At 74.4% G+C, this 115,343-nt stretch carries 66 protein-coding genes and 7 pseudogenes (1 of these 73 running past the window's edge); 46 read left to right on the forward strand and 27 right to left on the reverse strand.

Features of this window, described 5'->3' with window-relative positions; all coding sequences use genetic code 11:
• From ABZ449_RS08025 to ABZ449_RS08045, 5 genes and pseudogenes are all read left to right on the forward strand, one after another.
• A pseudogene (locus ABZ449_RS08025) lies at positions 1–597 on the forward strand (hypothetical protein); the annotation flags it as partial.
• Positions 598–696: 99 nt separating this feature from the next.
• The gene (locus tag ABZ449_RS08030; RefSeq protein ID WP_360342052.1) at positions 697–4,056 is read left to right on the forward strand and encodes a right-handed parallel beta-helix repeat-containing protein; all 3,360 of its coding nucleotides are present in this window, start codon (positions 697–699) and stop codon (positions 4,054–4,056) included.
• Entirely contained in the window at positions 4,053–5,270 is a 1,218-nt protein-coding gene (locus ABZ449_RS08035) for a S8 family serine peptidase (protein WP_360342055.1), read from the forward strand. The genes ABZ449_RS08030 and ABZ449_RS08035 overlap by 4 nt, the downstream gene beginning before the upstream one ends.
• A 234-nt stretch (positions 5,271–5,504) precedes the next feature.
• Positions 5,505–5,999 (forward strand): hypothetical protein, encoded by a 495-nt coding sequence (locus ABZ449_RS08040; protein ID WP_360342058.1) that lies wholly within the window; start codon positions 5,505–5,507, stop codon positions 5,997–5,999.
• Between the two features lie 239 nt (positions 6,000–6,238).
• Positions 6,239–6,832, forward strand: coding sequence for a sigma-70 family RNA polymerase sigma factor (locus tag ABZ449_RS08045; RefSeq protein ID WP_360342061.1), 594 nt, complete (start codon positions 6,239–6,241; stop codon positions 6,830–6,832).
• On the opposite strand, the gene ABZ449_RS08050 is transcribed toward ABZ449_RS08045, so the two are convergent.
• On the reverse strand, positions 6,769–9,708 hold the full coding sequence (locus ABZ449_RS08050) for a BTAD domain-containing putative transcriptional regulator (protein ID WP_360342064.1): 2,940 nt from the start codon (positions 9,706–9,708) through the stop codon (positions 6,769–6,771). The two genes, ABZ449_RS08045 and ABZ449_RS08050, sit on opposite strands and share 64 nt — an antisense overlap.
• 416 nt (positions 9,709–10,124) lie before the next feature.
• On the opposite strand from ABZ449_RS08050, the gene ABZ449_RS08055 reads away from it, so the two are divergent.
• The 3 genes from ABZ449_RS08055 to ABZ449_RS08065 all read left to right on the forward strand — a co-directional run bounded on the left by ABZ449_RS08055 (position 10,125) and on the right by ABZ449_RS08065 (position 15,113).
• Complete coding sequence (locus ABZ449_RS08055) at positions 10,125–12,416, forward strand: BTAD domain-containing putative transcriptional regulator (RefSeq protein ID WP_360342067.1); 2,292 nt, start codon at positions 10,125–10,127, stop codon at positions 12,414–12,416.
• Between the two features lie 246 nt (positions 12,417–12,662).
• Positions 12,663–14,513, forward strand: a complete 1,851-nt coding sequence (locus tag ABZ449_RS08060; protein WP_360342069.1) for a hypothetical protein — start codon at positions 12,663–12,665, stop codon at positions 14,511–14,513.
• Between the two features lie 126 nt (positions 14,514–14,639).
• Positions 14,640–15,113, forward strand: coding sequence for a nitroreductase family deazaflavin-dependent oxidoreductase (locus ABZ449_RS08065; RefSeq protein ID WP_360342072.1), 474 nt, complete (start codon positions 14,640–14,642; stop codon positions 15,111–15,113).
• Here the strand turns inward: ABZ449_RS08065 and ABZ449_RS08070 are convergent.
• Entirely contained in the window at positions 15,094–16,281 is a 1,188-nt protein-coding gene (locus ABZ449_RS08070; RefSeq protein ID WP_360342075.1) for a hypothetical protein, read from the reverse strand. The two genes, ABZ449_RS08065 and ABZ449_RS08070, sit on opposite strands and share 20 nt — an antisense overlap.
• The gene (locus tag ABZ449_RS08075; RefSeq protein WP_360342078.1) at positions 16,278–16,550 is read right to left on the reverse strand and encodes a hypothetical protein; all 273 of its coding nucleotides are present in this window, start codon (positions 16,548–16,550) and stop codon (positions 16,278–16,280) included. Before ABZ449_RS08075 ends, ABZ449_RS08070 begins: the two co-directional genes overlap by 4 nt.
• Positions 16,551–16,761: 211 nt before the next feature.
• On the opposite strand from ABZ449_RS08075, the gene ABZ449_RS08080 reads away from it, so the two are divergent.
• Positions 16,762–17,385 (forward strand): hypothetical protein, encoded by a 624-nt coding sequence (locus ABZ449_RS08080; RefSeq protein WP_360342081.1) that lies wholly within the window; start codon positions 16,762–16,764, stop codon positions 17,383–17,385.
• Between the two features lie 56 nt (positions 17,386–17,441).
• Here the strand turns inward: ABZ449_RS08080 and ABZ449_RS08085 are convergent, their stop codons facing one another.
• Positions 17,442–20,249, reverse strand: coding sequence for a BTAD domain-containing putative transcriptional regulator (locus tag ABZ449_RS08085; RefSeq protein WP_360342084.1), 2,808 nt, complete (start codon positions 20,247–20,249; stop codon positions 17,442–17,444).
• A 261-nt stretch (positions 20,250–20,510) separates the two neighbouring features.
• On the opposite strand from ABZ449_RS08085, the gene ABZ449_RS08090 reads away from it, so the two are divergent.
• Positions 20,511–21,962, forward strand: coding sequence for an APC family permease (locus ABZ449_RS08090; protein ID WP_360342086.1), 1,452 nt, complete (start codon positions 20,511–20,513; stop codon positions 21,960–21,962).
• 206 nt (positions 21,963–22,168) lie between these two features.
• A complete protein-coding gene (locus ABZ449_RS08095; RefSeq protein WP_360342330.1) occupies positions 22,169–23,395 on the forward strand; it encodes a PLP-dependent aminotransferase family protein in 1,227 nt (408 codons plus the stop codon).
• Between the two features lie 90 nt (positions 23,396–23,485).
• Here ABZ449_RS08095 and ABZ449_RS08100 read toward each other — a convergent pair whose 3' ends face one another.
• Complete coding sequence (locus ABZ449_RS08100) at positions 23,486–23,977, reverse strand: DUF1269 domain-containing protein (protein ID WP_360342089.1); 492 nt, start codon at positions 23,975–23,977, stop codon at positions 23,486–23,488.
• Between the two features lie 350 nt (positions 23,978–24,327).
• Between ABZ449_RS08100 and ABZ449_RS08105 the strand changes: the two genes are divergently transcribed.
• From ABZ449_RS08105 to ABZ449_RS08150, 10 genes and pseudogenes are all read left to right on the forward strand, one after another.
• The gene (locus ABZ449_RS08105) at positions 24,328–25,230 is read left to right on the forward strand and encodes a polyphosphate kinase 2 family protein (protein ID WP_360342092.1); all 903 of its coding nucleotides are present in this window, start codon (positions 24,328–24,330) and stop codon (positions 25,228–25,230) included.
• Positions 25,231–25,365: 135 nt separating this feature from the next.
• Positions 25,366–28,110 carry an HAD-IC family P-type ATPase gene (locus tag ABZ449_RS08110; RefSeq protein ID WP_360342095.1) on the forward strand — a complete coding sequence of 915 codons (2,745 nt, stop codon included), beginning with the start codon at positions 25,366–25,368 and terminating at the stop codon, positions 28,108–28,110.
• Between the two features lie 28 nt (positions 28,111–28,138).
• Positions 28,139–29,908, forward strand: coding sequence for a sulfate permease (sulP, locus tag ABZ449_RS08115; RefSeq protein ID WP_360342098.1), 1,770 nt, complete (start codon positions 28,139–28,141; stop codon positions 29,906–29,908).
• A gap of 272 nt (positions 29,909–30,180) precedes the next feature.
• Positions 30,181–30,876, forward strand: coding sequence for a DUF4232 domain-containing protein (locus ABZ449_RS08120; RefSeq protein ID WP_360342101.1), 696 nt, complete (start codon positions 30,181–30,183; stop codon positions 30,874–30,876).
• Positions 30,877–31,344: 468 nt separating this feature from the next.
• Positions 31,345–33,384, forward strand: coding sequence for a PEP/pyruvate-binding domain-containing protein (locus ABZ449_RS08125; RefSeq protein WP_360342104.1), 2,040 nt, complete (start codon positions 31,345–31,347; stop codon positions 33,382–33,384).
• 139 nt (positions 33,385–33,523) lie between these two features.
• Positions 33,524–34,879, forward strand: a complete 1,356-nt coding sequence (locus ABZ449_RS08130; protein ID WP_360342107.1) for an ATP-grasp domain-containing protein — start codon at positions 33,524–33,526, stop codon at positions 34,877–34,879.
• A gap of 44 nt (positions 34,880–34,923) precedes the next feature.
• Entirely contained in the window at positions 34,924–36,063 is a 1,140-nt protein-coding gene (locus tag ABZ449_RS08135) for a nucleotide disphospho-sugar-binding domain-containing protein (RefSeq protein ID WP_360342110.1), read from the forward strand.
• 211 nt (positions 36,064–36,274) lie between these two features.
• The gene (locus ABZ449_RS08140) at positions 36,275–37,384 is read left to right on the forward strand and encodes an alpha/beta hydrolase (RefSeq protein WP_360342113.1); all 1,110 of its coding nucleotides are present in this window, start codon (positions 36,275–36,277) and stop codon (positions 37,382–37,384) included.
• A gap of 34 nt (positions 37,385–37,418) precedes the next feature.
• Positions 37,419–37,583 (forward strand): annotated as a pseudogene (locus ABZ449_RS08145) (helix-turn-helix transcriptional regulator); the annotation flags it as partial.
• A gap of 115 nt (positions 37,584–37,698) precedes the next feature.
• Entirely contained in the window at positions 37,699–40,206 is a 2,508-nt protein-coding gene (locus ABZ449_RS08150; RefSeq protein ID WP_360342116.1) for a SpoIIE family protein phosphatase, read from the forward strand.
• Here ABZ449_RS08150 and ABZ449_RS08155 read toward each other — a convergent pair.
• Positions 40,203–40,883, reverse strand: coding sequence for a TetR/AcrR family transcriptional regulator (locus ABZ449_RS08155; protein ID WP_360342119.1), 681 nt, complete (start codon positions 40,881–40,883; stop codon positions 40,203–40,205). The two genes, ABZ449_RS08150 and ABZ449_RS08155, sit on opposite strands and share 4 nt — an antisense overlap.
• Positions 40,884–41,131: 248 nt before the next feature.
• Here ABZ449_RS08155 and ABZ449_RS08160 point away from each other — a divergent pair, with 248 nt between their 5' ends.
• From ABZ449_RS08160 to ABZ449_RS08175, 4 genes are all read left to right on the forward strand, one after another.
• Positions 41,132–42,385: an MFS transporter gene (locus tag ABZ449_RS08160; RefSeq protein WP_360342122.1), complete on the forward strand. Its 1,254-nt coding sequence runs from the start codon at positions 41,132–41,134 to the stop codon at positions 42,383–42,385.
• A 68-nt stretch (positions 42,386–42,453) separates the two neighbouring features.
• Entirely contained in the window at positions 42,454–44,253 is a 1,800-nt protein-coding gene (locus tag ABZ449_RS08165; RefSeq protein ID WP_360342125.1) for a glycoside hydrolase family 3 N-terminal domain-containing protein, read from the forward strand.
• A gap of 49 nt (positions 44,254–44,302) precedes the next feature.
• The gene (locus ABZ449_RS08170) at positions 44,303–45,427 is read left to right on the forward strand and encodes a 5'/3'-nucleotidase SurE (RefSeq protein WP_360342128.1); all 1,125 of its coding nucleotides are present in this window, start codon (positions 44,303–44,305) and stop codon (positions 45,425–45,427) included.
• A gap of 20 nt (positions 45,428–45,447) precedes the next feature.
• The gene (locus ABZ449_RS08175; protein ID WP_360342131.1) at positions 45,448–46,902 is read left to right on the forward strand and encodes a carboxylesterase family protein; all 1,455 of its coding nucleotides are present in this window, start codon (positions 45,448–45,450) and stop codon (positions 46,900–46,902) included.
• Between the two features lie 112 nt (positions 46,903–47,014).
• Here ABZ449_RS08175 and ABZ449_RS08180 read toward each other — a convergent pair.
• Positions 47,015–47,264 (reverse strand): annotated as a pseudogene (locus ABZ449_RS08180) (hypothetical protein); the annotation flags it as partial.
• A pseudogene (locus ABZ449_RS08185) lies at positions 47,262–47,417 on the reverse strand (glutamate--tRNA ligase); the annotation flags it as partial. The pseudogenes ABZ449_RS08185 and ABZ449_RS08180, both read right to left, overlap by 3 nt.
• A gap of 1,059 nt (positions 47,418–48,476) precedes the next feature.
• Here ABZ449_RS08185 and ABZ449_RS08190 point away from each other — a divergent pair.
• From ABZ449_RS08190 to ABZ449_RS08250, 13 genes are all read left to right on the forward strand, one after another.
• On the forward strand, positions 48,477–53,948 hold the full coding sequence (locus ABZ449_RS08190; protein WP_360342333.1) for a type I polyketide synthase: 5,472 nt from the start codon (positions 48,477–48,479) through the stop codon (positions 53,946–53,948).
• Positions 53,945–58,543, forward strand: a complete 4,599-nt coding sequence (locus ABZ449_RS08195) for a type I polyketide synthase (RefSeq protein ID WP_360342134.1) — start codon at positions 53,945–53,947, stop codon at positions 58,541–58,543. The genes ABZ449_RS08190 and ABZ449_RS08195 overlap by 4 nt, the downstream gene beginning before the upstream one ends.
• Positions 58,540–65,112 carry a type I polyketide synthase gene (locus ABZ449_RS08200; protein ID WP_360342137.1) on the forward strand — a complete coding sequence of 2,191 codons (6,573 nt, stop codon included), beginning with the start codon at positions 58,540–58,542 and terminating at the stop codon, positions 65,110–65,112. The genes ABZ449_RS08195 and ABZ449_RS08200 overlap by 4 nt, the downstream gene beginning before the upstream one ends.
• Positions 65,109–70,541, forward strand: coding sequence for a type I polyketide synthase (locus ABZ449_RS08205; protein WP_360342140.1), 5,433 nt, complete (start codon positions 65,109–65,111; stop codon positions 70,539–70,541). The genes ABZ449_RS08200 and ABZ449_RS08205 overlap by 4 nt, the downstream gene beginning before the upstream one ends.
• Positions 70,538–74,968 (forward strand): beta-ketoacyl synthase N-terminal-like domain-containing protein, encoded by a 4,431-nt coding sequence (locus ABZ449_RS08210; RefSeq protein WP_360342143.1) that lies wholly within the window; start codon positions 70,538–70,540, stop codon positions 74,966–74,968. Before ABZ449_RS08205 ends, ABZ449_RS08210 begins: the two co-directional genes overlap by 4 nt.
• 9 nt (positions 74,969–74,977) lie before the next feature.
• A complete protein-coding gene (locus ABZ449_RS08215; RefSeq protein ID WP_360342146.1) occupies positions 74,978–80,146 on the forward strand; it encodes a condensation domain-containing protein in 5,169 nt (1,722 codons plus the stop codon).
• A 2-nt stretch (positions 80,147–80,148) separates the two neighbouring features.
• On the forward strand, positions 80,149–80,958 hold the full coding sequence (locus ABZ449_RS08220; protein ID WP_360342149.1) for a thioesterase domain-containing protein: 810 nt from the start codon (positions 80,149–80,151) through the stop codon (positions 80,956–80,958).
• Complete coding sequence (locus ABZ449_RS08225) at positions 80,949–82,556, forward strand: acyl-CoA carboxylase subunit beta (protein ID WP_360342152.1); 1,608 nt, start codon at positions 80,949–80,951, stop codon at positions 82,554–82,556. The genes ABZ449_RS08220 and ABZ449_RS08225 overlap by 10 nt, the downstream gene beginning before the upstream one ends.
• Entirely contained in the window at positions 82,553–82,882 is a 330-nt protein-coding gene (locus tag ABZ449_RS08230) for an acyl-CoA carboxylase epsilon subunit (protein ID WP_360342155.1), read from the forward strand. The genes ABZ449_RS08225 and ABZ449_RS08230 overlap by 4 nt, the downstream gene beginning before the upstream one ends.
• Complete coding sequence (locus ABZ449_RS08235; RefSeq protein WP_360342158.1) at positions 82,879–84,627, forward strand: fatty acyl-AMP ligase; 1,749 nt, start codon at positions 82,879–82,881, stop codon at positions 84,625–84,627. Before ABZ449_RS08230 ends, ABZ449_RS08235 begins: the two co-directional genes overlap by 4 nt.
• Positions 84,628–84,669: 42 nt before the next feature.
• Positions 84,670–86,190, forward strand: coding sequence for an amino acid adenylation domain-containing protein (locus ABZ449_RS08240; protein ID WP_360342161.1), 1,521 nt, complete (start codon positions 84,670–84,672; stop codon positions 86,188–86,190).
• 158 nt (positions 86,191–86,348) lie between these two features.
• Positions 86,349–87,920 carry a DHA2 family efflux MFS transporter permease subunit gene (locus tag ABZ449_RS08245; protein WP_360342163.1) on the forward strand — a complete coding sequence of 524 codons (1,572 nt, stop codon included), beginning with the start codon at positions 86,349–86,351 and terminating at the stop codon, positions 87,918–87,920.
• A gap of 85 nt (positions 87,921–88,005) precedes the next feature.
• On the forward strand, positions 88,006–88,599 hold the full coding sequence (locus ABZ449_RS08250; protein ID WP_360342165.1) for a TetR family transcriptional regulator: 594 nt from the start codon (positions 88,006–88,008) through the stop codon (positions 88,597–88,599).
• 150 nt (positions 88,600–88,749) lie between these two features.
• Here ABZ449_RS08250 and ABZ449_RS08255 read toward each other — a convergent pair whose 3' ends face one another.
• Both ABZ449_RS08255 and ABZ449_RS08260 read right to left on the reverse strand, forming a co-directional pair.
• Positions 88,750–90,240: a S8 family serine peptidase gene (locus ABZ449_RS08255; protein ID WP_360342168.1), complete on the reverse strand. Its 1,491-nt coding sequence runs from the start codon at positions 90,238–90,240 to the stop codon at positions 88,750–88,752.
• A 72-nt stretch (positions 90,241–90,312) separates the two neighbouring features.
• Complete coding sequence (locus ABZ449_RS08260) at positions 90,313–90,660, reverse strand: hypothetical protein (RefSeq protein ID WP_360342171.1); 348 nt, start codon at positions 90,658–90,660, stop codon at positions 90,313–90,315.
• 700 nt (positions 90,661–91,360) lie between these two features.
• On the opposite strand from ABZ449_RS08260, the gene ABZ449_RS08265 reads away from it, so the two are divergent.
• The 3 genes from ABZ449_RS08265 to ABZ449_RS08275 all read left to right on the forward strand — a co-directional run bounded on the left by ABZ449_RS08265 (position 91,361) and on the right by ABZ449_RS08275 (position 95,071).
• The gene (locus ABZ449_RS08265) at positions 91,361–93,226 is read left to right on the forward strand and encodes a peroxidase family protein (RefSeq protein WP_360342173.1); all 1,866 of its coding nucleotides are present in this window, start codon (positions 91,361–91,363) and stop codon (positions 93,224–93,226) included.
• Positions 93,227–93,523: 297 nt separating this feature from the next.
• Positions 93,524–93,790, forward strand: a complete 267-nt coding sequence (locus ABZ449_RS08270; RefSeq protein ID WP_360342176.1) for a hypothetical protein — start codon at positions 93,524–93,526, stop codon at positions 93,788–93,790.
• 3 nt (positions 93,791–93,793) lie between these two features.
• Positions 93,794–95,071, forward strand: coding sequence for a M14 family zinc carboxypeptidase (locus ABZ449_RS08275; protein ID WP_360342179.1), 1,278 nt, complete (start codon positions 93,794–93,796; stop codon positions 95,069–95,071).
• A gap of 47 nt (positions 95,072–95,118) precedes the next feature.
• Here ABZ449_RS08275 and ABZ449_RS08280 read toward each other — a convergent pair whose 3' ends face one another.
• The 6 genes from ABZ449_RS08280 to ABZ449_RS08305 all read right to left on the reverse strand — a co-directional run bounded on the left by ABZ449_RS08280 (position 95,119) and on the right by ABZ449_RS08305 (position 101,770).
• Positions 95,119–96,099: a class I SAM-dependent methyltransferase gene (locus ABZ449_RS08280; RefSeq protein WP_360342182.1), complete on the reverse strand. Its 981-nt coding sequence runs from the start codon at positions 96,097–96,099 to the stop codon at positions 95,119–95,121.
• Positions 96,092–98,125 carry a radical SAM protein gene (locus ABZ449_RS08285; protein ID WP_360342185.1) on the reverse strand — a complete coding sequence of 678 codons (2,034 nt, stop codon included), beginning with the start codon at positions 98,123–98,125 and terminating at the stop codon, positions 96,092–96,094. Before ABZ449_RS08285 ends, ABZ449_RS08280 begins: the two co-directional genes overlap by 8 nt.
• Positions 98,116–99,015: a hypothetical protein gene (locus tag ABZ449_RS08290; protein ID WP_360342188.1), complete on the reverse strand. Its 900-nt coding sequence runs from the start codon at positions 99,013–99,015 to the stop codon at positions 98,116–98,118. The genes ABZ449_RS08285 and ABZ449_RS08290 overlap by 10 nt, the downstream gene beginning before the upstream one ends.
• Complete coding sequence (locus ABZ449_RS08295; RefSeq protein ID WP_360342191.1) at positions 99,012–99,875, reverse strand: DUF692 family multinuclear iron-containing protein; 864 nt, start codon at positions 99,873–99,875, stop codon at positions 99,012–99,014. Before ABZ449_RS08295 ends, ABZ449_RS08290 begins: the two co-directional genes overlap by 4 nt.
• Before the next feature lie 72 nt (positions 99,876–99,947).
• Positions 99,948–100,193 carry a hypothetical protein gene (locus ABZ449_RS08300; RefSeq protein WP_360342194.1) on the reverse strand — a complete coding sequence of 82 codons (246 nt, stop codon included), beginning with the start codon at positions 100,191–100,193 and terminating at the stop codon, positions 99,948–99,950.
• A gap of 215 nt (positions 100,194–100,408) precedes the next feature.
• Positions 100,409–101,770, reverse strand: coding sequence for a cytochrome P450 (locus ABZ449_RS08305; RefSeq protein WP_360342197.1), 1,362 nt, complete (start codon positions 101,768–101,770; stop codon positions 100,409–100,411).
• Positions 101,771–102,165: 395 nt separating this feature from the next.
• Here ABZ449_RS08305 and ABZ449_RS08310 point away from each other — a divergent pair.
• Positions 102,166–102,399: pseudogene (locus ABZ449_RS08310) on the forward strand (MerR family transcriptional regulator); the annotation flags it as partial.
• A 167-nt stretch (positions 102,400–102,566) separates the two neighbouring features.
• Here the strand turns inward: ABZ449_RS08310 and ABZ449_RS08315 are convergent.
• The 7 genes from ABZ449_RS08315 to ABZ449_RS08345 form a co-directional block, all read right to left on the reverse strand.
• Positions 102,567–103,133, reverse strand: a complete 567-nt coding sequence (locus tag ABZ449_RS08315; protein ID WP_360342200.1) for a TetR/AcrR family transcriptional regulator — start codon at positions 103,131–103,133, stop codon at positions 102,567–102,569.
• A gap of 326 nt (positions 103,134–103,459) precedes the next feature.
• Complete coding sequence (locus ABZ449_RS08320) at positions 103,460–104,710, reverse strand: cytochrome P450 (RefSeq protein ID WP_360342203.1); 1,251 nt, start codon at positions 104,708–104,710, stop codon at positions 103,460–103,462.
• A gap of 4 nt (positions 104,711–104,714) precedes the next feature.
• Positions 104,715–105,773 carry a cytochrome P450 gene (locus ABZ449_RS08325; RefSeq protein WP_360342206.1) on the reverse strand — a complete coding sequence of 353 codons (1,059 nt, stop codon included), beginning with the start codon at positions 105,771–105,773 and terminating at the stop codon, positions 104,715–104,717.
• Between the two features lie 129 nt (positions 105,774–105,902).
• Positions 105,903–105,983, reverse strand: coding sequence for a tryptorubin family RiPP precursor (locus tag ABZ449_RS08330; RefSeq protein WP_224285092.1), 81 nt, complete (start codon positions 105,981–105,983; stop codon positions 105,903–105,905).
• Between the two features lie 658 nt (positions 105,984–106,641).
• A complete protein-coding gene (locus tag ABZ449_RS08335; RefSeq protein ID WP_360342209.1) occupies positions 106,642–107,004 on the reverse strand; it encodes a transposase in 363 nt (120 codons plus the stop codon).
• A gap of 133 nt (positions 107,005–107,137) precedes the next feature.
• Entirely contained in the window at positions 107,138–107,728 is a 591-nt protein-coding gene (locus ABZ449_RS08340; RefSeq protein WP_360342212.1) for a hypothetical protein, read from the reverse strand.
• A 16-nt stretch (positions 107,729–107,744) separates the two neighbouring features.
• Entirely contained in the window at positions 107,745–108,716 is a 972-nt protein-coding gene (locus ABZ449_RS08345) for an aldo/keto reductase (RefSeq protein ID WP_360342215.1), read from the reverse strand.
• A 273-nt stretch (positions 108,717–108,989) separates the two neighbouring features.
• On the opposite strand from ABZ449_RS08345, the pseudogene ABZ449_RS08350 reads away from it, so the two are divergent.
• Positions 108,990–109,186 (forward strand): annotated as a pseudogene (locus tag ABZ449_RS08350) (PhnA domain-containing protein); the annotation flags it as partial.
• A 421-nt stretch (positions 109,187–109,607) separates the two neighbouring features.
• Positions 109,608–109,751, forward strand: a pseudogene (locus ABZ449_RS08355) (flavoprotein); the annotation flags it as partial.
• Positions 109,752–109,823: 72 nt separating this feature from the next.
• Here the strand turns inward: ABZ449_RS08355 and ABZ449_RS08360 are convergent.
• The 4 genes from ABZ449_RS08360 to ABZ449_RS08375 are packed head-to-tail and all read right to left on the reverse strand — an operon-like array spanning position 109,824 to position 113,357.
• Positions 109,824–111,035 (reverse strand): ABC transporter permease, encoded by a 1,212-nt coding sequence (locus tag ABZ449_RS08360; RefSeq protein ID WP_360342218.1) that lies wholly within the window; start codon positions 111,033–111,035, stop codon positions 109,824–109,826.
• Positions 111,032–111,787: an ABC transporter ATP-binding protein gene (locus ABZ449_RS08365; RefSeq protein ID WP_360342221.1), complete on the reverse strand. Its 756-nt coding sequence runs from the start codon at positions 111,785–111,787 to the stop codon at positions 111,032–111,034. Before ABZ449_RS08365 ends, ABZ449_RS08360 begins: the two co-directional genes overlap by 4 nt.
• Entirely contained in the window at positions 111,784–112,857 is a 1,074-nt protein-coding gene (locus ABZ449_RS08370; protein ID WP_360342224.1) for a peptidoglycan-binding protein, read from the reverse strand. The genes ABZ449_RS08365 and ABZ449_RS08370 overlap by 4 nt, the downstream gene beginning before the upstream one ends.
• Complete coding sequence (locus tag ABZ449_RS08375; RefSeq protein WP_360342227.1) at positions 112,854–113,357, reverse strand: hypothetical protein; 504 nt, start codon at positions 113,355–113,357, stop codon at positions 112,854–112,856. The genes ABZ449_RS08370 and ABZ449_RS08375 overlap by 4 nt, the downstream gene beginning before the upstream one ends.
• Positions 113,358–113,478: 121 nt before the next feature.
• On the opposite strand from ABZ449_RS08375, the gene ABZ449_RS08380 reads away from it, so the two are divergent.
• Positions 113,479–114,180, forward strand: coding sequence for a response regulator transcription factor (locus ABZ449_RS08380; protein ID WP_360342230.1), 702 nt, complete (start codon positions 113,479–113,481; stop codon positions 114,178–114,180).
• A 5-nt stretch (positions 114,181–114,185) separates the two neighbouring features.
• Positions 114,186–115,343 carry the 5' portion of an ATP-binding protein gene (locus ABZ449_RS08385; protein WP_360342337.1) on the forward strand. It continues 3 nt past the right edge of the window, so 1,158 of the gene's 1,161 nt are visible here — the first part of the coding sequence; the start codon lies at positions 114,186–114,188; the stop codon falls past the right edge of the window.

Consider the following 115,343-nt stretch of genomic DNA (forward strand, 5'->3'; position numbering starts at 1 on the left):
CCCGCAGCCCCCGCCCCGGCGCCCGCGCCCGCCCAGCCGGCGGCCCCCCAGTCGAAGCCGCCCGTGGTGGTCGCGCCGCCGGCTCCGCCGGCCCCGCCGTCCTACACCGGGACCGCCGGACCGGGCTGCTCCTCGGCCGGCACCGGCTACGCCGAGAAGGGCCGGTCCGCCGGTTCCAAGGACTGGGTCACCCGGTCCGACGACGCCGGGGGCTGCGGCGGCCAGTTCACCTCGGTGCCGATGTCCGGGGACCGGAACAAGGACGACGAGAACTCGGTGGTGTGGACCTTCACCACCGGCCAGGTCTCCTCCGGCAGTTGCCGGCTGTCCGTCCACGTCCCCGACAACGGGGACACCAAGGCGGTCGGCGGCGCCCCCGCCTACTACACCGTGCAGCGGGACGGCGGCTCCGGCGCCACCCTCGGCTCGTTCTCGGTCAACCAGCCGCAGAACCTCGGCCGGTGGGTGAGCGCCGGCACCTACCCCGTGAGCGGCGGCCGGATCGCGGTCGTGCTCCACACCCGGGGCATCGACTGGGGCAGCACGGCCGGTGCCCACCTGGCCGCCTCGACCGTGAAGGCCGACTGCACCGGATGACCGCCCGGCGGCGGACCGCACCGAGCGGGCGGACGGCGGACGGACCGGCGCCGACCGGCACCGAGTGACACACCAGCAGAACGAGAGGGAACCCGAGCCATGTCGCGCCACGTGTTGACGGTGTGCCAGGACCAGCGGGCGGGCGGCGGCTACCGCACCATCGGCGAGGCCCTGGAGGCGGCCCGCAGCGGGGCGGTGATCTCCGTGCGCCCCGGGCGGTACGAGGAGAACCTGGTGATCACCAAGATGGTCACCATCGCGGCGGAGGACGCCCGTGGCACGGTGAAGATCACCCCGCGGCGCGGCTGCGTGGTCCAGGTGGTGGCCGAAGCCGTCCAGCTCACCGGCCTGGTCCTGCACGGACAGGACGAGGAACTGCCCGCCGTCGACGTCCCGCGCGGCCAGGCCGCCCTGCAGGACTGCGAGGTGGTCGGCAACTCCTGGACGGCCGTGCTGACCCGCCAGCAGGGCGCGCTGGCGATGCGCGGCTGCCGGGTCGTCAACTCCGCGGGCGCGGGCATCGTGGAGACCTCCACCGGCGCCAGCGTGATCGAGGGCTGCGTCATCGAGCACCTCGGCACCTCCGCGCTGGTGATCGGCGAGGGCGCCGACCCCGTCGTGCGCAACTGCGTCATGCGCGACGCCCGGGGCAACGGCGTGTGCGCCAACGGCGAGGCCCGGGGCACCGTCGAGGGCTGCGAGATCTCCACCACCGACAAGCCCGCGATCGCCCTGGAGGAGCACAGCACCACCCGGGTGCTGCGCACCGCCGTCCGCGACGCCCCCGTCGGCGTCTACATCAGCTCCGCCTCCCGGGTGACGCTGGAGGACTGCACCTTCACCGCCACCGCCGGCCACGGCATCGTGCTGGGCGGCGGCACCGACCCGCTGCTGCGCCGCTGCCACACCGTCCGCACCCGCGGCCACGGCATCCACGTCACCGCCCGCTCGCGCGGCACCTTCGAGGAGTGCGAGGTCAGCGGCGCCGAGACGGTCGGGGTGCGCGTCGAGGACTCGGCCGGCCCGGTGATGACCAGGCTGGCCGTGCGCGACTGCGGCGGCACCGGGGTCGAGCTCCTCGGGGAGAGCGCCCCCGAGCTGGACCGGCTGGAGGTCCGCGACGTCGGCGGCGCCGGGGTGCGGATCGCCGAGGGCGCCAACCCGCTGCTGCGCCGGGCCGTCGTCACCGACGCCCGGGGCAACGGGGTGGAGGCCGTCCGGGACGGCCGGGGACGGCTGGAGGGTTCCGAGGTCCTGGCCGCGGGCCGGGCCGGGATCCTGGTCGCGGACGGCGCCAACACCTTCGTCGGCGGCACCACCGTCCGGGACGCCCAGGGCCCGGGCGTCCACGTCGCCGATGGCGGGGTGGCCGTGCTGCGGGACTGCGAGGTGGTCGACTCGGCCTCGGACGGCGTGGCCGTCGACGACGGCGGCGACCTGACCTGCACCAGGGCGCGGGTGCGCGGCAACCGCCGTCACGGGGTCCGGATCGGGGCCGGGGCCCGCGCCGTCCTGACCCAGCTGGAGGCCCTGGGCAACACCGGCGACGGCATCCGCGTCGACTCGGCCGAAGCGGTGCGGGTCACCGGCTGCACCGTCACCGGCAATCGGGGGTCCGGCCTGCGCCAGACCGTCCCCAGCGCCCGGCTCTCGGTGGAGAACCTGCACAGCGCGGAGAACCACGGCCCCGACGCGCACGGCTCGGCGAGCGCCGGCGCCGGAGCCCCGTCCGCGGGCCCGGCCGCCGCGGCCGGGCCGGGCGAGCCCGCCGAGCGTTCCGAGCACTCCGCGCCGGCCGAGCCCGCGGTGCACGGGCCGCTGGAGGTGCTGGAGTCGCTGGTCGGCCTGACCGCCGTCAAGGAGCAGGTCGCCACCCTGGTCAACCTCAACAAGCTGGCCCGGCGCCGCGAACTGGCCGGCATGCCCGCCCTGCCGATGAGCCGCCACCTGGTCTTCGCCGGGCCGCCCGGTACCGGCAAGACCACCGTCGCCCGGCTCTACGGCAGCATCCTGGCCGAACTCGGGGTGCTGCGCAGCGGCCACCTGACCGAGGTGGCCCGGGCCGACCTGGTCGCCTCGATCATCGGCGGCACCGCGATCAAGACCACCGAGGTGTTCACCGAGGCGCTCGGCGGGGTGCTCTTCGTCGACGAGGCCTACACCCTGTCCGCCGGCTCCGGGGGCAACGGCCCGGACTTCGGCCGCGAGGCGATCGACACCCTGGTCAAGCTGATGGAGGACCACCGCGACGACATCGTGGTGATCGTGGCCGGCTACTCCGCCGAGATGACCGACTTCCTGGCCTCCAACCCCGGCCTGGCCTCCCGGTTCAGCCGGACCGTCGAGTTCGCCAACTACGAGGTCGACGAACTGGTCACCATCGTCGAGCGGGCCGCCGTCGGACACGGTTACGAGCTCGCCGACGGCACCCGGGAGGCCCTGACCGCGCTGTTCGACACGATGCCCAAGGGCGCCGACTTCGGCAACGGCCGCGCCGCCCGCAAGGTCTTCGAGGAGATGGTGGACCGCCAGGCCACCCGGCTGGCCCGGCTGCCCGAGATCACCGACGCCGACCTCGCGGTGCTGGTCGCCGGGGACACCGGGCAGGAAGCCGCCGGGCCCCGGGCGGCCGCGGACAGCGCCGCCATCCTGGACGAACTGCGCGCCATGGTCGGCCTGCCCGCCGCCAAGGAGCAGGTCGAGGACCTCGTCAACCTGATCACCCAGGTGCGCCGCCGCGAGGAGGCCGGGCTGCCGACCGCGGCGATCAGCCACCACCTGGTCTTCGCCGGGCCCCCCGGCACCGGCAAGACCACCGTCGCCCGGCTGTACGGGCGGCTGCTGGCCGAACTGGGCGTGCTGCCCGGCGGCCAGCTGGTCGAGACCGCCCGCGCCGACCTGGTCGGCCGGTACGTCGGCCACACCGCGCAGCTCACCAAGGAGGCCTTCGAACGGGCCCGCGGCGGCGTGCTCTTCGTCGACGAGGCGTACACCCTCACCCCCCGGGGCGGGGCCGGCAACGACTTCGGCCAGGAGGCCGTGGACACCCTGATGAAGCTGATGGAGGACCACCGCGACGAGGTCGTGGTGATCGTGGCCGGCTACGAGGAGGAGATGAGCGGCTTCCTCGCCTCCAACCCAGGCCTGGCCTCGCGCTTCTCCCGGCAGGTCGAGTTCGAGCACTACACGGACGAGGAACTGGTCACCATCGTCGGGCTGCACGCGGAGAGGGCCGGTTACGTCCTGGCACCGGAGACGGTGGACGCGCTCACCGGGGCCTTCGCGCGGATGCCCCGCGACCGCACCTTCGGCAACGGCCGCACCGCCCGGCAGACCCTGGAGGGGATGATCACCCGGCAGGCCGGGCGGCTCAGCCGGCTCGACGTCTCCGACCTGGCCGAGCTCAGCCTGCTGCTGCCCCAGGACCTCGCCCCGGTGCGGTCGGGCAGCGCGGTATGAGCGGGCGCCGCTGGGCGGGGGCCGCGCTCGCCGGCGCGCTGCTGGCCTCCGCCACCGGGCCGGCCGAGGCGGCGCCACCGGCGCCGGCCGCCTCGGGCGCGCCCGGCGCCGCGGCCCCCGCGGAGCCGCCGCCGCTGCTCACGCAGACCCGCCAGGACGTGCAGCGCAACGGCTGCCCGAAGCCCTCCGAGCGCCCGGCCGACACGGCGGGCTGGGCGCAGGCCGCGCTGCGCCCCGAGGACGCCTGGCCGCTCAGCCGGGGCGCCGGCGTCACGGTCGCGGTGGTCGGCTCCGGGGTGGACGCGGCGCTGCCCGCCCTGGCCGGGCGGCTGGAGCTCGGGCCACGGCTGTCCGGCACGGGCGACGCGGGCCGCGACTGCGTCGGGTACGGCACCTTCGCCGCCGCCCTGGTGGCGGGCCGCCGCACCGGGGACGGCGGGCCCTCCGGCCTCGCCCCCGAGGCCCGCGTCCTCGCGGTCGCCGTCACCGACGACGCCGGCGCCACCACCCCCGACCTGCTGGGCGGCGGGATCCGCGCCGCCGTCGACCGGGGCGCCCGGGTGATCGCGGTCGAGGTGCCCGTCCCCGGGCCCGGGGACGCCCTCGGCGAGGCGGTGAAGTACGCGGCGGCGCACGGCGCGCTGATCGTCGCCCCGGCGGCCCCGGACGGGCGCAGCAACAGCTCGCCCGTCTTCCCCGCCTCCTACCCGGGGGTGCTGGCAGTGGCCTCCACCGGCCCGAACGGCCCGTCCGGGGGCGGCCTGGACGGACGGGTGGACCTGGCCGCCCCCGGGGAGGGCGTGACGGGCACCGGGCCGGGCGGCGGCCTGTTCACCGCCTCCGGGCCGGGCTGCGCCACCGCCCACGTGGCCGGGGCGGCGGCCCTGGTGCTGGCGCTGCGGCCCGAGCTGACCCCGGAGCAGCTGATCCGGCGCCTGGAGACGACCGCCTACCACCCCGGCACCCGGCTGCCGGACGCCGTGGTCGGGTACGGGGTGGTGGATCCGGTCGCCGCCGTCACGGCCTCCTGGCCCGCCGGGGCCCCGGGGGCCGGGCCCGGCGAGCCGGTGCGGGTCGACCCCGGGCCGGACCGCTCCCGGGCCTGGCGCGCCCTCGTGGTGGCGGGCGGCAGTGTCGGGGTGGTCCTGCTGGTGGGCTTCGGCGGTCTGACCGCGCGGCTCGGCCGCCGCCGGGCCGGGCGCGCCGCGGGTTGACGGCCCGCCGGCCCGTCGGCCCGCCGGTTGACGGCCCGCCTGGGCGCGGCGTGGGTGCGGCCCCGGTGAACATCTCCTCCGGTCGATGTGCCGCCGGGTTGAACACCCGGAAGCACGTTCTCCGTTCAACTACATGACAGGAGAGCGGCCCGCGTCCAGGACCCGGGCGGACGGATGAGGTGGACTCCGATGGCAACCTCGGTGGTGGGCCGGGACGGTGAGAGACTCGGCGCCATGACGGACGGTCGGGACGAGAGTGGTCGGAACGGGAACGACCGGGACGGGAACGACCAGGACGGGAACGGCCGGGACGGGAACGGCCGGGACGGGAACGGGCCGGACGACGAGGCGGCGGCACGTCGGCTGATCGCCACCTGGCTGGCCGACGAGCCCGGGCAGGCGGCCACCGGGGCCGGCGGCGCGGCGCGCCCCGACCGGGCCCTCCCGGCCGGGTGGAGCGTCCCCGCGGCCACCGCCCGGGAGGTCGTCGCCACCGCCCGCCGGATGGCCCTGCACGGCCTGGCCGGGCAGGCCCGGCCGACGCCCGGCGCCGACCACCTGGTGCTGGCCCGCGTCCTGGTGGTCGACGAGCACCCCTCGGCCCCGAGCTGGTCCGAGGCGGAGCGCGCCGAACTGGCCGAGTGGGTCGCGGTCCTGGTGCGGCGGTTCGGGGAGGAAGGCGTCGAGCGGCTCACCGCCGCACTCGCGGCCGGTTCCCGACCCTCCTAGGGCACGGCGCGCCGGCCGCACGCTCCACCGGGTCCGACGCGACCCGGCACGACCCCACGGGATCCGACCGGTGCCAACGCGCGCCAACGGCCACCAACGCGGAAGCCGACGAGGCCGTTGGGCGGACGTTGGTGGCGGCTGGGACGGTCTTTCCGTCAGGGCGAGGCACCGGGGCTCACCACGAAGACACCCCCGCGGTTGCCCGCCGATGTCGTTGTACCGGAGCGAAGGACAGAGCCGTGGCCGAGGAAGCCGCCGCTTCACCCGAAGGCGCCCAGCAGCGCGCCGAACACCACCCCTACCGGGGCCCCGCGACCCTGGACCAGGACACCCTGGCGGAGCTGTACCGCGTGCACGGGCCAGGCCTGTTGCGCGCCATGCTCCGGGTCACCAGCGGTGACCGGGGCAAGGCCGAGGACATCCTCCAGGAGACCTTCCTGCGGGCCTGGCAGAACCCGGCCGCGATCGAACGCGGCATCGAGGAGAGCCGTCCGTGGCTGTTCACGGTGGCCCGCCGGATCGCCATCGACCACTTCCGGACGGCCTCCGCCCGGGCCCGGGAGGTCGGATCCGACTCCGTCGACGACCACGCCGGAACGCACGACCCGTACGAGGACGTGATCGCCGCCCGCGATCTGGCGACGGCCATGGCGGAGCTCCAGCCGCACCACCGCGACGTGCTGGTGGAGCTGCACCTGAACGGCCGTTCGACGGCCGAGGTGGCGTCGGTGCTCGGCGTGCCCGTGGGGACGGTGAAGTCCCGCAACTTCTACGCGGTGCGGGCGCTGCGCCCGATCCTGGCGGCCCGGGGGATCGTCCAGGTCGCGGTCTGAGGCGGGAGTTCCCCCTCGATCGCGGAGATCCGGGCCCCGAGCTCGGCGACACCGCCGGTGTCGCCGAGCTCGCCGTACAGGTCCGCCGCCGCGCGCAGCCGCGCCGCGGCCGGCGCCGGTCGCCCGGTGGAGAGCAGGAAGTCGGCGTAGCGCTGCTCGACGGCCGCCTCCAGGTGGCGCGCCGCGCTGGCCCGGCAGCGGGCCGCCGCCTCCTCCCAGGTCCGCTCCGACTCCTCGATCCGGCCGAGCAGCCGCAGCGCGTGCGCCTCCTCGACGAGGGCGAGGAGGTGGAAGGTGGCGTGCGGGTGCGGGGCCAGCAGTCGGCGGGCCTCGCGGGCGTGGCGCAGCGCCGTCGGCCCGTCGCCGCCGAGGTTCGCCAGGGTCGCCGCGTTGCTCAGCACCGTCGCGCCGGCCCGGTTCAGGCCGAGCTCGTCCAGCCGGCGCACGGTGGCGTCCGAGAGCCGCCTGGCCTCGGCCAGATCGCCGTGGTCGGCGAGCGCCACCGCCAGCACGCCCATCGCGTAGATCTGCGCGGCGCCGTCGTGGTCGCGCGTGCGGTCGTCGGCCCGGCGGGCGAGGACCAGTGCCTCCGCCGGGCGCCGCTTGCCGCTGAGCGCCCGCGCGGTGGAGGCCTCCAGCAGGGCCGTCGCCACCGGATCGCCGGTGCGGGTGGCCGCGGTCAGGCCGTGCCGCAGGCAGTCGAGCCGGTCGGTGAGCCGCCCCGACCCGAAGTAGAGGCAGTTGGCGAGGAAGGCCAGCAGCCAGGACCGTTCGTCCTCGCCGGCCTCGGTGCCGGCGGCCACCAGGGCGCGCACGGCGGGCTCCTCGGCGCCGAACCAGTCCAGCGCGGAGCGCACGTCCGGCAGGTCGGGCAGCACCGGCGGCGGGAACTCCACCGGCCGCTCGAACTCGGTCAGGTGCGGCTGGAGCAGGCAGGCGCCCGCCCGGGCGGCGGCGAGGTAGTAGTCCAGCAGCCGGACCAGCGCCCGGTGCCGGTGCTCCGGCGGGTCGGCGTCCAGCAACTCCCGGCCGTAGAGCCGGATCAGGTCGTGGCGGCCGTAGCGGCCCGGGGCGGTCTCGGTGAGCAGGTGGTGGGCGGTCAGGTTGCCCAGGGCCCGGCGGGCCTCGCCCGGCGGCGCCGCGAGCAGCGCGGCCGCGGTCGGCACGTCGATCTCCGGCCCGGGGACCACCGCCAGCAGGGCGACCAGCCGTACGGCGGACGGCGGCAGGAGGCGCAGCGTCAGGTTGAGCGCCGAACGCACGCTCACGCCGCCGTGGGCGTCCAGGGCGGGCAGCCGGGTGCGTTCGTCCTCGACCTCGGCGACCAGGTGGCCGACGGTCCAGGCCGGCTGCGCGGCGAGCCGGGCCGCGGCGATCCGCAGGGCGAGCGGCAGGTGGTCGCAGAGCTCGGCCAGCCGGCGGGCGGCCACCGGCTCCGCGGTGAGCCGCTCCTCGCCGAGGACCTGGGCGAGCAGGCCGAGCGCGTCCGTCTCGGGCAGCGCCTCCAGCCGCAGCGGCACCGCCCCCTCGGAGACGACCAGGTCCTCCAGGGTGTTGCGGCTGGTCACCACCGTCGCGCTGCGCGGTCCGGCCGGCAGCAGCTCGGCGACGTCGGCGGCGCTGCGCACATTGTCGAGCAGGACCAGCAGCTCGCGTTCGGCGGTGAGTTCCCGGTAGAGCTCGCCGCGCCGGGCGCGGTCCTCGGGGATCTCGGCCTCGGCCAGCCCGAGCGCCCGCAGGAAACGGCCCAGCACCTCGGCCGGGTCGCTGGGGCAGGCCGGATCGAAGCCCCGCAGGTCGTGGTGGAGGTGGCCGTCGCGGAAGCCGCCCGTGGCGCCGTGGGCCCAGCGCACCACGGTCGCGGTCTTGCCGGCGCCGGCGGCGCCGACCACCACGGCCAGTGCGTGGTCGGGGCGTTCGGCGCCGCAGGTGTGGTCGAGCCAGTCCAGCTCGGCGGTCCGGCCGACGAAGCCGGGTGTGCGGCGGGGCAACGGGCCCACGGCGCGCCGGGCGGCGGGGGTGGGGGGCGTGGCGAGTGGGTGGGTCGCGGTGGGGTGGGCCTCGGCGGGGTGGGGGAGGGACGCCGGCCGGTCCAGGAGGTGGGCGGGCTCGGCCCGGCCCGGGGCGCGGCCGTGGTCCGCCGCGGCGCGCTCGTCGGCGAGCACCGCGGCCAGGGCGGCCTGCAGCGCCGGGCCCGGACGCCGGCCGAGTTCGGCGGCGAGCCCGCTGCGCGCCCTGTGGTAGAGCCGCAGCGCCTCGGCCGGGCGCCCGGCCTGGTGCAGGCAGCGCACCAGCAGCGCGGCGGTCGGTTCCTGGAGCCATGCGGTGTGCAGGCGCTGTGCGAGCACCGGGAGGGCGCTGCCGCCCCGACCGGTGTGCAGCAGCCGTTCGGCCCAGTCGTGCACGGCCTGCTCGTGGGCGCGCTCCAGTCGGTCCGCCAGGTCGTCGCGCAGGTCGGTGCCGGGCAGATCGGCGAGCGCGTCGCCCTCCCAGAGACGGAGGGCTTCGCCGAACAGCGCGGCCGCCGTCCCGGCGTCCGGCGCCTCGCCGGCGCGGGCGGTGAGCGAGCGGAAGCGGTGGACGTCGACCGACTCCGGGTCGCCGGTGAGGAGGTAGCCGGAGGTCCGGGTCTCCAGGGTGAGGGCGGTGCCGTTCATGTGCTTGCGCAGTGCGGCGACGTGCCCTTGGACGACGGCCTTGGCCCGAGCGGGCGGGGTCTCGTCCCAGAGCAGTTCGTAGAACCGCTCGACGCGCACGCGGCGGCCGAACTCCAGGGCCAGCAGGGCCAGTACGCCCCGGCGTTTGGCCCCCGGCACCGGGATGGTCCGGCCATCGGCGGCCCTGAGCTCGGTGGGCCCGAGCAGCCGGATGCGCATGTGCTCCCCATGGTTTCGACGCCCGGCGTCCTGCCGGGCGGCTCATTCAACCACTACCTCACGCACGGTGAATCTACGCGCGTCACTTCGGACGGTCGGCGGCCCCGGGGTGGCGGGACGCCGTGTCCCCGATGTGCGAGGAGTGAACTCCGCATGAAGATCAGGTTTCGCCGGTGGGCGATCGGAGTGGTCAAAGTCGAAGTGGCGCAGGATAGTTGGGTTTCCTTACCATTCCGATCGGAGGCTTGGACGAAGATCGAACACCTTCATATCCTCGGCTCGTCTCCGTCCGTCCCGTCCGTCCGTCCCATCCCGTCCGTCCCGTCCCGTCCGTTCTCAGGCGCTCAGGAGAGAGTGTGCGCGTCCGGCTGCTCGGCCGAGTCGAGGTCCGCTGTGAACAAGGGTGTCCGGTCGTCGTGGCCGGTGCCCGTCGCCGGGCCGTGTTCGCCCTGCTCGCAAGCGAGTTGAACCGTCCCGTCGCCGTCGATCGGCTGCTCGCCACGGTGTGGGACGGAGCGCCGCCGCCGACCGCGCGGGCCGCCCTCCAAGGCCATGTCTCCGCCGTCCGGCGCGGACTCGGCGAAGGCCTGCGCCTGCTGACCCGGCCCGAGGGCTACGTCCTGGTCGGCGAGCCGGAACTGGTCGACGCCGCGCACTTCGAACAGCTGACGGCCGCCGCCGAGGAGGCCACCGACGCCGAGCGCGCCATCGGACTGCTGCGCGAGGCCCTCGACCTGTGGGACGGACCGGCCCTGACGGACTGCGGCTCGCGCACCCTCACCGAGACCACCGGCCGACGCCTCGACACCGCGCGGACCCTCGCCGCCGAAGCGCTCGCCGAGCGGTTGCTGACGGCCGGCCGCGGCGCCGAGGCGCTCACCGACCTCCAGGCCGCCGTCACCGCCGACCCGCTGCGGGAGGAGACCGCCGCCCTGCTGATCCGTTGCCTCCACCGGGCCGGCCGGACCGCCGACGCCAGGCTCGCCCACCGGAAGGCCACCGAGAGGATCGCCGCCCACGGCCGGACCCCGGGCCGGCCGCTGCGCGAGGCGGGCGAGGCGCTGGATCCGGTCGACGGAGCGACCGGTACGGCCCCTGCCCGTGGCCCGCAGCTCGGCGGCCTGGAGCGTGGTGGCCTGGAGCGCGGCGGTCTTCGGGGTGGCGGCGCGCTGCCGCGGCTGGGCGTCGGCCTGGTCGGCCGCACGGCCGAACTGCGGCAACTGGACGAGGCCGCGCTGCGCGCCGAAGGCCGTCCGGTGCTGGTCACCGGGGTCGCCGGGGCCGGAAAGAGCAGCCTGGTCCTGCACTGGGCCCACGCCCGCACCGACCGCTTCCCCGACGGCCGGATCCACCTGAACCTGCGGGGCTTCGGCGAGGAGGAACCGCTCACCCCCGCCGAGGCGCTCGCCACCCTGCTCGGCGCGCTGGGCGTTCCGGCCGACGAGCTGCCCCACGACCCCTCCCGGGCCGCCGAACTCCTCCGCACCCTGACGGAGGGGCGCAGGCTGCTGCTCGTCCTCGACGGCGCGCGCTCCGCCGAACAGGTCGAGCCGCTGCTGCCCTGCGCGCCCGAGCCGGTGGTCGTCGTCACCAGCCGCTCCCGCCTGACCGACCTGGTGGTCCGTGAGGCCGCCATCCCCCTGCCCGTCACCGGCCTGCCGGAGGAGGAGGCCGTCGACCTCCTCGCCCGGGTGGCCGGACCGGAGCGCGTCGCGGCCGAGCCGCGCGCCGCCCGGAGACTCGCGGCCCTGTGCGACCGGCTGCCGCTGGCCCTGCGGGTGGCCGGTGCCCGACTGGCCTCCCGGCCCGCCTGGTCGCTCGACGACCTGGCGGAGGAGATGGCCGACCAGCGCACCGGCCTGGCCGCGCTCGCCACCGGCGGGGCACTCGGCATGGCGACGGCGCTCGGCCGCAGCGTCCGGGTGCTGCCCGAGGACGCTCGACGGCTGTTCGCCCTGTCCGGACTGCACCCCGGCGAGACCCTCGACAGCGGGGACGCCGCGGCGCTGACCGGCGTCTCGCCCGCCCGGGCCCGCGAACTGCTCGCCGAGCTGGACGCGGCGCACCTCGTCCTGGAGGCCCTGCCGGGACTCTTCCAGGTCGCCCGCCTCGCCCGCCTCTACGCCGTGGAACTGGCCGCCGAACTGCCCTGCCCGGAGCGGATGGCCGCCACCCGGCGGCTGCTCGACCACGTGGTGCGGGCGGCGGGCGCGGCCCTGGAGTGCGTCACGGCCGCCGTCCCGGGGCAAGGCGTCTCCGCCCGCGCGCTGGAGACCGCCGGGCAGGCACTGGACCTGGCCCGCCGGCTCGTCGGCGAACTGGTCCGGCAGGTGCCCGAGCCGTCCGTGGACTCCGGGCGGGCCCGGCTGGTGGACCGGCTGAGCCGGAGGCTCGAAGGCCTCCGGAACGAGACCTCGGAGCAGGCCGCGGGCGAGAGACCGGGCGAGAGACCGGGCGAGGGTGCGGCGGTGTCGGGCCGTGTCCTGCCGCAGCGCCCGGCGGGAGAACCGGCGCCCGGGCGCGCGACCGCGGGCGGCCCCGGCGTCGCGCCGGAAGCCCTCGCGCCGGACCCCCTGGACCGGCTGCTGGACGAGCTGGTGCGCGGCGCCCCCTTGGAACCCCGGACCGGGAGGCAGGGCGTACCCCGGCAGGGAACCGCCGCCGACGCGCGGTCAGCTCGCCCGGCTCGCCCGGCCGCGACCGGCTGAGCCCGGAGGGCGTGGGGCAGGAGACGTGGCGCCGGGCAGGAGCCGCCGACGGTGAACCCGGGGCGGGCGCCGTTCCGTGTCCCTCGCCGAGGACCCCTGCGTGAGGCGGTGACCCCGAGGGCCGGACACCCGCCACCGTGCGCGGCGGCGCCTCGGACCCGCCCGCCCCCCGCGGTCCCGGGCGGGACCGGGGCCGCGGGCAGCGGGACCGGCCCCGTCCCCTTCCGACCCCAGGAGATCCCTGCCATGTCCAAACACCGGCTCAGCCGTCGTCGGCGGATCGCCGCCGCCGCCACCGCGCTCGCGGCCGGCGGCGTCCTGATCGTCGCGCAGAACGACGCTCCGGCCGCCGCCACCGACCCGGTCGGCCTCAACGCCGTCTACGAGTACCTGGGCTGGGGCGAGTCGGGTGCCGCCCAGGACCCGGTCGAGGTGATGAAGGCCACCGGCATCCGGCAGTTCACCCTGGCCTTCCTGCTCGCCGGCCACGGCGGCTGCGAGCCGGCCTGGGACGGCGAGCGCGCGCTGACCGGCAGCGACGAGGAGGCGAAGATCAAGTCGATCCGCGCCGCCGGCGGCGACGTCGTGGCCTCCTTCGGCGGCTGGGACGGCGCCAAGCTCGGCGAGAAGTGCGCCGACGCGGCCCAACTCGCCGCCGCCTACCAGAAGGTGATCGACGCCTACCAGCTGAAGGCGATCGACATCGACATCGAGAGCACCGAGCTGACCGGCGCCGGATCCCGCCGACGGGTCGTCGACGCGCTCAAGACCGTCAAGGCGAAGAACCCCGGCCTGCGGGTCTACGTCACCTTCAGCACCGAGGAGAGCGGCCCCGACGCCGACGGCACCGACCTCGTCACCACGGCGGCCAAGACCGGCCTGGAGGTGGACGGCTGGGTGGCCATGCCCTTCGACTTCGACCGCCACACCGGCACCATGGTCGACGCCACCAAGGCCGCCCTCACCGGGCTCCAGCAGACCCTCGTCAAGGCCTACGGCTACGACCAGGACACCGCCTGGCGCCACGCCGGCCTGTCCTCCGTCAACGGGCACAGCGACTCCCCGGACGAGGTCGTCTCCCCGGCGGACTTCCAGGCCATGCGGGACTTCGCCGCCGGCCACCACCTCGCCCGCTTCACCTTCTGGGCCGTCAACCGGGACCGCGCCTGCACCGGGGCCTTCACCAAGGACGCGGCCTCGAAGTGCAGTGGGATCCAGCAGAGCCCGTACGAGTTCACCAGGATCGTGGCCGGCTACCACGCCGACTCCAAGCCGTCGGACGGCGCGGCGCACTGCCCCGGCCCGACCGGCACGGCCACCGCCTCGCCGTCGGGCACCGCCACCCCGTCAGTCACCGCCTCGCCGTCGGCCACCCCGTGGCGCAACCGTGAGACGCGCACTCCGATCTCGGGCACGCCCTACTCCCCGCAGGCCAGTGCCTCGCAGAACCGGCGCCAGGCGGAGGTGGACGCCAAGCGGGCGACGGGCACGGCACCGGCGGAGGACTCCGAGGACGTGGACGACTCCGGCGACTCCGGCGACGACAGCCCGGCGCCGAAGGTCACCACCGCCCAGCCCGCCGAGCCGTCGGAGAGTCCGTCGCCCACGAAGTCGGGGACGAAGGCCCCCAAGCCCACGGCCCCGGCGGCGGACTGTTCCCCGACGGCGGCTCCGGTGGTCACCGCGACCACGACCGCGACCACCACGGCCATCGCGGCGCCGACCGGGCAACCCACCGGCGAGCCGACCACGACGCGCCCCACCCGGCAGCCGACCAGCCGGCCGACCCCGACCCGCACCCCGGCGCCGGTGGTCACTCCCACCGCGACGGACACGGCGACCGCGACGCCCTCCGTCACGGCGACCGCATCGCCGACGGTCGGCCCCACCGTGACACCGACCGCCCAGGTGGCGGTGGCCGCCGCCGCGCCCACTGCCACCCCGGCCACGGATGCCGACGGCCAGCCCCTCGCCTCCACCGGAGGCGGCGGCGCCACCAGCGTCATCGTCGCCGGAGCCGGCGCACTGCTGCTGATCGGCGGCGGCTTCGGCATGGTCGGCGGTCGACGCCGTCGCACCGCGGAGGAGTCGCACTGACACCCGGCCCCGTCCTGCCCGCCGCAGGACGGGGCCCTCGGCAGGGCGGGAGCGGTGGCCGCCCCTTCGTGCGAGGCTTGTGGGGGACTTCCGACACGGTCCGTACACGGCGATGGGGTGAAGGCGATGTCTCTGGAGGGCGAGTACGAGCCGAGTCCGGCGGCCTGGGTGCGCGAACAGGTCGAGCTGTACGAGAGTTCGGGTGGCACGCAGGGCACGACGCTCTGGGAGACGGGCCTGCCGGTCGTCATCGTCACGATGCGCGGCGTGAAGAGCGGCAGGATCCGCAAGATTCCGCTGATGCGCGTGGAGCACGAGGGGCGGTACGCGGCGGTGGCCTCGAAGGGCGGCTTCCCGAGCCACCCGTCCTGGTACTTCAACCTCAAGGCCGACCCGCACGTGGAGCTCCAGGACGGCCCCGTACGCCGGGGCATGACGGCCCGTGAGCTCACCGGGGACGAGAAGGCCCGGTGGTGGCAGCGCGCGGTCGCCGCGTATCCGCCGTATGCCGAGTACCAGGAGAAGACCGACCGCGTGATCCCGGTCTTCGTGCTCGAACCGGAGTGCCCGGCCGCCGGGCTCAGCCCGTCCGGCAGGTGACGCGGACGGGGGCGGCGGCGATGTGGGCGTGGGTGGGCTGGCCGGAGCCGGTCCAGTCCTGGCCGCGGTTGTGGAGGCGGACGACCAGGGAGCCGCCCGCCGGGCGGAACGTTCCGGCGTCGACCCAGCCGCCGCGGTGGCCGATCTGGTCGACGTCGAACGACCCCAGGTCGGCGCCCGACGCCCCGACCACCGTGTAGTACGCCGGTGCGCCGCCGACCTGCTGGATCGAGCCGGAGGCGGGGACGTACACCGAGATGCCGCAGCTCGTCGGGCCCGCGCCGGTGTCGAAGGTCCACAGGGCGTAGGTGCTGTTGTCGTCCTTGTTCCGGTCGCCGGACATCGGCACCGCCTCGTAGCGCCCGTCGCAGGACTCGCCGGAGAGGCCGCCGCTGTTGACGGTCACCCAGCCGTCGGCGCCCTGGCGGAACGCTCCCACCTCCTGGAAGCGGCCGCCCGGGCCCGAGCAGCCGAAGCCGGCCACGGCCTGGAAGACGGGCTGCGGGGCCGGTGCGGCGGGCGCCGGCTGCTCGGGGGCGGCGGGCGGTGCGGCGGGTGGTGCGGCCGGGGCCGGAGGCGCCACGACCTGGGGCGCGGCGGTGGTGGGTCGGGCGGGAGCCGGGGGCGGGGCGGCCGTGGTGGAACCGGCCGTGGGGGAGGGGGCCGCCGACTCGGTGGTGGTCGCGGTGGCGCCGGGGGACTCCGTGGGCGTGGCGTCGGCCGTGGTGGGCGGGTCGGTGGGCGCGGCGGTGGGCGAGTCGGTGGGTGCGGGGCGGTGCCGGCCGTGGCTGCCCAGCGGCGACCGGCCGTCGGGCGCCGCGGCGGCGGCCCGATCACCGGGGGCGGCGTCCGGCTTCAGGAACGGGGCGAGCAGCAGCAGGACCGCCCCGCAGCCCATCGCCGCCACCATGGTGACGCGCCGGGCGTCCCAGGGCCTGCGCGGGCCCCGCCAGGGCCGGGCCCGCCCGGCCGGCGGCCGGACGGCGAACCGGCGGGCGGCCGCGGCCCGGGCGGCCGCGCCGAGCCCGGTGGCGCGCTGCCGGGCCTGCCGCAGGGCCGCCCGCAGTCGCGCGGCGGCGCCCGGCTCCGAGGGGGCGACCGGTTCGGCGTGCACCCATGGCAGTTGCAGGACGGTGGTGGGCGGTGTGCTGTTCTGCCGGTCGGTCATCGTGGGTCCTGTCCGTCCGAGGGCAGGGCGGCGGCCGGGGTGTCGGACCCGGGCAGCAGGAGCGCCCGGGCGCCGCTGCGCGAGGTGGCCGGCGGCCGCAGGGCCGGGTCGTACGCAGCGGCGGGCTCCGTCCGTTCCACCGGGTGGGCCCGGACGGGGCCACGCGCGGGCGCGGGGGCCCGTACCGCGAGGGCTCCCGCCGCGGCGAGTCCGAGGCCCGCCGCGCTGCAGAGCAGGGCCGCCCGTCGCCGTTTCGCCATGCTGGTCACGTTCGTCTCTCCCTGGAGCTGTCGCCGGATCGGGCCGGATGCGGGCGGCCGCAGCGGTGTGCGGGCCGGGATTCGCCCCGCTGAACGGAAGCCGTGGGCCGCCGGGTTCAGGCCGGACGCCGGCGGATCGAACCCCGGAGGGGGCGCCGTCCGTGCTACCGGCTGAGGCCGGTCGGCAGCCGGCCCGGAGTACGGACGAGGGAGGACAGCGATGGCCTGGTACCAGGGGCCGAGCCGGATCACGGTGACGGCGGTGGAGGGGCGGTTTCCGCAGCGGGCGATGGTGACCGTCCGGGGCGCCGCTCCGGTGGAGATCCCCGGCGAGGTCGGCGCCGTCCACGTCGTCGAGGCGGAGCGCTGGGAGCTCGACCTGGAGCACCGGGACCCGAGTGGGTGGTGCCCCAACATCCGTGCGGTGCAGGGCCGGTGGCAGGAGATCCGGGGCGTGCTGACGCAGGTCGTGCACAGCCGCAACCGCGACCTGGCCGGCGACCGGCAGGACCGCAACCTGGTGCTGCGGATCGAGCGGGTCACGCCGGACGGTGAGGACGCGTCGACCGCGCCCGCCACCCCGGCCGCGCGCCGGACCACCGCGGCGCACCTCGCTCCGGCGGTCCCGGCCGGCGCGGTGCCGCGTACCTCCGCCGGACCGGTCGGCGGCACCACGGGCACCACGGGCACCACGGGCACCTCGGGCGGCGCGGCGCCGGGTGTGCGGACGACGACCTCGGGTGCCGGGGCGGACTTCCTGCGGCCCGCCGCCGCCCCGGGCAGGACGGCCGGCACGACCGCCCCGGCCAGGCCGACCACCACGGCCGGCTCCTGGAACGGCTGACCGATCCGGCCGGGGCCGGTCCAGCCCGGTTCGGCCGGGCCCGGCCCGGCCCCCGGTCACGACCGCAGGCGCGCCAGCCTGGACTGCACCAGCTCCACCTGACGGGTCAACCGCCCTTGCTCCGAGGCGAGTTCCAGCGCCCGCTCCCAGTACCGGCGCGCCTCGGACGTCAGCCCCCGGTCGTCCATCACCTGCCCCATGAAGTCGGCGAAGTCGAACTCCGCGTGGGCGTGGTTGCCCTGCGCCCGGCCGAGCTCCAGCGCCCGGTGGATCTGCGCCACGGCCTCGTCGGTGCGCCCCAGGGCGCGCAGCACCTGGGCGTGGGTCTTGGTGGAGATCACCAGGTAGGGGTCCGACTCGCGCCCGGCCAGCAGGGCCAGCGACTCCTCGACCGGCGCCAGTCCCTCCGCGGCCCGGCCCGCCCGGAAGAGGGTGTGGGCCAGGTTGTTGAGCGCCTGGGAGAGCAGCCGGGGATCGCCCAGCTCCCGCGCGTGGGCCACCGTCTCGGCGAAGCCCGGCAGGAGGGCATCGGGTTCGTCGTGGTCGTCCGAGAAGCTCGTCCGCATGCTGAGGTAGCGGTGCCGGAGGACCGGCAGGCTCTGCGGGTCGGCCACGGCGACGGCGCGCTCGGACTGCGCCAGGGCCTCCGGGCGTCGGCCCAGCCAGCCCAGCGAGAGGCTGTGGTTGGAGTACAGGTGCGGCCAGCCGGCGGCGGTGCCGGCGGTCTCGGCGGCGGTCAGCGCCTGGCGGGCCGCCTCCTCCCAGCCGCGGAACAGGCCGGCGTCGAGGTAGAGGTAGCCGGCGTTCTCGACCATCCGGCAGGCGTGGTCGGGCGTTCCCCAGCGGCAGGCCAGGGCGATCAGGGCGCGGACGGTCGGTTCCTCGGCCCGGAACCAGGCCAGGGCGTCGGCCGAGGTCGCGAACTCGGGGGTGCCGCCGGTCGGCGGGTGGACCGGGCGGTGGTGGCGCGCCTCCGGCCGGGCGAGGACGAGCCCGGCGGCGGTCGCGGCCAGGTAGTGGTCGAAGAGCCGGGCCAGGGCGGCCTCCCGGGTGGCGATGGGCAGTTCCTCGGCCGCGTGCCGGGCGTGCAGCCGGACCAGGTCGTGGCGTTCGAAGCGTCCCGGCGCGCTCTCCTCGACCAGGTGGGCCTGGTGCAGCAGCTCCAGCACGGCTGCGGCCGTGCGCCGGTCGGTGCCGGCCAGGGTGGCCGCCGCGGCGGTGTCGACCTGCTGCCCCGGGTGGACGCCGAGCAGCCGGAACAGCGCGACGGCCGGCTCGGGCAGGGTGCGGACCGTCAGTTCCAGGGCGGCCGCGATGCTCAGCGTGCCCTCGGTGGCCAGGGCGGCCAGCCGGGAGCGTTCGTCGGACAGTTCGCCGGCCAGCGTGGCGACCCGCCAGTGCGGCCGGGTCGCCAGGCGGGAGCCGGCGATCCGCAGCGCCAGCGGCAGCCCCTCGCACAGGCCGACCACCCGCTGCGCCGCCTCCTGTTCGGCTTCCAGCCTCGGCCGGCCCGCGATCCCGGCCAGGACCCCGAAGGCCTCCTCGGCCCGGAGCGACTCCAGGGACAGGACCCGTGCGTCCGCGACGGCGAGCAGCCCGGTGAGCCGGTGACGGCTGGTCACCACCACGACGCAGCCCGGCTCGGCCGGCAGCAGCGGGAGCACCTGGTCGGCGTCCCGCGCGTTCTCCAGCACGAGCAGCACCCGGCGGCCGGTGAGCAGGGCCCGGAGGGCGGCGGTCAGCTCCTCCCGGTCGGTGGGCAGGGCGCCGTCCTCGGCGCCGAGGCCCCGCAGCAGCTCGGCGAGGGCCTCCTCGGGGCTCAGCGGCGCGGTCTCGTCGAAGCCGCGGAGGTTGACGCCGATCCGCCCGTCCGGGAAGGCGGCGGCGTTGCGGTGCGCCCAGCGCAGCACCAGTGCCGTCTTGCCGACCCCGGCGGGGCCGGTCACCAGCAGCAGCCGCGGCTCGTCGTCGGCGGCCGTGCGAGCGGGACCGCTCTGCGCCGTGGCCGCTCCACCGTCGGCGCCGCTCTGGCGGCCCAGCCAGGCCAGCTCGGCGTCCCGTCCGACGAAGCGGCCCGGCTCGCGCGGCAGCCGCGCCGGTGCGGCGGCGGGCCGCGTCGCCCGCGGGACGGAGCGGATCCGGGCGAGGGCCTCCCGGAGGCCGGTGCCGGGGTCGATCCCGGTCTCCTCGGCCAGCCGTCGCGCGGTCGCCTCGTAGAGGGCGAGGGCCTCGGCGGTCCGGCCGTCCTGGTGGAGGCAGAGCATGGCGAGACGGACCAGCGACTCGCGCAGCGGGTGCCCGGCCAGCGCCTCGGTGAGGTCGGCGGTCACGGCGGCGCCCGGCCCGGGGGTACCGCCCTGTCCGGTGCGCAGCAGCCGTTCGGCGAGCTGTTCCAGGGCCTCGATCCGGAGGGTCTCCAGCCGGTCGGCCGCGCCCTCGCGCAGTGCGGTGGAGCCGCAGTCGGCCAGTGCGGGGCCCCGGCGCAGCGCGACCGCCTCGCGCAGCAGCGGTACGGCCGTCCCGTCGGCGGCTTCGGCGCGGGCGCGGTCGAGCAGGCGGTCGAGCCGGTGGGCGTCGATCAGGTCGGGGTCGGCGCGCAGCACGTAGCCCGGGGCGCGGGTCTCCAGGTGCAGGCCGTCGCCGAGCAGGGCGCGCAGTCTGGCGATGTGGCCCTGGAGCGCGGCGCGTGCGGTGGGGGGCGGGGCGTGGTCCCAGGCGAGGTCGAGCAGCCGCTCGACCGGGACGACCCGGTTGGCCTCCAGGGCGAGCGCGGCCAGTACGGCGCGGCGCCGGGCGCCTCCGATGTGGACGGCCGAGCCTTCGGCGCTCCTCAGCTCCAGCGGTCCCAGCAGCAGTATCCGCACGCCGCTCCTGTGCTCTCGTCCGTCCTCGCCCCCCGGGCCAGCACCTTATCGGGCGGGCGCCGGGGACCGGTCAAGCGGGTGGCGGGCGGGCACCGGTCAAGCGGGCGGCGGGCGCCGGGCGCCGGGGAGAGGGCCGCCGAAGCGTCGCGTCAGCGAGTCCTCCCGGGGGCCCGCGCTCCCTTGACGGACTAAGTTATGGTCCTTAACTTGATCCCGCGTTCCCGCTCCCCATGGTTCGTCCCCCACCTCATGGAGCCACCCGTGTCCTCAGGCTTGACCCGCAGAATCGGCCTCTTCCAGGCCACCGCGATCAACATGAGTCAGATGTGCGGCATCGGACCGTTCGTGACGATCCCGCTGATGGTCGCGGCCTTCGGCGGTCCGCAGGCCGTCGTCGGCTGGATCGCGGGTGCGCTGCTCGCCCTGGTCGACGGCCTGGTCTGGGCCGAACTCGGCGCCTCGCTGCCCGGCGCCGGAGGCACCTACGTCTACCTGCGCGAAGCGTTCCAGTACCGCACCGGGCGGCTGATGCCGTTCCTGTTCGTCTGGACGGCGATGCTCTTCATACCGCTGATCATGTCCACCGGAGTCCAGGGGATGGTGCAGTACCTCGCCTACCTGTGGCCGGACATGACGACGCTTCAGGGGGACGTCGTCGGGGTCGCGGTGCTCGCCCTGGTCGTGGTGCTGCTGTGGCGCCGGGTCGAGGACATCAGCAGGATCACGGTCGCCATGTGGGCCGTGATGATCGTCTCGGTCGGCGCGGTGATCCTCGCCTCCTTCACCGACTTCCACCCCTCGCTGGCCTTCACCTGGCCCGCCCACGCCGTCGAGCTCACCCACGGCCGGTTCTGGATCGGCTTCGCCGCCGGACTGACCATCGGCATCTACGACTACCTCGGCTACAACACCGCCTCCTACCTGGGTGCCGAGATCAAGAACCCCGGCCGGGTCATGCCGCGCGCCATCGTCCTCTCGATCGTCGCCATCATGGCCGTCTACCTGCTGATGCAGATCGGCGTCCTCGGCGTGATCGACTGGCACGCCATGCTGGACCCGGACGACGTGGCCTCCAGGTCGGTCGCCTCCGCGGTCCTGGAGCGGACCTGGGGCAAGGGCGCCGCAGACACCGTGACGGTGCTGATCCTGGTCACCGCCTTCGCCTCCGTCCTCACGGGCCTGCTCGGCGGTTCCCGGGTGCCCTACGAAGCGGCCCGCGACGGGATGTTCTTCCGCTCCTTCGCCAGGCTGCACCCCCGGCACGGCTTCCCGGTCCTCGGCCTGGTCGCCATGGGCACCGTCACCGCCGCCGGCTTCCTGTTCGCGCGGCACATCGGCAGTTCCTCCGCGCACCCGCCGCTGAGCATCCTGATCGCGCTGCTGACCAGCGTCATGGTGCTCGTCCAGGCGCTGGCCCAGATCGCCGCCGTCACGGTGCTCCGCAGGCGGCAGCCGGACCTCGCCCGCCCGTACCGGATGGTGCTCCACCCGCTGCCGGGCATCGTCGCCGCCGTCGGCTGGCTGGTCATCTACGGCTACGCGGACAAGGCCAACGACGGTGTCCACCCCATCGAGTGGTCGCTGGCCTGGGTCGCCCTCGGCGGCCTCGCCTACCTGGCCTGGTCCAAGGTCGAGGGCGTCTGGCCGTTCGGCCCCCGGGAGATCCGCGAGGAGTACCTGGAGGCCCAGCGCGCCGGGGCGCCGACAGCCTGAGGACGCCCGTCCACGGTGACGCCCCCGGCCCGGCCGACTGTGCCCCCACCGCCGGGGCGCGTACCCTGCGGACCGGCACCCGGCCCGCCCGCACTCCCCACCCCGCCCGCTAGGAAGCCCAGTTGACCATCACCTCCGACGACACCCCGACCCGCCTGGACCTCGCCGCCCTGCACTCCTCGCTGGCCGACCCGGCCCTGGAGTCGATGAACTTCCTCAACGAGATCGCCGGCCGCTACCCCGAGGCCGTCTCGCTGGCCGCCGGCCGGCCCAGCGAGGAGTTCTTCGCGATCGAGGACGTCCACCGCTACCTGCGCCGCTTCGAGCGCCACCTCACGGAGGACCAGGGGCTCACCCCCGAACAGGCCGCCCGCACCTTCCTCCAGTACGGCCGCACCAAGGGCGTCATCCACGACCTGGTCGCCCGCAACCTCGCCGTGGACGAGGGCGTCACCGTCGACCCGGCCTCCGTCGTGGTCACGGTCGGCTGCCAGGAGGCCATGTTCCTGGTGCTGCGCGCGCTGCGCACCGACGAGCGCGACGCCGTCCTCGCCGTCGCGCCCACCTACGTCGGCCTCACCGGCGCCGCCCGCCTGGTCGACATGCCCGTGCGCACCGTCCGCAGCGGGCCCCGCGGCGTCGACCTCGACGACCTCGACGCCGTCCTGCGCCGGGCCCGCGCCGACGGGCTGCGCCCGCGCGCCTGCTACCTGCTGCCCGACCACTCCAACCCCTCCGGCCTCAGCCTCGACCTGGCCACCCGCCACGCCCTGCTGGACCTCGCCGAGCGCGAGGACCTGCTGCTCCTGGAGGACAACCCGTACGGCCTGTTCACCGCCGGCGACGAACGGCTGCCCACCCTCAAGGCGCTGGACACCCGGCGCCGGGTGGTCTACCTCGGCTCCTACGCCAAGACCGGCCTGCCCGGCGCCCGGATCGGCTTCGTGGTGGCCGACCAGGAGGTGGTCACCCCGAGCGGGGCCACCGGCCTGTTCGCCGACGAACTCGCCAAGCTCAAGAGCATGGTGACGGTCAACACCTCGCCGATCGCCCAGGCCGTCATCGCCGGCAAGCTGCTGGAGCACGAGGGCAGCCTCGTCCGCGCCAACGAGCGCGAGACCGCCCGCTACCGCGAGAACCTCCAGTGCCTGCTGGCCGCCCTCTCCGCCCACTTCCCACCCGGGAGCCCGGTCACCTGGAACACCCCCACGGGCGGCTTCTTCCTCGTCGTCACCGTCCCCTTCGAGGCGGACGACGCCCTCCTCGAAGCCTCCGCGCAGGACTACGGCGTGCTGTGGACCCCGATGCGTCACTTCCACGACGCACCGGAGGCGGCCAGCCAACTCAGGCTCTCCGTCAGTGTGCTGACGCCGGATCAGGTGGAGGAGGGTGCGCGTCGCCTGGCCCGGCTGCTCACCGACCGCCTCGGCTGACCCCACCCGGCGCACCGTTCCCGAGCCCGCGGGCGGTCCGGACCGCCCGCGGGCCGTCCGTACCCTCGAACGGATCAGTGGAGCGGGGCCTCACTCGCCTTCGGTGAACGCCTCGCGCAGCCGGGCCTCCTCGTCCGCCGAGAGGTCCGTCTCCAGGAGTTCGGCGTGCAGGCCCTCGAAGGCGGCCCTGACCGGGTCGAGCACGGCGTCGGAGCTGAGCACGAACAGGGCGGAGGTGCCGGGGGTGACCTTCTCCCGCAGCCGCTTGACGAAGTCCTCGTCGATGCCGACGTGCGCGAGGTGGCCCCCGAGCGCGCCACCGGCCGCTCCCAAGGCCGCGCCGAGCACGGGAACGAAGAAGATCATCCCGAGCAGGAAGCCCCAGAAGGCGCCACCCACGGCACCCATCCCGGTCATGTCGCTGAGATGGCGGGTCTTCGGCTTCCTGGCTCCTTCCGGCCAGCTGACCACGGCTCCGTCCTGGACCTTGATCAGCTCCTGCCGCCCCAGCCGCCTCAGCGTGGCGAGCGCCTCCTCGGCTCCGTTCGCGGTGGGAAAGCGCCATACCGTCAGGGTCGCCATCACGGCCTCCGATCGCGGGGGTACTGCCCGGCAGCCCCATCGTCGGTACGGTCCGCGGGCGGTGCCACACACGGACGCCGGACGGGCGATCCGGCCGCGAGCGCCCCGGACCGGGCGGCCCGGGCGGGCCCGGTCCGGAAGGACACCGACGGGACACCGACGGGACATCGACCGGACACCGTCCGATTGACACGGCCGTCCGGCGGCCACAGCGTGGCAGTTAGCACTCTTCCGTGCTGGTCGGCCCCGGTTTCCGCCGCGTCGAGGACGCGGGTGCGGACGCGGGCGCGGACGGGGCGGTGCGGCAGGCCCCGTGGCGCCCGCCGGACCCGAGAGGAACTGGTACAGGCATGTCGGACGGACGAACGGCCAGGCGCATCGCGAAGTTCATCAAGCCGCTGCGGGTGAAGCCGGGGACGCGGGTGAACCTCGCCGAGGACTTCGACCCCCGCTACAAGGCGGGCATGAAGAAGCGCGAGGGCGTCGAGCTGCTGCGCTCCGGCGTGGCGCTGCTCTCGGAGTACCAGGCCCGGTTGGCGGCCCAGGACACCTACGGAGTGCTGCTCTGCCTCCAGGCGCTCGACGCGGGCGGCAAGGACGGGACGATCCGCCACGTCATGAGCGGGGTCAACCCGCAGGGCGTCCACGTGAGCAGCTTCAAGGTGCCCTCCGCGGAGGAGCTCGACCACGACTTCCTGTGGCGGTACGCGCAGCGGCTCCCGGCGCGCGGGGACATCGGGATCTTCAACCGGTCGCACTACGAGGAGGTCCTCGTGGTGCGGGTCCACCCGGAGAACCTCGACCGGCAGAAGCTGCCGGCGGAGTCGAAGGGCCGCGGGGTCTGGCAGCGCCGGTACCGGGAGATCAACGACTGGGAGCGCTACCTCACCGACAACGGGTTCAAGGTGGTGAAGATCTTCCTGAACCTCTCCAAGGAGGAGCAGCGCCGCCGTTTCCTGGCGCGGATCGACCTGCCCGAGAAGAACTGGAAGTTCTCCGAGGCGGACATCCGCGAGCGCGAGCGCTGGGACGACTACCAGGAGGCGTTCTCCGACATGCTGTCGGCCACCAGCACGCCGTGGGCGCCCTGGTACGTCGTGCCGGCCGACCGCAAGTGGTTCGCGCGCATCTGCGCGGCGGCGGTGCTGGCGCACACCCTGATCGGGATCGATCCGCGGTTCCCCACGGTCGACGAGCAGGCCCGGAAGGAACTCCGCGCCGCCAAGCGCCGGCTGGAGGCGGAGGACTCCTGAGGCGGCCGCGCGGGACCCGTACGCGCGGGACCCGTGCCCGCGTGACCCGTACGCGGGGGCGTGTCGGACCGGCCGGTGCCCGGGGCGTTTCCGGGATCTTGCGGGGGGACCCTCTCGGATCTTGAGGAGTGAAGCATGGCGGAGCAGGCTGGGCCGTCCGGCCCGCAGGAGTCACCGGACCCCTGGTACGCGCGACCTCCCCGCGAGGTCGCGTCCGCGCTCGGGGTGGACCCGGCGACCGGGCTCACCGCCGCCCGGGCGGCCGAACTGCTCGCCGCGAACGGGCCGAACGCGTTGCCCGAGGAGAAGCCGAGGCCGGACTGGCTGCGCTTCCTCGACCAGTACCGCAGCTACATGCAGATCATCCTGCTGGCCGCGGCGGTGGTCTCGCTGGCGATCAAGGAGTGGACCACCGGGGTCCTGCTGATCGTCCTGACACTGTTCAACGCGGTGGTCGGCCTGCGGCAGGAGGGCAAGGCCGAGAGCGCGATGAACGCGCTGAGGTCGATGATGAAGGCCACCGCGCGGGTGCGGCGGGACGGCACGGAGGCGGAGATCCCGGCCGAACAGCTGGTCGTGGGTGACGTGGTGCTCGTCTCGGCGGGCGACGAGGTCCCCGCGGACGGACGGATCGTCGAGGCCAGCGCGCTGCAGATCGACGAGTCGGCGCTGACCGGCGAGAGCGTCCCCGCCGCCAAGGACGCCGGCACCCTGCCGGCCGAGCGGCTGGGCCCGGGCGACCAGACCAACATGGCGTTCATGAACACCCCGGTCACCCACGGCAGCGGACTGCTCGTCATCACGGCGACCGGCTCCGGCACCGAACTGGGCAAGATCTCCGGGATGCTGTCGGCGACCGAGAAGGAGCAGTCGCCGCTCACCAGGGAGCTCAACACGCTGACGCTGTGGATCGCGGCGGCGGCCGGCCTGACCATGGTCGTGATGTTCGCGCTCGGCCGCAGCCGCGACCAGGCGTGGGACGCCCTCTTCGTCAGCGCGGTGTCGCTGGCCATCGCGGCCATCCCGGAGGCGCTGCCGACGGTCAGCCAGGTCATCCTCTCCGTCGGCAGCCTCAACCTGGCCAAGCGGCACGCGATCGTGAAGGAACTGCCGTCCGTCGAGACCCTCGGCTTCACGTCGGCCATCAACTCCGACAAGACCGGCACCCTGACGATGAACCAGATGACGGTCGTGGAGGTGCTCAGCCCCACCGACCGCTACACCGTCTCCGGCACCGGCTACCGCCTCGAGGGGCGGATCCACCACGCCGCGGGATCCGCGCCGAGCATCGAGGAGGCCGTCCTGCCGTACCTGGTCGCCAACGACGCGAAACTGGTCGAGGGCGAGGTCGTCGGCGACCCGACCGAGGGCGCCCTGCTCGTCCTGTGCCACAAGGCCGGACTGGACATCGAGGGCACCCGGGAGCGCCTGCCCCGGCTCGCCACGCTGCCGTTCGACCCGAGTTACAAGCTGATGGCCAGCTTCAACGAGGCGAAGGACGCGGACGGCCGGGCGGTGGTGCGCTGCTTCGTGAAGGGCGCGGCCCCCGCCGTCACGGCCCGCGCCTCCTCGGCCGTCTCGAACGGCGTGGTCGTCCCCTGGGACGCGGACCTCGGCGGACGCGCCCGGGCGCAGACCGAACGGATGGGCGGCGAAGGGCTGCGGGTGATGGCCGGGGCCGTCCGTGACCTGGACCCGGCGGAGTTCGACCCGGACGGCGACCTGCTGGCCTACGTCGAGGACCTGCGGATGACCAGCCTGGTGGCCATGGTCGACCCGCCGCGCGAGGAGTCGCGGGCCGCGGTCGCCAGCGCGCAGGCCGCCCACATCCGGGTCCGCATGGTGACGGGCGACGACGTCACCACCGGGGCGGCCATCGCCCGGCAGCTCGGCATCGACGGGGAGGCCGTCCTCGGCGCCGACTTCGCCGCCCTGCCGGAACACGAGCGGCTGGCCCGGATCGACGGCATCGGAGTCGTCGGCCGGGTCGCGCCCGAGCACAAGGTGCTGCTCGCCGCCACGCTCAAGCAGAAGGGCGACGTGGTCGCCATGACCGGCGACGGCGTCAACGACGCGCCGGCGATCAAGGCCGCCGACATCGGCATCGCCATGGGCAGCGGCACCGACGCGGCGAAGAATGCCAGCCGCATGGTCCTCGCCGACGACAACTTCGCCACCATCGTCTACGCCGTGGCGGAGGGCCGGAAGCTCTACGACAACCTCACCAAGTACATCCGGTTCGTCCTGGTGCTGCTGGTGACGTTCGTGCTGACCTTCCTCGGGGCCGCGCTGCTGAACATCGCCGCGGGCGAGCCGTTCACCCCGGCGCAGGTCCTGTGGGTCCACTTCGTGGTCAACGCCCCGTTCGGCTTCGCCCTGGGCTTCGACCAGGAGAGCCCCGGTCTGATGCGGCGCACCCCGCGCCCGCGCGGCGAGACGGTGCTGACCAGGCCCGTGATGATCACCGTCGGGCTCGCCGGGCTGGCCGTCACGGTCGCCCTGCTCGGTCTGACCAAACTGGGCGAGGCGCACTACCACAGCGCGCACATCGGCAACTCGATCGCCTTCACCGCCTTCGCGCTCTGCCTGATCGTGGCGGCCTACGAGTGCCGCAGCGAGCGCGGCTCGGCGCTGACCGTCAGCACCTTCGACAGCCGGCAGATGAACCTGGCGGCCCTCGGCGAGTTCGCCCTGGCGGTGCTGGTCACCCAGATGGACGCGTTCCACCGCCTCCTCGGCACCACCGACATCGACGCCCGACAGTTCGGCTGGGCCCTGCTGGCCGCCGTCGCGCTGCTGCTGCTCTGGGAGCTGGGCAAGTTCGTGGCCCGCAGATCGCCGGCCGCCCGCGGCGCGGCGGCGGCCGAACCCCGTCCGTGACGGCGGTCCGGAGTCCTTGAGGAGATCCATGGCTGCCGGTGTTCCCCCCGACGGTGCTCCCGCCGACGGTGCTCCCGCCGACCGGGGATGGCGCCGCGTCGTACCGACCCTGCCGGGACTCGCGGTGCTCCGCGCCTACCGGCGGGACTGGCTGCGGGGCGACCTGGTGGCCGGTGCCACGGTGGTGGCCTACCTGGTGCCCCAGGTCATGGCGTACGGGAGCGTGGCGGGCCTGCCGCCGGTCACCGGGCTGTGGGCCATCCTGCCCGCGATCGTGCTGTACGCCCTCGTCGGCTCGTCCCGGCTGCTGTCGGTCGGGCCGGAGTCCACCACCGCGCTGATGACCGCCACCGTGATCGGGCCGCTGGCCGGCGGCGACACCGCCCGGTACGCCGTCCTGGCCGCGAGCCTGGCCGTGGTGGTCGGCCTGCTGTGCGTACTGGCCTGGCTGGCCAGGCTCGGCTTCGTCGCCGACCTGCTCTCCCGACCGGTGCTGATCGGCTACCTCGCCGGCGTGGCACTGATCATGATCGTGGACCAGCTGTCCAAGCTCACCGGGATCGACGTGCGGGGGGAGGGGTTCTTCCCGCAACTGACGTCCTTCGCGTCGAACCTCACCGAGGCCCACCTGCCGACGGTCGCCTTCAGCGCCGCCACCCTGCTCTTCCTCCTCCTGGTGGCCCGCCTCCTCCCGCGCCTGCCGGGCCCGCTGCTGGCCGTCGTGCTCGGCACGGCGGTCTCGGCCGCGTTCTCGCTCGCCGACCACGGCCTCGCGGTGATCGGCGAGATCCCGGCCGGGCTCCCCCGCCCCGCGCTCCCGGACCTGACCGAGCTGAACCGGCTGCTGATGCCGGGGCTGGGGATCCTCCTGGTCGGCTACACCGACTTCATCCTCACCGCGCGCGCCTTCGAAAAGGGCGGGGAGGAGGGCCGGTTGAACGCCAACCAGGAACTGCTGGGCCTGGGTGCGGTCAACCTCGGCGCGGGCTTCTTCCAGGGCTTCCCGGTGAGCAGCAGCGCCAGCCGCACCGCGCTGGCCGAGTCGGCCGGCGGGCGCAGCCAGCTGTACGCGCTCACGGCCGGCCTCGGCGTGGTCGCCGTGCTGCTGTTCCTCAGCCCGCTGCTGCACGACACACCGGACGCCGTGCTCGGGGCCCTGGTGGTGTTCGCCGCGCTGCGGATGATCGACCTCGCCGGCTTCCGCAGGCTGGCCTCCTTCCGCCGTCGCGAACTGCTGCTGGCGCTCGGATGCATGGTCGGCGTGCTGAGCCTGGACATCCTCTACGGCGTCCTGGTCGCGGTGGGCCTGTCGGTGATCGAGCTGCTCAGCCGGGTCGCGCGGCCGCACGACGCCGTGCTCGGCCTGGTGCCGGGCGTGGCCGGCATGCACGACGTCGACGACTACCCCGAGGCGCGCACCGTCCCCGGCCTGCTCGTCTACCGCTACGACTCCCCGCTGTTCTTCGCCAACGCCGAGAACCTCCGGCGCCGGGCGCTCGCCGCCCTGGCCGAACAGCCGGAGCCGGTGCGCTGGTTCGTCCTCAACACCGAGGCGAACGTCGAGGTGGACATCACCGCCCTGGACTCGCTGGACGCCCTGCGGCTCGAACTCGAGGCCCGCGGCATCGTCTTCGCCCTGGCCCGCGTCAAGCAGGACCTGCGCGCCGAACTCGACGCCTACGGCCTGAGCACCTCCGTCGGCGCCGACCGGATCTTCCCCACCCTCCCCACGGCGGTCACCGCGTACCGCTCCTGGGCCCGGGACGAGGGGTTCCCGGACGGCGCACCGTCGGCGTGACCGGGGCCGGTGAGCCGATGGGCGGCCGTAGCAGGAGCCGGGCGAGCGCCCCGGGATCCGTCTCCTCCGCGGCGTCCGGGACATGGACGCACCCGCGAGATCCGTCCACGCGACCGCGCGCATGTCCACCACGCCTCGGCTGACCGAGTGTCACAGTCCGGTCCCCGTCCTGTCCTGACGATTGTGACGCCGCTCGTGCCACCGGAACGGGTGGGCCGGCCGTCCTGTCCTGTGTCCGCGCAATCAGCACGCATCGCCATCGGGGAGCCACCATGTCCGTCCGCCGCCGCCCGCTGCTCGCCGCCGCCGTCCTCGTCATCGGGGCGGGGCTCGCACTGACCGCCTGCGGGCCCGAGAACACCGACGCGGCCGGCGGCCCGGCCACCGGTGCGCCCACCGCGGGCGGCCCGGCGACGGGGGCGCCGACCGCGGCGGCACCGGCCACGGCGGCGCCGTCGCACCCCGTCCCGCAGAAGCCCTCCGGCACCAAGTCCGACGGGGGGAGTGCCGGCGCGGCCGCGCACCCCTGCGACATCCAGAACCTCTCGATCCAGGTGGCGGCACGCGCCGGGGCGCCCGGCCAGCGGGTGATCGAGGTGCGGAACACCGGCGCGAGCGCCTGCAGTCTGAGCTCCTCCCCGGCGGTCGACCTGGGCAATTCCACCTCGCGCGACCGCAGCGGGAACATCAAGCCGGTGCTCGCCGCCGGCACCGCACGCTTCCCGGTCGCGGCGGGCCAGAAGGCCTACGCGGTGATCGACCTCGACCCGAGCGGTGCCACCACCGGCACCGCCCCCGGCATCGACGAACTCAACGTGCTGGTCGACCAGGACGGCACCAACATGCCCCTCGCGAACACCCGGAACTTCCCGCTCGACAGCGGCGTGCGCGTCCTGAACCCCAAGATGGGCCTCTACCGTTCCACCGTGGTGGACGCGGTCGCCTCCATGACGGCCGCCCCCAGGTAGGCCGCTGGGTACGTACGTCTCCGAGTAGCCCCCGGCCGGGTCCCGGCCGGGGGCTGAATCAGAGCCGTCGTGCGCCGGGCGGGACGCGCCAGGACTCCACCCGCCGCGGTTGATACAAGGGTTCCTTGGGGAAGGAACAAGAAAGCCCGATGTCGAACGGGGATTTGCGTACTTCGGGCGAATTGGGTAATTCCGCTTGAGGTCGTACGGGAATCATTGATTCCGGAAATGCCAGATCGCGCACCGAGCATTGATCGCTCCTCCTGTGACCTCTGCCACAGCTCGGTGCGGCGCCGCACTTTCCTTGACACGGCTCTTATGGCCGAATCGATGCGCGGTGGCCTGAACGCACATGACCGTTCGTCAAACGTTCATAATGAATGGCAGTGTGGCCGTGGTCGTACCCGACCCTTCTGCAACAGGTGTGCACGGATCGTGCACAAGATGACGAATGGCTGAACTGTGCGCATGACCCGTTCGGATCGCAACGACGCGACCACGCGGCCCCGCTTCTTGAACGAAAAGATCACCCTTGAGGAGTTCTCCGGACTCGCCGGCACCGTCGGGGGCTATCCCTATGTGAAGATCGTGCTGGACTGCGACGAGTCGGTGCTCCACTTCATCGACAGTGCCGACGGCATGCTCCACGTCCGTTACGTCGCGTGCGAGATCCTCGGCATGTCGATCGACGAACTCGCGAGCCGGCTCGATTCCTTCAACGACGACGTCTACCGGAATCCCGACCGTCGTTTCTATCTCGGCACGCTCGCCCGCCACACACGTCGCGCCACGGAAAGCCGCGCCCCGGAAAGCGGCGACGAGGCCGAGACCTTCCTCTCCCTGGAAACCGTGGACGTCGACACCATGTCCCAGGACATGCTGCGGTTCTTCTACCACCGGGTGCGCGAGCACGTCGACCCGTCGCTGCGGCTGGTCCTCAAGCCGGCCGGTCACCGGCAGGAGGCCTACCTCGCCGGCATCCCGGAGACCGAGATCCCGCGCGTCCTGTCCCACGAGCTCTACTCCGCCGCCTCGTTCGTGCCGCTGAACCCCGGGACGGCCCACGGGCGGCTGCGGGTGTTCCGCTCGGAGGAGGAGTACCGGGCCGACCCGGAGCCGCTGGAGTGGCACGACATCGTGGTGATGCCCCGGGTGCCCGAGGACATCCCCCGGGTGTCCGGCATCATCCACACCGAGCACACCACGCCGCTCTCCCACATCAACGTGATGGCCGCCGGATGGCGCATCCCGAACGCCGTCGGCATCGACGCCGTCGACCGGATCGACCGCGACGGGCTGGCCGGCCGGTGGGTGCACTACCGGGTCGAGGCCGGCGGCGGGGAGCTCCTCCTCGAAGCCGCCCCGCCCGGCGGCGGCCACGAGGGCGGTCGGCCGACTCCGCCGGCCGACCGCATCACCGTGGACCGGCCCGACCTCGCGCCCACGCCCGTCACCCCGCTGTCCGAACTGCGCGCGGGGGACCATGTCCGCTTCGGCACCAAGGCCGCCAACCTCGGTGAACTCACCCACCTGCTGCAGCACGGCTCGCCGCGTTGGCTCGGCTTCTACCAGGTGCCCCGGCCGCCCCGGGACAACCTGCTGCGCTACCTGGCCCGGCAGGTCGGCCTCCCGGAGGACGCGGACGAGGCCGAACTGAACGCCGCCGCACGGCTCCTGGTGAAGGAACACGCCCTGGTGCCGCGCGGGATCGTGCTGCCGTTCTCGCTCCAGCAGCGCTTCCTCGACTCCTCGGCGGAACTCCGGGACGCCGTCGACCGGCTCGACTCCGGGCTCCGGGAGCAGGCGCCGCGCACCGAGGAACTCTGCCTCGACGTGCAGCGGCTGATCCGCGAGACCCCGCTGCCCGAGCCGATCCGCACCGAGCTCGACCGGGCGCTCGACCGGCACCTGTACGGCGCTCCGGTCCTGGTCGTCCGCAGTTCCTCCAACGCCGAGGACCTGCCCGGCTTCTCCGCCGCCGGCCTCTACGAGTCGGTGGCGCAGGTCAGCGGCGCGGACGCGGTCCTCGACGCGGTCCGGGAGGTCTGGGCCTCGCTGTTCTCGCCGCGTGCGGTGCTGCTGCGGCGCCAGGCGGGCATCCCCCTGGACGACTGCCGGATGGGCGTGATCGTCCAGGAGCAGGTCGGCGCGACCGTCGGCGGCGTCCTGGTCACCTGCAACCCGCTGAGCCCGCAGGACTTCCGCAACGTCTACCTCAACATCTCGCCGCGCTCGGTGACCGACGTGGTCACCGGACAGGGCTCCCCGCTCCAGTACCTGTGCAACACCATGGAGGGCGGCAGCCGGACGGTCTCGCTGGGCTCCGCCGCCACCGACCTGGACGCCCCGACCAAGGACCTCGTGCGCCGACTGGCCCTGATCAGCAGGCTGTTGCAGTCGCACTTCGCACCCGACGAGACGTACGGGGCCCCGGTCGACATCGAGTGGGCGATCGAGGGCGACCAGGTCTGCCTGTTGCAGCTGCGCCCCTTCCACGCCGCCGGCTGACGCGGCCGGAGCACCGCACGGGCCCCCAGGCCGGTGATCCCGCGACGCCGTGATCCCGCGCGCCTGCGAGCCCGCGACCCGGCGAGCCCGCGGTCCAGCGCGCCCGCGTACGAGTGAACTTCCTTCAGGAGAAAGCACGTTGAACAAGATTCTGTACGTCTACGTCAAGGGCGGAGCCCCGCTCGAGTACGCCTTCCCGCGCATCGCCGCCTGCGGGGAACTGCACGTCCTCGCGCTGGCGCCGCTGCCCACGACCGCGGAGGAGGTGTGGCGGCCCAGCTGTACCGACATCGAGCTGGTGCCCGACGCACCGCGCGGCGACGACCTGGTCGAGCTGATCGTGGAGCACGCGAAGGCCATCGGGGCCGACGCGCTGCTGACCCTCTCGGAGTTCGCGGTCCTGGCCGTCGCGCACGCCGCGAGTCGTCTCGGCCTGGCCGGTGCGGGGGAGGGGATCGTCCGCGCCCGGGACAAGCGGCTGATGCGGGAGGCGTGGGCCGCCGCAGGGGTGCCGATACCCGGGTTCCGCCGGGTCGACGCCCTCGCGGACCTCGACGGCGCCCTGGCCGATTTCACGCCCCCGCTGCTGCTCAAGCCGGCCTGGGGCGCCGGGTCGGTCGCCCAGATCGTGCTGGACTCGCCCGGGGACGCCGCCCCGGCGTGGGCCGAGATCGAGCGCGGGCTCCAGGCCGGCAGCCGGGTCGGCATGAACGAGCTCTACGCCGCGGACACCGACCGGGACCGCCTGGTCGAGGAGATCGCCCAGGGCTCCACCGAGGGCTGGTACGAGGAGCCGGGGTACGGCGACTACGTCAGCGTGGAGGGGATCGTCGCGGACGGCGTCTACCGCCCGCTGGCGATGACCGCCAAGCTGCCGACCGTACCGTCCTTCGTCGAGGTGGCCAGCACCTCGCCCTCCGTCATGGCGGTGCCGCTGCAGCGCCGGATCGAGGAGGTCTCGCGACAGGCCGTCGACGCGCTCGGGCTGGAGAACTGCGGCACCCACACCGAGCTGAAGCTGATGAAGGACGGCGAGCTGGTGGTCATCGAGACCGCGGCCCGGTTCGGCGGCCTGCTGACGACCAGGCAGGTCCACGAGGTCTTCGGCCTCGACCCGATCGGCATGCTGGTCCGGCAGCTGCTCGGCGAGCGGGTCGAGTACCCCGAGGCCATGCTCACCGACGGGCTCAGGGCCGCCGCGTCGCTGGCCGTCGTCCCGGCCGACGCGGCGGGCGTGCCCTGGCGCAGCAACCCGGTCTGGAACCCGCAGGCCGTGGACTGGCAGAGCCTGCTGTCCCCGGGCAGCACCATCGAGGCCGTCCCCGCCTTCGCGATGCCGGCGGGCCGGACGGTCCCCGCATTCGACCCGTCCGCGGGGTCGCGCAACTGGCTCGGGGTCTACCTGCTGAGCGCCGTCGACGCCGTGACCCTGCAACGCGACTGCAACGCCGTGCTGAACGGCATGGAAGCGGCTCTGCACCGGGCCGCCTCCTGACCGCCCGCAGCCGCTCCCCCCGTCCCGACGACCGAGGTTCCTTCATGCGTGTACTGTTCGCCGGCGCTCCCGGCATCGGCCACCTCTTCCCGCTCGTCCCGCTGGCCAGGGCGATGCGCGAACTCGGCCACGAGGTCGCGGTGGCCTCGATGGACGGCGGCGAGGCCGTCGCCGGGGCCGGGCTGCCGTACCTGTCCATCGCGCCGGGGGTCGACTGGCGCAAGGAGATCAGGGAGGCCGGCCGCACCCGGCGGCCCGATCTGATGCGGCGGGTGGTCGAGAGCAACTCGGCCGACCGCGAGGCGTTCGTCCCGCTGGCCGCCCACGTCAACAGCCGGGTGGCCGACGCGATGGTCGAACTCACCGCGCAGTGGCGGCCGGACCTGGTGGTGTACGACTACCAGTTCCCGGTGGCCCTGCTCGCGGCGACCCGCCTGGGCGTGCCCGCGGTCCAGCACGACCTGGGATTCGTCCGCACCCCGAAGCTGCGCGCGCTGATGCTCGCGGAGATGGCGGACACCTTCGCCCGGCACGGGATCGACCGGCTGCCCGAGCCGGCGGACACCATCGACCTCGCGCCGCCGAGCATGGCGGGGGAGGAGCGGTACGGCTGCCCGATGCGGCCCGTCGCGTACAACGGCGAGGGCGAACTCCCCGATCGCCTGGCCGTGCCGGCCGACCGCCCGCGCGTGGCGGTGACCCTGGGCACCGTTCCGCCCAAGACGGACGGCCTGACCAGGATCGAGCGGGTGATCGAGGCGGCGGCCGACGTCGACGCGGAGTTCGTGCTGGCGACCGGCGAACTCGACCTCGGCACCCTCGGCACGCTGCCGGACAACGTCCGCGCGTACGGCTGGGTGCCGTGGCGGGCGCTGCTGGACTCCTGCGCGGCCGCCATCCACCACGGCGGCAGCAGCACCGCCCTCAGCGCGCTGGACGCGGGCATCCCGCAGCTCGTCCTGCCCGACGGGTCGGACCGCTTCATCACCGCCGACGCGGTGCGGGACCGGGGAGCCGGGCTCCGCGCGGCCGCCGAGGACATCGGCCCGGCGCTGCTCGAGCGGCTGCTCACCGACGACTCGCTGACCCGGGCCGCCCGGGAGGTCGGCACCGAGATCGCGGCGATGCCGACCCCCGCGGCCGTGGCGCGGCGCCTCACCGGGCTCACCGGCACGGCCGACTGACGCGGCCCGCAGCCCCTGCCGGGCCGGGACCGGCCCGGCAGGGACACGCCGACAGTCGGATGACTCAACGTCGGTGGGCTCCGGTCGAGGGCGACGCGCCCGTCACTTGACTGATGCGCGGGGTCCCGGTGGCGGTCGAGAGTGGGTCTCGTCACCGAGTCCCGCCGGCGGCCGACGCGGCGGGCGAAACCCCACGCGACCGAGGACGACGATGATCGACAGGCGCAGTTTCAGCAAGGCCGTCGGGTTGGGCATGGGCGCGAGCGCCCTGGCGCTGGCCGGGACGGAGACGGCCGCGAAGGCCTCGCCCGCGCCCGCGCCCGCACCCGCGCCCGCACCCGCGCCCGCACCCGCGGCCGTACCCGCGCCCGCACCCGTGCCCCTTCCGGAGGCGACCCCCGGGGCCGGCACCCACACCGGATTCGCCGCGCTGAAGCAGGTCAGGGCCGGCCTGCTGGACGTGGGGTACGCCGAGGACGGCCCGGCCGACGGTCCGGTGGTGCTCTGTCTGCACGGCTGGCCGTACGACATCCACAGCTTCGTCGACGTCGCCCCGCTGCTCGCCGCCCGGGGCTACCGCGTCATCGTCCCGTACCTGCGGGGGCACGGCACCACGCGGTTCCTCTCCGCCCGGGCCTTCCGCAACGCCCAGCAGTCCGCCGTCGCCCTGGACGTCATCGCCCTGATGGACGCCCTCGGGATCGACCGGGCCGTCCTGGCGGGCTTCGACTGGGGCTCGCGGACCGCCGACATCGTCGCCGCCCTGTGGCCCGAACGGGTCAAGGCGCTGGTCTCGGTGAGCGGCTACCTGATCACCGACGTCGCGGCCCAGGCGAACCCGCTGCCGGCCGCCGCCGAGCACACCTGGTGGTACCAGTTCTACTTCGCCACCGAGCGCGGCAAGAGCGCCATGGAGAACACGGAGAGCCGCCGCGCGCTGTGCCGCCTGGTGTGGGAGACGGTCTCGCCCACCTGGAAGTTCGACGACGCCACGTTCGCCCGTACCGCCGCCGCCTACGACAACCCCGACTACGCCGCCATCGTCATCCACAACTACCGCTGGCGCCTCGGACTCGCCGAGGGCGAGCACCGCTACGACGGCTACGAGAGGAAGCTCGCCGCCCGCCCCCTGATCCACGTCCCCACGGTCACCCTCGACCCGGCCCTCGACCCCTTCACCGCCCCCGACGGCGGCACCGGCTACCGCAAGTACTTCACCGGCCCCTACCTCCACCGCACGCTCGGCGACGTCGGACACAACGTCCCCCAGGAGGCGCCGGCCGCCTTCGTCCGGGCCGTCGTCGACGCGGACCGCCTCTGAGCCGCCGCCCGGCCCGGACGCACCTCACGTCCGGGCCGGGGGAGGCCTGACGAACAAGGAGATCGGCGAGCAGATGCGCCTGTCCCCCCGCACGGTCAGCGCCCACCTCTACCGGGCCTTCCCCGAGCTGGGCATCACGACGCGAGCCGCCCTGCGCGACGCCCTCACCAGGATGGGCGACTGCCTCGCCGTGCCCTGACCCCGGACCGTCGGCGCCGTCGGCCGCCGCCCGCTCCCCGTGCGGCAGGGCGGCGACCCCCGGCCTATTCTGGCGCAAGGGGCCCGAGAGACCCGGTGGAGCACTGAGGTGGACCATGACCGTCGGCGGTGCCTCCTCGCAGAGCCCGCACGTCGACCCGCGACCGCAGGGCGACGCCTTCGCGGTCGTCGATCCGGCCGGACGGGTGTCGCACTGGAGCCCCGGCGCCGAGCGGCTGCTCGGACACCGGGCCGAGGACGTCCTCGGCACCGCGGCGACCGATCTCCTCGGTGACCGCGCGGACACCGTCCGGCTCGCCGGCCGTCGCCCCGGTTACCTCGGCAGCGCCCCGCTGCGCCGTCGCGACGGCGGCACGGTCGAGGCCGCGCTCTGGGCCACCGCGCTCGGCGGCTCCTGGCTGCTCCAGGCCGACCAGGCCGGCGCGGTCCGGCAGACCCAGCTCGACCACGCCCTGCTGGACGCCCTGTTCGCCGAATCCCCGGTCGTCGTCGGGGTGTTCGACATCGATCGGCGCTTCCTCGCCCTCAACCGGGCCGGCCGGCTGGTCGGTGGGATCACCGGGATCGAAGGACGGACCCTGCGGGAGGTGGCGCCGCCCGAACTGCTGGACCTGGACGCCTTCGAGGAGCGGCAGCGCACGGTGCTGGAGACCGGTCAGCCACTGGTGCGCGTCCGGGTCGAGGGCATCACACCTGCGCCCGGACGCCGCCGGGTGGTGTGGTCCGAGACGGTGCTCCCGCTGCGCGGCGGCGCCGGCGAGCCGATCGGCCTGGCGCACATCCTGGTCGACGACACCCGCCAACAACAGGCACGGGAGCGGCTGCGGCTGGTGAACGAGGCGGGCCTGCGGATCGGGGGCGGCCCCCTCGACGCCCGCGACACCGCACAGCGCCTGGCCGAGTTCGTCGTCCCGCGACTGTGCGACCACGCCCACGTCGAACTCTTCGAGTTCGCCCTCGGGACGGGCGAGCCCGATCCCGACGCCGTCTCCTCGGCACTCCCGCTCCTGCGGGCGGCGACCGCCGGCGCCGCCACCCGTGCCGGGCGGACGGGGCCGGCGGACCCGGGCGCGGGGGAGGTCGACCGGTTCGCGTCCACCCCCGGCGGGCCCGTGCTGCGAGCCCTGGCGAGCAGACGGCCGCTGCTCATGACCGGCGCGGAACTGTCCTCGGCCGCCACCGACAGCGGGGACACCCGGGCCGCGGCGCAGGCGCGCGAGCGGGTGCACTCCTGGCTCGCCGTCCCGATGTACGCGGGGGAGCAGCCGCTCGGCGTCGCGGTCCTCGTCCGGTCCAAGGACGTGCCGGAGCACCCGCACACGACCCCGCTCACGACCCGGCACACGGCCCCGCGGCGCTTCGAGCGCGACGACGTGGTCACCGCCGCGGAGATCGTCCGCCGGGCCGCTACCGCCATCGACCACGCCCGGCGCTACGCGAGGGAACGGGCCCGGGCGCGGGACCTCCAACGCCTCCTGCTGCCCAGCCGCCTCTCCAACGCGCCGACCATCGACGTGGCCTACCGCCACCTGCCGGCACGCGGCCCGAGCGGGCTCGGCGGTGCCTGGTACGACTACATCCGGCTCTCCGGCGCCCGGACCGCCCTGGTGGTCGGCGACGCGGCGGGGAACGGGCTGCCCGCCGCCCTCTACGCGCCCCGCATCCGGACGGCGACCCGGGTCCTCGCCGACCAGGACCTGACCCCCGAGGAGGTGCTCTCCGGGCTGGACGCGCTGGTGACGCGCTTCATGGTGGACTTCGCGCACGCCGGCTACGGTCCGGTCGGGAGCACCTGCCTGTTCGCGGCCTTCGACCCGATCACCCAGGAACTGACACTGGCCAGCGCCGGCCACCCGTTGCCCCTGATCCGCGTCGCCGACCGGAGCGTCCGGGCCGTCGACATGCCGATCGGCCGCCCGCTCGGGGTCCACGGCACGCCCTACGAGAGCACCGTCGTGCCCTGGACCGACGGAGACGTCCTGGTCCTGGGCAGCAAGGGCCTCGGCACCGCCGACGGCGACGGCCGCCAGGGCGCACTCGTGGACGCGCTGAGCTCGCTGACCTCGCCCAGCGCGCCCAGCGCGCCCAACCCACCGAACGCGACGCAGACCGATCCGTCCGCGCTGTGCGACCACGTGATCAACCGGCTCAGTCCGAGCGGCCGGCTCTGCGACGCCGTGCTGATGGCCGCCCGGCTGCGCTCCCTCCAACCGGAGCGCTACGCCGACTGGGACCTGGCGGACGACCCCGCGGAGGTCGGCCGTGCCCGCACGCTGGTGGCCGAGCAGCTGACCGCCTGGGGCCTGGAGGACCTGGAGTTCGGCACCCAACTGATGGTCAGCGAGCTGGTCACCAACGCCCTGCGTTACGGCAAGCCGCCCATCCGGCTGCGCCTGATCCGCGACCAGGGCCTGACCTGCGAGGTGACCGACCACAGCAGCACCTCCCCGCACGTGCGGCACGCGGCCGACACCGACGAGGGCGGCCGCGGGCTCTACATGGTCGCCCAGCTCGCCGACCTGTGGGGGACCCGCTACCACGACCGCGGCAAGACCATCTGGGTCCGCCAACCGCTGCCCCCCGAGGCCCAGCCGCCCGGCTAGCCGGCCGCCGTCGGCGCCGGCGGCAGGTCCGCCCCGGTGGTGCTCAGGTTCCGGTACAGCCGCGTCAGGTAGCCGCGCAGTTCGGCGGTCATGTCGACCGCCTCCGGGGCGAGGACCCACTGGAGCTGAAGCCCGTCCATGACCGCCAGCAGCTGCCGCGCCTCGGTCTCGCAGCGCGTGCCGGGGCGCAGTTCGCCGCTGTCCACGCCGCGGTGCAGCGACTGGGCGGCGTCGGCGACCAGGGTGCGGTAGCGGCGGGAGAAGAAGGCGTGCGCCGGGTGGTCCGGGTCCCCGGACTCGCCGACCAGGGCGTTGAACATCCGGGTGCGGCCCGGGCGCCGGCTGTTGTACGCGGTGAGGTCGAGCAGCCGGTGGAACCACTCGGCGACGCTCTCGCACTCCTCGGCGAAGAAGCGCTCGGTGTCGTGGTCGTCGCTGGCCTCCAGGACCGAGACCAGCAGCGCCTCCTTGGTGCGGAAGTGGTGGAGCAGGCCGCCCTGGGTGATGCCGACGTCCTTGGCGATCCGGGCGAGCGAGGTCGCGTGGAAGCCCCACTGGGCGAAGTGCTCCACGGCGGCGTCCAGGATGCGGGCGCGCCGTTCGTCGCCCACCGCGTACGTGCCGCGTGCCGCACCCCTGCCCGTGTCGCGCGTCGTCGACCCGCCCTTGACGTCCATGACAGTCACCTTAGTCAGTGCGGGGGCGGCCGGGGTCCGTGCGGCCCGCGACGGTGTGGCCTGGGTCACACAATGAAAACCTACTGCCCACTCGGTTTTCATGGTTCTCTGGTGCCACCCCGAGACGGCGCCCGAGCCGCCCGGTCGGCCCCCACCCGCCCGCCGACCGGAGCCGAGCCGTGCCGTCCTCCGGGCCCCTCCCCCGACTTCCCGACGCACGGGACCTGTGGCCACCCAGGAGGCCGGTCATGACCACCACCGACACCGCCGTCGGCGCCCGGAGAACCGGGGCGGAGGAGCCGCCCCCGATCGTCGGGGGCCGTCGGCTGCTGCCGATGCTCACCCTCGGCAACGCCGTGCTCTACCTCGTCTACCTGGGCATCGGACAGGTGCTGCTGCCCGCCCAGATCGAACTCCTGGACCCGGACGGGAAGGTCGCCGCGCTCGGCTGGGTCTCCGGCGTCGCGGCCGTCTTCGCGACCCTCTTCAACCCGCTGGCCGGCCTGCTCTCCGACCGCTCCCGGCGCCGCAACCCGTGGATCCTCGGCGGTGGCCTCACGTCCTTCGCGACCCTGGCGCTGCTCGGTCAGGTCCGCACCGTCCTGCTGGTCACCATCGTCTGGTGCCTGGTCCAGGCCGTGATGAACGTCTACCAGTCCGCACTCACCGCCGTCGTGCCCGACCGGGTGCCCGCCGAACGGCGCGGGCTGGCCTCCGCGATGGTCGGCATCGGCACCCCGATCGGCTCGGTCGTCGGCGTCACCCTCGCCACCCGCTACGTCCCGGACTCGCTCGGCACCGGTTACCTCGTGCTCGGCGCGAGCGTCGCCGTCGCGGCCGTGCTGTTCGTCGCGCTGGTCCGGGAGGAACGGCTGCCGGTCGTCGAACCCGTGCCGCTGCGGCGCCAGTTGGCCGCCTTCGCCGACACCCTGCGGGTCACGGACTTCCGCTGGGCCTTCATCGGGCGCTTCCTGATGATGCTCGGCTTCTTCGCCGTCTCGCTGTTCCAGTTCTACATCCTCCAGGACCACATCACCCTGCCCGACGGCATGGACGCGGCCGGCGCCCAGGCCGTGCTCGCGCCCGTCGACGCCGTCTGCACCCTGGCCGCCACCGTTCTCGGCGGCTGGCTCTCCGACCGGTTCGGACGGCGCAAGCCGCTGATCGCGGTCTCCTGCGTGCTGGCCGCCGCGACCATGACCGTCCCGGTCCTGATGCCGGACTGGACCGGGATCCTGCTCTACACCGCGCTCGCCGGGATCGCCTTCGGCTGCTTCATGGCCGTGGACACCGCGCTCGTCACCCTGGTGCTGCCGAGCGCCGACGACACCGCCCGCGACCTCGGCGTGCTGAACATCGCCAACGCCGGCCCGCAGATCATCGCGCCCTTCGTGGCCTCGCTGGTCGTCGGCGCGGCCGGCTACGACGCCCTCTACCTGGTCGGCGCGCTGATCATCCTCGCCGGGGCGCTCGCGGTGGCCCCGATCAAGGGCGTCCGCTGAGCCGCGACCGCCGGTTCGCCACCCCTGTCACGTCCGCAACACCCCCGCAGCACCCAGGAGTTCCGTCCATGCGCGCCACCGCCCCCGCCGGCCCCGCCGGCCCCACAGCCCACCCGTACCAGGACCCGGCCCGCCCGGTCGAGGAGCGGGTCGCCGACCTGCTCGCCCGGATGACCCTGGAGGAGAAGGCCGGCCTGCTCTTCCACACCATGATCCCGATGCACCCCGACGGCCGCCCGGTCGAGGCGGCGGACGGGGACGGGCCCGACTTCCCCGCCGACACCACCGGGCTGATCCGCGGCGCGGGGCTGAACCACTTCAACCTGGTCGGCACCGCGGGCCCCCGGCAGATGGCCGAGTGGCACAACGCCGTGCAGGAGATCGCCGCCGGGACCCGGCTCGGCATCCCGGTCACCGTCTCCACCGACCCCCGGCACTCCTTCACCCTCAACATCGGCGCCTCCATCCAGGCCGGCGCCTTCTCCGCCTGGCCCGAGGCGATCGGCCTGGCGGCCGTGCGCGACCCGGAACTCGTCCACCGCTTCGCCGACATCGCCCGTCAGGAGTACCTGGCCGTAGGGCTGCGGGTCGCCCTGCACCCGCAGATCGACCTCGCCACCGAACCCCGCTGGTCCCGCCAGATGGGCACCTTCGGCGCCGACGCCACGCTCACCGCCGAGCTGGTCCAGGCCTACATCCGCGGCTTCCAGGGCGAGCGGCTCGGCCCGGACGGCGTCGCCACCATGGTCAAGCACTTCCCCGGCGGCGGTCCGCAGAAGGACGGCGAGGACCCCCACTTCCCGCACGGCAAGGAGCAGGTCTACCCCGGCGGGATGCGCGACCTGCACCTCGCGCCGTTCCGGGCCGCGATCGCGGCCGGCGCCGCGCAGATGATGCCGTACTACGGCCAGCCGATCGGCACCGACTGGGAGGAGGTCGGCTTCGGCTTCAACCGGGGCGTGGTCACCGGGCTGCTCCGCGAGGAACTGGGCTTCGGTGGCGTCGTCTGCACCGACTGGGGGCTGCTCAACGACGACGAGATCTTCGGCGAGCCGCACCGGGCGAGGGCGTGGGGCGTCGAGCACCTCACCGTCGCCGAGCGCGCCGCCAAGGCGCTGGACGCGGGCGTGGACCAGTTCGGCGGGGAGGAGTGCCCCGAGGTGGTGGTCGGACTCGTCCGCTCCGGGCGGATCGCCGAGCGGCGGATCGACGACTCGGTCCGGCGCCTGCTGCGCGAGAAGTTCGTGCTCGGGCTCTTCGACGACCGGCGCTACGTCGACCCGGACGCCGCCGAGGAGATCGTCGGCAACAGCGGGTTCCGCACCGCCGGGGCCGAGGCCCAACGCCGCTCGCTCACCGTGCTGGTCAACCGCGACCGCACCCTGCCGGTCACCCGCACCGCCCCCCGGCTCTACACCGAGGGCCTCGACCGCGCGGTCGTCTCCCGCTACGGCCGCCTGGCCGCCACCCCGGCCGGGGCCGACCTCGCGGTGCTGCGGCTGTTCACCCCGTACGAGTACCGCGCCAACCGCTTCGAGTCGATGTTCCACTCCGGCCACCTGGACTTCCCCGAGGGAGAGTTGGCCGCGATCCTGCGTGTGCTGGAGGCCGTCCCGACCGTCGTGCTGATCAACCTGGAGCGGCCCGCCGTCCTCCCCGAGATCGCCGAGCGGGCCGCCGCGCTGGTCGCCGACTACGGCGCGAGCGACGAGGCGATGCTCGACGTCGTCTTCGGCCGCGCCCGCGCCGAGGGCCGGCTGCCGTTCGAACTGCCGCGCTCGATGGCCGCCGTCGAGGCCTCCCGCCCGGACGTCCCGCACGACACCGCCGACCCGGTCTTCCCGTACGGCGCCGGCCTCGCGCTCTGACGCCCGCCCGCGCTCTGACACCCGCCCCCGCTCCGGGAGGAGACCCGACATGAGACCACCGGCCCGAAGGATCGTCGCCCTCACCGCCGCCGCTGCCGCGCTGGCGGGGTCGGCCGCCGCCTCGGCCGCCGAGCCGTCGACCGCTGCCGCCGAGCCGTCGACCGCTGCCGCCGAGCCGTCGTCCGTCGCGGCCGAGCCGTCGACCGCCGCCGCCCGTCCGCTGGCCGGCCTGCGCGTCCTGCTCGGCAACGACGACTCCATGCAGGCCGCCAAGGCGTCGAACTCCGACGGCCTCGGCCTGTACGAGCTGCGCCGCGCGCTGTGCGCCGCCGGAGCCGACGTGGTGGTGATGGCCCCCTGGCAGGTGCGCTCCGGGGCCGGCACCGCCGTCAGCAACGACGGCGTCCTCACCCTGGCCCGCCGCACCGACCTGCCCGCCGGCTACCAGGGCGACTGCTCCGGGACGCCGTCCGGCTCCCCGGTCTACGGGGTCTGCCTGAGCGCCGGCCCCTGCGGCCCCGGCAGCCCGAGCGCTACGCCCGCCGACACCGTGAAACTCGCCCTGCGGGCCGCCCTCGCCGCCAAGGCCGGCTGGACGGACGGCCCCGACCTGGTGGTCACCGGCATCAACTCCGGCCCCAACGTCAGCGCCCAGGTCAACGACTCCGGCACGGTCGGCGCCGCCCTGGCCGCCGTGGAGGAGGGCGTCCCGGCGCTCGCCCTCTCCTCGGCCGGAGACGACAGCGGGGTGTTCTTCCCGCTCGCCGACTACCGGGCCGCCGCCGACTTCGGCGCCCGCCTGATCGCCGGGCTGCGCGCCCGCGGCCTGCTCGGCACGGAGTTCGCGCTCAAGGTCGACTACCCCGACGTCACCACCGCGGGGCCCGCCAAGGCCGCCCGCTGGACCAGGGTCGGCCACGGGCGCGAGGTCTGGCACGCCTACCGGCCCGCCGGCGCCGACGGCTTCGCCATCACGCTCGGCGCGTGCGAGCACCGGCCCGGCGACGCCTGCACCGAGACCGTGCCGGACGCCGACGCCACCGCCCTGCTGCGGGACGGACACGTCTCGGTCACCCCCGTCACCCCCGACCGCACCTACGGTGTCCGGACGGCCGACCCCCAGGAGCTCAACCGGCTCCGCCACTACATCGAGCACGACGCGCCGCGCCCGTGACGCCCCCAGGAGAGCCCCGCATGACCAGTACGGAACCGCAGGACCACCCGGTCGTCCCCACCACCCGGGGCCCGGTGCGCGGCGAGCGCCGCACCGACGGAAGCCTGCGCTTCCTCGGCATCCCCTACGCCCGACCGCCCGTCGGCGAGCTGCGGTTCGCCGCGCCGGTGCCGCCCCGGCCGTGGACGGAGGTCCTCGACGCGACGGCCTACGGGCCCACCGCGCAGCGCCGTCCGTTCGCCGAGGTCACCACCATCCCGGAGCCGACCATCCCGGGCGAGTCCGTCCTCAACCTCAACGTCTTCACCCCCGACCTCGCCCCGGCCGCCGCCCTGCCCGTCCTGGTCTGGATCCACGGCGGCGGCTTCGTCGCCGGCTGCTCGGCCAGCCCCTGGTACGACGGCGCCGCCTTCAACCGGGACGGCGTGATCGTGGTCTCGATCGGCTACCGGCTCGGCATCGAGGGCTTCCTGCACCTGCCGGACGCCCCCGACAACCGCGGTGTGCGGGACTGGATCGCCGCGCTGGAGTGGGTCCGCGACAACATCGCCTCCTTCGGCGGCGACCCGGCCGAGGTGACCGTCGCCGGGCAGTCCGCGGGTGGCGGCGCCGTCCAGACCCTGCTCGCCACCCCGTCCGCCCGGGGGCTGTTCCGGGCCGCGATCTCGGCCTCGGGGGCGGTGATGCGCCCCCAGGACCGCGTGACCGCCGAAGCCGTCAGCGCGGCCCTCACCGCCCGCACCGGCGTATCCGCCACCGCGGCCGCCCTGCGCGCCCTGAGCGGCGAGCGCCTGCTCGAACTCCAGGACGCGCTCGGCGAGGCCGGCCCGGACGGCGACACCCTGCCCCCGCTCTTCCTCGCCCCCTTCGCGGACGGCGAGTTGGTGCCGCTGCCGGTGCCGCAGGCGCTGCCGGACGCGGAGGTGCCGCTGCTGCTCGGCTTCACCGCCCACGAGTTCGCCGCCCCCACGGAGGAGGCTGCCGGCGCCGCCGAGTCGGAGGACGAACTGCGCGGCCTGCTCGGAGCGTTGGGCCTGGACGAGCCGGGCGCGGGCCGCTTCCTCGCCGGACGCCCGGGCGCGAGCGGCGGCGACGCGATCACCGACTGGCTCTTCCGCGCCCCCGCCCTGGCCCTCGCCGAAGCCCGCGCCGAACGCGAACGGCCCACCTGGCTCTACCAGTTCGACTGGTCCGGCACCGCCCCCGGCCGCAGCGGCCAGGCCTACCACTGCATCGACCTGCCCTTCGCCTTCGACCTCCTGGACGCCGAGGGCGCCGAGGCGGCACTCGGCGCGGCGCCGCCGCAGGCCCTCGCCGACGCCGTCCACGGAGCCTGGGTCGCCTTCGTCCGCGACCTCGACCCGGGCGCCGACTGGCCGCCGTACCACCACGACCGCGCCACCATGCGCTGGACCACCGAGCCCCGGGCGGAGCACGACCCGCTGCGCGTCGTCCGCGACATCTGGCACGCCTGACGCGGGGGAACCGGACCGCGCGTGCGGCCCGCCGCCGCTCCGGGCCGCACGCGCACACGTCGGCCGACACGGGCCCGCACACCCGCCACCGGGGCGTGCGGGCCCTCGGTCGTCACGCCAGTTCGGCCAGAGCCTTGTCCAGGTGCTCCAGGGTCCGCTCGCGGCCCAGGACCTCCAACGACTCGAACAGCGGCAGCCCCACCGTCCGACCGGTCACCGCCACCCGGACGCGGTGATCTCCGACAGCACCGAGATCCGCGTCTGCGCCAGCCCGGCCACGGCGGCGAAGTCGCCGGATCGAACGCCTCCGCCGCCCAGGGAGCTCGGGGCGAGGACAACCACGGCGCGCACGCCGCCACGAAGCCGTCCACCGGAAGGGCCCGCTGGGAGCCGGTGCGCTCGGCGACCTGCTCACGCGTGCAGTCGCAGTAGTACGCGAGCCCGGACTCGTACAGCCCGGCGGCGGCCTCGCGGTGCCGCGCCTCGTTCTCCGACTGGAAGTACGGCCCTTCGAACGTCGGATCGCCTTCGAGGCGCCGATGGACGCGAGCTCGCGGCCTCCGGCTGCCCGAAGTCGCCTGTGCGCAGGGTTCCTTGGCCGGTGTGGTCCTGGCAGTGGCGCGGTGCCGTCTCATTCGTGCGGACCGCGGCGGCCGTTCCGAGTGGTCGCCTGAGGGAATGTGGACTTCCTTGGGAATCTCCAAAGTTGTCGGATCAATTGAAATCTAGACAATAGCGAGGTGGCGCACCGTCGGCGTTCCCCCGCCGGGTGGGGCCCGGAAGCCTTGCCGCCAAGTCCTGGGCGCGATTGCCGGTCGTCAATCCGGCAACTTCGCCGGTCGGCCCGGGGGGTGCTGTCCGCCCCGGCAGTGCGGCGCGGGGGCGGGTCGGCGGCCGTGGATTCCTCCCCCGCTGCGTCCCGTGTTCCCGCGATGTGGGATATCTGTGCGTTCGGGTTGCCGAACGTGATGGAACGGTGACGGATCAGCTCTTGATCGGCAAGCTCTGTGCGCAATAGGGTGCTCGCATCCAAGAGCGACTGTCACTATGCATCGACTTGCAAATGACATGACCTTCTGCCTTGGTGCACAATGCTCACGGTCGGAGTTCCGTCCGAACCGGTCGCGTTGCCTGCTGTGTCGAGTTCCTGTGGGGGGAAGGGAAACGTACGAATGCGCCATCATTGATCGACGCAGCGTAAGCATTGTCCGATATGGGTGCAGGGTGGACAGTGAATTCCCCCTGGCCTGGATGTGGCCGCCCGGCAGACTGTCGGGCGGCGGCAGGGTCGCCTGTTTCCCGTTGCACCGTGAATATCTCCCCCCAGTGTTCCCGTAGCGGTTTGCCGCTGTTCACCCGGCATCCGTGCGGGATCGAAGCATGGGCTCGGTTCCCGGTGGCGGGTCGGCCGTTTCGTCGGCCTGACCGGCTGCGGCGGCAGCCTTTATGGCGGGGACAGGTCATTTGCCCCTGTTCCGTTTCCCGCCATTCCCCTTCCCTGTTTTGCGGCCATGCCGTCGGTACGCCAACAGCGTCCGGCGGGTATCGTAGAGGAATCCGTTGTGGAATCCACCATGCTCAAATCCGCCGAACCGGTGGCCGTCGTCGGTATGTCGTGCAGGCTCCCCGGCGGCATTTCGTCCCCCGAGGCGTTATGGCGACTGCTCGAATCCGGCGGAGACGCCGTGTCGCGGATGCCGGAGGAGCGCTGGCGCGACTACCGGGCCCGCGGCGCCCGCGCGGACGGAGTGTTGCGGCGCACCACCCGCTGGGGGGGATTCCTCGACGACGTCGCCGGATTCGACGCCGATTTCTTCGGGATCTCACCGCGGGAGGCCCGCGCGATGGATCCCCAGCAGCGCCTGCTGCTGGAGGTGGCCTGGGAGGCGCTGGAGCGCTCCGGCATCGCCCCGCGCGCGCTGGCCGGCAGTGACACCGGAGTCTTCGTCGGGGCCTGGTCCGACGACTACGGGCGCCGGCTGCTGGAGGATCTGCCGGGTATCCAGGCATGGACCGGAATCGGCACCACGCTCGGTGGCGTCGCGGCCCGCCTCTCCTACCACCTCGACCTGTGTGGGCCCTCGATCGCCTTCGACACCGCCTGCTCCTCCTCGTTGGTGGCCGTCCACCAGGCATGCCAGAGCCTGCGCCGCGGCGAGTCCCGAGTGGCGCTGGCGGCCGGCGTGAACCTCGTCCTGTCGCCCGGATTGACCGTCAACTTCGAACAGGCCGGTGCGCTGTCCGACAGCGGCAGGTGCCGGGCCTTCGACGCCGACGCCGACGGATACGTACGCTCCGAGGGCTGCGGCGTGGTCGTCCTCAAGCTGCTCTCCGCCGCCGTCGCCGACGGCGACCGGGTGCTGGCCCTGCTGCGCGGCAGCGCGGTCACCCAGAACGGCCACGGGGCCGGAATCATGGCGCCCAGCGGTGCCGCCCAGGCCCGGACCATTCGGCTGGCCTGCGCGGACGCTGCGGTGGCGCCCGGGACCATCGACTACGTCGAGGCGCACGGCACCGGCACACCGGCCGGTGACCCGGCCGAGGCCGCCGGGATCGGGGAAGCGCTCGGCTCCCACCGGGCCGCCGACGACCCGGTACTGGTGGGGTCGGTCAAGACCAACATCGGCCACACCGAGTCGGCGGCCGGTGTGCTCGGCCTGATCAAGGTGGTCCTCGCGCTCGGCCACCGCCTGTTGCCGCCCACCCTCCACTACCGCCGTCCCAACCCCGCCATCCCGATGGAGGAACTGCGCCTGCGCGTGGTCGCCGAACCCACACCGTGGCCCGGCGGTCCGGGCCCGCGCCGCGCCGGGGTCTCCTCGTACGGCTTCGGCGGCACCAACGCCCACCTGGTGGTCGAGGAGGCCCCGCAGGTCGCACCGACGGGCGGGCCCGCCGCACCCGGGGGCGTGCTGGCCTTCCCGTGGTCCGGTGCCACCGAGAGCTCCCGGTCCGCCGCGGCGGACCGGCTCGCCGACTGGCTGGAGGATGCCGGGCGGTCGGCCGAACTCGACGACGTGGCCGACACACTGGCCACCAGGCGCTCGGCCGCGGCGACCCGTGCGGTCGCCGTGGCGCAGGAGCGCGGGGAACTGCTCGCCGCGCTGCACGCGCAGGCGGCCGACACCGCGGACGCCGGCCTCGTCACCGGCCGCGTGCTACCGGACCTCGGGGCGGGGCCGGTCTGGGTGTTCTCCGGGCACGGCTCCCAGTGGACCGGCATGGCACGGGACCTCCTGACCGAGGAGCCGGTGTTCGCCGCCGTCATCGACGAACTCGATCCGGTTTTCGAGGCGGAGGCCGGCTTCTCGCTGCGCGCCTTCCTGACGGAGCGGGACGCCGCGCTGGCGGACGTCGAACAGGTCCAGCCGGTGATCTACGGGGTGCAGGTCGCGCTGGCCGAGCTCTGGCACGCGCACGGACTGCGGCCCGCCGCGGTGATCGGCCACTCCGTCGGCGAGATCGCCGCAGCCGTGGCCGCCGGGATCCTGACCAGGACGGACGGCGCGCGCCTGGTGTGCCGGCGCTCCGCACTGCTGCGCAAGGTTGCCGGGCAGGGCGCGATGGCACTCGTCACGCTGCCCGCCGAGGAGGTCCGCCGAGAGCTGGCGGCCGTCCCGGTGCTCGACGTCACCGTCGCGATCCGCGCCTCGACGCGGTCGACCGTGGTGGCCGGCACCCCGGCGGCCGTCGCGGCGGCGGTGGCGCACTGGAGCGCCGCCGGCGTCCTGGCCCGGCCGGTGGCCTCGGACGTGGCCTTCCACGGCCCCCAGATGGACCCGCTGCTGGCCGACCTGGCCGCGGCCGTCGCCGACATCCCGTCCGCGGCCGCGCGGCGGCCGATGTACTCGACCTCCCAGCCCGAGCCGCGCGGCGCGCACGTGCTGGACGGGGCGTACTGGGTCGGCAACCTGCGCGGCGAGGTTCGCCTGGAGGCGGCCGTGCGAGCCGCGGCCGAGGACGGGTACCGGGTGTTCGTCGAGCTGTCGTCGCACCCCGTCGTCGTCCACTCGGTGCGCGAGACGCTCGACGACGCGGGGATCGCCGGGACGTGCGTGGTCGGGACGCTGCGGCGCGGGGTGCCGGGTCGGCGCGCCTTCCTGCGGGCGGCTGCCGAACTGCACTGCCACGGAGTGCCGGTGGACCTGACGGGTGCCCGCGGCACGGGAGGCCGGGCCGACGTGCCCACCACTGCGTGGGAGCACCGGCCGTACTGGACCGACGCCCCGGCCGAGTCCGGCGGCGCGGCCGGCCACGACCCGGACTCCGGCACCCTGCTGGGCGCCGAGGTGCTGCCGGCCGGCGACCACCTGCCGGCCCGGGTGTGGCGCACCCGGCTGGGTGCCGACACGCTGCCGGGCCGGCCGGTCGACCGGTCCGGTGCGGTGGCCGCGGAGCCCGCCACCGGCCACGCCGGCCCGGCGGTGCTGCTGGCCACCCTGCTCGCGGCGGCCACTGCGGCCGAGGAACGGGGAACCGGTGCCGCGCTCCGGCTCACCGGGGTCGAACTGCCCGCACCGCTGCCCGTGGACGCCGAGCGCGACGTCCATGTGGTGGCGGGTGAGGGCGGTCTCAGCCTGTTCTCGGCGGTGGCGGGCGGTACCGGCCCGGCCGACCCGCACGCCCTGGCCCGCGGCGTGGACGTACTCGGCGAGGGCGGGGAGGCCTTCCCGGGGTACGCCCCGGCCGATGTGCCGGAGGGCTCTTCCGACGCCGACGGCGGCGCGGCCTTCGCCTGGCGGGAGCTGGGCCGGCGCAGCGCCGACGGCGTCCTGGAGGCCGAGGTGGAGCTGTGCGCGGGAGCGGACGGCGACTCACCGGCCGGCTGGGCGGGCTGGCTCGACGCCGCCGTGGCGCTGGCCGCCGACCGGCTGCCGGCCGAGGACGGCCCGTACGCGCTGGAGAACATGGTCGAGCTGACCGTCGCGGGCCCCGCCCCGCGCCGCGCGCTGCTGCACGTCGGCCCCGCAGCGGGGGACGGTGGGTCCGGACGGCTCGACGTCACTGTGCTGGCCGAGCGGCCCGGGGTGGGGCTGCGGCTGGCGGGCCTGGGCTTCGCGGCCGTGGCGCGGGCCGGTGAGCCGCTGCCTGCTCCCGGGGAGGCCGTGCTCGCTGTCGAGTGGGAGCCGCTCGGGCAGCCCGCTGCCGCACCCGGTCCGCTCGCGCGGGTCGCGCTGATCGGCCGGGACGAGTCGGTGCTCACCGGAGTCGAGACGGCCCTGCGCTCCGCCGGTGCCACCACCCTTCGGCTGGCCGGGGTGGACGACCTGGCCACGGCCCCCGGGCGGCTGACCGCCGCCGACGCGGTCGTCCTGGTGCCCGGCGCGGACGGAGCCGAGCCCGGGCCGCTGACGGTGGAGGGGATCGTCCTGGCCGCCGGGGAGACGGTGGGTGCCCTGCGCGCCCTCGCGCAGTGGCCGTCAGGGAGCGCGCCCCGGCTGTGGTGCGTCACCGGCGCGTGGGATGACGCGGGTCACGAGCCGGTCGGCCAGCACGCCCTGCGCGGACTGAGCCGGGTCGCGGCCGGCGAACACCCCGACCTGTGGGGCGGCCTGGTCCACCGGGACGCCGTGACCGGCGCCGACCGGGTCGGCCTCGACCTGGTCCGGGTTCTGACCGGCGGGCACGGTGAGCAGGTGCTGAGGCTCTCCGCCGACGGCCCGTTGCGCCCCCGCCTCGCCCCGGCAGGCCCGATTCCGGCCGGCGGGCGGGGTGCGGTGCCGCGGTGCGACCCGGAGGGCACCTACCTGATCACCGGTGGGCTGGGCGCGCTCGGCCTGCGCTTCGCCGAGCAGCTGGTCCGTCAGGGCGCGCGCCGCCTGGTGCTGGTCGGCCGGCGCCAGTTGCCGCCGCGCAGCCGCTGGGAGGACGTCACCGACCCGCTGGTGCGTGACCAGGTGGCGCGCGTGCGGCGGCTGGAGCGGGCGGGGGCCACCGTCCGGACGGTGGCGCTGGACATCGCCGACGAGGCGGCGGCCCGTGAGGCGTTGGACCCGGACACCCTCGGCCTGCCGCCGATCCGGGGCGTCCTGCACACCGCCGGCGTCATCCACGGCGGTACGCTGCGCGACCTCGACGAGGACGCGCTCCGGGCCGAGCTGCGGCCCAAGGCCGAGGGGGCGGTGGTCCTGCACCGGCTGTTCCCGCCCGGGAGCGTCGACTTCTTCGTGCTCTTCTCGGCCGTGGCGGCGCAACTGGGCCTCGCCGGGCAGGGCGGGTACGCCACCGCGAACGCCTTCCTCGACGCGCTGGCCGAGCACCGGCGCGCGGCCGGCTGCCCGGGGACGCTCAGCGTGGCCTGGCCCGCCTGGCACGGCACCGGACTCGCCGCCAGCGCCGGCGCCTTGGAGTCGGAGTTCGCGGCGGTCGGGGTGACCGACCTGACGGAGGGGCAGGCGATGGCGGCCTGGGCCGAGGCCCGCCGCCGCGAACCGGCGCACCTGGTGGTGCTCCCGGTGGACCGTTCCGGCCCGCCGGCCCGTCGACTCCCTTTGCTGGAGCGGTTGTTCGCGACGGCGGCGGACGACGTGCCGGCGAGCCCGGCGGAGCGCTACCGGGATCCGGGGCAGCCGGGCGGGGTCGCGGCGGACCTGGTGCTGGCCGAGGTCGCGGGGATCGTGGCCGCCGAACTCGGTCTGGCCGTCGGGGCGCTGGACCGGTCCAGGCCGATGGCCGAGCTGGGCATGGAATCGATCATGGCGCTGGCCGTCTGGCGTCGCCTGGAGCAGGCTTTCGGGCTCGCACTGCCGGCCACCCTGCTCTGGAACCACCCCACGGCACAGGCGCTCGCCACGCGCCTGGCCGAGCTGCTCGCCCCGGCGCCCGGCGAACCCGCCGCGGCCGCGACCGGCTCCGGCGAGGAACCACCGGACGCCGGGCTCGCCCTGCCGGACGAGGGCTTCGACGCCCTGCTGGGCGAGTTCGAGGACGACCCCTGGGACGAGCGGCAGCAGGACGGCCCCGGGGCCGGGTCGGCCGCCGGCGCGGCCGAGGGCACCGTGCGGCCGGGCGACGACATGAACGACACAACGGGAGGACGAGCATGACGACGAGCACCAGCCAGCGGCTGGCCACGTTGCCGCCCGCCAAACGCGGCGAGCTGGCGCAACGGCTGGGCCAGACCGCCCGCACCCTGGCGGCGGAGCCGATCGCGGTGGTCGGCCTGGGCTGCCGCCTGCCGGGTGGCGTCACGTCGCCCGAGGGCCTCTGGTCGCTGCTGGCCGAGGGCCGGGAGGCCGTCGGTGCCGGCCTGACCGATCGCTGGGCGCAGGCCGGCCTGACCGGTGCCACGGCGGAACCGGTGCTGCGCCGCGGCGGCTTCCTGGACGACCCGACCGGCTTCGACAACGAGTTCTTCGGGATCTCCCCCCGCGAGGCCGCCGCGATGGATCCGCAGCAGCGGATGCTGCTGGAGGTGGCCTGGGAGACCGCCGAGCACGCCGGTATCCCGGCGCGCGGCCTGGCCGGGAGCCGGACCGGGGTCTATCTGGGGATGTACTACAACGAGTACCTCCAGGAAGGGCTGGCCGATCCGGCCTCCCTGGACGCCTACACCATCACCGGCGGTCTGCACAGCGTCGCCGCCGGCCGGCTCTCCTACGTGCTGGGCCTCAAGGGCCCGGCGCTCTCGCTCGACACCGCCTGTTCGTCCTCGCTCGCGGCCGTGCACCTGGCCTGCCAGAGCCTGCGGCTGCGCGAGTGCGACCTGGCCTTCGCGGGTGGCGCGAACCTCATCCTGCGTCCGGAGCTGAGCCTGTCCCTGCACCGTTACGGGCTGCTCTCACCGGACGGGCGGTGCAAGACCTTCGACGCCTCGGCCGACGGCATCGTGCGCACCGAGGGCTGCGCGCTCGTGCTGCTGAAGCGGCTCAGCGACGCACTGGACGACGGCGACCGGGTGCTCGCGGTGGTGCGCGGCAGCGCGGTCAACCAGGACGGGCGTTCCAACGGCCTGACCGCACCCTCCGGTTCCGCGCAGCGTGAGCTGCTGGCGGAAACCGCCGCCCGCTCCGGCACGGACCCGGCCCGGATCGGCCTGGTGGAGACGCACGGCACCGGCACGGTGCTCGGCGACCCGATCGAGGTCGAGGCGATCGCCTCCGTCTACGGGGCCGGGACGCACGGCGGCTGTGCGCTCGGCGCGGCCAAGACCAACCTCGGGCACACCGAGGCGGCGGCCGGTGCGGTGGCGCTGATGAAGGCCGTCCTGGCCGTTCGGCACGGGGTGATCCCGCCCAACCTGCACTTCGAGCGGCTGAACCCGAAGATCGACCTGGCCGGTACCCGGCTGTTCGTGCCCACCGAGGCCACCGAGTGGCCGGTGGCGGACGGACCCAGGCTGGCCGCGGCCTCCGCCTTCGGAATGGGCGGCACCAACGCGCACGTCATCGTGGAGCAGGCGCCGGACCTTCCCGAGCGCGCCCCCGTGGCCGGCGCCACCGGTGCGCCGCACGTCCTGCTGCTGTCCGGGGCCACCCGGGAAGCCGTCCGGGAGGCGGCCGAGCAACTCGCGGACCAGCTGGCGGCCGGGCGGCCGGAGGTGCGCGACATGGCGCACACCCTGGCGCACCGGCGATCGGCCCAGGCGCACCGGGTCGCCGTCGTCGGCGCCGACCCGGCCGCTCTGGCCGACCGGCTGCGGCGGGCGGCGCGTGGCGAGGCCGCCGCCGGGACGGCCCGGGGCGAGGCCCGCCCGGCCGGCGCCCGGGGTGCGGTCTGGGTGTTCTCGGGGCACGGCTCGCAGTGGACCGGCATGGGGCGCGAGCTGCTGGCCGATCCGGTGTTCGCCGCCGTCGTGGACGAGCTGGCCCCGGTGTTCCGGGACGAGGCAGGAATCGACCTGCGGGCGGAACTCGCCGACGCGGACCTGGAGTCCGCGCCGGCCGACCGGATCCAGCCGCTGATCCACGTCCTTCAGGTCGGACTGGCCCAGGTGCTGCTCGCCGCCGGTGCCCGCCCGGCCGCCGTGCTCGGGCACTCGCTCGGCGAGATCGCGGCCGCCGTGGTGGCGGGGGCGCTCGACCGACGGGACGCCGCCCGGCTGGTGCTGCGCCGCTCCCGGCTGCTGGCCGACCTGGCCGGGCACGGGACGATGCTCGCCGTCGAACTGTCGGCCGAGGAGGCCGCGGGGCGGTTCGCCGAGCACGCGGTGGACGTCGCGATCCTCGCCACCGGCGGTTCGGTGGTGCTCTCGGGCGAGCCGCAGGCCGTCGACGCCGTCCTCGCGCAGTGCGAGCGCGACGGCACGCCGGCCCGACGGGTCGCCTCGGACGTGGCCTTCCACGGCCGGCAGCTGGCCGGCCCGGCCGAAGCGCTGGCGCGGGCCGTCGACGACCTGGCTCCCGGTGCCCCGCAGGTCGCCGTGTACGGCACCGTGCACGAGGACGCGCGGCGCCGACCCGCCTACGACGCCGGGTACTGGGCCGCCAACCTGCGCGGCACGGTCCGTTTCGCCGACGCCGTCGAGGCCGCGCTGACGGACGGCCACCGGGTCTTCCTGGAGATCGCGCCGCATCCGGTGGTCACCCGCTCGGTGGCCCGGATCGCCGAGGAGCAGGGGACCGCGGACACGACCGCCCTCGCCACCCTGCGCCGGGGCGAGCCCGCGGCGCCGGCCCTGAGCCTGGCGCTGGCCGCGCTGCACTGCGTCGGCGCACCGGTGGACCTCGCGCACCTCGTCCCGGGCGGCCGGCTCACCGACCTGCCCACCTACCCCTGGCAGCACCGCCGGCACGGCCCCGCGGTCGGCCCCCGGCCACAGGACGGCGAGCGGGCCACGCCCGAGGAGTGGGTGCACGAACTCACCTGGCGTGCGGCGCCCGAAGCGCCCGCCGGTCCCGTCGCCGGCGCGCGGAACTGGCTGCTGATCGACGACGGGCAGTGGGCGGACGACGGGCGTGCGGCGACCCTGTCCGCCCTGCTGACCGCCGACGGCGGCGGCTGCGGGCAGTTGACCGCCGAGCGGATCGCCGAGCTGGACGACGAGAAACTGGCGGTCCTGCTGGAGGACGCCGACCGGGTCGTCGACCTGACGGCCCTCGGGCACGACGGCGGCGTCGACACCGACCCGGCCGGCGTGCACGCCGACACGCTGCGGGTGCTGAGGCTGGCCCGGGTGCTGGCCGCGCGATCGGGGACGGCGACCGGCCGGCCGGATCCGCTCCTGCACGTCGTCACCCGCCTGGCCCAGGCCGTCGACGGGGACACCGGTACCGACGCCCAGCCCGGCGGGGCCGCCCTCTGGGGGCTCGGCGCGGCCCTGGCCGTGGACTACCCGCGGGTGTGGGGCGGTCTGGTCGACCTGGACGTGCCGGCGCACCCGGCGCCGGGGGACGACGACCGCGAGCGCCTGGCGGCCCTCGCCGCCGAACTGCGCGGCTGCGACCCCGGCCGGACGGGCCACGAGCCGCAGGTCGCCCACCGCAGGGGGGAACGCCACGTCCCGCGGCTGACCCGCGCCCGGGTGCCGGCGGACACCGCCCGGTTGGACCCGGACGGCAGCCACCTGCTGATCGGGGCGAGCGGCCTGCTCGGCCCCCGGATCGCCGAGCGCCTGGTCGCCCTCGGAGCGCGGCACCTGGTCCTCGCCTCGCGGCGCGGCCCGGCGCCCGAGTTGGCCGAGCGACTGCGCGCGGCCGGGGCCGAGGTCGTCACCGTCGCCCTGGACGTCTCCGACGCCGCCGCGATGACCGCGCTGTTCGACCGCTTCGGGAGTGAACTCCCGCCGCTGCACGGCGTGTTCAACGCGGCGCTGTCCGGCGGCTACACCGAGACCGCCGGGTTGACCGAACCGGAGGTGGCTGACATGCTGCGGCCGAAGGTCGACGGCACGCTGCTGCTGCACCGACTCGGCCTCGCCCAGCCGGTGCGCCACTTCGTGCTCTTCTCGTCCACCACCGCGCTGCTCGGCTCCCGGGGTCTGGCACACTACGCGGCGGCCAACCGCTTCCAGGACACCTTCGTGCACGCCCGCCGTGCCCAGGGGCTGCCGGCCCAGGTCGTCAACTGGGGCGCGTGGGGCGAGTGGTTCACCACCTCCTCGTACGGGGACCTGATGAGGGACTCCGGGATGCGCGGGCTCGACGACGATCTCGCCGTCCGCTTCCTGGACCGGCTGCTGGCCGACGGCGCGGCCCAGTACGTGGTGGCCGCCGCCGACTGGCCGGTCCTCGCCGCCGCCTACCGTTCCCGTGCCGCGATCCCGCTGCTGGACGAACTCGCCCCGGTCGAGCGGGCGTCGACGAGCGGCGAGGCGGGCGCCCGGATCGCCGCCGCGCCCGCGGCCCGCCGCCGCGGTCTGCTGCGCGACCACGTCCGGGCCGTCGTGGCCGAGGTGATGGGGTTCGCCGACCCGCGTGAAGTCCCCACCGACGAACGTTTCTTCCAGCTCGGCATGGACTCGCTGATGAGCCTGCGGGCGCAGCAGCGGCTGGCCGACGACCTCGGCTGCGAGCTGCCCCCGGCCGAGTTGTTCAACCATCCGACCGTGGACGGCCTGACGGACCGGCTGCTGGCCCGACTCGCCCCGCCGCCGACCGCGCCCCCGGCCGCCGTCGCGGCCGCCGCCTCCCCGGTCCCGACCGGTGACCTGACCGAGGACGAACTCGTCCGCCGCCTGACGGAGAAGCTGAGATCCCTGTGACAACCACCCCCAACGATGACCGCCGGGCCTTGCTGATCCAGGCCATGGACACCATCGAGCGACTCCAGGAGCGTGTGCGCGCCGCCGAAGGAGCGCTTCAGGAGCCGATCGCGGTGATCGGCATCGGCTGCCGGCTGCCCGGCGGGGTAGACGGCCCCGACTCGTACTGGCAGCTGCTCGACGAGGGGCGCGACGCCGTCGTACCGGTGCCCGCCGACCGCTGGCGCCAGGCCGACTTCGAGAGCGAGGACCCGAGTGTCCCGGGCACCATCCGGGCGAACACGGCCGGCTTCCTGACCCACTGGGACCCGGACCAGTTCGACGCCGCGTTCTTCGGCATCAACCCCCGTGAGGCCGCCGCGATGGACCCCCAGCAGCGGTTGCTGCTGGAGGTGGCCTGGGAGGCGCTGGAGCACGCGGGGATCCCCGCCCACCGGCTGCGGGGCAGCCGCACCGGGGTGTTCACCGGGATCACCCTCAACGAGTACGCCGTCCGGCAGATGCGCCATCTGGGAACCGAGGACGTCGACGCCTACACCGTCACCAGCTGCCTGCCCAACTACGCCTCCGGCCGGATCTCCTACCTGCTGGACCTGGTCGGCCCGAGCGTCGCGGTGGACTCGGCCTGCTCCTCCTCCCTGGTCACCACCCACCTCGCCTGCCAGAGCCTGCGCACCGGAGAGAGCGACCTGGCGCTGGCGGCCGGTACCAACCTGATGCTGCTGCCGGAGACCAGCATCACCATGACCCGCTGGGGCGCGCTCGCTCCGGACGGTCGCTGCAAGGCCTTCGACGCCTCCGCCGACGGACTCGGCCGGGGCGAGGGCTGCGGCGTCGTGGTGCTCAAGCGGCTCTCCGACGCCGAGCGCGACGGAGACCGCGTGCTCGCCGTGATCCGGGGCACGGCGGTCAACCAGGACGGCGCCAGCTCCAACTTCACCAGCCCCAACGGCCTCTCCCAGGAGGCCGTCATCCGTGCCGCGCTGAGCGGTTCGGGCCTGGGGCCGGACGACATCGACTACATCGAGGCGCACGGCACCGGGACCTCGCTCGGCGACCCGATCGAACTGGAGGCGCTGGCCTCGGTGTTCGGCGACCGCACCGAGGGCCACCCGTTGATCGTCGGCTCCGCCAAGACCAACCTCGGGCACGTGGAGGCGGCGGCGGGCGTCGCCGGGCTGATCAAGACCGTGCTCGCGCTGCACCACGGCCGCATCCCCGCACACCTGCACTTCCGGGAGCTGACTCCCCGGATCAGCCGCCGGGCGGCCCAGCCGGTGATCCCGGTCGACGGCGCGGCGTGGCCGCGGACCGACCGACCCGGCCGCGCCGGGGTGAGCGCCTTCGGCATGAGCGGTACCAACGCCCACGCGGTGCTGGAGTCCTACGGCGGGGCTCCGACCGTGTCGGGCGCGGGCCCGGCCGAACCCGCCGCCGGGAGCCGAACCCTCTTCCCGTTGCACGCGGCCACCTCCGACGCGCTCGCCGCCGCCGCCGGCCGGCTCGCCGACTGGTTGGCCGGCCCGGGCGCGGGCGTCCCGCTCGCGGACATCGGCCGGACCCTCGCCGAGCACCGCACCCGGCTGCCCGAGCGCCTGGTGGTCCAGGCCGGGGACCACGCGGGTCTGGCCGCCGCGCTGCGCACGCACCGATCCGGGAGCCCGGCCGCCGAGGCCGTCACCGGCCGGGCGCACACCGCCACCGACGCGGTCTGGGTGTTCTCCGGCTTCGGCTCCCAGTGGGCCGGCATGGGCCGTGAACTCCTCGACCGGGAGCCCGCGTTCGCCGCGGTCGTCGACGAGCTGGCGCCGGTGCTGCGCGAGGAGGCCGGCATCGACCTGCCGGGGGCGCTGCGCGGCGGGGAGTTCGGCAGCGTCGCTCACACCCAGCCGGTCATCTACGCCGTCCAGCTCGGCCTGGCCGCCGTGTGGCGCTCCTACGGGCTGCGCCCGGCGGCCGTGCTGGGCCACTCGATGGGTGAGACCGCCGCCGCCGTGGTGGCCGGTGCGCTGAGCCCGGCCGACGGAGCCCGGGTGATGTGCCGGCGCTCCCGGCTGCTGGAGGAGCACCTGGTGGGCAAGGGCGTGATGGCCCTGGTCGAGCTGGCGCCGGCCGAACTGGCCGACCGGCTGGCCGGCCACCCGGGTGTGACGGTGGCCGTGCACTCCTCGCCACGCGCCACCGTGGTGGCCGGTGGCGAGGAAGCGGTGGACGCGCTGATCGCCCGACTGGAGGCCGAGGGTCTGATGGCCCGCCGGATCAAGGGCGCCCAGGGCGCCGGGCACAGTCCGGCCGTCGACCCGCTGCTGCCGCTGATCCGCGAGGCGCTCGCCGACCTCGCCCCGAACGAGCCGGAGCTGCCCGTCTACAGCACCGCGCTGGCCGACCCCCGGAAGGCCGTCGCCTTCGACGCGGACTACTGGGCGGCCAACGCACGCAACCCGGTCCGCTTCACAGACGCGGTGCTCGCCGCCGCCCAGGACGACCACCGGGTCTTCCTGGAGGTCTCGCCGCACCCGATCGTCACCCAGTCGATCACCGAGACCCTGGCCGACGCCGGTGTCGACGGCGCGCTGGTCACCGGAACGCTGCGCCGGGACCAGGCCGAGGGCGAGGCGCTGCTCGCCGCGCTCGCCCATCTGCACGCCCACGGAGTCCCGTTCGACTGGGCCGGACTGCACCCGGGAGGCCGGCTCACCACCCTGCCCGGCTACCCCTGGCAGCACGAGCGCCACTGGTACACGTCCTCCGGCAGCGGGCGGGCGGCGCACGACACCAGCGGCCACCCGCTCCTGGGCGCCGGTGTGCGGCTGCCCGGTTCGCCCGTCCAGCACGCCTGGCAGAGCGTCATCGGCACCGACCGGCTGCCCTGGCTGGCCGACCACAGCACCGAGGGCGTCGCCGTGCTGCCGGGCACCGCGTACTGCGAGATGGCGCTGGCCGCGGCGGCGGAGGCGTTCGACGTCGCGGTGACGGAGGTGACCCTGCACGACGTCGAGTACCTCCAGGTGCTCACCCTCGGTGAGCCGACCGCCGTCACCACCGTCCTCACCGAGGAGGGCACCGGGCGCGGCCGGGTCGAGATCGCGGTCCGCACCGCGGCCGGCGAGTGGGTCCGCCACGCCCGGGCCGGGGTGCGCGTCGAGGACGCGGGCGAACGCGGGGTGCACGACCTCGCCGGGCTGATCGACCGTCACCCGGATCGGCAGGACGCGCAGCAGCTCTACACGCGGCTGCGTCGGGCGGGTCAGCAGCACGGCCCGGCCTTCGCCGGGGTCGGCGCCGTCCGCACCGCGCCCGGCGCGGCCGACGCGCTGGGCGAGGTCGCGCTCCCGGGCAGCGCCCGGGCGGGCGCGCGCGGCGTACACGTCCACCCGGCCCTGCTCGACGCCTGCTTCCAGGTGCTCGGCGCGGTGCCGGGAGCGGCCGACGCCCTGGCGGCCAACGACGACGAGAACGGCGTGCTCCTGCCGGCCGGCCTCGCCACGCTGCGGGTCTGGGGCGCCCCGGCCACCGGCGTGTTCTGCCGTGCCACGGTCGAACTCCCGGCGGCCGGCGAGGCCGAGGGCACCGCGCTGATCGGCCGCGTCGAGCTGCTCGATGCCGAGGGCGCGGTCGTCCTCGAGGCGGACGGTGTCCGATTGGTCTGGCTGCGTCGCGCCGAGGCCGCCGCGCGGGTGGCCGCGCTGTTCCACGAACTGACCTGGCAGCCCGCCGCGCTGGCCCCGGCCGAGACGTCACCCGGCGGGCGGCACCTGCTGGTCGCCGAGGACCCGGCCGACCCGCTGGTGCTCGCGCTCGCCGAGCGCCTGACGGACGCCCAGGTGCTGGCCGCCGACACCCTCGACGCCGCGACAGCCGCCCCGCTCGCCGCCGCCGGGCCGAGCGCCGTGGTCGTCCTGCCGCGTTCCCGCGAGCACGACGACGCCCTCCGGGCGGCCGACCCCGAGGCCGCCCTGGCACTGGCCGAGCGACGGGTCGCCCGGCTGACCGCCCTCGCCCGGGGCCTGGTCGAGGCCGAGGCGGCGACCCGGCTCTGGGTGGCCGCGGAGGCCTCCCAAGCGGTGGCCGCCGGCGAGCCGGTCGCCCCCGAACAGGCCGCGCTGCGCGGGCTGGTGCGCACCCTCGGCTGGGAGCACCCCGAGCTGCGCGCCACCCTGGTCGACCTCGGGTCGGCCCCGGTCCCGGAACGGGCCGCCGCGCTCCTCGCGGAGCTGGCCGCCGACACGTCCGAGGACGACGTCGCCTTCCGCGACGGAGTGCGTCAGGTCGCCCGGCTGACCGCTGCTCCCCGGCCGCTCGACGCCCCGGCGCGCCGGCGGCTCGGCGCGCAGGGCACGGCCTTCCGCCTGGAGAGCACCGACCCGGGCGTGCTCGACTCGGTCCGGCCGGTGTACCGGGAGCGCGTGCGCCCGGGCACGGGAGAGGTCGAGATCCGGGTCGAGGCGGCCGGCGTCAACTTCAGCGACGTGCTCAAGTCCATGGGCTGGTACCGGATGCCCGAGGGCGACCGGCGCGAGCTGCACCTGGGTGGCGAGTGCGCGGGTGTCGTCACCGCCGTCGGTCCCGACGTGGTGGACCTCGCCGTCGGCGACCGGGTGGTGGCGATCGCCTTCCACGCCTTCGCCTCACACGCCGTCACCCGTCGGGAGCTGGTGGTCCGGCTGCCCGAGCACCTGGACGCCGAGACCGCCGCCGCCCTGCCCACCGCGTACGGCACCGCCTGGTACGGCCTGGTGGAGGCGGGCCGGCTGGCGACCGGGGAGCGGGTGCTGATCCACTCCGCCTCCGGCGGCGTCGGCCTCGCCGCCGTCGCCATCGCCACCGCGCGCGGCGCCGAGGTGTACGCCACGGCCGGCAGCGAGGCCAAGCGGGCGTTCCTCCGCGACCTGGGCGTGCGCCACGTGCTGGACTCGCGCAGCGCCGACTGGGCCGACCGCCTGGCCGAGCTGACCGCCGGAGCCGGTGTCGACGTCGTCCTCAACTCCCTCCCGGGCGACGCGATCCGGCGCGGCATCGAGTCGCTCGCCCCCGGCGGGCGGTTCGTCGAGCTGGGCAAGCGCGACATCCACGAGGACCTACGGCTGGGGCTGCTCCCGTTCGCCCGGGCGCTGACCCTCACCGCCGTCGACTTCGACCTGCTCACCCGCACCCGCCCCGAGGTCGTCGGCCGCATCCTGCGCGAGACGGTCCGTCTGGTGGCCGAGGGGAGCCTCGCCCGGCTGCCGTACACCGCCCACCCGCTGTCCGGGACGGTGACGGCGTTCCGCACCATGGCCGCCGCCGAGCACATCGGCAAGCTGGTGATCACGGTGGAGGGTCATACCCCGGCCGAGGCCGAGACCCGCGCGGGCGGCACGCCGCTCACCCGCCCTGACGGCGCGTACGTGATCAGCGGCGGGCTGACCGGCATCGGCCTGGAGACGGCCCGCTGGCTGGCCGCCGAGGGTGCGGGGGCCCTCGTGCTGAACGGGCGGACCGCGCCCGGGGAGCACGCCGCCGAGGTGATCGCGCAGCTGCGGGCGGCCGGTGTGCGGGTCGACGTGGTGCTCGGTGACGTGTCCGAGCCGGGCACCGCGGAACGCCTGACCGAGGCCGCCCGCGCGGACGGCCGGACGCTGCGCGGCGTGGTGCACTCGGCGGCGGCGCTGGACGACGCGGCGGTACTCGCCCAGACCCCGGAGAAGCTGCACCGGGCCTGGCTGCCCAAGGCGGCCGGCGCCTGGCGGCTGCACGCGGCGGCCGACGGGCCGGATCTGGACTGGTGGGTGGGCTACTCCTCCACCGCGGCCCTGTTCGGCGTCGCCGGCCAGAGCAACTACGCCGCCGCCTGCGCCTACCTGGACGGCCTGGCCCAGTGGCGCCGGTCCCGGGGACTGCCGGCCCTGACCATCGACTGGGGGCCGTGGGCGGTCGTCGGAGGCGGCCAGGACCTCGCCGAGCGCGGCTACCGGACGATCCGGCCGGAGGAGGGCTTCGCCGCCCTCGCGACCCTGCTCGCCGAGGGCCGCACCCGCACCGGCGTGCTGGACTTCGACCCGGCGACCTGGTTCGCGTCCTTCCCGGCCGCGGCCGCCTCGCCGGTCTACGACCTGGCCCGCAGGGCCGACGGCGAGCACCCGGCCGCACCCGCGCACCGGCTGCCCGCCGAACTGGCCGCGGCCGCGCCCGGCCCCGAGCGCCGCCGGCTGCTGGCGGACCACCTGACCGACCACCTGCGCACCGTGCTGCGGCTCGGCTCCGCCCCGATCGACACCGAGGCGCCGTTCTCGGTCTTCGGCATCGACTCGCTCATGGCGCTGGAACTGCGCAACCGCCTGGAGGGCAGCCTCGGGCTGAAGCTGCCCGCCACCCTGTTCTGGGCCCACCCGACGCCCGCCGCCCTGGCCGTCAACCTCGCCGAGCGGCTCGGTCTGGAGCTGGAGCCGGCCGTCGAGTCCGTCCCCGAACCCGTTTCCGACGCCCAGCCGTACGCACTCACCGCGCAGGACGACGACCTGCTCGCCCAGATCCTGCTGGCGGCCGGTACCGAAGCCGCCGAGGGCACCCCGGAGGAGTCCGCCTCATGACCGATCTGACCGCACTCATCGACCGCCTCACCCCGCAGGCCCGCGCCGCGCTGCTCCAGCGCCTGGGCGGGCCGGACGCGGGCGCCTCCGCCACCCGGGAGAGCCGGGAGACCGCCGAGCCGATCGCGCTGATCGGCATCGGCTGCCGCTACCCGGGCGATGTCGCCTCCCCGGTGGACTTCTGGCAGCTGGTCACCGAGGGCCGCGACGCGATCGGCCCCTTCCCGGCCGAACGCTGGGGCGCCACCCCGATCACCGGCCTGCCCGCGCAGGACCCGCAGTCCGCCAACCCCATCCGCAGCGGCGGCTTCATCCGGGACGCCGAGGGGTTCGACGCCGCTTTCTTCGGCATCTCCCCGAGCGAGGCGACCGGGATGGACCCCCAGCAGCGGGTCCTGCTGGAGGTGGCCTGGGAGGCGCTGGAGCACGCCGGGGTGGCCCCGCGCGGGCTCTCCGGCAGCCGAACCGGCGTCTACGCGGGCATCGCGGCCCCGGACTACCTGGTGGAGCGCCTGCACGACCCCACCACCCGGGGTGACCTGCACACCATCAGCGGCGCGATCCACAGCACGGCCGTCGGTCGGGTGTCCTACCTGCTCGACCTGCGCGGCCCGGCCGTCGCGGTCGACACCGCCTGCTCCTCCTCGCTGGTCGCCGTCCACCTGGCCTGCCAGGCGCTGCGGAGCGGCGACACCGACCTGGCGCTGGCCGGCGGCGTGCACGTGATCAGCTCGGTGCTCACCAGCTTCGGGCTCTCCTCGTCCGGGCTGGCCGGTCAGGACGGCCGGTGCAAGACCTTCGACGCCGCCGCCGACGGAATCGCCCGGGCCGAGGGCTGCGGGGTCGTGGTGCTCAAGCGGCTCGCCGACGCCGAGCGCGACGGGGACCGCGTGCTCGCGGTGATCCGGGGCAGCGCGGTCAACCAGGACGGCCGCTCCACCAGCCTGACCGCCCCCTCCGTGCAGGCCCAGAAGGACGTGCTGGCCGCGGCGTTGCGCCGTGCCGGGGTCCGGGCCGAGCAGGTCGGCCTGGTGGAGACGCACGGCACCGGCACGGTGCTCGGCGACCCGATCGAGGTGGAGGCGCTCGCCGCCGTCTACGGGCCGGGCGGGCGCGGCTCCTGCGCACTCGGCGCGGTCAAGACCAACATCGGGCACAGTGAGGAGGCCGCGGGCGTGGCCGGTCTGATCAAGGCCGTGCTGGCGCTGAACGCCGGGATCGTCCCGCCCAACCTGCACTTCCGCACGCTCAACCCGAACATCGACCTCGACGGCACCCGGCTGGTCGTGCCGCAGCGGGCGATGGACTGGCCGGTGCCCGGCGAGCAGCGGTACGCCGCGGTGTCCGCCTTCGGCATGGGCGGCACCAACGCCCACGTGGTGCTCTCCACCCCGCCCTCCGCGCGGCGGCCCGTCGTGGGACCGGACACCCCGGCGCTGCTGCCGTTGTCGGCGGGCTCGCCGGGCGCTCTGCGGGCGGGCGCCCGGCGGCTGGCGGACTGGCTGGAGGGCCCGGGCCGGGCGGTGCCGCTCGTCGACGTCGCGTACACCCTGGCCCGGCGCTCGGCGCTGGACGAGCGGCTGGTGGCCGTCGTCCCCGAGGCCCCTGCCGAACTGCCCGCCCTGCTGCGCGGGTTCGCGGACGGTGAGACGCTGACCGGTCTGGCGTCCGGTTCCGTGCTGCCCGCCGCGCGCGCCGGATCGGTCTGGGTGTTCCCCGGGCAGGGTGGCCAGTGGGCCGGGATGGGGCGCGAACTGCTCGCCGCGGAAGCGGAGTTCGCCAAGACCGTGGACGAGATCGACCCGCTGGTGCGGGAGGCGGCCGGCTTCTCGGTGCGCGAGCTGCTCGCCGAGGGGGCCGACCCGGACACCTCCCTGGCTCTGTGCCAGCCGCTGATCTTCACCGTGCAGGTGGCCCTGGCCCGTACGTGGATGGCCCACGGGCACCGGCCGGCGGCCGTGCTCGGCCACTCGATGGGCGAGGTCGCCGCCGCCGTGGTGGCCGGCGGGCTGTCGCTCGCCGACGCCGTCCGGGTGATCTGCCTGCGCTCCGACCTGGGGGCGAACAGGCTGGCCGGACAGGGCATGATGGCCCTGGTCGAGCTGTCCGCCGAGGAGACGGAGGCAAGGCTCGCCGGGGCGGACGACGTCTCGGTGGCGGTGCTCTCCGGCCCGCAGGCCACCGTCGTCTCCGGCGCCGCCGCCACCGTCGCCCGCCTGGTCGAGCAGTGGAGCGCCGAGGGCCTGCTCACCCGGCAGATCAAGGGCGTGACCTTCGCCTCGCACTCACCGCAGGTCGACTCCCTGCTCCCGGAGCTGCGCGAGCGGCTGGCCGACCTGCGCCCGCAGGCCCCGGACGTCCGGTTCTACTCCACGGCAGCGGTGGCCGGGCCGCGTGCCCAGGTGGTGTTCGACGGCGACTACTGGGCGGACAACCTGCGCAACCCGGTGCGCTTCGCCGACGCCGTCACCGCCGCCGTCGAGGACGGCCACCAACTGTTCGTGGAGATCTCGCCGCACCCGATCACCGAGCCGCAGATCACCGCGACCGCGACCGCCGTCGGGTCCCCGGAGGTCGTGGTCATCCCCTCGATCCGCCGGCACGCGCCCGAGCGGGCGACCCTGCTGGCCCACCTGGGCCTGGCACACGCCCACGGCCTGCCGGTCGTCCTGCCGCTGCCGCCGACCGGGTGCCTGGCGGACGTCCCCACCACCGCTTGGGAGCACCGCCGGTACTGGCTGCGCGAGACGGCGGCCCAGCCGGCGCCCCGCGCCGACCTGCACCCGCTGCTCGGCGTCCACCTGGCCGTGCCGGGCACGGTGACCCGGCACCTGTGGCAGGCGGAGCTGAACCCGGCGACGCTGCCCTGGTTGGCCGACCACCGGGTCAACGACCTGCCGGTGCTGCCCGGTACGGCCTACTGCGAACTGGCCCTGGCCGCCGCCGTTGAGGCGTTCGGCGTGCCGGCCCAGCGGATCGCGCTGAGTGACATCGACTACCAGGCGCTGCTGCTGCTCGCCGATCCGGTCACCGTCACCGTCAGCCTGCGACCGGACGGCGCGGAGGGGGCCGTCGTCGAGATCCTCTCGCCCGGCCCCGGGCCGGAGGGACGCACCGTCCACGCCACCGCACGCGCCCGGCTGCTGCCTGCCGGGGACCCGGCCCCTTCGGTCACGCGCGACCTGGCGGCGCTGATCGCCGAACACCCCGACCGGCGCAGCGACCCCGAGGAGCTCTACCGCCGGATGCGGGCCTCCGGCCAGTACCACGGTCCGGCCTTCCGGGGCACCGCCGAGCTGCTGCTGGCAGCCCCGGACGCCGACGGCGCACGCTCCGTCATGTCCCGACTGGCGCGGCCGGAGGAGGCCACCGCCAACCCGATGCTGCACACCCACCCGGCGCTGCTGGACGGCTGGTTCCACCTGATCGCCGCCGCCGTCCTGGACCGCCCCGAGAGCTACCTGCCGGCCGGTCTGGGCACCCTGCGCCTGTACGGCTCCCCGGACCGGGCCGCCTACGCCCGGGCCCGGCTGTCCGTGGCGGACGGCGGGGCCGGGCTGCTCGCCGACGTCGAACTGCTCGACTCCGAGGGACGGGTGGTGATCGAAGCCGGCTCGATCCTGCTGCGCGAGGTGGCGCCCGCGGACCTGCCGACCACCAACCGCGGCAAGCTGTTCCGGCTCGACTGGGAGCCGGCGCAGCCACCCGGGGGAGCGGGCCGCACCGGTACGGTCCTGCTGCTGGGGGAGGCCGGCGAGACCGCCGCGGCCCGCCTCGCCCTGGAGGGCGCCGGGCGCCCCTGCCTCGTCGCCGAGCCGGGTGGACTCCCGGAGCTCGAACCGGGAACGACCGACGTGGTCATGCTGCTGACCGCCCCCGGGACGGGCGCCGACCCGGTCGCCGAGGCCGAGTCCCGGGTGCTTCTGGTCGTGCGGACGGCCGCCGACCTGGCGGCCGCCCGGCTCGCCCCGGGCTCCGAACGCCCCCGGCTCCGGCTGGTCACCCGGGGGGCCCGTGTGCTGGGTGCGGGCGAGGTGCCCGACCTCGCCCAGGGTGCCCTGCGCGGGATCGCCCGCAGCCTGGTGCTGGAACTGCCCGAACTGCGCACCACCCTGGTCGACCTCGACCCGGCCGCGTCCGACTTCGCCGACCTGGCGGTCGAACTCGCCACGGCCCCGGATCAGGACGACGAGATCGCCTGGCGCGGCGGCACCCGTCACCTCGCCCGGCTGCGTCGGATCGACACCGCCCCGGGCACCCCGGAACACCCGGTGGTCCGCCCCGGTGGTGGGTACGTGGTCACCGGCGGCCTGAGCGGGGTCGGCCGCCACACGGCCGGCTGGCTGGCCGCGCAGGGCGCGGGCTGCGTGGTGCTCAACGCCCGTTCCGAGCCGGACGCGCAGACCCTCGCCGAGATCGAGCGGATCCGCGCCCTGGGCACCGACGTGCGCGTCGTTCGCGGCGACATCTCCGAGGAGGGCACCGCCGAACGCCTGGTCGCGGAAGTCGCCTCCGCGGGCGCGCCGCTGCTCGGGGTGGTCCACTCCGCAGTGGCGCTGGACGACTGCGTCCTCGCCAATCTGGACGCGCACCGCTTGGCCACCGTCTGGCGGCCCAAGGCGCTCGGCGCCTGGCGGCTGCACCGGGCCACCGAGGGGACCGAACTCGACTGGTGGGTGGGGTACTCTTCGATCGCCTCGTTCATCGGTGCGGCGGGCCAGGCCAACTACGCGGCGGCCAACGCCTTCCTGGACACGCTCGCCGAGTGGCGTGCGGCCACCGGGCGCCCCGCCCTCAGCGTCAACTGGGGCGGCTGGGCAGAGATCGGCCGGGCCCGCGACCTCAGCCACGAGGCATTCCCGATGATGCGGCCCGCCGAGGGCATGTCCGCCCTCGCCGAGCTGATCGGCCGGGGCCTGCCGGGCGCCGCCGCGATGCGGGTCGAACCGTCGGCGCTGGTGCGCACCATGCCGGAGACCGCCCGTTCGTCCTTCTTCGCCCCACTGGTGGCGGAGGCCGGGCAGACCGAGTCCGCCGACGGGTGGTCGGGAGCACGGGCACTGCGCGCGCTGCCGCCCGAGCGGCTGCGCGAGGCGGTCGCCGACCGGCTGCGCGAGCGGGTCGCCGGAATCCTCGGCCACCGGGCAAGCGATCTGAGCCGGCGTCAGCCGCTCACCAGACTCGGCCTCGACTCGCTGATGGCCGTCAAGACCAAGAACGCCGTCCTCGCCGACTTCGGCGTCACCCTGGCCGTCGCCCGCCTGCTCCAGGGCGCTTCCCTCGGTGACATGACCGAGCAGATCGTCGGTGAACTCGGCTCCGGCTCCGGGGCGGCAGAACCGTCGGCCCCCTCCGGAGCGATGGCCCAGGCGCAGGAGCGCGCCCGTGCCCGCCGGACGGCCCGTACCAACCCGCGGAGGAACCGGTGACCTGGAACCCCACAGTCGAGAGCCCCGACGACGTCGAGGGCATCGCGATCATCGGCATGGCCGGGCGCTTCCCCGGCGCGCGCGACCTGGACGAGTACTGGGCCAACCTGCGGGCCGGCCGGGAGAGCGTCGTCGACGTTCCCGAGGAGGTGCTGGTCGCCGAGGGCGTCCCGCGCGAGCTGCTGGACGATCCGAACTACGTGCGCCGGGCCGCTCCGATCGACGGTGTCGGCGAGTTCGACGCCGAGTTCTTCGGCTTCACCCCGCAGGCGGCCCGCACCATGGACCCGCAGCAGCGGCTCTTCCTCCAACTGTGCTGGCACGCCCTGGAGGACGGCGCGTTCGACCCGTACCGCTTCGACGGTGCGGTGGGCGTCTTCGGGACCAGCTCGCTCAGCTCGTACCTGCTCTACAACCTGTTCTCCCGGCGTGACCTGCGCACCCTGATGGGCGGGGGCCTCGGCCTGGAGCTCGTCCAGCTGGTCGGCGGGAACGACCCCAACTTCATCGCCACCCGGGTCTCCCACAGCCTGGACCTGCGCGGACCCTCACTCGGTGTGCAGACCGCCTGCTCCAGCGGGCTGACGGCGGTCCACCTGGCCTGCCAGAGCCTGCTGAGCGGCGAGTGCGACCTGGCGCTGGCCGGCGGGGTCTCGCTGCGCGTGCCGCACCGGGCCGGCTACCTGTACGACCAGGGCGCGATCATGTCCCCGGACGGTCGCTGCCGCCCGTTCGACGAGCACGCCGAGGGCACCCTCTTCGGCAGCGGCGGCGGGGCCGTGCTGCTCAGGCCGCTGGCCGACGCGATCGAGGCCGGCGACCCGGTCCGGGCCGTCATCAGGGGCTCGGCGATCAACAACGACGGCTCGCGCAAGATGGGCTTCACCGCGCCCAGCATCGACGGTCAGGCCCAGGTGATCGCCGAGGCGCTGGCCGTGGCCGGCGTCGACCCGGCCACTGTCGGGTACATCGAGGCCCACGGCACCGGCACCCCGCTCGGCGACCCGATCGAGGTCGCCGCGCTCCACACGGTGTTCGGCACCGACCGGGTCGAGCCCTGCCGGATCGGTTCGGTGAAGTCCAACATCGGGCACCTGGAGGTGGCCGCCGGGCTGGCCGGCCTGATCAAGGCGGTGCTCGCCCTGGAGCACCGCGAGCTGCCGCCGACCCTGCACTACACCCGGCCCAACCCCGAACTCGACCTGTCCGCGACCGGATTCACCGTGGTGGACGCGCTCACCCCGTGGCCCTCGGCGCACCCCCGGCGGGCCGGCGTCAGCGCGTTGGGTGTCGGCGGTACCAACGCGCACGTCGTCCTGGAGGAAGCCCCCGCGCGCCCGCAGCCGCCGGCCGCCGCCGCACCGGAACCCGGAGTGCTGCTGGTCAGCGCCCGGGACGAGGAGCAACTCAAGCTCGCCGGCGAGCAGTTGGCCGACCGGCTGGACCGCGGTGACCTGCCGGGGCTGGACCAGGTCGCCGCCACCCTGGCCGACGGCCGCCACCCGCAGCCCCACCGCCGGGCGGTCGTCGCGGCCACCTGCGCCGAGGCCGCCGAGGCGCTGCGCACCCCGGGACACCCGGCGGGGTACGCCGGGACGCCCGCCGGCGAGGAGCCCACCGCCGTCCTGCTGATGCCCGGCCAGGGCGCCCAGTACCCCGGGATGACCCGGGGCCTGTACCGGAGCGACCCCGCCTACCGCGCGCACTTCGACCGGTCGGCCGAGGGCCTGTCCGACCTGCTCGGGGTGGACGTCGGCGCCGCCTGCCTCGGTGACGACGCGCGGGCGCTGCACCGCACCGATGTCGCCCAGGCCGCGCTGTTCACCGTCGAGTACGCGCTGGCCCGCCGCCTGGACGAGTACGGGATCACCCCCGCCGCGCTCGTCGGCCACAGCATCGGCGAGTACGCGGCGGCCTGCCTGGCCGGCGTGTTCTCGCCCGAGGACGCGCTGCGGGTGGTCGCCGCGCGCGGCCGGCTGATGCGCGAGGCCGGTCCCGGGGCGATGCTCACCGTGGGGCTGTCCGAGGAGGACGCCGCGGCGGAGCTGGTCGGCACCGGCCTGGAGGTCGCCGCCGTCAACGCCCCCGGCTCCTGCGTGGTGGCCGGCCCCGAGGAGGCCGTCGAGCGCCTCGCGCGGCGACTGGCCGAGCGGGCGGTGACGGTGCGCCGGCTGCACACCGCGCACGCCTTCCACACCACGGCGCTCGCCGAGGCGGCCGGCCACTTCGCCGAGGCCATCGCGGACGTCCGGCTGCACGCCCCCCGGCTGCCGCTGGTGTCCGCCGTGACGGGCGAGTGGCTGGCCGGGCGCGAAGCCGTCGACCACCGGCACTGGGCCCGCCAGATCAGGCGGCCGGTGCGGTTCGCGGACGCGCTGCGCACCGTGCTCGCCGAGCCGGGCCGGGTGCTGGTCGAGTGCGGCCCGGGCCGCACCCTGACCACCTTCGCCCGGCGCAGCGACACCTGGGGCGAGGCCCACCGCGCGGTGCGGCTGGTGCGCCACCCCGAGGAGGAGCGGGACGACCGGCAGACCTTCCTGCTCGGCCTCGGCGCGCTCTGGACGGCCGGCCTGGCGCCCGACTGGGGCACCGACCCGGTCGGGCCCCGGATCTCCCTGCCCGGCTACCCGTTCAAGCGCGTCGAGCACTGGATCGACCCCGGTTTCGCGCCGGCCGCCGTCCGGTCACCCGAGACCGCGGGTGACGAGCCGGCGCCGGCCCCGCCGGTGGCCGCACCGTCCGCCCCCGACCCGGCGGGCACGACGCGGGCGGTCGTCGAGCAGGTCATCGCCGGGATCTGGTCCGAAGTGCTCGGCATCCCCGACCTCGGCCCCCACGACAACTTCTTCGACCTGGGCGGGGACTCCGTGGTCGCCGTCCAGGCGGCCTCCCGGGCGACCCGGGCCGGCTACCCGCTGACTCCGCAGGAGCTGTTCCGTCACCAGACAGTGGCCGCGGTCGCCGAGGCGCTCCTCGGCACCGCGGGGGAGCAGGCGGCGCCGGACGCGGGGCAGCGGCTCCGCACCGGCGAGGAGTACCCGCCGCTGACGCCCACCCAGTGGTGGGTGGCCGAGCGGGCGGGGGAACGGCTGGGCGCGTTCGCCGTCCCGCTGCTGCTGGACGTCGCCCCGCAGGTGCCCACCGAGGCGGTAGCCGGCGCGTTGGCGGCGGTGGTCGCCCATCACGAGGCGCTGCGGCTGCGCCTGCGACGACGCGACGGCCTCTGGGAGCAGCGGATCGCCCCGGTGGAGGAGGCCGGAGCAGCTGTCCCGGTGCTCGCCGTGCCGGACACCGACGACGCCACGCTGGGCGCCGCCCTGGCCGACCTCGGCCGCGATCTGGGCACGCTGCGCGGGCCGCTGCTGAGGGCCGCCGTGCTCGACCCCGGGGAGGGCGGAACACGCCGCCTCGCGTTGGTGCTCCACCACTTCCTGGTGGACAACGCCTCCGAGAGGATCCTCCTGGAGGACCTGACCACCGCCTGCACGCAGCTCGCCGAGGGCGGGCAGCCGCAGCTCCCGCCGGTGGCCACACCGTGGTCGGCCTGGGCGGGCTGGCTGGCGGGCCGGGTCACCGACCGCGAGGTGCTCGGCGAACTGGGTGACTGGCTGGCACTGCTGGACACCGAGGCGGCCGTCGGCCCACCCACCCGGGAGCGGCCGGGGTCCACCGACATCCAGCTGGTGACGGCGGAGCTGGACGAGCGCGCGGTCGAGGAGCTGACCCGGCTCCAGCGCGAACGGCGCACCCAGCTCGACGAGTTCCTGCTCGGCGCGGTGGCCGTCGCGGTCGCCGAGGCGACCGGCACCGACGGCGTGCTGCTCGACGTCGAGGGCCACGGCCGGGCAGCCACCCCCGGGTGGCTGGACCTCGGCCGCACCATCGGCACCTGCACCACTCTCCACCCGGTGTCGGTGAGGGTCGGCCGCAAGGGAGTGGACGGCGCGGTCTCCGCCGCCCGCCAGGCCCTGCGGGCCACCAGGGGCGAGGGCCTGGGCTACGGCGTCCTGCGCGCCCTGCACGCCCCCTCGGCGGCCCGCCTGGCCGCCCGGCCCGCGCCGGAGCTGCTGGTGAGCTACCTCGGCACGGTGACGTACGACGCGGTGGCCGAGCTGACGGACGGTCCGCTGCGCCCGTCGGCCGGGGTGGGCCTGTCCGCCCGGCTGGTGCCCGCCTGCCTGGCCCACGGCTCGGAGCTGCGGGCCTACCTCCACCGGGGCCGGCTCCACCTGGACTGGTGGTTCGACCAGGGCCGCTACGACCGGGCCCTGGTGCAGCGGACCTGCGACCGCGCCCTGGTGGCGCTGCGCGACCTCGTCCGCACCAGCCCCCCGCCACGGGCCGGGGCAGCCGCGGCTTCGCCGTGGCAGGACGTGAGCAATGACGATCTCAAGGTGCTGTTCGGTGAACAGCGCGGAAATGTGTGAGGACCAGCTATGAACGCCCGTGACACCGAGGACATCCACGGCCTCTCGCCGATGCAGGAAGGCCTGCTCTTCCACACCCTGCAGAACCCCGACCGCGCCATGTACGTCCAGCAGCTCGCCCACTCCTACCTGGGCACCCTGGACGTGGCCGCGCTGCGCGCGGCCTGGCAGACCGTGGTCGACCGCCACTCCGTCCTGCGCAGTTCGTTCGCCTGGGAGCGCCTGGACAAGCCGCTCCAGCTGGTGCACCGCCAGGTGCCGGTGGAGTTCACCGAGCTGGACTGGACCGGCCTGGACGAGGCCGGGCGCGCCGAGCGCGAGCAGCGGCTGCTCCAGGAGGACCGAGAGCGCGGCTTCGACCTCGCCGCGCCCCCGCTGATGCGCTTCTACCTGGCCCGGCTGGGCGAGGACCGGCACCGCTTCGTGGTCAGCGTCCACCACCTGATCCTGGACGGCTGGTCCACCGGCGTGGTGCTGCGCGAGGTGGCCGCCGCCTACACCGCGCTGAGCGCGGGCCGGACCGTCGAGCTGCCCGAGCCGCGACCGTTCCGCGCCTACGTGGACTGGCTGCGCGGAAAGGACCCGGACCGCGCCGAGACGCACTGGCGCCGGGAGCTCAAGGGCGTCACCGGCCCGACCCCGCTGCTGGCCGACGCCCGGCCCGGTGCGGGCGGCGGCGAACAGCACGTGCGGGCCCTCGAGCTGTCCGAGGCGGACGCCGCGGCGGTCCTGGCCGCCGCCCGCGAGCGCCGGCTCACCCTCGGCACCTTCGTCCAGGGCGCCTGGGCACTGCTGCTCGCCCGCTACGCCGGCACCGCGGAGGCCGTCTTCGGCACCGTCTCCGCCGGCCGTCCGGCCGAGCTGGAGGGCTCCGAGGAGATGGTCGGCCTTTTCGTCAACACCCTTCCGACCCGTGTTCCGGTGGACCCGGCGGCGCGGGTCGGCGAGTGGCTGACCGACCTCCAGGAGGCGGTGGTGGCCACCCGCGAGCACGAGCACGTGCCGCTGACCCACATCCAGGAGTGGAGCGACGTCCCGGCCGGCACCGAGCTGTTCGAAACGGTCCAGGTGGTGCAGAACGCCCTCGACCCGTCGGTGCTCTTCGAGCGGTTCGCCGACCTGGAGGTGGCCGACCCGGTCTACTTCACCCGCACCAGCTTCCCGCTCACGCTCGCCGTGGTCCCCGGGGACCGGCCGCTGCTGCGCGTCATGTACGACTCCGAGTGGCTGTCCGACGCGATGGCCGAGCGACTGCTCGGCCATCTCGCCGCGCTGCTCGCCGAGCTGGCCGGTGACCCGGAGCGTACGCTCGGCCGGCTGCCGATGCTCACCCCCGGCGAGCTCGCCGAGCTGACCGGCGACGGCACGGCGGCCGAGCAGCCGGTCTCGCCGGTCGAGGTGGCCGCCGAGCACGCCCGGAGCCGTCCGGAGGCGATCGCCGTCTCCTCGGCCACCCGCACCCTCACGCGGGCCGAGCTGGAGTCCGCCGCCAACCGGCTGGCCCGCCACCTCGCCGGCCGGGGCGCGGGCAGCGGCGCCGTGGTCGCCGTCCTGCTGGCCGACCCGGTCGACGCGCTCACCGCGCAGCTGGCGGCCTGGAAGATCGGCGCCGTGGCCGCCCCGCTGGACGCGGCCCTCGACGCGCCCGCGCTCTGCGCCCTCCTCCAGGACCTGCGCCCGGCAGTCCTGTTGGCCGCCCCCGGTGCCGAGGCGCCGTCCGGGGACCACCGGGTGGTCCGTCTCGACGCCGAGGCACTGGCCGGCTGCTCCGACGCCCCGCTGGACCACGCGCCCCGGGGCACCGACCTCGCCCAGGCCGCCGTCAGCGCCGGTACCGAGGACGTTCCCAAGGCCGCCCTGCTCGACCACGCGGTCCTCGGCGCCGCCGCCGCCGCGCTGGCCGGGGCGCTCGGCCTGGGCGAGGACGACGCCGTGCTGCGCCACGCGCCGGCCGACTCCTACCTGGCGCTGGTGGAGGTGCTGGCGGCCCTGGCCACCGGGGCCCGGCTCGCCGTCCCGGCCGCACGGGCCTGTGGTGACGCCGCCGTCACCGCCGGCTCGGTCGCGGACGCGGTCAGGGAGACCGGTGCGACCTGCGCCGTGCTCACCCCGGCCGTGCTCGGCGCGCTGGACCCGCAGGCCGCGCCGCGCACGCTGGTGGTCACCGGTGAGCGCCTGCCGACCGGACGGGCCGCCGCCTGGGCCGGGACCGGCCGGACGGTGGTCTCGCTCTACGGCTCGGTCGAGACGGCCGGTGCGGCCGCTGCCGGCCGCACCACCGCGGCCGGCAGCGAGCCCGTCCGCCCGCTGGCCGGGCGCCGTGCGTACGTCCTCGGGCCCGAGGGAATCCCGCTGCCCGCCGGTGTGGCCGGTGAGCTGTACCTGGCCGGCCCGTCGCTGTCCCGCGGCTACCTCAACCGGCCGTCGCTGACCGTCCAGTCCTACCAGTCCGACCCGTTCGCCCCGGCCGGTCCGGAGCGGATGTTCCGCACCGGGGACCTGGCCCGCCGGACGGAGGACGGCGGTCTGGAACTGCTCGGCCGGGTGTCCGAGCGGATCACCGTGGCCGGCCGCAGCGCCCACCCCGCCCGGGTCGCCGACCTGCTCGGCGCCCACCCGGGGGTGGCCGCCGGCGCGGTCGCGGCCCGGGACGGGCAGGAGGGCCCCGGACTGACCGGCTACCTGGTGCCCGCCGAATCCGGCCCCGAGGGCGCCGACCGCCACGACCAGGTCGGCCAGTGGCGGCAGATCTACGAGCACACCTACGCCGACCGCGCCGACACCGGCGACGTGGAGTTCAACATCGTCGGCTGGAACAGCACCTTCACCGGGGGCGCGATCCCCGAGGAGGAGATGCGCGAGTGGCAGCAGGCCACCCTGGCGCAGCTCCGTGCCCAGCCGGGCGAGCGGATCCTGGAGATCGGCTGCGGCACCGGCATGCTGCTGCTGCCGCTCTCCCGCGAGCGTGCCCAGTACTGGGGCACCGACCTGTCGCCCGCTGCCCTCGACTACGTCCGCGAGCAGCTGGCCGCCCCCGCGTACGCGAACGCCGACGTCACCCTGCTGGAGCGCGAGGCGCAGGACTTCACCGGCATTCCCGAGGGCCACTTCGACCTGGTCGTGATCAACTCGGTGATCCAGTACTTCCCGGACGACGCCTACCTGCGGCGGGTGCTGGACAACGCGGTGCGTGCCCTGCGCCCCGGCGGGCGGATCTTCGCCGGCGACATCCGCAACCTCGCCACGCTGGACGCGATGCACCTGTCGGTCCAGTTCGCCAACAGCCCGGAGGACCGGCCCGCCCGGGACACCTGGCTGGCCGGCCGGGCCCGTGCCCGGCAGGAGGAGGAGCTGGTCCTCGACCCGCAGTGGTTCCACCGCTTCGCCGCCGAGGCCGCGCCGGGTGCGGTGGCCCGGATCGCGGCCAAGCGCGGCCGGGCCCGCAACGAGCTGACCTGCTACCGCTACGACGTGCTGGTGGACCTCGCCGACGGCCAGGCCGTACCGGCCGGAACCGTCCGGGCCTGGCGGGAGGGCGGCCCGCAGGTCGCCGAGTTGCTCGCCGGGGGCGCGGACAGCGTGCTGCTCACCGAGGTGCCGGACGCCCGGGTCGCCGAGGCCGTCGAGGCCCTCGCCCGGCTGGCGCGTGGCGGCGCTCCCGCCACCACGGGCCGGCTGATCGAGGCGGTGGCCGTGCCGGGCGCCGACCCAGAGGACCTGTACCGGGCGGCCGAGGCCGCCGGCTACCGGGCCGACGTGCTGGTCGGTGCCACGCCCGGAACCGTGGACGCGCTGTTCACGCGCGTCGGCTCGCCGGCCGAGGGGGCCGCGGCCCGCTCCGCCCTGTGGCGCGGCGCCCGGCCCACAGTGCCCGCCGCGCACGAGCGGCTGGCCAACGACCCGTTGGTGCAGCGCCGTGACTCCCGGCTGCTGACCGAACTCCAGTCCTCGGCCGAGCGCGAGCTGCCCGCCGCGGCCGTCCCGCACGACTACCTGGTCCTGCCCGGCCTGCCCACCACCCGCGACGGCCGTACCGACCACGCGCTGCTGCGCGCGCTGCGCGGCTCCGGCCGGGCCCGCCGCCGCGACCTGGTCGCGCCTCGGGACACCACCGAGCTGCTGGTCGCCCAGGTCTGGGAGGACGTGCTCGGGGCCCGCCCGATCGGGGCCACCGACAACTTCTTCGAGCTCGGCGGCCACTCGCTGGTCGCCATGCGGGTGGTCTCCCGCCTCCAGCGGCAGTTCAACCGCGACCTCACGCTGGCCGACCTGCTCAACCACCCGACCGTCGAGGAACTGGCCGCGGTGCTGCGCGAGGGGGCCGGCGGCCCGGGCCGCTCGCCGGTGGTCACCCTCCAGCCCGAGGGCGAGCAGCCGCCGTACTTCCTGGTCCACCCGTCGGGCGGCAACCTGCTGGTCTACCAGTTCCTGGCCGAGCGGCTGGCCCCCGAGGTCCCGGTGTACATGCTGGAGACCCCGGAACTCGACCGCTTCGCGTCCGTCGAGGAGCTGGCCGCGCACTACGCGGACGCCGTGCGGGCCACCGTGCCCAGCGGGCCCTATCGTCTGGGCGGGCTCTCCTTCGGCGGCCTGGTCGCCTTCGAGACCGCCCGGCAGCTGGCCGAGGCCGGCGAGCGGGTCGAGCTGGTCACCATGTTCGAGTCCTCGCTGGCCGGCACCGTCCCCGCGGACATCAGCGAGGAGGACCTGCTCGCCTACCGCACCGTCCACTTCACCCACGTCTTCGAGCTGATCTTCGGGCGGAGGATCCCGCTCACCGAGGAGGAACTGCGCGGTCTGGACGCCGAGCAGCAGCTGAAGGTGCTCTACCAGCGGATCGACGAGTCCTTCCCCGGCGACCTGGCGACCGGCCTGCTGCACCGCACCGTGCGGGACGTGCAGATCGTGCGCGGGCTGATCCGCCACTACCGGCCGCGCGCCACCGAGGTCCCGGTGTCGCTCTTCATCGGCCTGGAGCCGATGCCCCCGCACCTGAACGACCCCGAGTTCTACCGCGGCGACCGCGCCCTGGGCTGGGACGCCCACCTGTCCCGGCTGCGTCTGGTGGACACCCCCGGCAACCACCTCAGCCTGCTCAACCCGCCGCACGTCGAGACCCTCGCCGGGCACGTGCGCGACCTGATGCGCGAGACGTCGGCCACCCCGAAGGAGGCGTGAGCGTGCCCGTCGTCCCCCAGGACCCCGCTGCGCTGTGGTTCCGGTGCTTCGAGCCCCGGCCGCACGCCGCCTGGCGGCTGTTCGCCTTCCCGTTCGCGGGCAGCGGCGCCGCCGTCTACCGGCCGTGGACCGTTCACCTGCCGTCCACCGTCGAGCTCCGGGCGGTCCAGCTGCCCGGTCGGCAGGACCGGATCGCCGAACCGGCCGAGCACGACCTGGCCGAGCTGGTCGGCCGGCTCGCGGACGAGATCGAACCCCTGCTGACGGAGCGTCCGTTCGCCTTCTTCGGGCACAGCATGGGGGCGCTGCTCGCCGTCGAGCTGACGCGTGAACTGCGCCGCCGGGGCGCCCCGCAGCCGCTCGCGCTCGGTCTCTCCGGCTGGCCCAACCCGCGTGGCGGGCTGCCGCGCGAGAGCTACGAGGGCCTGTCCGACGAGCAGTTCCTCGACCGGGTCACCCGCCTCGGCGGGATCCCGGACGAGGTGCTCGCCGCCCCGGAGCTGCTGGACCTGGTACTGCCCACGCTGCGGGCCGACTTCACGGTGGTGGAGAGCCACGTCTACCGCGAGCAGGAGCCGTTCGACCTGCCCGTCTCGGTGTTCGGTGGCACCGGCGACCCGTTCACCGTGGCCGGGGGCCTGGCCGACTGGCAGTACGAGACCTCGTCCGCCACCACCGTGCGGCAGTACCCCGGACGGCACTTCTACCTGCTGCAGCACGCACCCGCCGTACTCGGCGCTTTCGCCGCCGACGTCCGCGCGGCGCTCGACGCGACCGAGGGGCGCACCAAGGAGGACCTGGCATGGCGATAGAGACGGTGCGCAGGGAGGGGGGCGCGCCGACGTCCCTGCCCGTACCGCCCACCACCACCGAGCGGCTGGACGACTTCAGACGCCGCCGGGAGGAGGCCTGGCGGGCCTCCTCCGAAGCGGCGATCGAGAAGCAGCACGCCAAGGGGAAGCTCACCGCCCGCGAGCGGGTCGAGCGCCTCCTCGACGAGGGCTCCTTCGTGGAGTTCGACGCGTTCGCCCGGCACCGCCACCACGGGCTCGGCATGGCGGACACCCGTCCGTACGGGGACGGTGTGATCACCGGCCACGGCACCGTCGACGGCCGCCAGGTGTGCGTGTACGCCCAGGACTTCACCGTCTTCGGCGGCAGTCTCGGAGAGGTGTTCGGCGAGAAGATCATCAAGGTGATGGACTTCGCGCTGAAGACCGGCTGCCCGGTCATCGGCATCAACGACTCCGGCGGCGCCCGCATCCAGGAGGGCGTGGTCGCGCTCGCGTACTACGCCGAGCTGGCACGCCGGCACACCGCGGCCTCCGGGGTGGTCCCGCAGATCTCGCTGCTGATGGGCCCGTGCGCGGGCGGCGCGGTCTACGTGCCGGCCATCACCGACTTCGTGGTGATGGTGGACCGTACCTCGCACATGTTCGTCACCGGGCCGGAGGTGCTGCAGGCCGTCACCGGCCAGGTGGTGGACCGCGAGGAACTCGGCGGGGCGCGCACCCACAGCGAGGTCTCCGGCAACGCGCACTACCTCGCGGCCGACGAGCAGGACGCCTTCGAGTACGTCCGCACCCTGCTCTCCTACCTGCCGGCCAACAACCTCGACGAGGCGCCGAGCTACCTCGCCGAGGAGCCGGCACCGGGCGCCGCGGCCGAACTCGACGCGATCCTGCCCGAGGACCCGAACCGGCCGTACGACATGCAGGAGATCATCCGCCGGGTGGTCGACGGCGGTGAACTGCTGGAGGTCCAGCCGATGTTCGCGCGGAACATGATCTGCGGCCTGGCCCGGGTGGACGGCCGGAGCGTCGGGGTACTGGCCAACCAGCCCATGCACCTGGCCGGCGTGATCGACATCGACGCCAGCGAGAAGGCGGCCAGGTTCGTCCGCTTCTGCGACTCCTTCGGCATCCCCGTGCTCACCTTCACCGACGTGCCGGGCTTCCTGCCCGGACCGGACCAGGAACGGCTCGGCATCGTCCGGCGCGGGGCCAAGCTGATCTTCGCCTACGCCGAGGCCACCGTGCCGACGGTGACGGTGGTGGTCCGCAAGGCCTTCGGCGGCGGCTACGCCGTGATGGGCTCCAAGCACCTGGGAGTGGACGTCAACCTGGCCTGGCCCACCGCCGAGATCGCCGTGATGGGCGGCGACGGCGCGGTGAGCGTGCTCTACCGGCGGCAGATCCAGCAGGCCGAGGACCCGGTGGCGGAGAGCGCGCGGCTGCGCCGGGCGTACGAGGAGGAACTGTGCAACCCCTACGTGGCCGCCGACCGCGGCTACGTCGACGCGGTGATCCTCCCGTCGGAGACCCGCGAGCAGGTGATCCGGGCGCTGGCCGCACTGCGCGGCAAACGGCTCCCGGTGCAGCCGAAGAAGCACGGGAACATCCCGCTGTGACCCGCCGCCCCGTGCCGGCGGCGCCCGAGCCCGGCGTGCTGGGGGTCGTCCGCGGCAACCCGACCGAGGAGGAACTGGCCGCCGCGCTGGTCGCCCTCATGCTGCTCGGCCGGCGCTCCGCCGGCCGGGCGGCCCCCTCCGCCTGGCACCAGCACGCCCGGCGCAGCGTGCTGCGCCACTCGCTGGCCCCGCCCGTCGGCTGGCGCCCACCGGCCGGGCCCGCGGGCTCCGGCCTGCGCCGACCCGAAGGCGCACCCGTCCCGGGTCCGTCCCCCTCCGCCCCCCGCCAGGCACCGACTTCCGCGAAGCGAGGTACCCGTCCATGAACCCCGCCGAACCCGACCCCGCCACCTTCCGCACGCTCTCCGAGGCCCTGCGACTGCGAGCCGAGCGGCAGCCCGACGCGGTCAGCCACGTCTTCCTGCGCGACGGCGAGGAGCCGGCCCGGGAACTGACCTACCGGCAGCTGGAGACCGCGGCCCGGGCCCGGGCGGCCGCCCTGCACGAGGCAGGGCTGTCCGGCGGGAACGCGGTGATGCTCTATCCGACCGGGCCGGAGTTCGTCCAAGCCCTGGCCGCCTGCTGGCTGGCCGGGGTGGTCGGCGCGCCGGTCCAGGTGCCGACCCGCTCGCGCGGGCTGCAGCGGCTGCGCCGGATCGCCGACGACGCCGGCACCACCACCGTGCTGACCACCTCCGAGGTCAAGCACGACCTGGAGGAGCGCTTCGGTACCCTGCCGGAGCTGGCCGGTCTGACCCTGCTGGCCACCGACACCGTCCCGGACGGACCGGCCGAGGCGTGGCCCGGACTCCCGGACCCCGGCCCGCAGGACGTCGCGCTGCTCCAGTACACCTCCGGCTCCACCAGCGACCCCAAGGGCGTACTGGTCACGCACGACAACTTCCTGCACAACGCCGCCGAGACCGTCGAGCTGTGGCCCGCCGGTTCGGACGGCAGGGTGGTCTCCTGGCTGCCGCTCTTCCACGACATGGGCCTGCTGTTCGGGGTGGTGCTTCCGGTCTGGGCGGGTCTGCCGGCCCACCTGATGGCCCCCGAGGCGTTCATCCGCCGCCCGGCCCGCTGGCTGGAGGCGATCTCGCGGTTCCGCGGCACGCACGCCGCCGCGCCCAGCTTCGCCTACGAGCTGTGCGTGCAGGCGGCGCAGGAGGGCAAGGTCGGCCCCGGACTGGACCTGTCCTCCTGGCGGGTGGCGGTCAACGGTGCCGAGCCGGTGCGCTGGCAGGTGGTCAGGTCCTTCGCCGAGACCTTCGCGGCCGCGGGCTTCGACGAGCGCGCCATGTGCCCCGGCTACGGCCTCGCCGAGAACACCCTCAAGGCCACCGGCGCCCGCCAGGACCGGCCCGTCTCGGTGCTCTGGCTCGACTCCGCCGCGCTGGGGGAGGGCTGGGTGTCACCGGGGCGCGAAGGCGACGAAGAGGTGGTCCCGGTGGTCGGCTGTGGTTCCGCCGTCCCCGGCACCACCGTGCTGATCGTCGACCCGGAAACCGGGCTGGCCTGCCCGTCGGACGTCGTCGGCGAGATCTGGATCAGCGGCCCGTGCGTAGCGGGCGGCTACCGGGAGCGGCCGGAGGAGAGCGAGGAGACCTTCCGCGCCCGCCTCGCCGACGGCGCGCCGGGCGGCCCGGCCTTCCTCCGCACCGGCGACCTCGGCTTCCGCCACGAGGGCGAGTTGTACGTCACCGGTCGGCTCAAGGACGTGCTGATCCGCAAGGGCCGCAACTTCTACCCGCAGGACATCGAGCTCTCCGCCGAGCGCGCCGTCCCCGGGCTGCGCCCCAACTGCGCGGCGGCGTTCAGCGTCGACGACGGGCTCTCCGAGCGGTTGGTCGTGGTCGTCGAGGCGGACGGCAGGGTGCTGCGCGGCACCGGCGTCGAGACGCTGCGCGAGAGCGTCCGGGAGGCGGTGCTGGACGCCCAACGCCTCGTGGTGGACGACGTGGTGATCGTCCGCCGGGGCGCGGTGCCGAAGACCTCCAGCGGCAAGGTCCAGCGCCGGGCGTGCCGGATGCACTACCTGGACGGCACCCTCGACGCCGTCCCCGCCGGCTGACGCCGGGCCTTCCGAATCCCGAACGAGAGAGGAACCCCCAGCATGTCGAACGCAGCACCCCCCGGGGCCCGGATCGACGAGGTCTTCGCCGCCGTGCTCGCCCGCGCCCCCGAGGCGGTGGCGGTGAGCGACGGTGACCGCGAGGTCGGTTACGCCGAATTGTGGGAGGAGGCGGGCCGGGTCGCCGCCGTGCTCGCCGAGCAGGGCGTGGCACCCGGCGGCGCGGTCGGCCTGCGGGTGCAGCGGGGCTGGCGGGTGGTGGCCGGCATCCTGGGCATCTGGCGGCACGGCTCCGGCTTCGTGCCGATCGATCCGCGCTACCCGAGCGTCCGCCAGGAGTACATCCTCCGCGACGCCGGCCTGCGCCGGCTGGTGACCGAGGACGCCGCGGGCGAGTTGGTGATCGAGGAGGTCGAGAGCGGGGTGCCCGCCGCCGAGGTCCCGGCCGACCTCGCGTACGTCATCCACACCTCCGGATCGACCGGCGACCCCAAGGGGGTGCCGATCCGCCACACCCAGGTGCTGGCGCTGCTGGCCGGTTGCGCCGAGTCCTACGACACCGGGCCGTCGGACGTCTGGTCCTTCTTCCACTCGCACAGCTTCGACTTCAGCGTCTGGGAGATCTGGGGCGCGCTGCTCTCCGGCGGCCGGGTGGTCGTGGTGCCGCAGGAGGCGGCCACCGATCCCGCGGTCTTCGCCGCCTTCCTGGCGGACCGGGGCGTCACGATGCTGAGTCAGGTGCCCTCGGTCTTCGGGCACCTGGTGCGGGCCTTGGAGGCCGAGCCGCGTGCGCTGCCCGCGCTGCGTCACGTGGTGTTCGGCGGCGAGGCGGTCAACCCCCAGGTCCTGCTGCGCTGGTACGAGCTGGGCGTGGCGCCCGAGGCACGGCTGTTCAACATGTACGGGATCACCGAGATCACCGTGCACGCCACCGTCAAGCGGCTCACCCCGCAGGAGCTGCGGTCGCCGAGCGTCGGCACGCCGATCGGGCGCGCGCTGCCGCACCTGCGGATCGCCCTGCTGGAGGACGGCCGACCGGTGCCGCCCGGGCTGCCGGGGGAGATCCACATCAGCGGCGCGGCGGTCGCCGACGGCTACCTGGGGCGGCCGGAGCTGACGGCGCAGCGCTTCGTCCACCTTCCGGAGCTCGACGGGGGCGGACCCTGGTACCGCAGCGGCGACTACGCGGTGGAGCGGCCGGACGGTGAGTACGAGTTCCTCGGCCGCCGGGACGACCAGGTGAAGATCCGCGGCTTCCGGATCGAGCTGGGCGAGATCGAGGCGGTACTGGCCGAGCAGCAGCAGGTGCGGGAGGGCGCGGTCGTGGTCGCCGGGTCGGTGCAGGGCGAGCCGATGCTGGTCGCCTGCTTCGTCCCGGCGGGTGGTGCGGACCCGGGGGAGGCGGCCGGGATGGCGGCCGAGCTGGGGGCGGGGCTGGCCGAGCGTCTGCCCAAGCACCTGGTACCCGGCCGGTTCGTTCCGGTCCGCGAGCTGCCGCTGACGTTCTCGGGGAAGCTCGACCGTTCGGCGCTGGCCCGTCGGATCGCCCAGGAGAACGGCTGAATCGAGGCGGATCTCCCGGACCGGATTGCCATCAGAAGTGACATGCACTAAAAAATGAGAGTGACTGTCAAATAGATGGCCATGCCGAATTCCGGTCGGGTCCGGGTGCGCACGCCCCGGACCCGACCGGTCCGGTCAGTCGGGAGGAAGCGGAAGAGATGAACGGCAATGCGGTGATGACGCCGTATCCCAAGCGGTGGTGGGCGCTCAGTGCGCTGGTGGTCAGCTTGTTGGTCATCGGCCTGGACATCACGATCCTGAACGTGGCCCTTCCGACGCTGGCCACCGACCTGGACGCGACCAACGGTGACCTCCAGTGGATCGCCGACTCCTACACGCTGGTCTTCGCGGGCCTGCTGCTGCCGGCCGGCGTGCTGGGCGACCGGTACGGGCGCAGGTTGTTGATCCTGATCGGCCTGGTGGTCTTCGGTGCGGCCTCCGCGCTCAGCGCGTGGTCCCCCGGAACGACGGAGCTGATCTGGGCCAGGGCCCTGCTGGGCGTCGGCGCCGCGATCATCACGCCGCTGAGCCTGTCGATCCTGCCGGCCATGTTCCCCGAGGAGGAGCGCGGCAAGGCGATCGCGGTCTGGTCGACCGGCATGGTGGTCGGCCTGCCGCTCGGGCCGATCCTCGGCGGCTACCTGATCGAGCACTTCTGGTGGGGCTCGGTCTTCCTGATCAACGTGCCGGTGATCGCCGTCGGCGTGGTGTTCGCGGCGCTCCTGCTGCCGGAGTCACGCGACCCGGCCAAGCCGGGAGTGGACGCGGTCGGCGGCCTGCTCTCCACGGTCGGCCTGTGCAGCCTGTTGTTCGGGATCATCGAGGGCCCGCGCCGGGGTTGGGGCAGCGGCTGGATCGTGCTGACCCTGGCCGCGGGCGCGGTGCTGCTGGTGGTCTTCGTGATCTGGGAGTCCCGGGTCCGCCGGCCGCTGATCGACCTGTCGCTCTTCACCAACCGGGCCTTCACAGTGGCCACCGCCGCCCTCGCGGTGCTCTCCTTCGTGCTCTACGGCATCCTCTTCGTGATTCCCCAGTACCTCCAGGTGGTGCTGGAGAACTCGGCGTTGGGCACCGGGGTGAAGCTGCTGCCGCTGGTGCTCGCCTACATGCTGGGTGCCGCCGTGAGCGATCCGCTGACCTCCCGGATCGGTGAGCGCTGGTCGGTCTCGGGCGGCCTGGCGGTACTGGCGGCCGGCAGTGGGGTGATGGCCGGGATCGACGCGGACAGCACCTTCTCGCTGGCCGCCGTCGCGATGGTGGTCCTCGGTGTCGGCCTCGGTGTCGCGCTGCCGCCGTGTGTCGAATTGGTGATGGGGGCGCTGCCGGCGGACCGGACCGGCAGTGGTACGGCGCTCACCACCGCACTGCGCCAGGTCGGCGGTGCGGTCGGGATCGCGGTGCTCGGCTCGATGCTCGCCGCCATCTACACCGACCGCCTGGGCGGCGCCGCCGACGGGCTCCCGGAGAAGCTGCGCGGGCCGGTGACGGACTCGGTGGCCGCCGCGAGCGCGGTCGCGGACGGCCTGGGTGCGGCGGGTGAGCCGCTGCGTCGTGCCGCCTATTCCGCCTTCACAGATGGGATGGACTCTCTTTCAGTAGTTTGTAGTATTGTCGCGCTCATCGGCGTGGCAGTGGTGGCCGCGTTCCTCCCGGCCAGGACGGCCGGGACGGGTGCTGCGGCTGTCGGGAGCCCGGATCACGTCAAGGTCTCAGGGGAATCGCAGGCCTGAGCGAAAGACGCCGACCCGCCGGCCGGAAACGGCGACGGTTCCGGTCCGGCGTCTCTCCCAGCAGCTACGAAGGGACCTCCGGTTCATGTCCTCAGCGCCAGGTCTGCGCGAGCGCAAGAAGATCAAAACCCGGAAACTCATCAGGCAGGAGGCGTTGCGGCTCTTCCTGGAATCCGGGTACGAGGAGACCACGGTCGAGCAGATCGCCGAGGCGGCCGAGATTTCGCCGAGCACCTTCTTCCGGTACTTCCCGAGCAAGGAGCACGTGGTCTTCGCCGACGAGTACGAGCCGCTGCTGGAACACGCGATCGCCAGTCGGTGCACGGACGAGCCGCTGGTCGTGGCCGTGCGCAACAGCGCAGTCGAGCTGAGTCGGACGACTCTGGCCGCGGACCGCGCGGAACTGCTGCTCCGCATGCAGCTGATCGACCGGGTGCCCGCACTGCGCTCCCGGCTGCCGCAGCACCAGAAGGACGAGACCGGCTTCGTGGCGGAGCTGGTCGCCCGCCGGCTTGACTGCGAGCCGGACTCGTTCCGGGTCCAGCTGCTGGTCAGTGTGCTCGGCACGATCGTGGTCGAGGTACTGCTCACCTGGGCCCGGCACAACGGTGAGCGGTCGCTGGAGGAGATGTTCGTCGAGGCCTTCGCCGGCGTCGCCGAGGCCTTCGACGAGATCTGACCGCAGCTCGGCGCGGCACCGCTCAGGCGTCCCCGGCACCCCTCGGGTGCCGGGGACGCCTGTGTCTGCCAGGCTGACGGGCCGACGGGGCCCTAGGCGGCCACTCGTGCACGTCCGGTCGGACGTCGGCCTTCTCAGGAGTGGGCCTCCTCAGAAGTGGGCCTTCGCGAACGCCAGGGCCGCGCTCACGTTGGCGAGTCCCGGCCCGGTGGCCTCGTCCGGGCCCGGCCCGGCCGGATTGTTGAACCGGCGGTGGTTGTGGCCGGCGGTGACGTCGGTGGCGGTCTTCACGAGCGCCTCCGTCACCTGCTCGACCGTCATGTTCGGTCGGCCGTTCTGGCCGAGCAGGACGGCGGCGGCACCGGCGATCTGCGGGGCGGCCGCCGAGGTGCCCGAGAAGAGCGCCCAGGCGTCGACGGAGGTCGTGCCGTCGGGAGTGTCCGGCAGCTGCCCGTCACTCGGCCGGCTCTGGTCGATGTCGAGCTCGCAGCCCGGCTGCACGGGGAGCATCAGGTACTGGGCCCGCGGCATCATCCCCACCAGCCCGCAGACGGTGGGCACGACTTCGCCGGGGAACCACGGACTGGCGTACCCGCTCGCGTAGTCGGAGGCCTGGACGCCGAGACCGGGACCGACGAACACGCCGCCCGCCGCGATGACCCCGGGGACCTGCGGCTCGACCGAGAAGTGCCCGTTGCCGGCGGAGAACACCACCACGATGCCCTTCTCCACCGCGTCCTTGATCTCCAGGATCCAGACCCGGGACGCCGCGGGCGGGTGCGTGGACAGGGGCGGGAAGTCGAGGTCGCCGCCCCAGGAGTTGGTGAGCACCTTCGGGTGGGCGGCCTTCGCCTTGAGGAACCCGGCCACCGCGCTGACCAGGTTGCCGCTGTCGTCGCTGGCCCGGAAGAACTTCAGCTTCGCACCGGGGGCCACGGCGAAGATGTTGGCCGACTCGCCCGTCCCGTGTCCGATCGGGTCCTTGGCGGGGCTGGTCCCCGGCACCATGGCGACGACGGGATCGACGTCGTAGCCCTGCAGGGCGAAGTAGGGGTGCGCGTAGTGTCCGGTGTCCACCATGGCGACGTCCACGCCCGCGCCCACCGCGCCCTGTGCGTGCGCGGCGGTGGCGCCGAGCAGCATGGACACGTCGCCGGGGAGCCGCAGGTGGAACTTGCTCACGTTCGGCGGTTGCGGGCTCGGCGACAGGTGGTAGCAGGAACGCGGCTGTTCGAGCACGACGGCCTCGATGTCGTCGGCGTCCGGCGCGGCGCCCACGCCCCGGGCCTCCGGCTGGCCCGGGCCCACCAGGTCGAGGTGGGTCACGTAGCGGCGGCGGCCGACCGACACGCGCTGGAGGGCCTCGTACGAGGTGACCCGGCCACCGGTCAACTGCTCGTAGGCCGCCGGCGATCCGTAGACCGTGAAGCCCAGCCGGCTCTCGGCGGTGACGGTGAGCCCGACGGCCTCCGCCCGCTCCTTGGCCCGGGCGCGGATGTCCTCACTGGCCCGGTACGGTGCGGCCGAGCTCAAGTCGGTCGCCTCGGTCATCGGCGTTCCGCCCTCCGACCGCGCCGACACGTAGCCGAACACCAGGTCGGGAGGGGGCTGCCCGTTCTGCGTTGTCGTGGGAAGCATCATGACTCCTCGGGGGATGAACCGGGCGTCGGGTGCCCGGGAAAGAAGCTGTCGTGAGTCGTGAGTCGTGAGTCGTCAGTCGTCGGGGGAGTGGAGTTCGGGCATCGGCAGCACGGTGACGGACCGCACCGCCTCCCGGAGTTCGTCCGGGACGGGCAGTGCCTCCGCGCCCGAGGGGTCGACCGGACCGTGCCCGAACGCTTCGCGGAACCGCGCCGTCGGGCCCGTGGCCAGCGCACCGGCCGCCATCGGCAGGACCGAGATCCCGCGCTCGGCGCACCAGTTCCGCAGGGCGTCGAGCTGCGCCCCGCCGCCGGCCCGCAGTTCGACGACGGCCTCGACGGCGCCCGGTCCGGTGCCTCGTCCGGTGCCTCGTCCGGCGCCTCGCCCGGTGCCGGGCCCGTGGCCCTGTGCCGCGTCCATGGTTCCTAGGCGGCCGCCCGGGGCGGGGCAGCCACTCTCCCGGTCGGCCGGTGCATCGCGGCCCGAGCGGCCGGGTACTCCGGGCAACCGGCCCGCGGCGGGCGACGCCCGGGATCGTTGATCGTCTCGGCAGTCATGGAAACCTCCCATGAGCCCTGTAAACGTCGAAGCAAGATTTACATGCCACATTTACGTTGTATCTTCAGCGTGCGCGCCGCGCCGTGCTGAGTCAAGGCCGTGCTGGTACGCACCGGCAAGGGAGCCGGGCCACAGTGGATCCCGTGTACGTTGTCAGCTTCCCCCGCCTACCCGGGCCGGCCCGCAGCCCGGCCCGCGGTCACGGCAGGCGCCGTTCTCCCCTCCGAACACCCGACGTCCGCCACCGGAAACGGACGGTCACCGCCGGCGGCCACCGGGCGGGCGACGCTGTGGCGGTGGCCCGGCAGTGCTCCTCGCCGAGGGCCGCGACGCAGCCCTCGGCGACCAACGCCTGTCACAGGGCCAGCCGGGCGCCGGTCCTGGCGGCCCGCGGTCGGCGCGCGGGCGGGCGGTGACCCCCCTATCGTGGAACCGGAGCGCCGGCAGGGGAACACCCCTGCCACGGGGGTCCGCGCCGATTCCCGGCGCCCCGCCCACAGCACCACCGCGCCACAGCCCGTCACCGCACCACAGCCCGTCACCGCACCTACGGGGAGTCATCATGACTACGCCCCGCGATCCGCGCCGCCGCTCCCCGGTCCGGACCGGCAGCGGATACCGCACCTCCCTTCCCTGGCGGATCGTCACCAGCGCCTCCGAGTACGTCGACCGGCGCCTCGGCTGGGACAGACTGCCGGTCGCCCCTGGCCTGTTGACCCTCCTCGGGCTGCGGGTCAAGCTGCGGCAGGAGAACCTCCACGACACCGGCGGGCTGCCCTCCGTCGATCTGCCCGCGCCCGCGCCCCCGTCCGCGAAGCACAAGGTCAACCGGACGGCCGACGGCAGCCACAACGACCTCGGCGATCCGCGCATGGGCATGGCCGGCACCCGCTTCGGCCGCAACATCCCGCTGGAGCGGATCGTCCCCGCCACGCCGGAGTCCGTCCTGTCCAGGCCGAACCCGCGCGAGGTCAGTCGCGCCCTGCTCACCCGGCACGAGCTGATCGCGGCCGAGTCGGTCAACTCCCTGGTCGCCGCCTGGCTGCAGTTCATGATCCGGGACTGGTTCAGCCACGGCACGAGCCCCACGGACCGCCCCTGGGAGGTGCCGCTCCTGGACGACGATCCGTGGCCCGAGCGGCCGATGCGGATCATGCGGACACCGGACGACCCGACCCGGGACCCGCGGGCGCCCGCCGGGACCCCGGACACCCGCGTCAACGTCTCCTCCCACTGGTGGGACGCCTCCCAGATCTACGGGACCGACGCGACCGAGCAGGGCCTGCTGCGCACCGGGGACCTGGGCCGGCTCCACCCGTGGGACAACGGGCAGAGCCCGTTGGCCTCGGACCCCTCCCGCGACCCCTCCCGCCTCCCCGGCTTCTGGCTGGGCCTGGCCATGATGCAGGGCCTGTTCGTCCGGGAGCACAACGCGATCTGCGACCACCTGCACCGCGCCTACCCGTCCTGGGACGACGAGGAGTTGTTCCAGCGGGCCAGGCTCGTCAACGCCGCGCTCCTCGCCAAGATCCACACTGTGGAGTGGACGCCGGCCGTGATCAGCCACCCCACCACCGTCGCCGCCCTGCGGGCCAACTGGTGGGGCATCGCGGGCGAACGCGTGCACGAGCTGTTCGGCCGGATCAGCGGCAGCGAGGTCGTCAGCGGCATCCCCGGGGGGGACACGGACCACTACGGCGTCCCGTACTCCCTCACCGAGGAGTTCGTGGCCGTCTACCGCATGCACCCCCTCGTCCGCGACGACTGGAACCTGCGCTCCGCTGACGACGACTCCACCCTGCGGGAGTGCACGTTCCGTGACATCTCCGGGTCCGACGCCCTGAAGGTCCTCGGCACGCTGCGGACCGCCGACCTGCTGTACAGCTTCGGCACGCTTCCGCCGGGCCTGGTCACGCTGCACAACTTCCCGAGGTTCCTGCAGGAGTACCGGCGCCCGGACGGGAACCTTCAGGACCTCGCCGCCACCGACATCCTGCGCAGCAGGGAGCTCGGAGTCCCCCGCTACAACGAGTTCCGGCGGCTGCTGCGGCTGAAGCCTGCACAGGACTTCCGGGAGCTGACGGACAACCCGGACTGGGCCGCGGAGATCGAGCGGCTCTACGAGGGCGACATCGAGAAGGTCGACCTGACGGTCGGGATGTACGCGGAGAGGCTGCCCACCGGATTCGCCTTCAGCGACACGGCGTTCCGCATCTTCGTCCTCATGGCGTCACGGCGGCTGAACAGCGACCGCTTCTTCACCGAGTACTACACCCCCGAGGTCTACTCCAGGGCCGGCATGGCCTGGATCGACGACAACACCATGGTCACGGTGCTGCTGCGGCACCACCCGGAGCTGCGTACGGCGCTCGCGGGCCGGACGAACGCCTTCGTTCCGTGGCACACCGCGGGAACGACGGCGGCCTGACACCGGCCGCGTCCTCCCGGCGAACGGCGAAGGGCGAACGGCGGTTTACGTCGGGCGCCCGGTGTGCCACGCTGAGAGCGTGCGTGGGTTCCCCGCGCCCGACAGTGGGAAACCCGGCTCCGGTGCCCCGGAATCGTCACCGTCCGTCACACGGACCGGTGCGCGCCAGTGGTGACGCTGAGTGCCCGGACTCCGGTCGACCGGGCCCGGAACCGTGCCGGACGCGGCGGGCAGTCCCGGTCCCGCGCTCACGCACCGCAGCCGTCGAGCGGGGCCGTCTGCGAGGTGGTGAGAGCCGTGAGCCTGGTTCAGATCGAAGGCTCCGAGGAGGTCCTGCGCGCCGTGCAGGACGTACCGGAGCTCCACCTGGTGCGTTCGAGCCTGGAGCCCCGTGCCGACCACCGGTACAAGGTGGCGGCGTACGCGTCCGACCGGGCGGTCGAGGCGGCCGTCGCGCAGGGCGCCCGGGTGACGGTGCTGCTCTCCTCCGAGGGCGCCGCCGAACACCACGCCCGGATGTCGGCCGCGATCGGCCGGGGACGCGCCGAGCGCGGGGAGGTGTGAGCGATGCCCCCGCCCTACCCCACGCCGACCGTGCCGCAGACCCCGGCCCAGATCGAGGCGGCGCTCGCCGACCTCTCGGCCACGTTCCCCGCCCTGTGCACGCTGGACGTGTTCCCCAACCCCAGCGTCGAGAACCGGAAGATCCACTTCGTCCGCATCGCGGACGCACCGCCGAACGGCCGCCCGGCCGTGGTGCTGACCGGTGGTGTCCACGCCCGTGAGTCCGCGCCGCCGGACGCGCTGCTCCACTTCGCGCAGAACCTCCTGGTGAGCCGCACCACCGGCGCCGACATCGTCTTCCCCGCGGCGTCCTGCCGGCCGCTCCCGGCCGGTCCGGCGGTGAACTACCCTCCGTTCACCATCCCGGCCGCCGAGGTGGAACGGATCCTGAACGGGGTCGATCTCTACGTCGCGCCACTGATCAACCCCGACGGCCGACTGTTCGACCAGCTGAACCCGCCCTCCGACCCGATCGGTGCCGGCTGGCGCAAGAACCGGCGGCCCCATCCCGACCCGACCAGGATCGGGGTGGACATCAACCGCAACCACGACATCGCGTGGAAGTTCGAGGACTACTACGACATGGGGGTCTACCTGTCCTTCTACCGGGACGGCCCGGCCTCCACGGACCGCAGGGCGGAGACCTACCGGGGACCGTCCGCGGCATCCGAGCCGGAGACCGCCAACGTGCAGTGGCTCATCGACCACACCAGGGCCACGTACTTCGTCGACGTCCACCAGTTCGGCCGCAAGGTCCTGCTCTGCTGGGGCATCGAGGACAACGGCAGCGACCCGTCCATGACCTTCTCCTCGCCCGCCTGGACGGGAAAGCGCGACGGCCTCCGCCCGGGCAGCCCCGCCCTGCCGCCGGGCCGGCCCGACTACCAGGAGTTCGTCACCGACTCGTCGCCGCACTTCGTGCGTCAGAGCCTCGGCACCATCGCCGGTGAGATGCGCGACGCCATCCTGCGCAGCGCCGGGGTGGACCCGGCGGTCACCACCGCGAGCCCCCGGCGCGCCCACTCCACCTACGACGTCGGCCAGAGCGCGTCGCTGTACCACCCGCTGGGCGGCCCGGTCACCGGCACCACCGACGACTACGCCTTCCGCCGGCAGTTCGACGACCCGACCAGGGCGCCGGTCTTCGCCTTCACCATCGAGACCGGGCACGAGGAGGAGTCCGGATTCCACCCCGACTACGGCAGCCCGCCCGGGCACTACGCCAAGATCGAACGGGAGGTCCACGCGGCACTCACGGCCCTCTGCGCCTCCGCGGCCTGAGCTCCGGGGCGCCGGGCCACCGGGCACCGACCTGCCGGGTGACGGACTCACAGCCGCAGCAGATGGACGAAGAACGTACCCGCGCGGTCCTCGATCAGGTGGACGGGAACGCATCCGGCGTCCCCGTACACCTCCGTCCAGCCGGTCCGGTCGCCCGGCGGGACGCCCTGGCCCGAGATGACCTGGACGACGTCGTGCAGGGCGTGCATCCGCGGCCAGGGCGGTTCGCGGCGGCCGACCTGGCCGTAGTAGTCCGCGACGAGCAGCGCGCGGCCCGGGAACAGCTCCCGCAGTCCGCGGAGCCAGGCCACCGCGGCCGTCCTGCCGTCCGCGAAGAACTCGTTCAGCAGACTGGCCGCGGAGATCGTCTCGACCTGCTCCCGGACCTCGGCCGGGAGCGCCTCCGCCAGCCGGGTGCAGTCGCCGTGGAGCACCGACACCCGTGCGGCCAGGCCCGCTTCGGCGAGGCTGCGGCGGGCCCGTTCGCACATGGCGGCGTTGGCGTCGAGGCCCCAGCCGGTGAAGTCCGGGCCGCGTCCGGCGAGGTCCCGGAGCAGGGAGCCGGTCCCGCAGCCGAGGTCGAGCAGTCGGACGAGGCCGAGCCGGTCGATGACGTCGGCCGTCAGCCCCAGGGCCGGGGAGCGGTCGAGCGCGGCGAACGCGGCGGCGTGCCGGGCGCGGTCGACGGTGTCCGGGGCCGGCCCGGGGTCACGCAGGAGGGTGCGCAGCTGCCGGGCGTTGGGACCGTAGGCGCCGATGTACTGGTCGAGCAGGGCACGGGCCTGCGCGTCGTAGCGCGCCGTGGCCCGGTAGCCGTCCGGGGTGCGTTCCAGTAGGTCGGTGCGGGCGGCCGTGTAGTCGAGCAGGGTGCTCAGCCACGCCGTGTCGAGCCCGGTTCGGCGGGCCACCTGTTCGGCGGGCCCGGGGTGTTCCAGCGCGGCGAGTACGCCCTCCTCGTGCAGGGCGGCCACGGCGTGGGCCAGGTGGAACCCCTCGACCAGGTCGAGTGCCGACAGGGGCTCAGCCATGGACGCCCGCCTCCACCGGCCGGCCGACGGCAACGAGGAGACCGGCGTCGGCGAGCCGCCGGAGGTGGTCCTCGTCCGGCTCCCAGCCGCCGGTCAGTTCGCCGATCGCGGCGCGGACCGCCCGCGTCGTCCGGGGTGTCCGGAACAGGCTGAGGACGGCGTGGGTCGCCGGGTCGATCGCGTAGTCGCGCCAACCGGTGTCGCCTGCGGAGCCGGTGTCGCCGGTGTCGCCGGTGTCCGCGGTGTCCCCGGTGTCCGCGGCGAGCAGGACACGGCAGCCGACCTCGCCGGCCTCCGGCTCGGTGAGCGACGGGGCACCGGCGGGCAGGGCGCCGATGCGGCCGAGCAGTGCCGCGCAGTCGTGGATGTTGTCGAACAGCACGGCGCGCGGCGCCAGCACGTACCGCGATCCGCCGTCCTCGACGAGGCCGGCCGCCGCCGGGCCGGGCAGCCTCCGTACGGTCCGCAGGCCGCAGGCGTAGCGGACGAGCGAGTGCGCGTGGTGCCGCTCGCCGAGCGCGTGGGCGACGAAGGCGCGGACGAACCCGGTGTCCACCGGGCCGTCCCACCCGGCGCCCTCCCGCCACGCGCGGGCCCGGGCGGCGAACACGCTCAGCCGCCCGTCGAAGTGCCGCAGCAGGTAGGAGGCGACGATGTGCCCGAGTCCGGTGACGGCCTGGTGCAGGTCGACGGCGAAGACGTGGTGCTCGCGGGGCATCGCGCCCGGGTAGTAGTGGTAGGTGGGGAAGAGGTCCGGGTGCTCGCGGACGCGGGTCTCGTCCTCCGCGTCGAGCAGCCAGCCGTTGAACTCGGTGCGGTAGCCGTCGTACCGCAGGGTGTCGCCGCGCGCCGCGTACTGGGCGGTGCCGGGTTCGGGCAGCAGGACGTGCAGTTGGGTGGTGCAGGCCCGCCGCGGTCGGCGCAGGCAGTCGCCGAGGAGGTCGAGCGTGGCGTCCTGGTCGGCGGGCTCCTCCTCCGGGTGGCCGGTGATGAACGAGACGGTGGCGGCGATGCCGAGGCGTTCGGTGTGGTCGAGCGCCGCGTCGAGGAGCCCGAGGTCGAGCCGCTTCTTGATGACGTGCTGCAGGCGCGGCGATCCGGTCTCGATGCCGAAGTAGAGGGAGACGCAGCCGGCTTCGGCCATCCGCTCCAGCAGTTCGGCGTCCACGCAGTCCACCCGGGCGGAGACCCGCCAGGTGTAGCCGCGGTCGCGGACGGCCTCGCAGAAGTCCAGCACCTTGCGGCGGTTGACCGTGAAGAGGTCGTGCTCCAGCTTGAAGTCCCTTGCTCCGTAACGGTCGTGGAGCCGGTCGAGGTCGCCGACCAGCCGGGCGGGCGACTTCAGCCGGTAGGAGCGCTGGAAGAAGGTGGCGGTCGAGCAGAAGGTACAGCTGAACGGGCAGCCCCGGCCGGCTTCCACCCTCAGGTAGTCGAGCGGGAGCCGGTCGACCGGGTACAGGTCGTAGGCGGGCTCCGGGAGGGTGTCGAGATCCGTGACCAGCGGGCGGCCCTCGGTGGAGCGCAGCTCGGCGCCGAACGGCGCGGTCCGCCAGGAGACGCCGGGGACGTGGGCGAAGTCGCGCTGCGGCAGGCCCTCCAGGACGGCGGGGAGGGTTTCCTCGGCCTCGTGGCGCACGACGACGTCGAAGCAGGTGAAGCGTTCCAGGATCCGGCGGTGCAGCATGGTCGCGTGCGGCCCGCCCAGGAGGACGGGCAGGTCGGGCGCGGCGCGCTTGAGCCGCTCGGCCACCCGCAGCGCGAAGATGAAGCTGCAGCCGAGCGTGGTGAAGCCGATCGCGTCCGGCCGGTCGGCGAGCAGGGCGTCGGCCGCGCGCCGGTACAGGGTGGCGTCGTAGGCGAGCAGGCCGGTGCGGACGAGGCGTTTGGGGTCGTACACGGTGACGTCGTGGCCGGCCCGGCGGGCGACCGCGGCGAGCGAGATGAGCCCGAGGTGGGGGTGGACGTCGAGGGCCCCCAGGTCGTGGTGGCCGGGCAGGACCATGTTGTCGACGAGGGTCAGCCGCACCGGGGCTCTCCGATCGGGGACGGGACCGCACCGGCGAAGGTCAGCAGGTGCAGGTCGGTGAACTCCTGGAGTGCGACGGACAGTCGGCCGGCGTCGCAGGGTTCCCCGGTGGCCGCGGCCAGGCGGCGGGCGAGGTCCTCGACGGTGGCGTGGCCGTCGACCAGGGACAGCAGGTGGGCGGCGAGCGGCGTGACCTCGGTGACGAGCACCCGGCGGGTGGTCTCGTCGCGCCAGTACAGCAGGGTCGGACCGTCCCGGTGCGGGTGGACGCCGGTCACGGAACCGCCCGACTCGATCGACTCGCCCAGTGTGCGCGGATGGTGGCGGGCCGTCCGGAGCGCCTGCGCGCCGGTCAGCCGGGGGACGGCCTCGGGGTGGGCCGCTGCCGGGGCGGTGAAGGGCCGCCCCTCGGCGTGGCGGAGCCGCTCGACGGTGAGCTCGTGCCCGAGGGCGTCCCGGATCACCGCGTGCACCGGGTCGTCCGGGGCGAGCCACCCGTCCAGGAACCCGGCGAAGGCGGTCAGCCGCCGGCGCAGGTCCAGGCCGCCGCCGCGGGACAGCCGGGTGAAGTGGGGCGCGTAGTCGGCGAAGACCTCGATCTCCAGATCGGCCTCGGCGAGCGCCCGCAGGGTGAGGGGCAGGACGCGGCGCAGCGGGTTCTGGCGCACCATGGTGACGAAGCCGGCGAACCTGCGCAGCGCCGCCAGGTCGATGGCGTCGACGATCGCCCCGCCCCGCCCCGTCCCACCGCTGCCGCCCGCGGCGGTCCAGGTGTCGATGAGGCCGGGGTCCGCGAGCCCCGCCGCGATGTACGCGTGGACCCGGGGGCCCGTGAGGGCCTCGGCCGCCGCCCCGCTCGTGTCGGCGGCTCGCCCACTGTGCTCGCTCATGTGCCCACCAGGTCCCGTACGCGCCGCAACTGCTGCTGCAACGGACCGAGTTCGGGAAGGTCCGGGGCCCAGTTGTACTCGAAGGTCACCGCCCGGGGCCGGGCCCGTCGCAGTGCCCGGGAGAGCAGCTCGAAGACGGGTTCGGGGGCCGGCCGCGCGTGGTCGTCCCAAGCGGTCCCGGACTGGGTCTTCAGCCCGGAGAGGTGGAACTCCACCACCCGCTCCAGCGGGAGCCGTTCCAGCTCGCGGGCGGCGTCGAAGCCCAGGTTGATCGCCGAGATCAGGAAGTGCGTGAGGTCGAGCAGCAGGTCCAGCCGGTCGTTGCGGTCGCACAGGCGACGGGTGAACTCGACCAGCGACATGGTGCTGCCCGGCACCGGGAAGTACTGGGGCGGGTTCTCCAGGATGATCGGCACGGGGTAGCGGTCCTGGAGCGGCTTGAGGTTGTCGAGGACCTGCTCGAGGCTCTGCTCGCTCAGCTGCGGGCAGACCGTGTAGGTCAGCGAGGTGGGGTCGGCGTCCTCCCGGCGGTCCGCGTCGTCCGGACCCGCGGCCTCGGCCCGGATGTAGGCGAGGTGTTCGCCGATCCAGGGGGTGCGGGTGCGCTGCCGCCAGTGCTCGACGGCGGCCAGTGTGCTCTCCTCCGGCGGGACGAAGCCGCCGACCGACATGCTCGCGCAGTGCAGGACGAGCGGGATCCGCTGCTGGATGTCCGCGGTGTCGGGGGCGTGCCGCAACTGCTCGAACGGGATCTCCACGTAGTCGAGGGCGCCGGGCAGCCGCTCGAGGAGCTCCGAGACGTACGGGCTGTGGGCCATCCCGACGGCGGTTTCGGTACGGTCCGGGTCGAAGTACTCCACTCGTCTCCCTGCTCTCCTGCTGTTGGCCGGCGGCCTCCCCGGTCGCGCGTGGGGAGGCCGCCGGCGACGGGGTCAGTCCCAGATGTAGCCGTCCTCGGCGCGGATGTTGCCGCCGAGGATGTCGATGCTGGCGTCGTGCGCGGTCATCTTGAGATTGCCGTTGCGCAGGCAGGCCGTGATCGCTTCCTTCCTCTCGTCGGTCAGCGCGAAGCCGAGCTCGAGCTTCGGGGAGCGCAGCTCGATGCTGTGCTCCGCCGCCACTCCCTCCACCGTCGGACCGCGCGCCGAGGACGGCTTGTCGCTGTTCTTCGGACTCATGCAGATCACCCCTTTCGGGTGGGAACGTTGCCGGAGCACCCATATGTGTGCAGAAACTGACATATTGTCAAGGACTGCACACCGGAGGTGAGTTAGCGTCGCCCGGATGGATCGACAGCGACGGCTTGGCGGCGGGCGGGCGGATCGACGGCGGGCGATCGATGCGGGCGGACCGACGGCGGGCGGCTTGGCGGCGGGAGGACCGGCCGCGCCGGTCAGGGCAGCCGGACCAACTCGCGCAGCGGACCGCCGACCCGCCCGCCCGCAGCCCGGCCGCGCCCGGGCTCGTGGACCAGCACGCGCACCTCATTCGCCGGTACGAGCGTCGCGCGCAGCCGCCAGTCGATCTCCTGGTCCCCGGCCAGGGTCAGGTCCCAGCGGCGGAGGATCTCCGCCAGGGCCCCGGTCAGGGCGCCCATGGCCGGACGGCGGCCGAGGCAGGAGCGGGCCCCGGCGCCGAACGGCAGGTACTCGAAGGCCGAAGGGCGCGCCGCGCGCCACCGGCCCGGGTCGAAGCTCGCGGCCCGGGCCTCTCCCGCGAAAGCCCGGTGGGCGACGAACGGCGAGATCAGCAGTTCGCACCGGTCCGGCAGCCGGTGCCCGCCGAGGACGGCCTCCCGGGTGGTCACCCGCACCATGACGGCGTTCGGCGGCAGCACCCGGAGACTCTCCCGCACCACGGCCCCCAACAGCTCCGGGACGCCCTCCGTCGAGCGCAGCTGCGCACACAACTCGTCGCGCAGATCGTCGAGTTGTGTGATCATCAGCAGTGTCCAGACGAGCGCCGCGGCCAGCGGTTCACTGCCGGCGAGGAAGAGGGCGCTGCCGTGCGCGGCGAGCTCGCCCTCCGACAGCAGTCGCCCGTCCTCGTCGCGGACGCGGCTCAGCCCGGCCAGCAGGCCGTCGCCCGCCCCCGACGTCCGGTGGTGGCGGATCCGCGCCCGAAGGCCCTCGTGCAGCCCGGCGCCGACGTCGCCCAGTTCGGCGTACAGTCGGTCCCGAACTCCCGTCTCCGAAACGCTGGTTGCCGCGTACCGGCGGCGCAGGGCGAACACCCGGTGGCAGGCGTCACCGAGGCCGGGAGTCGCTTCCCCGGCGCCGAACAGCAGACGGCCGGTGATCGCCCGGGCCAGCCGGTTCATCTCCGCCACCAGCCCGATGACCTCACCGGGCCGCCAGCCCCCGCCCACAACCTCGGCCTCGACGCAGCGCCCGGCCTCCCGTCGGGCGAACAGCGGCCCGAACGCCCGCCGCCGCCGCCGGTGGACGGCGCCGCTCATGCTGAACACCCCCGAGCTCAGCGCGCCGATCACCGGCGGCAGACCGTCCCGTTCCGCCAGGGTGGCCGGCGGACCGAACGTCGAGGCGTCCAGCAGGACTTCGCGCACCGCATCGGTGCCGAAGGCCGCCACGCACCCCGCGGCGCCGAGTCGCCGGGAGAACACCGGCACCCCGTCCGTCAACACCGCCAGATCACCATGCAGCTGCCGGGCCGCCACCAGCGTCGCCAGCGGATCGGCGAGCAGCGCCGCATGCCGGTCCGCGCCGAAGGGCCGGCCACCGTGGGGGGAGAGCACGCGCACAGCTTGGCAGCCGCCACGGAGCCCACCGGCGCAACGCGCCGTGAACGACGCCGCCGGTCAGCCCGCCGCGACCTGGGACATGGGCGACGAGCGAGCGGTCCCGTTCGGACGAATCGTGGCCCAGGCCCGCCGTCCGGGGGCGGGAGCCTCCGCGCCGGTGCCGCTCGGGAGGATTCCGGACGGGCCTCGGGAGGACCGGGGATCGTGTGCCGGATGCCGCGTTTTCTCGCGCGGGCCGGCGCCGAGCTCGCGTACCTCCACGGCGTCACTGCCGTGCCGGGGCCGGTGAACCCGGGGGCGTCGCGGGCCGTCGAACACACTACCGAGACGTGATCTTCGCGGATCCCGACGCAGATCCACCGCGCCAATGCACCACCGAGGAGCAACAGATGGAACCGACTCCGCCGCAGGCCGTGCCCCACCCGGATCGTCCGGACGCGTCCTACACGGTCGAGGAGGTCTCCAGGCTGGTCGGGATGTCGCCGCGCAACATCCGGGCCCACCAGTCCCGCAAGCTGCTCCCGCCGCCGGCCCGCCGGGGCCGGGTCGGGTACTACGACGAGACCCACGTCCGTCGACTGCGGCACATCGTCCACCTGCAGCGACAGGGCTTCGACCTGGTGTCCATCGCGGCCTTCCTCGGGGTGGGGGACCGCGACGACGAGGAGGCCCGGCTCGCCTCCGCGGTCAACCGCGCGGTGCGCGACCAGCCCCGCTGCCTCACGGAGGAAATCGACTCCGCCGAGCCGCCGCCGAGGGTCTCCGGGCGCTGCGGCAGTCAAGAGATGGCTCAGTGCGCCGCCGCGACGGCGATCAGCGCCTCCATCAGAAGGTCGACGAGTTCCTCGGTCGGCCGGTCCAGCTCCCGGGTGCTGACCAGCAGTCCTTCGAAGAGCACGTGCGCCAGGTCCGCCACCGGTGCGACGTCCGCCCCCTCGGGCAGCCGGCTCGCGACGGCCGCGAGAAGCCGGCCCTCCAGCCACTCCTGCATGCGGGAGTAGGCATCGGCGAGGGCGGGCGACTCGCCCATGCGGTCGTACGCCTCCCGGTGCAGCCGGCGATGGGCCTCCAGGTCGACGAGGAACGTCACCAGCTGCCGCCGGGGATCACCCTCGAGCGCGGGATCCGCCTCGATGTGCTCCCGTTCGCGTGTGAACAGATGGTCCAGTGCGGCGGCGAACAGGTCGTCCTTGGTCGGGAAGTACCAGCGCACGGCGTTGGCCGCGACGCCCGCCGCCTTGCCGACCTCGGCCAGGCTGGTCCCCTTGTACCCCCGGGTGGCGAAGAGCTCCCAGGCGCTCTCGACCAGGGCGGCCTCGCGCTCGGCTTTCGGGATCTGCTGACGGTTCCTTGGCATGACAGCAAAGCCTAGGCGGCGCTTCCACGCCCCCGCCGGCACCCCCCGTCCACGGCTCCGTCCCGTGACCTCGCGGTTCAGGGCGCGGTGTGAGCGGCGGCGACGCCAGGGCGGCGGCCTCGCGGCTCTCGTCGTACACCTCGGCGGCGGCGTCCCAGCGGGCGCGGCGTCGACGGACCTGTCGCTGCACCGTCCAGCGGACGGGGCCGGGCCAGATCTCCCGGTCGGCGGCCCGGGCCTTCGAGGTGGACCTCGGCCAGCGTGGTGCCCCTGGCGGCCGAGGCGCCGGAGCGCCCGCGCGCTCCGGCGGTACCCGCCCGCCGTCGTCAGTGCAGCAGCACCCGCAGGCTGAGCAGTCCCCGGTGCCTCGGGTTCTCCTGCCACTGCGCGGCGGCGGCCGGTTCGGCCAGGCGCAGGGCCGGGAAGCGGCGCAGCAGTTCGCTGAACGCGACCTCGGCCTGGAGCCGGCCCAGCTGCGCGCCGAGGCAGTGGTGGATGCCGTGGCCGAACGCGAGGTGTCGGGTGGCGTCCGGGCGGGTGATGTCGAAGCGGTCGGGGTCGGCGAAGACGGCCGGGTCGCGGTTGGCTGCGAGCAGCGCGATCTGGACGAACTCGCCGGCCGGGATCGTGGTGCCCGCGATGGTCACCGGCTCGGTCGTGCGGCGTAGCGAGGCGATGCCGAACGGGCTCTCGTAGCGCAGGACTTCCTCGATCGCGCCGGGAAGCAGCTCCGGATTCGCACGCAGCGCCGCGAGTTGCTCGGTGTGGCCGAGCAGCGCGTGGATGCCGTTCGCGATCAGGTTGACGGTGGTCTGGTGGCCGGCGATCGCGAGCAGGAACGCCATCGAGGTGATCTCGGCCTCGGTCAGCCGGTCGCCGTCCGCCTGGGCGGCGAGCAGTCCGGAGATCAGGTCGTCGCCCGGGTGGGTGCGCTTGTGGTCGACCAGGGCGCGCAGGTAGTCCGCCATGCCTTCGGCGGTCGCCACCGAGACCTCGCCGTCCGCCCCGCCGTCGTCCTCCGGGCCGGCGTCGACCGCGTTGCCCCGGACCTGGAGGTTCTCCCGTTCGGCCTGCGGCGCGCCGAACAGCTCGAAGACCACGGCGAGTGGCAGCGGCAGCGCGAACTCGCTGATCAGGTCGGCCGAGTCGAGCCCGTCCAGCTGGTCCAGCAGCGCGCCGACGTGGCGCTCGACCATCGGTCGTAGGGTCGCCACCTGCCGTCCGGTGTAAGCCTGTTGGACCAGCTTGCGCAGTCGGGTGTGCTCCGGGGGGTCGGAGTTGAGCATGTGCGTCATCAGGTCACGGCCCGGGCCTCCCTCGGAGTTCCCGACGTGTCGGGCGAACGCCTCGGTGACGGCCTTCTTGCTCAGCCGGGGGTCGGCGAGGGCGGTCCGACACTCGGCGTGGCCCGTGACGACCCAGCCTTCGAGTCCGGCCGCGCCGCCGAACCGGACCTTGCGGGCGCCGCCCTCGGTGCGCCAGCGGCGGTACGCGGCGTGCGGGTCGGCGTAGAACCGGCCGTCGGCGAACTCCGGTTCGGCATCGCCGTGTTCGGGATCCCCGTGCGCGGTGTGCATGCGATCAGCGTGCATCGCGTGCCTTCAGGACGCGGACCTCGCTGACGCCGAGCAGACCGAGCAGTGGCACCTTGGCGGTCCGCTGCTCGGGGTCGACGACCAGGCCGGCTGCCCGGATCCGGTCCAGCAGGAGTTCGGCGAGCGGCATCACCATGTGCCGGCCCCAGCAGCGTTCGGAGGAGTGCCCGAACGGCAGGTAACCGGGAGTGCTGTCCGGGTCGAGGTGGTCCCAGCGTTCGGGGCGGAACTCGTCCGGGGCCTCCCACAGCGCCGGGTCGCGTTGTGAGAGCAGCGGCAGGACGAGGACGTCGTCGCCCGCACCGATCCGCGGGTCGAGCGCGGGGTACTCGGGCGATGCGCGGCGCAGGATGTTCCACGAGGGCGGCAGCATGCGCAGTGACTCGAGGATGATGTTCCGGTTCGGCGTGCTGTCGTCGAACGGCGAGCCGAGCCAGAGCGCGTTCGCGACCAGGGTGGAGATGGTGAAGCAGACGGGTGCGGCGGCTCGGCGGTACATGCCCAGCGCGTACCGTCGGTCCTGGTAGTTGGCCGCCTTCGCGGTGAGCTTGCCGAGTTCGGTGAGGTCGTCGCCGGGCTTGGGCCTGCCGGGCAGTGCGGCGCCGACCGAGATCACCAACCAGGTGAGCAGCGGCGTCAGTTCGAGATTGCGGCTCATCAGGATCTGCAGCCGGCGCGGGTCCCGCCCGAGGATGAGGTCACGCAGGAAGAGGTGTCCGGTGAGCGGCCACGGACCGGACAGGTCGATGTTCGGCGGCAGCGGGGCCTTCAGTGCCTCGCGCACGTCGCTGCCGATCGTCCGCGTCACCGAGGACGCCTCGGTGCGGGTGATCGAACGTCCGTGCAGCGGTTTGAACGTGGGCCGTTCGATCTCGGTGGCGCGTCGGGCGGCGAGGATCCGGTCGATGAGCTCGGGCCCGGCGACCCCGATCGTGTCGGGTTCGAGCCGGACGGCGTCCTTGCCTAGATGGTCCCTGAGCAGGGCCTCGAGTCGGGGGGAGAGCACGGTGTTTCGCGAACGGGCGGAGGCGGGGGAGAGTGCCATGTGATGTCTCCGAGACTTTGCCGGGGCCGGTCTCCGCCCCGCCCCGGGCCCGATCTCCCGGCGAGGCCGCGAGGGGGCAGGGGCGGGGCGGATCAGCTGTTCAGGTACCGGAGGTACCGATCAGTCGGCTTAGTACCAGATGTACCAAGCGCTGGCCTTCAGGCTCTTCTTGGCGAAGGACGCGTCACGGATGGCGAACAGGATCTTCATGATTGGTTCTCCCTTTCATTGCCGGGTGGCTGAGTGAACGCAAGGCCACTCTGCAGTTGCCTTACAGACGTATCCACGCGGCCGGGTCCCTGTCAGGTTCACCTCTGGGGGCGGCTCTTGCCGAGAGACCGAGGGATATGCGGAAAGGCCCTGTTCGCGGCAGTCGACTCGCGGGGCGTCGGCCTGAGGTTCCCCCGAGGTGCGGAAGGCTGCCGGGCCCGTCGTTCCGCCCGCTCGGGCGAGCCAGCTCCGCCCACCGTTCCCTCCGCTCCAACCTGGCGGCGTGAAAACCGCTGACTTCACCCTCGACGACGTCGACCCCGGCGAATGGGGTGGTACGGCACTCCGCAGGTGCAGCGTGTGTGACCGGTCGCTGGAAGGAGCCGAGATCCACCAGGCATGGATCTCACTGCGAGTTGCCACCGACGTCTTGCCGCTCCTGGCCAACGCCTGCTCCGCAGCCTGCCTGCAGATCCTTCCCAAGCCTCCCGAGGACTACATCCAGACCCCACACACGGGTGGCCCCGGACCTGCCCAACCCACCGCTGACTACTCCTGACTCCCCATCAGGTCAACGAGCTGCGGCTCAGCTACCGGATGCCGGCCCAGGTCGGCATCCGGGCCGTCACGAGATCAGCGTTGACCTGACGTAGTCGCGTCAGGGCGTCAGGAGTATGCGCTTGCGGAGGAAGTCGAGGTTGGCTCGTCCGAATCCTTGTCGTTTGAGGAGCTTTGCCCGTGTGACCTGTCCTTCGACCTGCCCGGAGCTCCACGGGGTGGAGGGCCCGGCCGTGACGGCGTCGACGTCGCGGCTCAGCCCACTGATGAGGGAGTGCAGGGCGGGCAGGCCGTCGGCGAGGATGCGTTCCATCCAGGCGGGCAACCGGTCGCCCCGCAGGTCCTGCATCATGGCGGCGAAGTCGCGGACGTGGTGGGTGACCGCGTCGAGTGCGGGGCGGCCGGCCTGGATCTCCTGGAGGTCAACGGCATCATCGGCTGTCAGATGTGCGGGGTCGGTCATGGTCCAGCGGACAATGCGGCGAGGCCGTGGAGCCGGGCGGGGCACGGGTGGACCGGCGGCCCCCGCCCCGGTCACATCCGCGAGCGTGACCGGGGCGGGGGCCGCCGGCGGCGAGGGGTGAGCCTGCCGTTCCTCAGGACGCGTTGAACCTCAGGAGGAGGCGGGGGCACGGCGCCGCGACCTCGTCCTCAGGGGGAGGGCCCCATGCCGCGAGTGCGGCGGAAACCCCCTGTGGGCCGGATTCCAGATAGCAGATCATGTTCACCGGGTACCGACTGTTGTCGAACATGTAGCGGTCCATCGGTGTCGGCTCCTCGCTTATTCGCAGCCCTCGTTCCTCGGGCGGGCCGATCCGGTGCCAGTCGGGATGCAGATGGATGGAGCCCAGGATCTCGACCCCGTCACGGTCCGCCTGCCGGTGAATACGCAGCAGATCCTGCGAGCTGCACCAGAATCCCCGGTGGGGGTTTCGGTAGGCGCTTCCGAAGCACGGCTCTATGGAGTTCGAGAACTCTTCGAGCGCCATCGGGTCGGTGGCACGGACGTTGGTCGCGAACTGGACCGTGGTGATGGCCGCGACACCGTCGACGACGGTGCCGAGCAGGAGGGCGAAACAGGAGGGTGGTTGCTGTGGCGTACAGGCCTCGTATTCATCGCGCGCCACTGAGATGAATGACTTGAGGGCGTCGAATCCGATCAGGACGGTGTGGGGGATGAGGGTCACGATGGCTCCTCCTCCTTCAGCCGACGTGCGCATGGTGGTCCGCCGCGGTGGTCCGTGAGGCGAGATCCAGCGAGTGGACCTCGGCCGGGGAGAGCTCCAGGGTCGCTCCCGGGATCAGTTCGGCGAGCTGCTCGGGCGTCCTGCTGCTGGCGAGCGGAGCGACGACATGGGGCTGCGCCCTCAGCCAGGCCAGGGCCACCGCGGCGGGGGCGGTGCCGTGCTCGGCGGCGATCGTGTCCAGCGCCCGGAGCACCGCGCGGCCGCGGGGCGTTTCGCCGTACGGTCGTGCCGCGTCGCTGCGGATGCTGGGAACGGCGGGTGCGCCTTCACGGTACTTGCCGGTCAGGAAGCCCTGCGCCAGGGCGAAGTACGGGACGCAGGAGACGCCCTCGCGCTCGCAGACCGGGGCGATCCCACTCTCGAAGGGCTCGCGCTCCATGAGGTTGTAGGGGGGCTGGACCGCCACGTACGAGGCGAGTCCCGAACGCTTCGAGACCTCAAGGGATTCGGCCAGCCTGGGGCCGCTGATGTTCGAGGCGCCGATGTGGCGCACCTTACCTGCCGAGATCAGCGCGTCGAGTGCGGCGAGGGTCTCTTCGAGGGGAGTTTCGGGATCGTCCGCGTGCGTGTAGTAGAGGTCGATGTGATCCGTCCGCAGACGGCGCAGGGATTCCTCCACCGCCTGGTGGACGACCTTCGCCGTGAGCCCGGACAGTCCGTTCAGTCGGCCTACCTTGGTGGCTATGACGAAACGGTCCCGCTGACCGCGCGCGGCCAGCCAGTTGCCGAGGATCGACTCGGACTCCCCACCGGTGTTTCCGGGGGCCCATTGGGAATAGGAGTCGGCGGTGTCGATGAAGTTCCCGCCCGCGTCGGCATAGGCGTCGAGGACGCGGAAGGATGTCCGCTCGTCGACAGTCCATCCGAAGACGCTGCCGCCGAGGCAGAGTGGAAAGACGTCGAGCTCGGAATGTGCGATGGTGGCCAATGGACGCTTTCTGGGTTCTTACCGGTTCCGGTGGTCGGTTCCGGTGCGGAGGGTGGGCGCAGGGGGGCGCGGCTCGGCGCGACTTCCCACATCGTTCCCGCCTGAGGGGTCGACTGGCGCCCGCGACAGCAAGTTCCGATGAATGGTGTGAACTTGATAAGTAGTCAGCGCGGAAACCGATACTACAGTCCGGTCCGACGCCGTGCCGAGACGTCGGCTTGATTCCGTCGTGGCCGGGGTGTGCGCCTGCACCGTCGCTCTGCGCTCGAACGGCTCGACGGCGAGGCCGCCCCCGTGACCGTCGTCAAGGACCTCAAGGTTGAGGGCAGTTCCTCCGGCATCAAGGCGGGCACCACGGTCCGCGACATCCGCCCGGTCGACGGCGTCGACGGCCACGACATCGACTGCCGCCGCATCGAGGGCTTCTCGGCGCCGGGCAGCTCAAGTCCGGCGTCGTCAAGAAGGCCTGATCACTCCTCGTCGCCCGGGCTGGTGCCGCTCGGCGGGCGGAGTGAACAACACCTGGGTGGGGGAGAGGAGTTGATGTCCATCTCGGCGGCCCGCCGCCACGGCTTCGTCGCAACCGCGCCGCGTCGACGGAGGGCCTGCGTCCCTTCCCACGGCGGCTCCTCCGCCCGGGGCCCCGACCCGGCGCGTTCACCGACGCCCTCAAGCGCCGCGCCGACGTCGAGGTCCTCCGGCTGACCGTGGCGAACCGGGACGCCCTTCCCGGACGGCTGGCGGCGCGGCTGGAGTCGGCGGGACGCTGATCCCGTACGAGAGGACGCATCCGATGGCCCGCCCCGGTGGCACCGACTCCGCGATCACTCGACGACACGACGACCTGCTGCGCGCCTCGGCCCGCTGGTCCGGGCGCGCCACGAGGCCCCGTCCTACGGGCGCGCCCCGGCCTTCCTCGCCATGATTGGCTACGAGCAGGTCCGCTCGGTTGTCGCCGCCCTCGCAGGCGATCACGAAGCCGCCGCCCGCGTCGAACTCAGCCTCCCGGAAACGGGAGTGTGCGGCGGAGCCGGCGGGTGACGGCCGACGGCCCGGGTGCCGGACGGTGTCCCCTCGGGAGGGGCGTCCGGCAGCCGGGCCGGTGGTTCAGGTGGCGTGCAGGGCCAAGGTGGGGGAGAGCCGTGCGGCGCGGACAGCCGGGTAGAGGCCGGCGACGGTGCCGATGACCAGGGTGGCGGCGAAGCCGCCGGTGACCGCCCACAGGGGGACGACCCAGGGCAGGGCGCCGGAGGCCGCGTAGACGGCGGTCGCGGCGGAGCCCAGGCCGATGCCGGCCAGTCCGCCGAGTCCGGACAGCATGAGGGACTCGGTGACGAACTGGATCCTGATCTGGCCGCGGGTGGCGCCGAGGGAGCGGCGCAGGCCGATCTCGTGGCGCCGCTCCAGCACCGAGATGATCATGGTGTTGGCGACGCCGACGCCGCCGACCAGCAGGGCGATTCCGCCCAGGCCGAGCAGCAGGGTGGAGAAGGCGCCTTCGGTGGCGGCCTTCGCCTGGAGCGCGGCGGAGGGGTCGCCGACGGCGACGTTCTGCGGGTTCTCGGAGTCGACGGTGCGGGCGAGGAGGTCTCGGACCTGCCCGACCGCGGCGTCGGCTGAGCGCTCGTAGACGGAGGTGGGGTGGCCGTCGAACGCGAGGTACCGCTCGGCGGCGCTCCAGCCGACGAGGGCGGAGCGTTCGATCTCGGGGGCGAGTGGGAGGGGACCGAGGATGCCGGTGACGGTGAAGTACTGGTCATCGAGCCAGACCTGGCGACCGGGTTCGGTGATGCCCAGGCGCTGCGCGGCGACGTCGCCGAGGACGACCGCAGGGTAGGCAGCGGTGGCGGGGTTGAGCCAGGTGCCGCGGGTGACGGTGGCGCGCAGGGTGGTGAGCAGGCCGTCGGTGGCGGCTTTGACGGTGATGCCGCCGTTGTCGCCGGTGGGGATCTTCTCGGTCCGGCGAATCGAGCGTTTGACGTCGCCGGTGGCACCGACGCTCTGAACGCCGGGGATGCGGGCGACCCTGTCGGGGGCGTCCTCGGGGAGCTCGACGTCGCCCTGGCCGAACATGGCCTCGCCGGGCTTGGCGATGAGCATGTTGGTGCCCAGCGCGTCGAGTTGGCGCAGGAGCTGGGCCTTGCTGGAGGCGGATATCCCGACGACGGCGATCATGGTGGCGATGCCGATGGCGATGCCGAGCGCGGAGAGGATCACTCGGACGGGGCGTCCGCGCAGGCCCGCTGAGCCGACGTGGAGAATGTCGCGCGGCCCCAGGCGGGAGGCCTTGAGGCGGCGCGGGGCGTCGATGGGCTTCATCGGCCGGCCACCTTACGGGGCGCCGCCGCGGGGGAGGCGCTGTGTTCGTCCGCGATGACGCGGCCGTCGGTGATCCTGACACGCCGCGGCAGGCGGGCGGCGAGGTCGTGGTCGTGGGTGATGACGGCGATGGTGGCTCCGTCGGCGTTGAGGTCGTGCAGCAGCTCGACGACCGCCTGCCCGGAGGCGGTGTCCAGCGCGCCGGTCGGCTCGTCGGCCAGGAGGAGATCGGGCTCGCCGACGACGGCGCGGGCGATGGCGACGCGCTGCTTCTGGCCGCCGGACAGTTCGTGCGGGCGGTGGCCGAGCCGGTCGGCGAGGCCGACCCGGGCCAGGGCCTCGGCGGCCATCGTCCGGCGCTTCGTGCGGGGCAGACCGGAGTAGAGCAGCCCCTCGGCGACGTTGTCCTGCGCGCTGACGCCGGGGACCAGGTGGAAGGCCTGGAACACGAAGCCGATGTGGCGGGCGCGCAGCGCGGAGAGCTGCCGGTCGCCGAGGGAGGCGATGTCGTGGCCGGCGATGGCGACGGTGCCGGAGGTCGGCCGGTCGAGGGTGCCGACGATGTGCAGCAGGGTGGACTTGCCGGATCCGGACGGGCCGACGATGGCCAGCAGCTCGCCCGCGCGCACGGTGAGGTCGACGCCGGCCAGCGCGGTGACGCCGCCGGGGTAGGAACGGGTCACGTCGCGCAGATCGACGACGGGGTGCGCGGCGGAGGGCGGGGCCGGGACGGAGTCGGGTGTGGTGGTCACTTGCCGGGCACCCGGACCTTCGCACCGGTGGCCAGGCCTTCGCCGGTGACCTCGACCCGGCCCTGGCCGAACATGCCGAGCCGCACCGTCGCCTCGTGGCTCGTCCCGTCCTGGTCGACGACCTCGACGGCGAAGCCGCCGTCGGGCAGGGCGAGCAGGGCGTTGACGGGGACCGACAGGACCCCCTTGCGGGTGTCCTTCACCAGGTCGACGGTCACCGGTGCCTGGTCGAGGCCCCCCACCTTGCCGGGGTCGTCGAAGGTGACGGTGACGTCGATCCGGGGGGTCTTGTCCTGGGCGTCCTCGCCGGTCTTCGCGGTGCGGCCGACCTCGGTGACCTTGCCGGCGGCCTTGGTGCCGTCCGGGAGCGTCACCTGGACGGCGCTGCCCGCCCTGGCGAGGTCGCTCTCGCCGACGGCCAGCGGGAAGCGCGCCACCCGCTCGCTGCCGGTCACCGTCAGCACGGGCTTGCCGGGAGCGAGCGGGTCGCCCTTGGGCAGACTGTTCTCCTGGACGCGGACGGCACCGTCGAGGAACGCCACCTGGTCCGGGCCGACCTGCCCGGTTTGCTCCAGACCGTGGGACTTCTGCCAGCGCCTGACCGCCTCGGCGGTGGCGTCCGTGAACTTCCCGTCCACGGTCAGGGAGCCGGCGAGGCCGAGTGCCCGCAGGTTCTCCTCCAGCTGACGTACGTCCTTGCCCTCGTCGCCGCTCCGGAGCGTGCGGTACATCGGCTCGGCGCCGTACAGCAGCCACACGGCCCGGCCGTCGGCCTCGTACAGCCGCTGGTCGCGCTCCACCCCGGTGCCGGGCGCCGGGGTCCAGGTGAGGGTACCGGTGGTGGTCGCGTTGACCTTGCGTTCGGCGGCGAAGCCGAGCGTGCCGTTGCGGCGCACGCTGCTGCTCAGATCGGAGCGGGTGACCTCGGCGGTGGCGCCCGCCCGCGCCGTGGGCTCGGCCGCCGCCGCGTTCCCGTGGCCGGCCGCGGGGCCGAGGCGGGTGACGGCGGCCGTGCCGCCCACGGCAGCGACCACCACGACCAGGGACGCGATCAGGGTGCGGCGCCTCACCGGGTCTCCTTCATGCAGTCCTGGAAGATCCTGTCGAAGGTCGGCTGGTCCATCCCCGGGGGCGGTGTCGGCAGCGCTTTGGTGCCGGTGCCGTCGAACTTGGGATCCTCAAGGTCCACACCCTTCGCCCGCACGCACGCGGTGAACTTCAGCGCGTTGTCCTTCTGCTCCTGGGTGAGCTCGCCACCGAAGCCACTGGCCACGCCCTTGTCGCGGCAGGCCGCCATGGCCGCGCCGATCTGCTCGTCCGAGGAGCCCTCCTCGATGGTGAAGCTGGTGCCCTTCCGGCCCGGAGCGGGCTCACGCACCTGCAAGCCGTTCTCGCGCAGGCAGGCACGGAACTCCCGCGCCTTGTCGGCCTGCGTCCCCTGGCCCGCGCCGCTCGCGGCTGACCCGCCCGCGGCGGATCCCCCGTCGGAGCCGGAACAGGCGGTGGTGAACAGGGCCAGGGCCGCGAGGACGGCAACGGCGAGCGCGGGCCGGCGGCGATGTGCTGTCACGGAGATCTCCCGGTGGGTCGGTTCTCGTCGAGTGCCCGGAGCCTGCCGCAGGGCCGTGTTTCGGTTCTGTCAACCCGGGCCTTAACACCGCCGAAACCCCAGGTCACCGGATACTGGGGCGATGCGCGTACTGGTGGTGGAGGACGAGGCGTTCCTCGCCGAGATGATCGCCGAAGGCCTGCGCCGCGACGCGCTCGCCGTGGACACCGTGGGCGACGGCCTCGAAGCCCTCGCCAGGCTCCGCCTCGGCGCGTACGACGTGGTCATCCTCGACCGCGACCTGCCAGGCCTGCACGGCGACGAGGTCTGCCGGCACATCGTCGACCAGCGGCTGCTCACCCGGATCCTGATGCTCACCGCCGCCGGCACCGTCCGCGACCGGGTCGAAGGACTCGGCCTGGGCGCCGACGACTACCTCACCAAACCCTTCGCCTATGACGAACTCCTCGCCCGCGTCCTCGCACTCGGCCGTCGCGCCCAGCCCGCGCTGCCGCCCGTCCTGCACCGCGCCGGGCTCACCCTGGACACCGCCCGCCGCGAAGCCCGCCGCGACGGCCGTCACCTGGCCCTCTCCCCGAAGGAGTTCGCCGTCCTGGAGACCCTGCTGCGCGCCGACGGCGCCGTGGTCAGCGCCGAGGACCTCATCGAACAGGTCTGGGAGGAGCACACCAGCTACCGCACCAGCGCCGTCCGGGTCGCCCTGAGCAAACTGCGGGCCAAACTCGGCGAACCGCCGGTGGTGGAGACCGTCCCGGGCTCCGGCTACCGCGTGGCCTCCGGCCACCGTCCGCGCCCGGAGGACGACCTGGACGGCGCCCGGTGAGACGGATCGCCGCCACCGAACGAGCCCGCCTGACCGCCCTGTACGGGGGCCTCCTGGTGTTCGCCGGAGTGCTGCTCACCGGCCTGGTGTACCTGCTCGTCGAACAAGGGCTGGCCACCTCGATCGGCACCGCCGTCAAAGGCGCCGTGCCCAAGGAGACCACCGCGCTGCCCGGCACCGGCCCCGCCCTGTCCCCCTACTCCCAGCGGGCGCTGCCCCTGGCCAGGATCATCGACGACGCCGAACAGGCGGCGCTGACCCGCCTGCTGCTCGTCACCCTCGCCGCGCTCGTCCTCTACAGCCTGTGCTCGATCGCCCTGGCCTGGTGGATGGCCGGCCGGGTCCTGCGTCCGGTTGCGGTGATCACCGACACCGCCCGGCGGCTGTCCGGCACCAACCTGCACGAGCGCATCGCCCTCGCCGCCCCGCCCGGCGAACTCAAGGAACTCGCCGACACCTTCGACGGCATGCTGGAACGGATCGAACAACTCGTCGGCGCCCAACAGCGGTTCGCCGCCAACGCCGCCCACGAGCTGCGCACACCGCTCGCCGTCCAGCGCGCCGCCGCCGAGATCGGGTTGGACGGTGCACCCGACGCCGTGCAGGTCGCCCGCATCCGGGCCAAGCTCATCGACGTCGCCGAGGAGAGCCAGCGGCTGATCGACGGCCTCCTCCTGCTCGCCGACTCCGAACAGGGCCGGCACCACAACGACCCGGTCGCCCTGCACGAACTCGCCGCACACGCCGCCGCGGCCCGGGCCGCGGACGCCGCAGCCCGTCAGATCGAGATCGTCACCGACGTGCGGCCGGTCACCGTGTCCGGGGACAGCGTGCTGCTGGAACGGCTGGTGCAGAACCTCGTCGCGAACGCCGTCCGGCACAACCACCCCGGCGGTCGGGTGCGGGTGACCACCGGACCGCACGGCCTGGCCGTCTCCAACACCGGCCCCCAGGTACCGCCCGACACGGTGCCGCTGCTGTTCGAACCGTTCCGGCGGATGGCGGAACGCCGCCACGCTCCGGGGGAGGGGGCCGGCCTGGGACTGTCGATCGTCGCGTCGGTGGCCCGCGCCCACCGCGCCACCGTCTTGGCCAAGGCCAATCCGGCTCCCGGCGGCGGGCTGACCGTCACGGTCGCCTTCCCGCCCGCCGATCCGCGGGCC

The sequence above is a fragment of the Kitasatospora sp. NPDC005856 genome (assembly GCF_040629945.1).
GTDB lineage: Bacteria > Actinomycetota > Actinomycetes > Streptomycetales > Streptomycetaceae > Kitasatospora.

Excerpts from the sequence above, each read along its gene's own strand:
- ABZ449_RS08225 (WP_360342152.1), top strand. The coding sequence starts at position 80,949 with ATGGCGATAGAGACGGTGCGCAGGGAGGGGGGCGCGCCGACGTCCCTG.
- ABZ449_RS08155 (WP_360342119.1), bottom strand. The coding sequence starts at position 40,883 with ATGGACGTCAAGGGCGGGTCGACGACGCGCGACACGGGCAGGGGTGCG.
- ABZ449_RS08330 (WP_224285092.1), bottom strand. The coding sequence starts at position 105,983 with ATGAAGATCCTGTTCGCCATCCGTGACGCGTCCTTCGCCAAGAAGAGC.
- ABZ449_RS08275 (WP_360342179.1), top strand. The coding sequence starts at position 93,794 with ATGCCCCCGCCCTACCCCACGCCGACCGTGCCGCAGACCCCGGCCCAG.
- ABZ449_RS08170 (WP_360342128.1), top strand. The coding sequence starts at position 44,303 with ATGAGACCACCGGCCCGAAGGATCGTCGCCCTCACCGCCGCCGCTGCC.
- ABZ449_RS08165 (WP_360342125.1), top strand. The coding sequence starts at position 42,454 with ATGCGCGCCACCGCCCCCGCCGGCCCCGCCGGCCCCACAGCCCACCCG.
- ABZ449_RS08290 (WP_360342188.1), bottom strand. The coding sequence starts at position 99,015 with ATGAGCGAGCACAGTGGGCGAGCCGCCGACACGAGCGGGGCGGCGGCC.
- ABZ449_RS08150 (WP_360342116.1), top strand. The coding sequence starts at position 37,699 with ATGACCGTCGGCGGTGCCTCCTCGCAGAGCCCGCACGTCGACCCGCGA.
- ABZ449_RS08380 (WP_360342230.1), top strand. The coding sequence starts at position 113,479 with ATGCGCGTACTGGTGGTGGAGGACGAGGCGTTCCTCGCCGAGATGATC.
- ABZ449_RS08040 (WP_360342058.1), top strand. The coding sequence starts at position 5,505 with ATGACGGACGGTCGGGACGAGAGTGGTCGGAACGGGAACGACCGGGAC.
- ABZ449_RS08065 (WP_360342072.1), top strand. The coding sequence starts at position 14,640 with ATGTCTCTGGAGGGCGAGTACGAGCCGAGTCCGGCGGCCTGGGTGCGC.
- ABZ449_RS08035 (WP_360342055.1), top strand. The coding sequence starts at position 4,053 with ATGAGCGGGCGCCGCTGGGCGGGGGCCGCGCTCGCCGGCGCGCTGCTG.
- ABZ449_RS08100 (WP_360342089.1), bottom strand. The coding sequence starts at position 23,977 with ATGGCGACCCTGACGGTATGGCGCTTTCCCACCGCGAACGGAGCCGAG.
- ABZ449_RS08245 (WP_360342163.1), top strand. The coding sequence starts at position 86,349 with ATGAACGGCAATGCGGTGATGACGCCGTATCCCAAGCGGTGGTGGGCG.
- ABZ449_RS08205 (WP_360342140.1), top strand. The coding sequence starts at position 65,109 with ATGACCGATCTGACCGCACTCATCGACCGCCTCACCCCGCAGGCCCGC.
- ABZ449_RS08095 (WP_360342330.1), top strand. The coding sequence starts at position 22,169 with ATGAACTTCCTCAACGAGATCGCCGGCCGCTACCCCGAGGCCGTCTCG.
- ABZ449_RS08060 (WP_360342069.1), top strand. The coding sequence starts at position 12,663 with ATGTCCAAACACCGGCTCAGCCGTCGTCGGCGGATCGCCGCCGCCGCC.
- ABZ449_RS08070 (WP_360342075.1), bottom strand. The coding sequence starts at position 16,281 with ATGACCGACCGGCAGAACAGCACACCGCCCACCACCGTCCTGCAACTG.
- ABZ449_RS08135 (WP_360342110.1), top strand. The coding sequence starts at position 34,924 with ATGCGTGTACTGTTCGCCGGCGCTCCCGGCATCGGCCACCTCTTCCCG.
- ABZ449_RS08300 (WP_360342194.1), bottom strand. The coding sequence starts at position 100,193 with ATGAGTCCGAAGAACAGCGACAAGCCGTCCTCGGCGCGCGGTCCGACG.
- ABZ449_RS08265 (WP_360342173.1), top strand. The coding sequence starts at position 91,361 with ATGACTACGCCCCGCGATCCGCGCCGCCGCTCCCCGGTCCGGACCGGC.
- ABZ449_RS08125 (WP_360342104.1), top strand. The coding sequence starts at position 31,345 with ATGACCCGTTCGGATCGCAACGACGCGACCACGCGGCCCCGCTTCTTG.
- ABZ449_RS08105 (WP_360342092.1), top strand. The coding sequence starts at position 24,328 with ATGTCGGACGGACGAACGGCCAGGCGCATCGCGAAGTTCATCAAGCCG.
- ABZ449_RS08255 (WP_360342168.1), bottom strand. The coding sequence starts at position 90,240 with ATGATGCTTCCCACGACAACGCAGAACGGGCAGCCCCCTCCCGACCTG.
- ABZ449_RS08240 (WP_360342161.1), top strand. The coding sequence starts at position 84,670 with ATGTCGAACGCAGCACCCCCCGGGGCCCGGATCGACGAGGTCTTCGCC.
- ABZ449_RS08080 (WP_360342081.1), top strand. The coding sequence starts at position 16,762 with ATGGCCTGGTACCAGGGGCCGAGCCGGATCACGGTGACGGCGGTGGAG.
- ABZ449_RS08120 (WP_360342101.1), top strand. The coding sequence starts at position 30,181 with ATGTCCGTCCGCCGCCGCCCGCTGCTCGCCGCCGCCGTCCTCGTCATC.
- ABZ449_RS08315 (WP_360342200.1), bottom strand. The coding sequence starts at position 103,133 with ATGCCAAGGAACCGTCAGCAGATCCCGAAAGCCGAGCGCGAGGCCGCC.
- ABZ449_RS08110 (WP_360342095.1), top strand. The coding sequence starts at position 25,366 with ATGGCGGAGCAGGCTGGGCCGTCCGGCCCGCAGGAGTCACCGGACCCC.
- ABZ449_RS08215 (WP_360342146.1), top strand. The coding sequence starts at position 74,978 with ATGAACGCCCGTGACACCGAGGACATCCACGGCCTCTCGCCGATGCAG.
- ABZ449_RS08160 (WP_360342122.1), top strand. The coding sequence starts at position 41,132 with ATGACCACCACCGACACCGCCGTCGGCGCCCGGAGAACCGGGGCGGAG.
- ABZ449_RS08325 (WP_360342206.1), bottom strand. The coding sequence starts at position 105,773 with ATGGCACTCTCCCCCGCCTCCGCCCGTTCGCGAAACACCGTGCTCTCC.
- ABZ449_RS08280 (WP_360342182.1), bottom strand. The coding sequence starts at position 96,099 with ATGGCTGAGCCCCTGTCGGCACTCGACCTGGTCGAGGGGTTCCACCTG.
- ABZ449_RS08140 (WP_360342113.1), top strand. The coding sequence starts at position 36,275 with ATGATCGACAGGCGCAGTTTCAGCAAGGCCGTCGGGTTGGGCATGGGC.
- ABZ449_RS08335 (WP_360342209.1), bottom strand. The coding sequence starts at position 107,004 with ATGACCGACCCCGCACATCTGACAGCCGATGATGCCGTTGACCTCCAG.
- ABZ449_RS08050 (WP_360342064.1), bottom strand. The coding sequence starts at position 9,708 with ATGCGCATCCGGCTGCTCGGGCCCACCGAGCTCAGGGCCGCCGATGGC.
- ABZ449_RS08175 (WP_360342131.1), top strand. The coding sequence starts at position 45,448 with ATGACCAGTACGGAACCGCAGGACCACCCGGTCGTCCCCACCACCCGG.
- ABZ449_RS08260 (WP_360342171.1), bottom strand. The coding sequence starts at position 90,660 with ATGGACGCGGCACAGGGCCACGGGCCCGGCACCGGGCGAGGCGCCGGA.
- ABZ449_RS08235 (WP_360342158.1), top strand. The coding sequence starts at position 82,879 with ATGAACCCCGCCGAACCCGACCCCGCCACCTTCCGCACGCTCTCCGAG.
- ABZ449_RS08360 (WP_360342218.1), bottom strand. The coding sequence starts at position 111,035 with ATGAAGCCCATCGACGCCCCGCGCCGCCTCAAGGCCTCCCGCCTGGGG.
- ABZ449_RS08195 (WP_360342134.1), top strand. The coding sequence starts at position 53,945 with ATGACGACGAGCACCAGCCAGCGGCTGGCCACGTTGCCGCCCGCCAAA.
- ABZ449_RS08320 (WP_360342203.1), bottom strand. The coding sequence starts at position 104,710 with ATGCACACCGCGCACGGGGATCCCGAACACGGCGATGCCGAACCGGAG.
- sulP (WP_360342098.1), top strand. The coding sequence starts at position 28,139 with ATGGCTGCCGGTGTTCCCCCCGACGGTGCTCCCGCCGACGGTGCTCCC.
- ABZ449_RS08030 (WP_360342052.1), top strand. The coding sequence starts at position 697 with ATGTCGCGCCACGTGTTGACGGTGTGCCAGGACCAGCGGGCGGGCGGC.
- ABZ449_RS08250 (WP_360342165.1), top strand. The coding sequence starts at position 88,006 with ATGTCCTCAGCGCCAGGTCTGCGCGAGCGCAAGAAGATCAAAACCCGG.
- ABZ449_RS08190 (WP_360342333.1), top strand. The coding sequence starts at position 48,477 with ATGCTCAAATCCGCCGAACCGGTGGCCGTCGTCGGTATGTCGTGCAGG.